This is a genomic window from Variovorax sp. OAS795, from assembly GCF_040546685.1.
GTDB lineage: Bacteria > Pseudomonadota > Gammaproteobacteria > Burkholderiales > Burkholderiaceae_C > Variovorax.
In genome coordinates this window covers 3,293,247-3,401,960 of record NZ_JBEPOH010000001.1, presented here as the reverse complement: position 1 = coordinate 3,401,960, position 108,714 = coordinate 3,293,247, and the positions used below count along the sequence as shown (strand labels likewise).

The 108,714-nt window shown below is 68.1% G+C and carries 113 protein-coding genes and 2 pseudogenes (1 of these 115 cut by a window edge); 59 read left to right on the top strand and 56 right to left on the bottom strand.

Annotated features, from left to right (window positions below; translation table 11 throughout):
- Window positions 1-173 precede the first annotated feature (173 nt).
- The 5 genes from ABID97_RS16455 to smpB form a co-directional block, all read right to left on the bottom strand.
- Window positions 174-569: a COG4315 family predicted lipoprotein gene (locus ABID97_RS16455; protein ID WP_354399507.1), complete on the bottom strand. Its 396-nt coding sequence runs from the start codon at window positions 567-569 to the stop codon at window positions 174-176.
- A gap of 73 nt (window positions 570-642) precedes the next feature.
- Window positions 643-1,467, bottom strand: a complete 825-nt coding sequence (locus ABID97_RS16450) for an anti-sigma factor family protein (RefSeq protein WP_354399506.1) — start codon at window positions 1,465-1,467, stop codon at window positions 643-645.
- A 6-nt stretch (window positions 1,468-1,473) separates the two neighbouring features.
- Window positions 1,474-1,989: a sigma-70 family RNA polymerase sigma factor gene (locus tag ABID97_RS16445; protein ID WP_354399505.1), complete on the bottom strand. Its 516-nt coding sequence runs from the start codon at window positions 1,987-1,989 to the stop codon at window positions 1,474-1,476.
- 24 nt (window positions 1,990-2,013) lie between these two features.
- Window positions 2,014-2,394 (bottom strand): COG4315 family predicted lipoprotein, encoded by a 381-nt coding sequence (locus ABID97_RS16440; protein WP_354399504.1) that lies wholly within the window; start codon window positions 2,392-2,394, stop codon window positions 2,014-2,016.
- Window positions 2,395-2,488: 94 nt separating this feature from the next.
- On the bottom strand, window positions 2,489-2,965 hold the full coding sequence (smpB, locus tag ABID97_RS16435; protein ID WP_215245412.1) for an SsrA-binding protein SmpB: 477 nt from the start codon (window positions 2,963-2,965) through the stop codon (window positions 2,489-2,491).
- Window positions 2,966-3,027: 62 nt separating this feature from the next.
- Between smpB and ABID97_RS16430 the strand changes: the two genes are divergently transcribed.
- Both ABID97_RS16430 and ABID97_RS16425 read left to right on the top strand, forming a co-directional pair.
- A complete protein-coding gene (locus ABID97_RS16430) occupies window positions 3,028-3,474 on the top strand; it encodes a type II toxin-antitoxin system RatA family toxin (RefSeq protein WP_354399503.1) in 447 nt (148 codons plus the stop codon).
- Between the two features lie 7 nt (window positions 3,475-3,481).
- Window positions 3,482-3,817: an RnfH family protein gene (locus ABID97_RS16425; RefSeq protein ID WP_354399502.1), complete on the top strand. Its 336-nt coding sequence runs from the start codon at window positions 3,482-3,484 to the stop codon at window positions 3,815-3,817.
- A 17-nt stretch (window positions 3,818-3,834) separates the two neighbouring features.
- Here ABID97_RS16425 and ABID97_RS16420 read toward each other — a convergent pair whose 3' ends face one another.
- On the bottom strand, window positions 3,835-4,350 hold the full coding sequence (locus ABID97_RS16420) for a DUF4124 domain-containing protein (protein WP_354399501.1): 516 nt from the start codon (window positions 4,348-4,350) through the stop codon (window positions 3,835-3,837).
- Between the two features lie 179 nt (window positions 4,351-4,529).
- Between ABID97_RS16420 and guaB the strand changes: the two genes are divergently transcribed.
- The 4 genes from guaB (at window position 4,530) to guaA (ending at window position 8,419) form a co-directional block, all read left to right on the top strand.
- Entirely contained in the window at window positions 4,530-5,999 is a 1,470-nt protein-coding gene (gene guaB / locus ABID97_RS16415) for an IMP dehydrogenase (RefSeq protein WP_354399500.1), read from the top strand.
- A 76-nt stretch (window positions 6,000-6,075) separates the two neighbouring features.
- Complete coding sequence (locus ABID97_RS16410; RefSeq protein ID WP_354399499.1) at window positions 6,076-6,324, top strand: type II toxin-antitoxin system Phd/YefM family antitoxin; 249 nt, start codon at window positions 6,076-6,078, stop codon at window positions 6,322-6,324.
- Window positions 6,325-6,335: 11 nt separating this feature from the next.
- Entirely contained in the window at window positions 6,336-6,755 is a 420-nt protein-coding gene (locus ABID97_RS16405) for a type II toxin-antitoxin system VapC family toxin (protein ID WP_354401789.1), read from the top strand.
- A gap of 14 nt (window positions 6,756-6,769) precedes the next feature.
- On the top strand, window positions 6,770-8,419 hold the full coding sequence (gene guaA, locus ABID97_RS16400) for a glutamine-hydrolyzing GMP synthase (protein ID WP_354399498.1): 1,650 nt from the start codon (window positions 6,770-6,772) through the stop codon (window positions 8,417-8,419).
- A gap of 30 nt (window positions 8,420-8,449) precedes the next feature.
- Here guaA and ABID97_RS16395 read toward each other — a convergent pair whose 3' ends face one another.
- The 3 genes from ABID97_RS16395 to ABID97_RS16385 are packed head-to-tail and all read right to left on the bottom strand — an operon-like array spanning window position 8,450 to window position 10,686.
- Window positions 8,450-9,082 (bottom strand): dioxygenase family protein, encoded by a 633-nt coding sequence (locus ABID97_RS16395; protein WP_354399497.1) that lies wholly within the window; start codon window positions 9,080-9,082, stop codon window positions 8,450-8,452.
- Between the two features lie 52 nt (window positions 9,083-9,134).
- Window positions 9,135-9,746 carry a DNA-3-methyladenine glycosylase I gene (locus ABID97_RS16390; protein WP_354399496.1) on the bottom strand — a complete coding sequence of 204 codons (612 nt, stop codon included), beginning with the start codon at window positions 9,744-9,746 and terminating at the stop codon, window positions 9,135-9,137.
- Between the two features lie 25 nt (window positions 9,747-9,771).
- Window positions 9,772-10,686: a LysR family transcriptional regulator gene (locus tag ABID97_RS16385; RefSeq protein ID WP_354399495.1), complete on the bottom strand. Its 915-nt coding sequence runs from the start codon at window positions 10,684-10,686 to the stop codon at window positions 9,772-9,774.
- Window positions 10,687-10,812: 126 nt separating this feature from the next.
- Here ABID97_RS16385 and ABID97_RS16380 point away from each other — a divergent pair, with 126 nt between their 5' ends.
- The 4 genes and pseudogenes from ABID97_RS16380 (at window position 10,813) to ABID97_RS16365 (ending at window position 13,928) form a co-directional block, all read left to right on the top strand.
- Window positions 10,813-11,802: a 2Fe-2S iron-sulfur cluster-binding protein gene (locus tag ABID97_RS16380; protein WP_354399494.1), complete on the top strand. Its 990-nt coding sequence runs from the start codon at window positions 10,813-10,815 to the stop codon at window positions 11,800-11,802.
- A 33-nt stretch (window positions 11,803-11,835) separates the two neighbouring features.
- Window positions 11,836-13,097, top strand: a pseudogene (locus ABID97_RS16375) (aromatic ring-hydroxylating dioxygenase subunit alpha).
- Entirely contained in the window at window positions 13,094-13,573 is a 480-nt protein-coding gene (locus ABID97_RS16370) for an aromatic-ring-hydroxylating dioxygenase subunit beta (protein ID WP_354399493.1), read from the top strand. Before ABID97_RS16375 ends, ABID97_RS16370 begins: the two are co-directional and overlap by 4 nt.
- Window positions 13,574-13,604: 31 nt before the next feature.
- Window positions 13,605-13,928, top strand: a complete 324-nt coding sequence (locus ABID97_RS16365) for a non-heme iron oxygenase ferredoxin subunit (RefSeq protein WP_354399492.1) — start codon at window positions 13,605-13,607, stop codon at window positions 13,926-13,928.
- Here the strand turns inward: ABID97_RS16365 and ABID97_RS16360 are convergent.
- Entirely contained in the window at window positions 13,925-15,055 is a 1,131-nt protein-coding gene (locus ABID97_RS16360) for a DUF72 domain-containing protein (protein WP_354399491.1), read from the bottom strand. The genes ABID97_RS16365 and ABID97_RS16360 overlap by 4 nt on opposite strands.
- A gap of 62 nt (window positions 15,056-15,117) precedes the next feature.
- Here ABID97_RS16360 and ABID97_RS16355 point away from each other — a divergent pair.
- From ABID97_RS16355 to ABID97_RS16320, 8 genes and pseudogenes are all read left to right on the top strand, one after another.
- A pseudogene (locus ABID97_RS16355) lies at window positions 15,118-16,612 on the top strand (sensor histidine kinase).
- A complete protein-coding gene (locus tag ABID97_RS16350) occupies window positions 16,609-17,247 on the top strand; it encodes a response regulator transcription factor (protein ID WP_354399490.1) in 639 nt (212 codons plus the stop codon). Before ABID97_RS16355 ends, ABID97_RS16350 begins: the two are co-directional and overlap by 4 nt.
- 135 nt (window positions 17,248-17,382) lie before the next feature.
- A complete protein-coding gene (locus ABID97_RS16345; protein ID WP_354399489.1) occupies window positions 17,383-17,886 on the top strand; it encodes a GlcG/HbpS family heme-binding protein in 504 nt (167 codons plus the stop codon).
- A 5-nt stretch (window positions 17,887-17,891) separates the two neighbouring features.
- Window positions 17,892-18,587 (top strand): ankyrin repeat domain-containing protein, encoded by a 696-nt coding sequence (locus ABID97_RS16340; RefSeq protein ID WP_354399488.1) that lies wholly within the window; start codon window positions 17,892-17,894, stop codon window positions 18,585-18,587.
- Between the two features lie 46 nt (window positions 18,588-18,633).
- On the top strand, window positions 18,634-19,278 hold the full coding sequence (locus tag ABID97_RS16335; protein WP_354399487.1) for an FMN-binding negative transcriptional regulator: 645 nt from the start codon (window positions 18,634-18,636) through the stop codon (window positions 19,276-19,278).
- A gap of 1 nt (window position 19,279) precedes the next feature.
- Window positions 19,280-19,516 carry a hypothetical protein gene (locus ABID97_RS16330; RefSeq protein ID WP_354399486.1) on the top strand — a complete coding sequence of 79 codons (237 nt, stop codon included), beginning with the start codon at window positions 19,280-19,282 and terminating at the stop codon, window positions 19,514-19,516.
- Window positions 19,506-20,621 (top strand): tRNA adenosine(34) deaminase TadA, encoded by a 1,116-nt coding sequence (gene tadA / locus ABID97_RS16325; RefSeq protein WP_354399485.1) that lies wholly within the window; start codon window positions 19,506-19,508, stop codon window positions 20,619-20,621. The genes ABID97_RS16330 and tadA overlap by 11 nt, the downstream gene beginning before the upstream one ends.
- Entirely contained in the window at window positions 20,618-21,580 is a 963-nt protein-coding gene (locus ABID97_RS16320) for an LD-carboxypeptidase (RefSeq protein ID WP_354399484.1), read from the top strand. Before tadA ends, ABID97_RS16320 begins: the two co-directional genes overlap by 4 nt.
- Window positions 21,581-21,582: 2 nt before the next feature.
- Here ABID97_RS16320 and ABID97_RS16315 read toward each other — a convergent pair whose 3' ends face one another.
- Window positions 21,583-21,855: a hypothetical protein gene (locus ABID97_RS16315; RefSeq protein WP_354399483.1), complete on the bottom strand. Its 273-nt coding sequence runs from the start codon at window positions 21,853-21,855 to the stop codon at window positions 21,583-21,585.
- 343 nt (window positions 21,856-22,198) lie between these two features.
- Here ABID97_RS16315 and ABID97_RS16310 point away from each other — a divergent pair, with 343 nt between their 5' ends.
- Window positions 22,199-23,146 (top strand): adenylate/guanylate cyclase domain-containing protein, encoded by a 948-nt coding sequence (locus ABID97_RS16310; protein WP_354399482.1) that lies wholly within the window; start codon window positions 22,199-22,201, stop codon window positions 23,144-23,146.
- 12 nt (window positions 23,147-23,158) lie between these two features.
- Here ABID97_RS16310 and ABID97_RS16305 read toward each other — a convergent pair whose 3' ends face one another.
- The 5 genes from ABID97_RS16305 to ABID97_RS16285 all read right to left on the bottom strand — a co-directional run bounded on the left by ABID97_RS16305 (window position 23,159) and on the right by ABID97_RS16285 (window position 29,749).
- Window positions 23,159-23,515, bottom strand: a complete 357-nt coding sequence (locus tag ABID97_RS16305; RefSeq protein ID WP_354399481.1) for a response regulator — start codon at window positions 23,513-23,515, stop codon at window positions 23,159-23,161.
- Window positions 23,516-23,591: 76 nt separating this feature from the next.
- The gene (locus ABID97_RS16300; RefSeq protein ID WP_354399480.1) at window positions 23,592-24,812 is read right to left on the bottom strand and encodes a hybrid sensor histidine kinase/response regulator; all 1,221 of its coding nucleotides are present in this window, start codon (window positions 24,810-24,812) and stop codon (window positions 23,592-23,594) included.
- Window positions 24,802-25,407, bottom strand: coding sequence for a chemotaxis protein CheB (locus ABID97_RS16295; protein ID WP_354399479.1), 606 nt, complete (start codon window positions 25,405-25,407; stop codon window positions 24,802-24,804). The genes ABID97_RS16300 and ABID97_RS16295 overlap by 11 nt, the downstream gene beginning before the upstream one ends.
- Complete coding sequence (locus ABID97_RS16290) at window positions 25,404-26,258, bottom strand: CheR family methyltransferase (RefSeq protein ID WP_354399478.1); 855 nt, start codon at window positions 26,256-26,258, stop codon at window positions 25,404-25,406. Before ABID97_RS16290 ends, ABID97_RS16295 begins: the two co-directional genes overlap by 4 nt.
- Window positions 26,255-29,749, bottom strand: a complete 3,495-nt coding sequence (locus ABID97_RS16285; protein WP_354399477.1) for a response regulator — start codon at window positions 29,747-29,749, stop codon at window positions 26,255-26,257. The genes ABID97_RS16290 and ABID97_RS16285 overlap by 4 nt, the downstream gene beginning before the upstream one ends.
- Window positions 29,750-29,887: 138 nt before the next feature.
- Here ABID97_RS16285 and ABID97_RS16280 point away from each other — a divergent pair, with 138 nt between their 5' ends.
- Together ABID97_RS16280 and ABID97_RS16275 are read left to right on the top strand one after the other, a co-directional pair.
- On the top strand, window positions 29,888-32,230 hold the full coding sequence (locus ABID97_RS16280) for a helicase C-terminal domain-containing protein (RefSeq protein WP_354399476.1): 2,343 nt from the start codon (window positions 29,888-29,890) through the stop codon (window positions 32,228-32,230).
- The gene (locus tag ABID97_RS16275; protein ID WP_354399475.1) at window positions 32,217-32,825 is read left to right on the top strand and encodes an alpha-ketoglutarate-dependent dioxygenase AlkB; all 609 of its coding nucleotides are present in this window, start codon (window positions 32,217-32,219) and stop codon (window positions 32,823-32,825) included. Before ABID97_RS16280 ends, ABID97_RS16275 begins: the two co-directional genes overlap by 14 nt.
- Here the strand turns inward: ABID97_RS16275 and ABID97_RS16270 are convergent.
- Window positions 32,789-33,487 carry a UdgX family uracil-DNA binding protein gene (locus ABID97_RS16270; RefSeq protein WP_354399474.1) on the bottom strand — a complete coding sequence of 233 codons (699 nt, stop codon included), beginning with the start codon at window positions 33,485-33,487 and terminating at the stop codon, window positions 32,789-32,791. The genes ABID97_RS16275 and ABID97_RS16270 overlap by 37 nt on opposite strands.
- A gap of 482 nt (window positions 33,488-33,969) precedes the next feature.
- Here ABID97_RS16270 and bioA point away from each other — a divergent pair, with 482 nt between their 5' ends.
- Genes bioA through bioD form a run of 3 tightly spaced genes read left to right on the top strand, consistent with a single transcriptional unit; the run spans window position 33,970 to window position 37,277 of the window.
- Window positions 33,970-35,364, top strand: coding sequence for an adenosylmethionine--8-amino-7-oxononanoate transaminase (gene bioA, locus ABID97_RS16265; protein WP_354399473.1), 1,395 nt, complete (start codon window positions 33,970-33,972; stop codon window positions 35,362-35,364).
- Entirely contained in the window at window positions 35,348-36,568 is a 1,221-nt protein-coding gene (gene bioF, locus ABID97_RS16260; RefSeq protein WP_354399472.1) for an 8-amino-7-oxononanoate synthase, read from the top strand. The genes bioA and bioF overlap by 17 nt, the downstream gene beginning before the upstream one ends.
- 4 nt (window positions 36,569-36,572) lie before the next feature.
- Window positions 36,573-37,277, top strand: coding sequence for a dethiobiotin synthase (gene bioD, locus ABID97_RS16255; RefSeq protein WP_354399471.1), 705 nt, complete (start codon window positions 36,573-36,575; stop codon window positions 37,275-37,277).
- 3 nt (window positions 37,278-37,280) lie between these two features.
- On the opposite strand, the gene ABID97_RS16250 is transcribed toward bioD, so the two are convergent.
- Window positions 37,281-38,330, bottom strand: coding sequence for an aldo/keto reductase (locus tag ABID97_RS16250; RefSeq protein WP_354399470.1), 1,050 nt, complete (start codon window positions 38,328-38,330; stop codon window positions 37,281-37,283).
- Window positions 38,331-38,555: 225 nt separating this feature from the next.
- On the opposite strand from ABID97_RS16250, the gene ABID97_RS16245 reads away from it, so the two are divergent.
- The gene (locus ABID97_RS16245; RefSeq protein ID WP_354399469.1) at window positions 38,556-39,548 is read left to right on the top strand and encodes an AraC family transcriptional regulator; all 993 of its coding nucleotides are present in this window, start codon (window positions 38,556-38,558) and stop codon (window positions 39,546-39,548) included.
- 23 nt (window positions 39,549-39,571) lie between these two features.
- On the opposite strand, the gene ABID97_RS16240 is transcribed toward ABID97_RS16245, so the two are convergent.
- Window positions 39,572-40,015, bottom strand: coding sequence for a universal stress protein (locus ABID97_RS16240; protein WP_354399468.1), 444 nt, complete (start codon window positions 40,013-40,015; stop codon window positions 39,572-39,574).
- Window positions 40,016-40,120: 105 nt separating this feature from the next.
- Here ABID97_RS16240 and ABID97_RS16235 point away from each other — a divergent pair, with 105 nt between their 5' ends.
- The 11 genes from ABID97_RS16235 to ABID97_RS16185 all read left to right on the top strand — a co-directional run bounded on the left by ABID97_RS16235 (window position 40,121) and on the right by ABID97_RS16185 (window position 49,974).
- Window positions 40,121-42,442 (top strand): heavy metal translocating P-type ATPase, encoded by a 2,322-nt coding sequence (locus tag ABID97_RS16235; RefSeq protein WP_354399467.1) that lies wholly within the window; start codon window positions 40,121-40,123, stop codon window positions 42,440-42,442.
- The gene (gene ccoS / locus ABID97_RS16230; RefSeq protein WP_055797198.1) at window positions 42,442-42,579 is read left to right on the top strand and encodes a cbb3-type cytochrome oxidase assembly protein CcoS; all 138 of its coding nucleotides are present in this window, start codon (window positions 42,442-42,444) and stop codon (window positions 42,577-42,579) included. The genes ABID97_RS16235 and ccoS overlap by 1 nt, the downstream gene beginning before the upstream one ends.
- A gap of 65 nt (window positions 42,580-42,644) precedes the next feature.
- Complete coding sequence (gene ccoN / locus ABID97_RS16225) at window positions 42,645-44,084, top strand: cytochrome-c oxidase, cbb3-type subunit I (RefSeq protein WP_354399466.1); 1,440 nt, start codon at window positions 42,645-42,647, stop codon at window positions 44,082-44,084.
- A gap of 10 nt (window positions 44,085-44,094) precedes the next feature.
- Window positions 44,095-44,727: a cytochrome-c oxidase, cbb3-type subunit II gene (gene ccoO / locus ABID97_RS16220; protein WP_354399465.1), complete on the top strand. Its 633-nt coding sequence runs from the start codon at window positions 44,095-44,097 to the stop codon at window positions 44,725-44,727.
- Window positions 44,728-44,740: 13 nt separating this feature from the next.
- Entirely contained in the window at window positions 44,741-44,881 is a 141-nt protein-coding gene (locus tag ABID97_RS16215; RefSeq protein ID WP_354399464.1) for a cbb3-type cytochrome oxidase subunit 3, read from the top strand.
- 17 nt (window positions 44,882-44,898) lie between these two features.
- Entirely contained in the window at window positions 44,899-45,810 is a 912-nt protein-coding gene (ccoP, locus tag ABID97_RS16210; RefSeq protein WP_354399463.1) for a cytochrome-c oxidase, cbb3-type subunit III, read from the top strand.
- 18 nt (window positions 45,811-45,828) lie between these two features.
- On the top strand, window positions 45,829-47,289 hold the full coding sequence (ccoG, locus tag ABID97_RS16205) for a cytochrome c oxidase accessory protein CcoG (RefSeq protein ID WP_354399462.1): 1,461 nt from the start codon (window positions 45,829-45,831) through the stop codon (window positions 47,287-47,289).
- Between the two features lie 37 nt (window positions 47,290-47,326).
- Window positions 47,327-47,599 (top strand): FixH family protein, encoded by a 273-nt coding sequence (locus tag ABID97_RS16200; RefSeq protein ID WP_354399461.1) that lies wholly within the window; start codon window positions 47,327-47,329, stop codon window positions 47,597-47,599.
- A complete protein-coding gene (locus tag ABID97_RS16195) occupies window positions 47,596-47,847 on the top strand; it encodes a hypothetical protein (protein WP_354399460.1) in 252 nt (83 codons plus the stop codon). Before ABID97_RS16200 ends, ABID97_RS16195 begins: the two co-directional genes overlap by 4 nt.
- Window positions 47,844-49,265: an oxygen-independent coproporphyrinogen III oxidase gene (gene hemN / locus ABID97_RS16190; protein ID WP_354399459.1), complete on the top strand. Its 1,422-nt coding sequence runs from the start codon at window positions 47,844-47,846 to the stop codon at window positions 49,263-49,265. The genes ABID97_RS16195 and hemN overlap by 4 nt, the downstream gene beginning before the upstream one ends.
- Before the next feature lie 4 nt (window positions 49,266-49,269).
- On the top strand, window positions 49,270-49,974 hold the full coding sequence (locus tag ABID97_RS16185) for a sulfite exporter TauE/SafE family protein (RefSeq protein WP_354399458.1): 705 nt from the start codon (window positions 49,270-49,272) through the stop codon (window positions 49,972-49,974).
- 25 nt (window positions 49,975-49,999) lie between these two features.
- Here ABID97_RS16185 and ABID97_RS16180 read toward each other — a convergent pair whose 3' ends face one another.
- The 4 genes from ABID97_RS16180 to ABID97_RS16165 form a co-directional block, all read right to left on the bottom strand.
- The gene (locus ABID97_RS16180; protein WP_354399457.1) at window positions 50,000-52,093 is read right to left on the bottom strand and encodes a PAS domain S-box protein; all 2,094 of its coding nucleotides are present in this window, start codon (window positions 52,091-52,093) and stop codon (window positions 50,000-50,002) included.
- Window positions 52,094-52,100: 7 nt separating this feature from the next.
- On the bottom strand, window positions 52,101-52,841 hold the full coding sequence (locus tag ABID97_RS16175) for a response regulator (RefSeq protein ID WP_354399456.1): 741 nt from the start codon (window positions 52,839-52,841) through the stop codon (window positions 52,101-52,103).
- A 103-nt stretch (window positions 52,842-52,944) separates the two neighbouring features.
- Window positions 52,945-55,302, bottom strand: a complete 2,358-nt coding sequence (locus ABID97_RS16170) for a phosphoketolase family protein (protein ID WP_354399455.1) — start codon at window positions 55,300-55,302, stop codon at window positions 52,945-52,947.
- Complete coding sequence (locus ABID97_RS16165) at window positions 55,299-55,562, bottom strand: BON domain-containing protein (protein WP_354399454.1); 264 nt, start codon at window positions 55,560-55,562, stop codon at window positions 55,299-55,301. Before ABID97_RS16165 ends, ABID97_RS16170 begins: the two co-directional genes overlap by 4 nt.
- Before the next feature lie 245 nt (window positions 55,563-55,807).
- On the opposite strand from ABID97_RS16165, the gene ABID97_RS16160 reads away from it, so the two are divergent.
- Complete coding sequence (locus tag ABID97_RS16160) at window positions 55,808-56,992, top strand: DesA family fatty acid desaturase (RefSeq protein WP_354399453.1); 1,185 nt, start codon at window positions 55,808-55,810, stop codon at window positions 56,990-56,992.
- 45 nt (window positions 56,993-57,037) lie between these two features.
- Here the strand turns inward: ABID97_RS16160 and ABID97_RS16155 are convergent, their stop codons facing one another.
- Complete coding sequence (locus ABID97_RS16155; RefSeq protein WP_354399452.1) at window positions 57,038-57,547, bottom strand: universal stress protein; 510 nt, start codon at window positions 57,545-57,547, stop codon at window positions 57,038-57,040.
- A 189-nt stretch (window positions 57,548-57,736) separates the two neighbouring features.
- Here ABID97_RS16155 and ABID97_RS16150 point away from each other — a divergent pair, with 189 nt between their 5' ends.
- Together ABID97_RS16150 and ABID97_RS16145 are read left to right on the top strand one after the other, a co-directional pair.
- Window positions 57,737-58,321 carry a hemerythrin domain-containing protein gene (locus ABID97_RS16150; protein WP_354399451.1) on the top strand — a complete coding sequence of 195 codons (585 nt, stop codon included), beginning with the start codon at window positions 57,737-57,739 and terminating at the stop codon, window positions 58,319-58,321.
- A 72-nt stretch (window positions 58,322-58,393) separates the two neighbouring features.
- On the top strand, window positions 58,394-58,816 hold the full coding sequence (locus ABID97_RS16145) for a universal stress protein (RefSeq protein ID WP_354399450.1): 423 nt from the start codon (window positions 58,394-58,396) through the stop codon (window positions 58,814-58,816).
- 53 nt (window positions 58,817-58,869) lie between these two features.
- Here the strand turns inward: ABID97_RS16145 and ABID97_RS16140 are convergent, their stop codons facing one another.
- The 8 genes from ABID97_RS16140 to ABID97_RS16105 all read right to left on the bottom strand — a co-directional run bounded on the left by ABID97_RS16140 (window position 58,870) and on the right by ABID97_RS16105 (window position 67,727).
- Window positions 58,870-60,336 carry a DUF5666 domain-containing protein gene (locus ABID97_RS16140; RefSeq protein WP_354399449.1) on the bottom strand — a complete coding sequence of 489 codons (1,467 nt, stop codon included), beginning with the start codon at window positions 60,334-60,336 and terminating at the stop codon, window positions 58,870-58,872.
- The gene (locus ABID97_RS16135; protein ID WP_354399448.1) at window positions 60,333-61,178 is read right to left on the bottom strand and encodes a DUF6502 family protein; all 846 of its coding nucleotides are present in this window, start codon (window positions 61,176-61,178) and stop codon (window positions 60,333-60,335) included. Before ABID97_RS16135 ends, ABID97_RS16140 begins: the two co-directional genes overlap by 4 nt.
- A 141-nt stretch (window positions 61,179-61,319) precedes the next feature.
- Window positions 61,320-61,829 carry a GspH/FimT family pseudopilin gene (locus ABID97_RS16130; RefSeq protein ID WP_354399447.1) on the bottom strand — a complete coding sequence of 170 codons (510 nt, stop codon included), beginning with the start codon at window positions 61,827-61,829 and terminating at the stop codon, window positions 61,320-61,322.
- A 12-nt stretch (window positions 61,830-61,841) separates the two neighbouring features.
- On the bottom strand, window positions 61,842-64,961 hold the full coding sequence (locus ABID97_RS16125) for a pilus assembly protein (protein ID WP_354399446.1): 3,120 nt from the start codon (window positions 64,959-64,961) through the stop codon (window positions 61,842-61,844).
- Window positions 64,962-65,009: 48 nt separating this feature from the next.
- A complete protein-coding gene (locus tag ABID97_RS16120; RefSeq protein WP_354401788.1) occupies window positions 65,010-65,561 on the bottom strand; it encodes a pilus assembly PilX family protein in 552 nt (183 codons plus the stop codon).
- 5 nt (window positions 65,562-65,566) lie between these two features.
- The gene (locus tag ABID97_RS16115) at window positions 65,567-66,739 is read right to left on the bottom strand and encodes a PilW family protein (protein WP_354399445.1); all 1,173 of its coding nucleotides are present in this window, start codon (window positions 66,737-66,739) and stop codon (window positions 65,567-65,569) included.
- On the bottom strand, window positions 66,736-67,329 hold the full coding sequence (locus ABID97_RS16110) for a prepilin-type N-terminal cleavage/methylation domain-containing protein (protein ID WP_503012777.1): 594 nt from the start codon (window positions 67,327-67,329) through the stop codon (window positions 66,736-66,738). Before ABID97_RS16110 ends, ABID97_RS16115 begins: the two co-directional genes overlap by 4 nt.
- Window positions 67,323-67,727 (bottom strand): type IV pilin protein, encoded by a 405-nt coding sequence (locus ABID97_RS16105; protein WP_354399443.1) that lies wholly within the window; start codon window positions 67,725-67,727, stop codon window positions 67,323-67,325. Before ABID97_RS16105 ends, ABID97_RS16110 begins: the two co-directional genes overlap by 7 nt.
- A gap of 287 nt (window positions 67,728-68,014) precedes the next feature.
- On the opposite strand from ABID97_RS16105, the gene ABID97_RS16100 reads away from it, so the two are divergent.
- From ABID97_RS16100 to ABID97_RS16080, 5 genes are all read left to right on the top strand, one after another.
- The gene (locus ABID97_RS16100; protein ID WP_354399442.1) at window positions 68,015-68,275 is read left to right on the top strand and encodes a hypothetical protein; all 261 of its coding nucleotides are present in this window, start codon (window positions 68,015-68,017) and stop codon (window positions 68,273-68,275) included.
- A 23-nt stretch (window positions 68,276-68,298) separates the two neighbouring features.
- Complete coding sequence (locus ABID97_RS16095) at window positions 68,299-68,538, top strand: hypothetical protein (protein ID WP_354399441.1); 240 nt, start codon at window positions 68,299-68,301, stop codon at window positions 68,536-68,538.
- Window positions 68,539-68,716: 178 nt separating this feature from the next.
- A complete protein-coding gene (locus ABID97_RS16090) occupies window positions 68,717-69,013 on the top strand; it encodes a proteophosphoglycan ppg4 (RefSeq protein WP_354399440.1) in 297 nt (98 codons plus the stop codon).
- 38 nt (window positions 69,014-69,051) lie between these two features.
- A complete protein-coding gene (locus ABID97_RS16085; protein ID WP_354401786.1) occupies window positions 69,052-69,690 on the top strand; it encodes a L,D-transpeptidase in 639 nt (212 codons plus the stop codon).
- Window positions 69,691-69,822: 132 nt separating this feature from the next.
- Window positions 69,823-70,833, top strand: coding sequence for an AraC family transcriptional regulator (locus ABID97_RS16080; RefSeq protein ID WP_354399439.1), 1,011 nt, complete (start codon window positions 69,823-69,825; stop codon window positions 70,831-70,833).
- Here the strand turns inward: ABID97_RS16080 and ABID97_RS16075 are convergent.
- On the bottom strand, window positions 70,830-72,020 hold the full coding sequence (locus ABID97_RS16075; protein WP_503012776.1) for an ABC transporter substrate-binding protein: 1,191 nt from the start codon (window positions 72,018-72,020) through the stop codon (window positions 70,830-70,832). The genes ABID97_RS16080 and ABID97_RS16075 overlap by 4 nt on opposite strands.
- A 195-nt stretch (window positions 72,021-72,215) precedes the next feature.
- Between ABID97_RS16075 and ABID97_RS16070 the strand changes: the two genes are divergently transcribed.
- The 6 genes from ABID97_RS16070 to ABID97_RS16045 are packed head-to-tail and all read left to right on the top strand — an operon-like array spanning window position 72,216 to window position 77,620.
- Window positions 72,216-73,475, top strand: a complete 1,260-nt coding sequence (locus tag ABID97_RS16070) for a dienelactone hydrolase family protein (protein ID WP_354399438.1) — start codon at window positions 72,216-72,218, stop codon at window positions 73,473-73,475.
- Entirely contained in the window at window positions 73,472-74,437 is a 966-nt protein-coding gene (locus ABID97_RS16065) for a PDR/VanB family oxidoreductase (protein WP_354399437.1), read from the top strand. The genes ABID97_RS16070 and ABID97_RS16065 overlap by 4 nt, the downstream gene beginning before the upstream one ends.
- 24 nt (window positions 74,438-74,461) lie before the next feature.
- A complete protein-coding gene (locus tag ABID97_RS16060) occupies window positions 74,462-75,766 on the top strand; it encodes an aromatic ring-hydroxylating dioxygenase subunit alpha (RefSeq protein WP_354399436.1) in 1,305 nt (434 codons plus the stop codon).
- Entirely contained in the window at window positions 75,763-76,248 is a 486-nt protein-coding gene (locus ABID97_RS16055; protein ID WP_354399435.1) for an aromatic-ring-hydroxylating dioxygenase subunit beta, read from the top strand. Before ABID97_RS16060 ends, ABID97_RS16055 begins: the two co-directional genes overlap by 4 nt.
- 20 nt (window positions 76,249-76,268) lie before the next feature.
- Window positions 76,269-76,841, top strand: a complete 573-nt coding sequence (locus ABID97_RS16050; protein ID WP_354401783.1) for a cysteine hydrolase family protein — start codon at window positions 76,269-76,271, stop codon at window positions 76,839-76,841.
- The gene (locus ABID97_RS16045; RefSeq protein ID WP_354399434.1) at window positions 76,838-77,620 is read left to right on the top strand and encodes an SDR family oxidoreductase; all 783 of its coding nucleotides are present in this window, start codon (window positions 76,838-76,840) and stop codon (window positions 77,618-77,620) included. Before ABID97_RS16050 ends, ABID97_RS16045 begins: the two co-directional genes overlap by 4 nt.
- Window positions 77,621-77,644: 24 nt before the next feature.
- Here the strand turns inward: ABID97_RS16045 and ABID97_RS16040 are convergent, their stop codons facing one another.
- From ABID97_RS16040 to ABID97_RS16015, 6 genes are all read right to left on the bottom strand, one after another.
- Complete coding sequence (locus tag ABID97_RS16040) at window positions 77,645-79,378, bottom strand: bifunctional protein-serine/threonine kinase/phosphatase (RefSeq protein WP_354399433.1); 1,734 nt, start codon at window positions 79,376-79,378, stop codon at window positions 77,645-77,647.
- A 26-nt stretch (window positions 79,379-79,404) separates the two neighbouring features.
- The gene (locus ABID97_RS16035) at window positions 79,405-80,217 is read right to left on the bottom strand and encodes a formate/nitrite transporter family protein (RefSeq protein WP_354399432.1); all 813 of its coding nucleotides are present in this window, start codon (window positions 80,215-80,217) and stop codon (window positions 79,405-79,407) included.
- A gap of 67 nt (window positions 80,218-80,284) precedes the next feature.
- Window positions 80,285-81,055, bottom strand: a complete 771-nt coding sequence (cobA, locus tag ABID97_RS16030) for a uroporphyrinogen-III C-methyltransferase (protein WP_354401781.1) — start codon at window positions 81,053-81,055, stop codon at window positions 80,285-80,287.
- Window positions 81,056-81,136: 81 nt separating this feature from the next.
- Window positions 81,137-81,547: a nitrite reductase small subunit NirD gene (nirD, locus tag ABID97_RS16025; protein ID WP_354399431.1), complete on the bottom strand. Its 411-nt coding sequence runs from the start codon at window positions 81,545-81,547 to the stop codon at window positions 81,137-81,139.
- Between the two features lie 17 nt (window positions 81,548-81,564).
- Complete coding sequence (nirB, locus tag ABID97_RS16020) at window positions 81,565-84,033, bottom strand: nitrite reductase large subunit NirB (RefSeq protein ID WP_354399430.1); 2,469 nt, start codon at window positions 84,031-84,033, stop codon at window positions 81,565-81,567.
- Window positions 84,034-84,289: 256 nt separating this feature from the next.
- Window positions 84,290-84,709, bottom strand: coding sequence for a secondary thiamine-phosphate synthase enzyme YjbQ (locus ABID97_RS16015; RefSeq protein ID WP_503012819.1), 420 nt, complete (start codon window positions 84,707-84,709; stop codon window positions 84,290-84,292).
- A gap of 196 nt (window positions 84,710-84,905) precedes the next feature.
- On the opposite strand from ABID97_RS16015, the gene ABID97_RS16010 reads away from it, so the two are divergent.
- Entirely contained in the window at window positions 84,906-86,294 is a 1,389-nt protein-coding gene (locus ABID97_RS16010) for an ISNCY family transposase (protein ID WP_503012818.1), read from the top strand.
- Window positions 86,295-86,477: 183 nt separating this feature from the next.
- Here ABID97_RS16010 and ABID97_RS16005 read toward each other — a convergent pair whose 3' ends face one another.
- From ABID97_RS16005 to mltG, 6 genes are all read right to left on the bottom strand, one after another.
- Window positions 86,478-87,155 (bottom strand): ankyrin repeat domain-containing protein, encoded by a 678-nt coding sequence (locus ABID97_RS16005; protein ID WP_354399428.1) that lies wholly within the window; start codon window positions 87,153-87,155, stop codon window positions 86,478-86,480.
- On the bottom strand, window positions 87,152-87,961 hold the full coding sequence (locus ABID97_RS16000) for a TatD family hydrolase (RefSeq protein WP_354399427.1): 810 nt from the start codon (window positions 87,959-87,961) through the stop codon (window positions 87,152-87,154). The genes ABID97_RS16005 and ABID97_RS16000 overlap by 4 nt, the downstream gene beginning before the upstream one ends.
- Window positions 87,962-88,079: 118 nt before the next feature.
- The gene (locus tag ABID97_RS15995; protein WP_354399426.1) at window positions 88,080-88,457 is read right to left on the bottom strand and encodes a PilZ domain-containing protein; all 378 of its coding nucleotides are present in this window, start codon (window positions 88,455-88,457) and stop codon (window positions 88,080-88,082) included.
- Window positions 88,454-89,476 carry a DNA polymerase III delta subunit-related protein gene (locus ABID97_RS15990; protein ID WP_354399425.1) on the bottom strand — a complete coding sequence of 341 codons (1,023 nt, stop codon included), beginning with the start codon at window positions 89,474-89,476 and terminating at the stop codon, window positions 88,454-88,456. The genes ABID97_RS15995 and ABID97_RS15990 overlap by 4 nt, the downstream gene beginning before the upstream one ends.
- Complete coding sequence (tmk, locus tag ABID97_RS15985) at window positions 89,473-90,147, bottom strand: dTMP kinase (protein WP_354399424.1); 675 nt, start codon at window positions 90,145-90,147, stop codon at window positions 89,473-89,475. The genes ABID97_RS15990 and tmk overlap by 4 nt, the downstream gene beginning before the upstream one ends.
- On the bottom strand, window positions 90,144-91,181 hold the full coding sequence (mltG, locus tag ABID97_RS15980; protein ID WP_354399423.1) for an endolytic transglycosylase MltG: 1,038 nt from the start codon (window positions 91,179-91,181) through the stop codon (window positions 90,144-90,146). The genes tmk and mltG overlap by 4 nt, the downstream gene beginning before the upstream one ends.
- A 122-nt stretch (window positions 91,182-91,303) precedes the next feature.
- On the opposite strand from mltG, the gene ygfZ reads away from it, so the two are divergent.
- Complete coding sequence (gene ygfZ, locus ABID97_RS15975) at window positions 91,304-92,230, top strand: CAF17-like 4Fe-4S cluster assembly/insertion protein YgfZ (protein ID WP_354399422.1); 927 nt, start codon at window positions 91,304-91,306, stop codon at window positions 92,228-92,230.
- 148 nt (window positions 92,231-92,378) lie between these two features.
- Window positions 92,379-93,329 carry a YajG family lipoprotein gene (locus tag ABID97_RS15970; RefSeq protein WP_354399421.1) on the top strand — a complete coding sequence of 317 codons (951 nt, stop codon included), beginning with the start codon at window positions 92,379-92,381 and terminating at the stop codon, window positions 93,327-93,329.
- Here the strand turns inward: ABID97_RS15970 and ABID97_RS15965 are convergent.
- Complete coding sequence (locus ABID97_RS15965; RefSeq protein ID WP_354399420.1) at window positions 93,323-94,204, bottom strand: YbgC/FadM family acyl-CoA thioesterase; 882 nt, start codon at window positions 94,202-94,204, stop codon at window positions 93,323-93,325. The genes ABID97_RS15970 and ABID97_RS15965 overlap by 7 nt on opposite strands.
- On the bottom strand, window positions 94,201-95,115 hold the full coding sequence (locus tag ABID97_RS15960) for an alpha/beta hydrolase (protein WP_354401779.1): 915 nt from the start codon (window positions 95,113-95,115) through the stop codon (window positions 94,201-94,203). The genes ABID97_RS15965 and ABID97_RS15960 overlap by 4 nt, the downstream gene beginning before the upstream one ends.
- Before the next feature lie 128 nt (window positions 95,116-95,243).
- Here ABID97_RS15960 and gbd point away from each other — a divergent pair, with 128 nt between their 5' ends.
- Window positions 95,244-96,380: a 4-hydroxybutyrate dehydrogenase gene (gbd, locus tag ABID97_RS15955; RefSeq protein WP_354399419.1), complete on the top strand. Its 1,137-nt coding sequence runs from the start codon at window positions 95,244-95,246 to the stop codon at window positions 96,378-96,380.
- A gap of 34 nt (window positions 96,381-96,414) precedes the next feature.
- On the opposite strand, the gene ABID97_RS15950 is transcribed toward gbd, so the two are convergent.
- The 5 genes from ABID97_RS15950 to ABID97_RS15930 all read right to left on the bottom strand — a co-directional run bounded on the left by ABID97_RS15950 (window position 96,415) and on the right by ABID97_RS15930 (window position 101,687).
- The gene (locus tag ABID97_RS15950) at window positions 96,415-97,398 is read right to left on the bottom strand and encodes a tripartite tricarboxylate transporter substrate binding protein (RefSeq protein WP_354399418.1); all 984 of its coding nucleotides are present in this window, start codon (window positions 97,396-97,398) and stop codon (window positions 96,415-96,417) included.
- Window positions 97,399-97,486: 88 nt separating this feature from the next.
- Window positions 97,487-98,560, bottom strand: a complete 1,074-nt coding sequence (locus ABID97_RS15945) for a patatin-like phospholipase family protein (protein WP_354399417.1) — start codon at window positions 98,558-98,560, stop codon at window positions 97,487-97,489.
- A 4-nt stretch (window positions 98,561-98,564) separates the two neighbouring features.
- Window positions 98,565-98,978 (bottom strand): type II toxin-antitoxin system VapC family toxin, encoded by a 414-nt coding sequence (locus ABID97_RS15940; protein ID WP_354401777.1) that lies wholly within the window; start codon window positions 98,976-98,978, stop codon window positions 98,565-98,567.
- 11 nt (window positions 98,979-98,989) lie between these two features.
- Window positions 98,990-99,247, bottom strand: coding sequence for a type II toxin-antitoxin system Phd/YefM family antitoxin (locus tag ABID97_RS15935; RefSeq protein WP_354399416.1), 258 nt, complete (start codon window positions 99,245-99,247; stop codon window positions 98,990-98,992).
- A gap of 64 nt (window positions 99,248-99,311) precedes the next feature.
- Window positions 99,312-101,687 carry a Tex family protein gene (locus tag ABID97_RS15930; RefSeq protein ID WP_354399415.1) on the bottom strand — a complete coding sequence of 792 codons (2,376 nt, stop codon included), beginning with the start codon at window positions 101,685-101,687 and terminating at the stop codon, window positions 99,312-99,314.
- A 120-nt stretch (window positions 101,688-101,807) separates the two neighbouring features.
- On the opposite strand from ABID97_RS15930, the gene ABID97_RS15925 reads away from it, so the two are divergent.
- Genes ABID97_RS15925 through ABID97_RS15905 form a run of 5 tightly spaced genes read left to right on the top strand, consistent with a single transcriptional unit; the run spans window position 101,808 to window position 105,245 of the window.
- Complete coding sequence (locus ABID97_RS15925; protein WP_354399414.1) at window positions 101,808-102,338, top strand: hypothetical protein; 531 nt, start codon at window positions 101,808-101,810, stop codon at window positions 102,336-102,338.
- A 59-nt stretch (window positions 102,339-102,397) separates the two neighbouring features.
- On the top strand, window positions 102,398-102,760 hold the full coding sequence (locus ABID97_RS15920) for a GIY-YIG nuclease family protein (RefSeq protein ID WP_354399413.1): 363 nt from the start codon (window positions 102,398-102,400) through the stop codon (window positions 102,758-102,760).
- On the top strand, window positions 102,757-103,233 hold the full coding sequence (locus tag ABID97_RS15915) for a MarR family winged helix-turn-helix transcriptional regulator (protein ID WP_354399412.1): 477 nt from the start codon (window positions 102,757-102,759) through the stop codon (window positions 103,231-103,233). The genes ABID97_RS15920 and ABID97_RS15915 overlap by 4 nt, the downstream gene beginning before the upstream one ends.
- 15 nt (window positions 103,234-103,248) lie before the next feature.
- Window positions 103,249-103,824: a DUF2239 family protein gene (locus ABID97_RS15910; protein ID WP_354399411.1), complete on the top strand. Its 576-nt coding sequence runs from the start codon at window positions 103,249-103,251 to the stop codon at window positions 103,822-103,824.
- On the top strand, window positions 103,821-105,245 hold the full coding sequence (locus ABID97_RS15905) for an MATE family efflux transporter (RefSeq protein ID WP_354399410.1): 1,425 nt from the start codon (window positions 103,821-103,823) through the stop codon (window positions 105,243-105,245). Before ABID97_RS15910 ends, ABID97_RS15905 begins: the two co-directional genes overlap by 4 nt.
- A gap of 16 nt (window positions 105,246-105,261) precedes the next feature.
- Here ABID97_RS15905 and ABID97_RS15900 read toward each other — a convergent pair whose 3' ends face one another.
- From ABID97_RS15900 to ABID97_RS15885, 4 genes are all read right to left on the bottom strand, one after another.
- Window positions 105,262-105,738, bottom strand: coding sequence for a VOC family protein (locus ABID97_RS15900; protein ID WP_354399409.1), 477 nt, complete (start codon window positions 105,736-105,738; stop codon window positions 105,262-105,264).
- 83 nt (window positions 105,739-105,821) lie between these two features.
- A complete protein-coding gene (locus tag ABID97_RS15895) occupies window positions 105,822-107,423 on the bottom strand; it encodes an MFS transporter (protein ID WP_354399408.1) in 1,602 nt (533 codons plus the stop codon).
- Window positions 107,424-107,471: 48 nt separating this feature from the next.
- A complete protein-coding gene (locus ABID97_RS15890; RefSeq protein ID WP_354399407.1) occupies window positions 107,472-108,110 on the bottom strand; it encodes a PqiC family protein in 639 nt (212 codons plus the stop codon).
- A protein-coding gene (locus ABID97_RS15885) for a PqiB family protein (protein WP_354399406.1) crosses the window boundary here: on the bottom strand, window positions 108,107-108,714 show its end. It continues 1,036 nt past the right edge of the window; only the last 608 of its 1,644 coding nucleotides appear in the window; the start codon falls outside the window, past its right edge; its stop codon occupies window positions 108,107-108,109. Before ABID97_RS15885 ends, ABID97_RS15890 begins: the two co-directional genes overlap by 4 nt.

The window sequence follows — 108,714 nt, the reverse complement described above, 5'->3', positions numbered from 1 at the left end:
GAAATTCTGCCGTGCGCGGGTCCGGCCCACGCGCTGCGATGGCCGAGGCGACGCAGCGCGGCGCGAACTAAGGCGCACAAACGCGCGTCAGTTGCCGCGGTATGCAGGGGAAAGCAAAAAAGAAAAAAGGCCCCGACAGACGCCGGGGCCTTCACGATCATGAGACCGCGCGATCAGGGGCGCGCGACTTTCCAGGCACCGTTCAAGACGCCGTCGCCGGTCTTGTCGCCGGGCTTGGCGTCCTTCGTCCAGTAGTAGAGCGGAGCGCCCTTGTAGGCCCACTGCTTCTTGCCGTCTTCGCGCACGATGACGGTGTAGCCGCCCATGGGCTTGGCGGCTTCTGCCACGGGGAGCGGCGGCCAGTTGGCAGCGCACTGGGCGTTGCACGCGGAGGTGCCTGCGCCAGGGGTATCGCGGGCGAAGGTGTACAGCGTCATGCCGTTCGGTCCGACGAGCACGCCGTCGGCCGTGCGGGTGGGGGTGTCGGGTGCGCTGGCCGTCTTGTTGGACATGCCGCCGCAGCCGGCGAGCAAGGCCGCCGCGAGAATCGAGGCGCTGAGCAATTTCATGCAGTTTCTCCTTCAGTTGAAAATTCGCGTAAACAAGTGGGTTGGTTGCGCGAGCCGGCAGTTTATGCCGGCCTCAGGACAAATCGCGGTAGGCAAGCGTCGCCAGTTTGAGCAAAACGTCGCGCGGCAGCTTGCCAGCCACGGCATAGCCGAAGCCCTGGTCCACCCAGTAGAAGCTGGGCACCGGCCCCTCGGATGCAAAGCGGAACGCTGTTTCGCGCGAAGCGGCGGCCCCTGCGGCTGTGCGGCCGTCGAGGGTGCCGATATAGAGCGTCACGCGTTCTCCGGCCGTGTCCTCGAACATGAACTGGGCGCGCGCGCCGCTCTCTCCAGGCAGCAGGCGGCCGCCGACGAGCGTGTAGCCCATCGATGCCAGGTCGGGCACCTTGAGCGGCTTGTCCAGCCGTTTGGAGAGCCATTGCACGAGATGCTGCTGCTCGGTGGCGCCCACTTCGACCGGATGTCTTTTCTCGGGCGCGTAGACCGCATGCGCCACGGAGGCATCGTGCACGAACTCGCGCATCGCCGGCGCCTTGGCCAGCGGGACCGGCGCAGCGTGCCGCGCCGACCATTGGGCATTGCCGAGCCAGCCGGCGGCAAAGGCCACCAGCACACCGGCCGCCATGCCGCCCCAGCGCGACCAGCGGCCTTGCCGGGCTTCACGGGGCTGGCTGCGATCGAGCGCGCCCAACAGGTGGGCCGGAACCGGCTCGCCGAGCAGTTCGCCATGGAGCCGGCGCAGGGCATCGCGCTGGCTGCGCCAGGCCGCGACCCGTTCGGCAAGCGAAGGGTCGCGGGCCAGGGCATCCTCGATTTCGGACCGGCGGTGCGGTGCCAGCTGGCCATCGACGAAGGCATGCAGCTCGTCGTCAGCAGGGGGCGGGGCAGGGCGATTCATGGTTGTTCACTTGAGGCGGCGCAGGCCGGGGCGGCTCGGCGCAGCGGCGCCATCCATCAGGTCGTGCAGGCGCGCACGGGCGCGCGAGAGGCGCGACATCACGGTCCCGGCGGGAATGCCGAGCACCTTGGCCACCTCCGCATACGAAAGGTCTTCGAGCGACACCAGCAGCAGCACGGCGCGCTGCTCTTCGGGCAGCTGCATGAGGCAGCGCTGCAGGTCGAGGCCGCTTGCGAGGTCCCGCCCCGGATCGGCGGCACCGTGCAACTCATGCGCCACGTCGTCCAGCGGGACGAGACTGTGCGCAGGCGGCGCGCGCCGCCGCTGGCTCGCGAAGATGTTGTGCATGACCGTGAAGAGCCACGCGCGCAGGTCGCTGCCCACATGCCAGAGACGCCACTTGCCGCATGCGCGCTCGAGCGTGTCCTGAACCAGGTCGTCGGCCGCCCATGCATCGCCCGTGAGCGCGCGTGCATAGCGGCGCAAGCTCGGGATCTGTTCGGCAAGCAGGCGGGCGTCCACGGAAGGCTGGCAGTGCGGCTGCGCTCAGGGCTTGGCGGTTTTCCAGGCACCGCCGACGCCGTCGCCGGTCTTGTCGCCGGGCTTCGTGTCCTTGGCCCAGTAGTAGAGCGGCCAGCCCTTGGCGGCCCATTGCTTCTTGCCGTCGTCGCGCGTGACGATGGTGAAGTCGCCCGCGGGCTTGTCGCTGTCGGTGGCCATGAAGGGCGGCCAGTTGGTTGCGCAGCCGCCATTGCAGGCCGATTTGCCGCTGCCGGCGGTGTCCTTGTCGAAGGTGTAGAGCGTCATGCCGGTCGGGCCCACAAGGGCGCCGTCGGCGGGCTCGGGCTGGGCAAGTGCAGGGAGTGCGAGCAGGCTGCTCAGCAGCGCGGCGGCAAGGCCGGCGGAGGATGCGCGGAATGGCGACATGGAAGGACTCCTGGTTGGGTGGCACCGACGATCCGATGACACCGCACAAACGCCTGCTGCGCGCGTTCTATTCCATGCCGCGCAAAAAAAAGAATCAGCGGCTGCGGCTCTTCATTGCGCGCTCGACCTCGCGCTTGCCTTCGCGGTCCTTGATGGTGTCGCGCTTGTCGTGCTCGGCCTTGCCCTTGGCGAGTGCGATCTCGAGCTTGATCTTGCCGGCCTTCCAGTGCAGGTTGAGCGGCACCAGCGTGTAGCCCTTCTGCTCGACCTTGCCGACCAGGCGCCGGATCTCCTCCTTGTGCAGCAGCAGCTTCTTGGTGCGGATGGAATCGGGGTTGACGTGGGTGGACGCGCTCTTGAGCGGGTTGATCTGCAAGCCGACGACGAACAGCTCGCCGTCGCGGATCACCACGTAGCCGTCGGTCAGCTGGACCTTGCCTTCGCGCAGGGACTTGACTTCCCAGCCCTCGAGGACGATGCCGGCTTCGAAGCGTTCTTCGAAAAAATAGTTGTACGCGGCCTTCTTGTTGTCGGCAATGCGGGAGGAGGTATCTTGTTTCTTGGTGGCCATGGCTCGGGAAGGTGGGGGCGCATGGCTTCAATACAATCCGTCGCGCACGCTGTCCCGATTCTATGAAAACCGTCAACAAGTCCGTCCTCATCTGGTACAGCGCCGAAGAGATGTACGCGCTCGTCACCGATGTGGAGAAATATCCGCAGTTCTTGCCCTGGTGCGACAAGTCCCGGGTCATCGAGGAAGACGAAGCCGGAATGACCGCCGAAGTGGGCCTGGCTTTTGCCGGCCTGCACCAGAGTTTCACAACCCGCAACACGCACGTGCCGGGGCGCGAAGTGCATCTCAAGCTGGTCGACGGGCCGTTCTCCAACCTCGACGGCACCTGGAAATTCGTGCCCGTGGGCGAGCCCGGCGAGCGCGCCTGCCGCGTCGAGCTGCACATGAGCTACGGCTTCAGCAACTTCGCGCTGCAGGCCCTGGTGGGACCGGTGTTCGACACCGTCGCCTCCAGCCTGGTCGAGGCCTTCGTCAAGCGCGCCGAGCAGGTCTACGGCACGGCCTGACGAATCGATGATCCAGGTCACGCTGAGCTGCTCGCCCGCGCCTCGCGAGGTGTTCGAGCAAATCCTCCAGCTGCCGGCCGGCGCCACGGTGGACGACGCCGTTCTGGCCAGCGGCCTTGCAGAGCGCTTGCCGCGGCCGGACTGGCGCCAGGCGATGACCCCGGGAATCTGGGGCAGGGAAGTCGGGTGGGACCAGGTGCTGGCAGACGGCGACCGCGTGGAGCTGTGCCGGCCGCTGGCCGTCGATCCCAAGGTGGCCCGCCGCGAGCGCTTCCAGCGCCAGGGCGCGCGCGGCACCGGCCTTTTTGCGAATCGCCGAAAGGGCGGCAAGGCCGGCTACTGAACCGGCGCGCCCCGCGGTTACTTGCAGTCGCTTTCGATGATCGTTTGAAGGCGTTTCTGCTCCGCGGCGCGCGCGGCATCGTCCATGATTTCGCGCTCGCCCTTCGCGTTGACCTTGGCCACGCGGATGCCGCTGTCGAATGTTGCCTTGCCCTGGCGCGCGCGGTCGCAGTTCTCCGCCTTGATCTTGGCGTTCTTCTCCGCCTCTGCGGCCTGCTTGGCTTTTTCTTCCGCCTGGGCCTTCCTGGTCTTTTCCTCGAGTTCCTTGTCGACACCTGCGGGCTTGGGCGCAGCCGACGCTTCGCGCGGCTTGGCGCCTTCGGCCGCCTCCGCTTCCGCAGGGGCCGGCGTGTAGCCGGCGCGCGGCGGCGGGGTGCCGGAGCGGCGCAGGATGTTCTTCTCGGGCACGTCCGGCGGTGGCGCCTGGTCGCTGAAGACCTTCTTGCCGTTCTTGTCGATCCATTGCCATTGCGCGCTGGCCGAGAGCGGCAGCAGGCAAACACATCCCAGTACGAGCCAATGCGCAAATTTCATGCAGCGAGTTTAGCGTTGCCTTACGTTTGGCAACACTGGCCGGGCGAGCTTTTGCCTGGTTCGAGTTGGAAATTGGCTACGTTCGGCCTCATTCGCCGGCACGCACCGGCCGTCCGAAGGCCCTGGCGGGGCGGGTAAGTACCGAGCATCGCTACAATCCGTCTTTTGGAGCTTCACCCATGCGCCTTCTCGGCAAAGCGCTCACCTTCGACGACGTGTTGTTGGTGCCAGCGTTCTCCCAGGTCCTGCCCAAGGACACCTCTCTCGCCACCCGCTTCTCCCGCAACATCGCGCTGAATCTGCCGCTGGTCTCCGCCGCGATGGACACGGTCACCGAGGCACGCCTCGCGATCGCGATCGCGCAGGAAGGCGGCATCGGCATCGTGCACAAGAACTTCACCGCGGCCGAGCAGGCCGCGCAGGTGGCCAAGGTGAAGCGCTACGAATCGGGCGTGCTGCGCGATCCGGTGGTGATCACGCCCACGCACACCGTGCTGCAGGTCATGCAGCTGTCCGACGAACTCGGCATTTCGGGCTTCCCGGTGCTCGACGGCGGCAAGGTGGTCGGCATCGTCACGGGGCGCGACCTGCGCTTCGAAAACCGCTACGACGTGCCGGTCAGCGAGATCATGACGCCGCGCGAAAAGCTCATCACCGTGCCCGATGGCACCACGCTGGCCGAGGCCAAGGCGCTGCTCAACAAGCACAAGCTCGAACGCCTGCTGGTCATCAACAGCGCGTGGGAGCTCAAGGGCCTGATCACGGTCAAGGACATCACCAAGCAGACCAGCTTCCCCAATGCGGCGCGCGATCCCTCGGGCCGCCTGCGCGTGGGCGCGGCGGTCGGCGTGGGCGAGGGCACCGAGGAGCGCGTGGAAGCGCTGGTCAAGGCCGGCGTCGACGCCATCGTGGTCGACACCGCGCACGGCCACAGCGCCGGAGTGATCGAGCGCGTGCGCTGGGTCAAGAGGAACTATCCGCAGGTCGACGTGATCGGCGGCAACATCGCCACCGGCGACGCGGCGCGTGCGCTGGCCGATGCCGGCGCCGATGCGGTCAAGGTCGGCATCGGCCCTGGCTCCATCTGCACCACGCGCATCGTGGCCGGCGTGGGCGTGCCGCAGATCATGGCCGTGGACAACGTGGCCACCGCGCTGCAGGGCACCGGCATTCCGCTGATTGCCGACGGCGGCATCCGCTACTCGGGCGACATCGCCAAGGCCATTGCCGCGGGCGCCAGCACCGTGATGATGGGCGGCATGTTCGCGGGCACCGAAGAGGCGCCGGGCGAGATCGTGCTGTTCCAGGGCCGCAGCTACAAGAGCTACCGCGGCATGGGCTCCATCGGCGCCATGCAGCAGGGCAGCGCCGACCGCTACTTCCAGGAATCGACCACCGGCAATCCCAACGCCGACAAGCTGGTGCCCGAAGGCATCGAAGGCCGCGTCCCCTACAAGGGCTCGATGGTCTCGATCGTGTACCAGATGTCCGGCGGCTTGCGCGCCAGCATGGGCTACTGCGGCTGCGCAACGATCGAAGACATGAAGAACAAGGCCGAGTTCGTCGAGATCACCACGGCCGGCATCCGCGAGAGCCACGTGCACGACGTGCAGATCACCAAGGAAGCGCCGAACTACCGCGCTGAATAAGGCTGTTCTGGCCAGATTGTTAAAGTGAGGCCAGATTCCGTTTAGAATCTGGCCAGATCAATATTTTCTGGCCCAAATGCAATCCATCGGCATCGCCGAAGCCAAGAATAACTTCTCCGCCCTCATCGACCTGGTCGAAAAGGGCGAGGAGGTTCGCATCACCCGCCACGGCAAGGAAGTCGTGCGCATGCTGCCGGTGCGGCGCAAGCCCGTCATCACCGATGAGCAGATCGCGCGCGAACTCGGCCAGATCGACGCGCTGCACGCCTCCATCCGGCCCGGGCGCCCGGTGCACGCATTGCGCGGCGAAGGGCGTCGATCGTGACGGCCTTCGTCATGGACGCTTCCGTCACCGCGGCCTGGCTCTTGCCCGACCAGGCCAGCGAACACACCCGCAAGCTCTACGCCGCCATCCGCCGCGACGAGGTCGAGCCGCAGGCGCCCAGCGCGTGGCAATGGGAGTGCGCGAACATCCTTGCCAACGGCGTGCGCAGCGGCCGCATTCCCGCGCCGGCGGTCGAAGGGTTGTGGAGCGTGCTCGACGCCATCCGCCACCGCGTGGAGCTTCACGAACTCGCGCCCGCACAGCACAAGGCTGTGCTGGCCGTCGCCATCGACGCCGGCGTCTCTGTCTACGATGCGGGCTACCTCTGGCTGGCGCGCTCGCTCGATCTCCCGCTCGCCACTTTCGACGAGCAACTCATCCAGGCTGCGCCGCAAGCGGGCGTCAGGCTGTTCGACATTTCAACGCTCTGACCGAGTCTTCTTCCATGCAACACGACAAGATCCTCATCCTCGATTTCGGCTCGCAAGTCACGCAGCTCATCGCACGGCGTGTGCGCGAGGCGCACGTGCTCAGCGAAGTGCATCCCTGCGACGTGACCGACGAATGGGTGCGCGAATACGCGGCTGACGGCCACCTCAAGGGTGTGATCCTTTCGGGCAGCCATGCCAGCGTGTACGAAGAGACCACGGACAAGGCCCCGCAAGCGGTGTTCGACCTGGGCGTGCCCGTGCTCGGCATCTGCTACGGCATGCAGACCATGGCGCACCAGCTCGGCGGCAAGGTCGAGGGCGGCCACAAGCGCGAGTTCGGTTTTGCATCGGTGCGCGCCCATGGCCACACCGCACTGCTGAAGGACATCGCCGACTTCACCACGCCCGAAGGCCACGGCATGCTCAACGTGTGGATGAGCCACGGCGACAAGGTCACCGAGCTGCCGCCCGGCTTCAAGCTCATGGCGAGCACCGAGAGCTGCCCCATCGCCGGCATGGCCGACGAGGCGCGCCGCTACTACGCGCTGCAGTTCCACCCGGAGGTGACGCACACGGTGCAGGGCAAGGCGATCATCGAGCGCTTCGTGCTGGGCATCTGCGAGTCCAAGCCCGACTGGGTCATGCGCGACCACATCGCCGAAGCCGTGGCGAAGATCCGCGAGCAGGTGGGCGACGAGGAAGTCATTCTCGGCCTCTCCGGTGGTGTCGATTCGAGCGTGGCGGCCGCGCTGATCCATCGCGCCATCGGCGACCAGCTGACCTGCGTGTTCGTCGACCACGGCCTCTTGCGCCTGGACGAAGGCGACATGGTCATGGAGATGTTCGAGGGCAAGCTGCACGCGAAGGTCATCCGCGTCGACGCCAGCGACCTGTTCCTCGGCAAGCTCGCGGGCGTGAGCGAGCCCGAAGCCAAGCGCAAGATCATCGGGGGCGAGTTCGTCACCGTGTTCAAGCAGGAGGCCGCCAAGCTCAAGGCAGCAGGCGATGGCGGCAAGAACGGAGTTGACGGCCGGCCGTCCGTCAAGGGCGCAACCTTCCTGGCACAGGGCACCATCTACCCCGACGTCATCGAGTCGGGCGGTGCCAAGAGCAAGAAGGCCGTGACCATCAAGAGCCACCACAACGTGGGCGGCCTGCCCGAGCAGCTCGGCCTCAAGTTGCTGGAGCCGCTGCGCGACCTGTTCAAGGACGAAGTGCGCGAGCTCGGCGTGGCGCTCGGCCTGCCGCCCGAGATGGTGTACCGCCATCCGTTCCCCGGCCCGGGCCTGGGCGTGCGCATCCTTGGCGAAGTGAAGAAGGAATACGCCGATCTGCTGCGCCGCGCCGACGCGATCTTCATCGAGGAGCTGCGCAACTTCAAGGACGATGCCACCGGCAAGAGCTGGTACGACCTCACGAGCCAGGCCTTCACCGTGTTCCTGCCGGTGAAGAGCGTGGGCGTCATGGGCGACGGCCGCACCTACGACTACGTGGTCGCACTGCGCGCCGTGCAGACCAGCGACTTCATGACCGCCGACTGGGCCGAGCTGCCCTACGCGCTGCTCAAGAAGGTGTCGGGCCGCATCATCAATGAGGTGCGCGGCATCAATCGTGTGACTTACGACGTGTCGAGCAAGCCGCCGGCGACGATCGAGTGGGAATGACGGCTTGACGCGTCCTGCCGCTTGGCTCGCTCAGGCGGCCACGACGATCGGAAAGCGCGCCTGCAATCCATCCGCTGCACGCTCGAAAGGCACGGTCACCGCGTCCCTCGCGGCCGGTGGAAGGTTGCGCCAGAGGTAGTCGCGTGCATTGCCCGGGTCGCCGGCCACGTAGAGTTGCGTGGTCAGCAGCTCGCGGGTGCCGAGCTTCACCTTGACGTGCACGTGCGGCGTGCGGCCGCTGTACGGCACGGGCCGGATGGTGCGAAAGCGCCAGCTGCCGTCCGCGCCGACCGCCACGCGGCCGAAGCCCTGGAAGGCCGCGTCGGCGCGGTCCCCGTCGCCGGGGTGGTGGTAGTGCCCCTTTTCATCGCATTGCCAGATCTCGACCTGCGCGCCTCGCAGCGGCTTGCCATCCAGGTCGGTGACCGTGCCGTCGATCCAGGTGGGCTGGCCGCCGCGGTAGTCCAGCGTGCCGTTGCGCAGCAGGTCGTTGTCGGCATCCTGCGGCAGTCGGACCGGATAGAACGGCCCTTCGGTCTGCGAAGGCGTCGGGATGCGGGCCGGCGCGGGCTGCGCACGGGCGCCCAGCCAGAGTGCGGGCGCGGCAACCAGTGCCGCGGCAATGGTGCGGCGCGGAAGGCCGACGTCGGACGGGGCGTTCATGTTCCGTCAGAGCCGCACCGGGGGCGCGAGTTCCGCAGCCCAGATCACCGCGTCAGCGCGCCGGGCGCCTGAATGCGCCGCGTGCGCGCTCGGCCTTTGGCCTGATGACGCAGCCGGTCGCGTGGTCATTGACGAGGCCCATCGCCTGCATGAAGGCGAACACCGTCGTCGGGCCGACGAACTTCCAGCCGAGCTTCTTCAGGGCCTTGGACAGGGCGATGGACGCCTCGGAGGTCGAAGCGGTCTGCGGCTCTCCGAGCTGCCCGGCATCGGGCTCGTGGCGCCAGAAGAACGAGGCCAGCGAACCATGGGTGGCGACCAGCTCCTGCGCGCGGGCGGCATTGTGGATCACGGCTTCGATCTTGCCGCGATGGCGCACGATGCCCGGGTCCTGCAGCAGGCGCTCGACGTCGCGCCCGGTGAAACGCGCAACCTTGTCGAAATCGAAGCCGCAGAAGGCCGCGCGAAAGTTCTCCCGCTTCGCCAGGATGGTGCGCCAGCTGAGCCCCGACTGGAAGCCTTCGAGGCAGATCTTCTCGAAGAGCCGGTGATCGTCGGCCACCGGAAAGCCCCATTCGGTGTCGTGGTAGGCCAGGAATTCCGGCGCGGACGCGCACCAGCGGCAGCGCGGGTGGCCGTCGGGGCCGTTGATCAATGTGTTCATCTTGAGTGTCGGTTGCAGGGCCGGCCTAGCCGCCGTCCGCAAAGTTGTCGAAGAGCAATCCGCGAAGCCACTGGTTGCCCGGATCGCGGTGCACCTTGGCGTGCCAGAACAGGTTGATCGCGATCTGCGGCAAGGGCACCGGATGCGGGCGCCACACCAGCCCGAAAGGCTCGGCGATGCTTTGGGCCAGGCGCTCGGGCACGGTGGCGATCATCCCGCTCGAGCGAAGAATGTGCCCGATCGCCACGAAGTGCGGCACCTTGAGCCGGATGCGCCGCTGGATGCCCTGCGCGGCCATCACGTCGTCGGCCTTGCCGTGCCCCGTGCCCGCGGCCTGCACCAGCACATGGTCGGCCGCGCTGAAATCCTTCAGCGACACGCTGCGTTTTCGCGCCAGCGGATGCGCCGAAGAAAAGATGCACACATAGCGCTGCATGAACAGCCGGCGCTGGAACACGCCCGCCTTGAGCTGCGGCAGCAGGCCGATCGCGATGTCGACGTGGCCGGATTCGAGCTCGTCGCGCAGGCTGGTGGACGCGTTGTTGCGCACCGTGCTGACCGTCACGCCCGGCGCCACCTTCGACAGCGCTTCCATGAGCCTGGGCGTGAAGTAGATCTCGCCGATGTCGGTCATCGCGAGCGAAAAGCTGCGGGTGCTGGTCGCGGGGTCGAACACCACCTGCTGGTTGAGCGCCGTGTGCAGCGCGCCCATCGCATAGGCCACCGGCTCGGCCAGTTGGAGCGCGAAGGGCGTCGGTTCCATGCCGCGCGAGGTGCGCAGGAAAAGCTCGTCGCCGAGCAGCTTGCGCAGCCGTGCGAGCGCGTTGCTGATCGCGGGCTGGGAGAGGCCGAGCGATGCGGCCACCGCCGAGACCCGCTTTTCGGCCAGCATGCGGTCGAACACCAGCAACAGGTTGAGATCGATGTCCTTGAGTTGCATGCCAGGGCTTTATTCACGGCAGTGATGTGGCCGATTCACCGGATTCTATTGGTCAATCCGCAGTGTCCGCGCATCATCCGCTCCAGAGACAAGCCGGCGCCAGCGCCGGCGCAACGAGAGCCCCAGATGGACCTGCACATTCAGCCCCTTGCCCGCACCCTCGAGGTCCGCCCCGGCGCCAACCTGCTGGAAGTGCTGCGCGAGCACCATGTGCCGGTGTCCTACAGCTGCATGTCGGGGCGCTGCGGCACCTGCCGCTGCAAGGTGGTGTCGGGCCAGGTGCTCGACGGCGGGCAGGACACGATCCGGCCCGACGGGCAGGGCGAGCGCTATGTGCTGGCATGCCAGAGCACGCTGACCGAAAGCTGCACCATCGAGATCCCGGAGCCCGACGAAGTGGTGGTGCACCCGGCGCGCATCCTCAAGGCGACCGTCACCGGCATCGATGTGCTCACGCACGACATTCGCCGCCTGCGCCTCAAGCCCAACAAGCCGCTCGAATTTTCGCCGGGACAGTATGCGCAGCTGCAGTTCGCGCCCGACCTGGCGCGGCCCTATTCGATGGCGGGGCTGAGCCGTGACGCGGAGCTCGAGTTCCACGTTCGCAGGGTGCCCGGGGGCCGCGTGACCGCGCACATCTTCGAGCAGCTGCGCATCGGCGATGCAGTGCGCGTGAGCGGGCCCCTGGGCACGGCCTATCTGCGCACCCGGCACCGCGGGCCGATGCTCTGCGCGGCAGGCGGCACCGGCCTCGCACCGATCCTTTCGATCGTGCGCGGTGCGATCGCGGCCGACCTGATGCAGCCGATTCACCTCTACCTGGGCGTGCGCTCCGATGCCGACGTGTACGGGCTGCAGGAGTTGCGTGCGCTCCAGGCGCAGCATTCGGGGCTGGAAGTGCACGTGGTGGTGGTCACCGGCCCGGCGCGCGCCAACCAGCGCCAGGGCCTGATCACCGATGCGATCCGCGCCGACTGGCCCGGCAGCCTGGAGGGGTGGCGCGCCTACCTCTGCGGATCGCCGCCGATGGTAGAGGCCGTGACCCAGCTCGTGCGCGACCGCGGGCTGGCACCCGAGCAGACCCATGCCGATGCCTTCTACCTGCAAGGCACCTGAGCGCAGAGAAACCGACAAGAAAAGGAAACCCCGATGAGCACGCAAGCCGTATTCCCCGTCGAACTGCGGTGGGAGAGCGACAAGACCAGCCGCATTCCCTTCATGGCGTACACCGACGAAGCCCTGCACAAGAAGGAACTGCAGCGCTTTTTCTATGAGAAGCACTGGTGCTACGTCGGGCTCGAAGCGGAGATCCCGAACCCGGGCGATTTCAAGCGCACCGCCATCGGCGAGCGCTCTGTCGTGATGTCGCGCGACGAAGAGGGCGCGATCCATGTGTTCGAGAACGTGTGCGCGCACCGCGGCATGCAGTTCTGCCGCGAACGCCATGGCAACAGGAAAGAGTTTGTCTGCCCTTACCACCAGTGGAACTACACGCTCAAGGGCGACCTGCAGGGCGTGCCGTTCCGCCGCGGCGTGAAGCAGGACGGCAAGGTGCACGGCGGCATGCCGGCCGATTTCAAGACCGAGGACCACGGGCTCAACAAGCTCAAGGTGGCATCGCGCGGCGGCGTGGTGTTCGCCTCTTTCGACCACGGCGTCGAGTCGTTCGAGGAGTTCCTCGGGCCGGACATCCTGCACTACTTCGACCGGCTGTTCGACGGACGCCAGCTCAAGATCCTTGGCTACAGCCGCCAGCGCATTCCGGGCAACTGGAAGGGCTGATGCAGGAGAACATCAAGGACCCGTACCACCCGGGGCTGCTGCACACCTGGTTCGTGACCTTCGGCCTCTGGCGCGCCGACAACAAGTCGGAGCTCAAGATGGATTCGCACGGCCGCCACGCCGCGATGATTTCCACCCGCGGCAGTGCCGGCAAGGCCGCGCAGGTGACGCAAGTCTCGAGCTTCAAGGAGAGCATGCAGCTCAAGGATCCGCGTTTCCTGGACATCGTGCCCGAGCCCTGGTGGGGCGGGCCGACCGCCGTGATGATGACGCTGTTCCCGAGCCTCATCCTGCAGCAGCAGGTCAACAGCGTGTCGACGCGGCACATCCAGCCGGTGGGCCACGACGCCTTCGATTTTGTCTGGACGCATTTCGGCTTCGAGGACGACACCGAGGAAATGACCCAGCGCCGCCTGCGCCAGGCGAACCTGTTCGGGCCCGCGGGTTTCGTCTCGGCCGACGACGGCGAGGTGATCGAGTTCTCGCAGGAAGGCTTCGAGCAGAAGCCCTACCACCGCACGCTGGCCGAACTGGGCGGGCGAGAGGTCGAGAACACCGACCACATGGTCACCGAGACGCTGATCCGCGGCATGTACCGCTACTGGCGCGAAGTGATGGAGGCCGCATGACGCTCGACGCCAACGCCTATCTCGCACTGTCGCGGCTCTACGCGGCCTATGCGCACGCGGTCGATTCGGGCCATTGGGAGCTGTGGCCCGCGTTCTTCGTCGAGCAATGCAGCTACCGGCTGCAGCCGCGCGAGAACCATGAACGCGGCCTGCCGCTCGCCACCCTGTCGTTCGAGAGCCGCGGCATGCTCGAAGACCGGGTGTACGGCATCAAGGAAACGCTCTTTCATGACCCGTACTACCAGCGCCACGTGGTCGGCCTGCCGCTGGTGCATGCGGTCGACGACGATGGCGCGATCCACAGCGAAGCCAACTACGCGGTGTTCCGCACCAAGCTCGACCAGGCCTCGACCGTGTTCAACGTCGGCCGCTACATCGACAAGGTTGTGCCGACGCCCGAAGGCCTGAAGTTCGCTTCGCGCCTGTGCGTCTTCGACAGCGAGATGATCCCCAACTCGATCATCTATCCCATCTGAGCCACGCAAGAAAACCCATCCGAAGGCAAGCATGAGCACAACGACCCCATGGATCGACGCAGCATCGGTCGACGACGTTCCCGCCGACGACGTGGTGGGCATTCTGGTGCAGGGCAGGGACATCGCCCTCTATGGCACCGAGGACGGCATCCACGCGACCGACAACATCTGCACCCACGGCCACGCGCGCCTGTGCGACGGGTTCCTGGAGGGCCACGAGATCGAATGCCCGCTGCACCAGGGGCGCTTCGACGTGCGCACCGGCAAGGCGATGTGCGCGCCGCTGACCGAAGACCTGCGCAGCTATCCGGTGAAGATCGAGGGCGGGCGGGTCTACCTGGCCATCGAGCCCTAGGAGGGTGCCGCGGCGTTGCTCGCGCCCGGCAGGGCGGCGATGTCCCGCGCGAGCGAAGCAATCGTCAGTGGCGCGCAACCTTCGGCGTTGTTGCTGACCGTGACGTATGCATGCTGGCCCGCCGCGGTGGTGCCGGCGATCACGCGCGCCAGCGCCGCGCGGGTCGCGGGATCGGGATCGACGATCCTGTCGAACGGGCCATAGAGTTTTTCCGCATCTTCATAGCCGAAGCGTCCGTGGCGGCGGTGCAGGTTCCAGCGGCACACCAGCGGCCCGGGCCAAAGCGCGCGCAGCATCGGCAGCTGGTCTTCGATCGGCGGCATCTTGGCATGCAGGCCCATGCAGAACGTGGCGCCCACGCTGCGCAGCAGGGCGGCGAAGGCGGGGCACAGCAGCTGCGGGTCGCGCACTTCGACGGCAATCACCGCGTCCGGCGCGACCGGCTTCAGGCCGGGCAGCGCTTCGAGCATTTCACCAAGGCGCGCCAGGAGCGCGGGCGTGTCGGCCAGCAGTTGCGAAGGAATCGGGCTCAGCTGGAACACCAGCGCCCCGATGCGGTGGCCGAGGCCTTCGAGCGCGGGCTGCACGAATTCCTGGATGGCGATCTCGCTGTTGAGGAACACCGGGTTCGCCTGCGTGCCGCGGCCGCTTTCGTCGCGCACGGTGGCGTCGGTCACAAGGCTCGGCGCCTTCACCACGAAGCGGAAGTCATCCGGCACCATGGCCGCATAGCGCGCGTACTGGCTTGCCGTGAGCGCACGGTAGAAGTTGCGGTCCAGGCTCACCGTGCGAAACAGTGGGTGCTGCGCCAGGGCGGCAAGCCCGTTCTTCGAGAGCACGGTTTCGGCGTACTCGGCGTCCCAGACGAGCTTGGCCCAGCCGGGATAGCTCCAGGACGAGGTGCCGAGCCGAAGCAGGGGCGGAAGCGCCGTGGCCAGCTGGACGAGTGCCGGATCGGCCGGCGCCGGCGCCACGGTGCCGCCGCGCGTCTTCCTGGGGCCGGGCGGCGTGTTGGCCGGTTCGGCTGGCGCGGGCGTCGCGGGCGTCGCGAGCGTCGGCGACGGAGGCCGGGGCGCCTCTGCCGGGCTCGGAAGATCGGGAAAAAGGGAGTCCTGCAGTTCGGCCATGTCTGGGGCCGCATTCTGGGCCCACATCGGCCGGCGCTGCTCCGGAAGGCACAATCCGCGCCATGAAACAGTGGTTGCGCGCGCAGGGTGGCTGGTGGCTGGCATGGCTCGCCCTGACGGGCGTGGGCGCCGTGTGGCTCGCGCGGACGGAGCTCGCGCAGATACAGCAGGACTTCGGCTCCGACGTGCGCATCGCCCATCGCATCATGAGCCAGCAGGTGGTGCAGTACGACGCGGTGCTGGCCACCGTCGCGCTGCTCGAGCCCGCCACCGGCGCGGACCATCCGGAGCAGCGCCTGCCGTCGGTCTACCCGTCGATCCTGCGCGTGCAGCGGCGCGGAGGCGACGAGCCCTGGCCGGACGAAAAACACGCCGCCGCGCTGGCCGCGGCCGAAGCGCGTTCGCGCAGCGAGCGCCGCGCCGAACTGGCCGCGCCCGATCTTGCGCGCGGCCGCTACCAGCTGGTGATGGGCGCCACGCCCTTCAGCTACGCCCTCGAGATCGACCTGGCGGGCTCGGTGCCATGGCGCGACTGGCCCATGGACCCGCAGCGCAGCCCCGTGCGGCTGAGCCTGCAGCGCGATGGCCAGCAATGGGTGCTGCAGCCCGGCCGTCCGGACGCGGGCGGCGGCTGGCGTTTCGACCTCACCAAGCCGCTGGCTTCCCCGAGCCAGCCCTTCGAGCTGGTGGCCGTGCGCCACGTGGGCTGGGGCGAACTGCCCTGGCGCAGCATGGCGGGCTGGGCCGCGGCCGTGGGCTTGCTGCTGGCCGGGCTCTGGGCCGCGCAGCGGCAGCGCATTGCGCGCCGCCGGGCCGAAGAGCTGCTGCGGCTGGGCCAGGTGGCGCGCCTCAATGCATTGGGCGAACTTTCGGCCGGCCTCGCGCACGAGCTCAACCAGCCGCTCACCGCGGTGCTCGCCAATGCGCAGGCCGCACGCCGCCTGCTCGACGACGAGCCGCCCGACCTGGCCACGGCACGCGACGCCATGGGGCAGGCCGTCGAGCAGGCGCGGCGCGCCGCAGGGGTGGTCGGCCGCCTGCGGCGCGTCATCGAGCGGCCCGAGGCCGAGGGCGAGGTTCGTGCGCTGGTGCTGCAGGAGCTGGTTCGCAGCGCGCTGCACCTGCTGGCGCCGGAGTTCGCCCGGCGAGCCGTCTCGGCGCAGTTCGATGCCGCGGCCCAGGCACCCGTGCGCGTGCAGGCCGACGCCGTGGCGCTGGAACAGATCGTGCACAACCTCTTGATGAATGCGCTGCAGGCGCTGGAGCTCGTGCCTGCGTCCGAGCGGCGGCTGGCGGTCTCGGTCGGCCGCAACGGGCAGGAGGGCGTGCTGACCGTCACCGACAACGGCCGCGGCATCTCGCCGGAAGCCTTGCCGCGCCTCTTCGAGCCCTTCTTCAGCACGCGCGAATGGCGGCCTGGGCCTGGGCCTCAGCCTGAGCGAGACGCTGGCCAGTGGCATGGGCGGCAGCCTGAGCGCCGCCAACGTGGCGCCGCGCGGCGCGCGCTTCACGCTGGCGCTGCCGCTGGTGGCGCAGCCTTCGGGGCAGGCGGCATGAACGCGCCGGCCACGCACGCACCGCAGTCGCCGCTGATCCACCTGATCGACGACGACCAGGCAGTACGCGAAAGCCTCTCGCTGCTGATCGGCACCGTCGGCCTGCGGGTACAGGGCTGGGCCGATCCGCAGGCCTTCATCGATGGCTTCGACCGTGCGAGCGTGGGCGCCATCGTGCTCGACGTGCGCATGCCCGGCCTCAGTGGGCTCACCGTGCTGGACCGGCTGGTGGCCCAGGGCGTCGACCAGCCCGTCATCATGCTGACCGGTCACGGCACGGTCGAGATGTGCCGCCGCGCCTTCAAGGCCGGCGCGGCCGAGTTCCTCGAAAAACCTGTCGACGACGAGCAACTGCTCGAGGCGCTGCAGCAGGCCGTTCGCCAGCATGTGCAGTCGCGCGAGCGCTCGCAGGCCGACAACGCCGCGCGCGAGCGGGCCGCCCAGCTGTCGGAACGCGAGCGCGAGGTGCTGGCCTTCATCGTCCAGGGCCTGACCAACAAGGAGATCGCGCGCACGCTCGCGCTGTCGCCGCGCACGGTCGAGACGCACCGCGCCAACGTGTTCGCCAAGCTCGACTGCGACTCGCTCGCCCAGCTGATCCGGCGCTATGCCGTGCTGGTGGCCGGGACCGCGTGAACCCCACGCTCCGTAGTTCTACGGAGCGCCAGGCGTAGCCGTACGAATGGCCTTGTCGGCCGGTGTTTCCTACAGTGGCGCAGCGCCCGGCAACGTGCCGGCGCAATCAACTGCATCCTCTGGAGAAATCAAACAATGCGTTCCATCCTTCGCCTTGGCGGCCTTGCCGTGCTGCTTGCCGCATCCGCCGCACAGGCCCAGACGCCCGCACTCGCGGTGCGCACCGAAAAGAACATGTCGCTCGCGCTGGCCAGCCAGATCGCGGCCGAAGCCGTGGCCGCCTGTGCCGCCAACGGCTACAGCGTGGCCGCCACCGTGGTCGACCGCGCCGGCACCGTGCGCGCCGTCCAGCGCGCCGACAACGCCGGCCCCCACACCCTGGCATCGAGCGAGCGCAAGGCCTGGACCTCGGCGTCGGCCAAGAGCGCGACCCAGGCCATGATGGAAGGCACGCAGAAGAACCCCGCCGGCGCGAACCTCGTCTACCTGCCGGGCTTCCTGCTGCTGGGGGGCGGCGTGCCGGTGAAGTCGGGCAACGAAGTGATCGGCGCCGTGGGCGTGGGCGGTGCGCCCGGCGGCCACCTGGACGACCAGTGCGCCAACGCGGCGCTCGACAAGGTCAAGGGCCTGCTGGGCTGATGGCGATGAAGCGCGCTCTCTGGCCCGGCGTGCTGGCACTGGCGCTCGGCATGGGCGCGCCGTCCGGCGTGCCGGCCCAGGTGCCGCCGCAAACGGCCGAGGTGCAGGCCTATGAAGGCCTGCACCGGGCTGCCTGGCAGGGCGACCTGCCGAAGCTCAGGAGCCTGGTCGCGTCGGGTGCCAACCTCGATGCGCGCGATGCGCGGGGGCGCACGCCCTTGCACATCGCCACCCATGCGCGGCAGCGCGACGCGGTGAAGCTGCTCGCCAAGGCGGGCGCCAACCTCGATGCGCTCGAAGACGACCGCTACGACGCGGTGACCATCGCATCCGTGGCAGACGACCCCGCGACGCTTGCGTTGCTGCTCTCGCTCGGCGCGAATCCCGGGCAGGTGACGAGCCGCTACGACGGCACCGCGCTGATCGCCGCCGCGCACCTGGGGCACGACGAGGTGGTGCGCCGGCTCATCGCGGCTGGCGCGCCGCTCGACCACGTCAACAACCTGCACTGGACGGCGGTGATCGAGTCCATCGTGCTGGGCGACGGCGGCCCGCGCCACCAGCGCACGCTGGCTGCGCTGGTCGACGCCGGCGCCAACCTGAAGCTGGCCGACCGGCAGGGCAACACGCCGCTTCAGCTGGCCACTGCGCGCGGCTACACGGCCATGGTGAAGCTGCTGGAAGCGCCGCGGCCCAGGTAGCGCCGGGCTCGGGGACAATCGGGGCTCGCCACGAGGAAACCGCCCCATGTACATGCCCCCGCAGTTCAATGCCACGGACCCGGCCATCGCGCTGTCGCTGATGCGCGCCCATCCGTTCGCCAGCCTGGTCTCGAACGACGACGAGGGCCTGCCGTTCGTCAGCCACCTGCCGCTGGTGGCTCGGCAGGAGGAGGGCGGCCAGTTGGTGCTGCTCGGCCATTGCGCCAAGCCCAACCCGCATTGGCGCTACCTGCAGGCGCGCCCGCGGGCGGTGGTCACCTTCCTCGGACCGCATTCGTACCTCTCGCCCTCGGTCTACCCGGACCTCGCGCGCGTGCCGACCTGGAACTACCTGGCGGTGCATTGCACCGTGGAGGCCCGGCTGATCGAGGAGCCCGCGGCCAAGGATGCGTTGCTCAAGACGCTCATCGGGAAACATGAACCCGGCTACGCGCAGCAGTGGCGGGACCTGGGAGAAGAATTCCAGCTCAAGATGCTTGCCGGCATCGTGGGCTTCGCGCTGCGCGTGGATCAGCTGCAGTGCAAGGTCAAGCTCAACCAGCACCGGCGCGAATCGCATGCGGCCATGCACGCGGTCTACAGTGCCGGCACGGGCGACGAGAAGGCGCTGGCGATGTGGATGGAACGCCTCGGCATGACGGCCGGCACCGCTGCGACCGAGGGCCACTGACATGCGCATGTTCGGACTGCTCAGCCTGGTGCTCGCGCTGGTGATCGTCGGGATGCTCGCGAAGAAGCAGCTGGCCACGGCCGCGGCCCCGGTACTGCCGGCCGTGCCCGGAGCTGCCGCACCGGCGCCCGGCGAGGCGCCGGCCGATGGCCGCACGCGGGCCCGGCAGATGGAAAAGCAGGTCAAGGACGCGCTCGACGCCGCGGCGCAAGCGCGCAAGATGCCGGATGACAACTGAGCCGGCACTGCCTTCGCAGACCAGCGCCGACGCCCGATGGATGGCGCTGGCGCTCGCCGAGGCGCGCCGCGCGGCCGAAGCCGGCGAGGTGCCGGTCGGCGCGGTGCTGGTCCGCAACGGCCAGCTCGTGGCCACGGGGCGCAACGCGCCCGTCGCCCGCCATGACCCGAGCGCCCATGCCGAGATCGACGCGCTGCGCGCCGGTGCCGCCGCACTCGGCAACTACCGCCTCGACGGCTGCGAGCTGTTCGTCACGCTCGAGCCCTGTGCCATGTGCGCCGGCGCGATGCTGCATGCGCGGCTGGCGCGCGTGGTGTTCGGCGCGGCCGACCCGAAGACAGGCGCAGCCGGGTCGGTGCTCGATCTTTTTGCCGAACCGCGGCTGAACCACCGCACGCAGGTGCAGGGCGGCGTGCTGGCCGCGGAGTGCAGCGCGGTGCTGCAGCACTTCTTCCAGCAGCGGCGCGAAGCGGCGCGCGAGCAGGCCGAGCCCTTGCGCGACGATGCATTGCGCACGCCGGCCGAGCGCTTCGATGCGCTTGCGGACTACGCCTTCGCGCCGCACTACGTGCAGGACCTGCCCGCGCTGAATGGCTGGCGCATGCACTATGTCGACGAAGGCCCGGCCGACGCGCAGGCCGCCTGCTGCGTGTGCCTGCACGGCCCGGGCGAGTGGGGCTACTTCTTCCGCCACCTTGCCGGCACGCCGGGTCTGCGCACGCTGGTGCCCGACCTCGTCGGCTTCGGCAAGAGCGACAAGCCCAAGCGCGAAGCCGCCCATCCGCTCGAATGGCACTGCCAGGTGCTGGGCGAATGGCTCGACCGTGTGGCCCCGGCGCGCGCGGTGCTGGTGCACAGCGCCGCGGCTGCCGGACTTGCGGCGCTGCTGCAGGCGGCAAGGCCGGGCAAATTCGCGGCCGTGTTCCTCGCGCCCGAGGGCGGCGAACCGGTCGGCGCCGCCTGGCGCGCACCGTTCCCGGACCGCGGGTACCAGGCTGGGCTGCGCGCCCTCGGACCCATCGCATCGTCCTCCGGGCCTGATGCGGCGCAGGCGGCGCTGCTCGCACGGAAGGTGCGCAACGCAATGGGATACTCGGCGCCGTGACCAAGAAACACATCTACATCTACTCCCCCTCCAGTGCGATTCGCGACAAGGCCGCCTTCCGACGCGGCGTCGCCAGGCTCAAGGCCCTCGGCTACGAAGTCGAAATCGACGAAGCGGCGCTGGCCGCCTACCAGCGCTTTGCGGGCGACGACCAGACCCGGCTCGCGGCCATCGCACGCGCCGCCGCAAGCGGTGCCGACATTGCCCTGATCAGTCGCGGCGGCTATGGCCTCACGCGCATCCTCGACGCCATCCCCTACAAGGCGGTGGCCAAGGCCATCCAGCGGGGCACCGAATTCGTCGGGGTCAGCGACTTCACCGCGCTGCAGAGCGCGCTGCTCGCGAAGACCGGGGCCGTGACCTGGGCCGGTCCCGCGGTCGGCGAAGACTTTGGCGCGGAGGGCGGCGCCGACGACATCATGGAAGCCTGCTTCGACGACCTCGTGAGCGGGCAGGGCGAGGGCACCGGCTGGCGCATGCCGGTGCGCGATGCCGGCCTGAAGCTCAAGCCCGTGCACGACGCCACCCTGTGGGGCGGCAACCTCTGCGTGCTCACGAGCCTGCTCGGAACGCCGTATTTCCCGACGGTCGACAAGGGTGTGCTCTTCATCGAGGACACCAACGAGCATCCCTACCGCATCGAGCGCATGCTCGAACAGCTGCGCATGGCCGGTGTGCTGGCGCGGCAGCGCGCCATCGTGTTCGGGCAGTTCACCGGCATGCGAAAGGTGCCGGGCTACGACCGCGGTTTCGGCTTCGAATCGGTGGTGGACCGGCTGCGCGCCGCGCTCAAGGTGCCGGTGCTCAGCGGGCTGCCGTTCGGACACGTGCAGACCAAGGTGCTGCTTCCCGTGGGCGCCAAGGTGGAGCTGGCTGCCGAGGGGCGCGATGTCTTCATGGTGTGGGGCCACCGGCACGCCGATGGCCACGGCCATGCCCACGACGGGCACGCACACTGAGTTCAGCGCGGGATGCGCTGGTGCGCGCGCGGCCCCATCGAGCCGGGCAAGCCACCCTTGAACATGCTGTTGATGGCTTTCATCTGGTGGCGGGCAGCAGCCTCGCCGTCGATGGCGCTCAGCGCCACCAGCACGTCCTGGCGCAAATACCAGAGTGCCTCCACGTCGGTCGCAAAACGCACACGCTGGGCAATGCGCTGAACCGAATGGCCGCCATGGGCCTGCAGCACCGACAGCATCGCGGTCCGGATGCGCCCCAGCTGGCTTTCTCCCACGCGGCCAGACCCGAGGCCGGGGATTCCCAGAAGGCGGAGCAAGCGACGGAAGGACAGCATGGAGGCCAAAAACGAATTTGCCGGAAGCCTGGACGGTTGTTACCTTAAGCCTCCGACCGGCAATGCACAAGTTCTGGAACACTGTTTCTTGTCTGCATACAACACACTTTAGGCCTCACTTGTCATGCTGGCTGAAATAGGAGAACCAAAGGATTAGAAAAATGGCAGCGGTCAGCCTGCAAACGGGGCCTGTCGCGGGCAGCGCAGGGGTTAACGGGCGAACTCGCGGCGACTGGCTTCTAATACGTAGCCGAGCCATTCCCGCCATTCGAATTCTTTGCAAATGGGCGTCAATTCCACCGTCGTTTTCGCCGACCTGACCGGCAGTTCCAGGGTGTTCGAAGCCATGGGAAACGCGCGGGCCACGGAAACGGTGACGCGGCTCACGCAGTGGATCGGCAGCGTTTGCCAGGCACACGGCGGACGGGTCGTGAAGTCGCTGGGCGACGGCGTGTTCGCCATTTTTTCGAACGCCGCTGCGGCCACGCAGGCGGTGATCGAAATGCAGCGCTACCACCAGAAGCGCCTCATGGCATGGCCGGAGCCGCTGCGCATGGCATTGCAAATCGGGGTTGCCAGTGGCGAGGTGCTCGAGGTCGAGGGAGACTGCTTCGGCGATGCGGTCAACCTGGCGTCGCGCCTGAGCGACCTGGCCGGCCCGGGCCAGATCTGGGCCGCCGATGGCGTCGTTGCGCAACTGGGCGAAGTGGGTGTCCGGCACCGCGACCTGGGCCTCATCACCATTCGCGGGCGCAGCGAAATGTCGGCCGTCCACCGCATCGACTGGCAGGAGGAACTGACGTCCTTCCTGACGGTGCCGGCCGCGCTCACACCGATGCGGATGCCCGACTCGTCCTTCGGGCAGATCGAGCTCGCATGGCTGGACGTCCGCTCCACATTCCGCACCGAAGAACTCCCCATCCACCTGGGGCGCGTGAACGATGCCCAATTCATGGTCAACGATCCGCGCGTGTCGCGGCTGCATGCGCGCATCGAACTGCGCAGCGGCAGCTGCGTGCTGACCGACCTGAGCACCTATGGCACCTGGGTCCGGTTCCATGGCAATGGCGGGCCCAGCAACGAGATCGCGCTGCGCCGCGAGGAATGCGTGCTGCATGGCAGCGGCGAGATCGGCCTGGGCGCGCCGCTGAGCGATTTCACCGCGCCGACGATCGCCTTCAACACGGCCGATACCGAGGTGCATCTCTCGCGCCGCGAAGTCGCGCGCTAGCTGCCCCGGCGCTCAGTGCGCCGCGAGGATCGCGCTCAACTGGTCGATGTCGATGGGTTTCTGGAGGTGGTGGTCGAACAGGCCGCGCGCCGAAGCGCCCGCCGCGTCCTGCGCCGAGAAGCCCGAAATGGCAACGAGCAGCTTCGGTGCGCCTTCCGCTGTCCCCGCGCGCAACCGCCGCGCCACCTCGGTGCCCGGAAAATCGGGCAGCGTGAGGTCGATGAGCGCCGCATCGAAGCGCTCGGACGCGGCCGCATCGAGCGCCTGCTGGGCCGTGTAGGTGCAGCGGGCGGTGTGGTCCTGCAGCGTCAAGAGCTCCTGCAGCAGGTCTGCCGCAGCTTCGTTGTCGTCGACGATCAGCACATTCACTGGGCAAGCCTCAATCAGGAAAAAATCGAATACCGGAGTATCCCGGCCCGTGGCCGCGAATACCGTAGGAAGCCACCTACGCCCCCGCTTCCATTGCAGTCTTTGCCTCGGCCTGCAGCGGCAGCTCCACCTTGAACAGGGCGCCGTGGCCCGGCGTGCTTTCCACCTCGATCCGGCCGTTGTGCAGGTGCACGATCTTGCGCGTGATGTAGAGGCCGAGACCCAGGCCCGAGGCATGCTTGCGGCTGTCGTCGGTGCGTTCGAACTGCTCGAAGATGCGCTCATGGTCTTCGGGCGCAATGCCGATGCCCTGGTCGCGTACGGTGATGTGCGCAATGCCTGCCGCCTGGCTCAGCATCATCTCGACGGGCTTGCCGCGGCCGTATCGCAGTGCATTGGTCAGCAGGTTGGTCAGCACCTGCTCGATGCGGAACTCGTCCCACACGCCGCGCAGCTCGCCCGGCGCCTCGAGCGCAATCACGGAGCCTGCCGCTTCGGCCTGCTGCCTGAGGCCCTCCACCACGGCCCGCGCGAGCGCCGCCAAGTCGACGGGCTGGGGCTGGATGGACAGCGCATCGCGCCGCATGCGCGTCACGTCGAGCATGTCGTCGATCAGCCGCACCATGTTGCGGATCTGCCGCTGGTCGCGCGCGATCAGCGCCGGCAGCCGGTCTGGCGCGAAGGACTCCAGCCTGCCCTTGGACAGGTTCAGCTGCCGCAGCTGCGTTTCCAGGTAGAGCGTGTTGAGCGGTGTGCGCAGCTCGTGCGACACCATCGACATGAAGTCGTCGCGCATGCGCACCGCATGCTCGAGCTCGCGCTGCGTATGCCGCAGCTGCTCGACCAGCTCTTCCTGCATGTGGTGGGCGGCGGCGAGTTTTTCCATCTCCTGGCCGAGCGCCTTGCGGTGGCGATGCAGGTCGACGAACACGTTGACCTTGCTGGTGACTGCGTGCGGATCGAGCGGCTTGTGAAGGAAGTCGACGGCGCCGCTCTCGTAGCCCCGGAAGGCGTAGTTGAGCTCGCGGCCCGCCGCGCTCACGAAGATGATGGGAATGTGGCGCGTGCGCTCGGTGCCGCGCATCAGCTCGGCCAGCTCGAACCCGTTCATGCCGGGCATCTGCACGTCCAGGATCGCGAGCGCGAATTCATGGTCGAGCAGCAGCGCCAGGGCTTGCTCGGCGGACGTCGCGCGGTACACCGCGCGCCCGGGCCCGCGAATCAGGGCTTCGAGCGCGAGCAGGTTCTCGGGCAGGTCATCGACGATCAGCAGCTTGCTTTCGACGTCAATGGACATGGGCGGACTCCAGTTGCAAGAGCAGCGCGCGAAGCTCGCGCAGGGAAAGCACGTGATCGGGGGAATGCAAGGCGATGGCCGCTTCGGGCATGGTGGAAATCTGGGCTTCGTTGGGGTCCTGGACGGCGGTGATGCCGCCGGCCAGATGAATGCGCTGCAGGCCTTCGGCGCCGTCGTCGTTGGCGCCGGTGAGCAGGATGCCGGCAAGGGCCGGGCCGTAGGCGTCAGCCGCGGACGCCATCAGCACGTCGATCGATGGCCGCGAGAAGCGCACCGGCGGCTCGCAGCTGAGCGAGAAACGGCGGTCGCGTTCGATCGACAGATGGTAGCCGGGCGGCGCGAAATACACATGCCCGGGCGACAGCGGCATCTTGTCGCCGGCCTCGTGCACCGGCACGGGCAGGCGCTCGGCGAAGATCTCGGCCAGGTGGCTCTCGTGCCCTTCGGGCAGGTGCAGCACCACCACCAGCGAGAGATGCCATGGCACCGGAAGGTCGTGCAGCATGCGCAGCAGCGCCTCGATGCCGCCGGCGGAGGCGCCGAGCACCGCCGCCTCGATGCGCCGGCCCGGAGAAGGGGTGGCGTTGGGTTTCATGTGGCCTTGCGGTAGATGCGTTCCGGCTTCGAATGCGCGTCGAAGCGCTCCGAATAGCCCGAGAAATCGATACTCTCCTTGGCGCCCAGGCCCAGGAAGCCGCGGTGGCAGAGCGACTCGTGGAACAGGCCCAGCGCGCGGTCCTGCAACTCGCGGTTGAAGTAGATGAGCACGTTGCGGCACGACACGAACTGCGTCTCGGCAAACACGCTGTCGGTGGCCAGGCTGTGGTCGGCAAAGATCACGTCGGCGCACAGCGACGGGTCGAAGCGGGCGGCCTCGTAGGCGGCCGTGTAGTAGTCGGAGAACGCGTTGCGCCCGCCCGCGCGCTGGTAGTTGGCCGTGTAGCCCCGGATCGCGTCGATGGGAAAGATGCCCTGGCGCGCCTTCTCGAGCGAGGCCGGGTTGATGTCGGTCGCATAGATCTGCGTGCGCTCGAGCAAGCCTTCTTCGCGCAACAGGATGGCGAGCGAAAAAACCTCTTCGCCGGTGCTGCAGCCGGCCACCCACACCTTGACCGAGGGGTAGGTGTGCAGGATCGGCACCACGTGCTGGCGCAGCGCCAGGAAGTAGGCCGGATCGCGGAACATCTCGCTCACGGGGATCGTCAGGTACTGCAACAGCCGGCCGAAGAGCCCCGGGTCGCGCAGCACTTTTTCCTGCAGCGCCGAGATGCTCGGCAGTCCGAGCTGCGCCAGCGCGTGCAGCACGCGCCGCTTCTGCGAGGCCAGGGTGTAGTTGCGGAAGTCGTAGCTGTACTTGAGGTAGATCGCCTCCATCAGCAGGCGCAGCTCGATCTCCGTATTGCTGAGCGGAGAGGGCAGGGGCGAGGGCGTGGAGGGGCGGGTCACAGCCGTTCCATTTTCGGCATCCACACGCGCAGAAGCGAGAACAGCCGCTCCAAATCCACAGGCTTGGCCAGGTAGTCGCTGGCGCCGGCGGCCAGGCACTGCTCGCGGTCGTCCTTCATGGCCTTGGCGGTGATGGCGATCACCGGCAGCTTCTCGAAGCGCGGGTCGGCGCGCAGCCGGCGCGTGGCCTCCAGGCCATCCATCTCCGGCATCATGACGTCCATCAGCACCAGGTCGATCTCGGGCACCTGCCCGAGCTTTTCGAGCGCCTCGCGGCCATTGCGGCCGATTTCCACCACCGCGCCGCGCTGCTCCAGCGCGCTGGTCAGCGCGAAGATGTTGCGCACGTCGTCGTCCACCAGCAGGATGGTGCGGCCCTCGAAGATGCGGTCGCGCCCGCGCGCAGCCTTGAGCATGCCCTGGCGCTCGCTGGAAAGCTCGGCTTCCACCTTGTGCAGGAACAAGGTCACCTCGTCGAGCAGGCGTTCCGGCGAGCGCGCGCCCTTGATGATGATCGAGCGCGAATAGCGCTGCAGCTCGGCCTCCTCGTCGCGCGTGAGGTTGCGGCCGGTATAGACGATGACGGGCGGGAACGAGACGATCTCTTCGGCCGCCATGCGCTTGAGCAGTTCGCCGCCCTGCATGTCCGGCAGGTGCAGGTCGGTGATCATGCAGTCGAAGACGCGCTTGCGCAGCAGCTCGAGCGCCTCTTCGCCCGAGCCCACGGCGATGATCTCGATGTCTTCGTCGCCGATCAGCCGGATCACGCTTTCGCGCTGCAGCGCGTCGTCCTCGACCAGCAGCACGGTCTTGACCTTCTGCGTGAGCTTGTCCTCGAGCCGGGCGAACACCTGCATCAGCTCTTCGCGCGTGGCCGGCTTCTGCGCGTAGCCGATGGCCCCCATGTGCAGCGCCGCGGCCTGCGCGTTGTCTGCGGCCGAGACCACGTGGATCGGAATGTGGCGCGTGCGGGGCGAATCCTTCAGGCGCTGCAGCACGTCCAGGCCGGTGCTGTCCGGCAGGCGCATGTCCAGCAGGATGGCGTCGGGCAGGAACTGCTGCGCCAGCTCGAAGCCGTCGGCCGCACCATGCGCCACCAGGCAGCGGTAGCCGAGCTCGTGCGCCAGGTCGTAGAGGATGTGCGCGAACTGCGGCTCGTCCTCGATCACCAGCACACGGCGCACCTGGTCGCGCGGCAGGGCACGGTCGTCGGAGAACTGCGGCGGCGGGGCCGCGACCGGCGCAGCGCCATGCCCGTGCGACACGGAGGACGTGAAGGGCGAGGGCGCGCGAGCCGCCGAAGCCGCTGCAGGCTTGGGCACCGGGGCCGGCCCGCGCTCGGACGCCTGCGGCGCCACCGCCGGGAGCTGCAGCGTGAAGGTGCTGCCCTGGCCGGGCTGGCTCTGCACCGACAGCGTTCCGCCCAGAAGCCGGGTGAGGTCGCGCGAGATCGAAAGGCCGAGGCCGGTGCCGCCGTAGCGGCGACTCGTGGTGCCGTCGGCCTGGTGAAAGGCTTCGAAGATCAGCCCCTGCTGTTCGGGCGCAATGCCGATGCCCGAGTCGGAAACCGCGAACACCGCGCCGCCCTCAGGTGCGGCGGAAACCACCAGCGCCACTTCGCCGCTGTCGGTGAACTTGAGCGCATTGGACAGCAGGTTCTTGAGGATCTGCTCGACACGGTGGCGGTCGGTCGCCAGCGAAGCGGGCACGTCCGGATGCATCGTCAGCTTGAAGCCCAGGCGCTTCTCGGCCGCGAGCGGGCCGAAGGTGCGCTCCAGGCTCTGGGCCAGCCTGTCGAGCGCCACATCCTCGATCACGACTTCGAGCTTGCCCGCCTCGACCTTGGAGATGTCGAGGATGTCGTTGATCAGCACCAGCAGGTCGTTGCCCGACGAGTAGATCGATTCCGCGAACTTCACCTGCTCGGGGCTCAGGTTGCCCTGCGGGTTGTCGCCGAGCAGCTTGGCCAGGATCAGCGCGCTGTTGAGCGGGGTGCGCAGCTCGTGCGACATGTTGGCGAGGAATTCCGACTTGTAGCGGCTGGCGCGCTGCAGCTCGTCGGCCCGGTCTTCGAGGTCGCGCTGCACGCGGCGCAGCGCGGCGTTGCGCTGGTCCAGCGCCTCGGTGCGCTCGGAGAGCTGGCTGTTGGTCTGCTCCAGCTCGGCCTGCTGGTTTTCCAGCATGGCCTGCGAGGCCCGCAGCGCGCGCGACTGCTCCTCGAGTTCCTCGTTGGCCGTGCGCAGTTCTTCCTGCTGCACCTGCAGTTCCTCGTTGAGCTGCTGCGTTTCGGCCAGCGCATCCTGCAGCTGTTCGCGGTAGCGCGCCGCCGCGAGAGAAGCGCCGATGTCCTCGGCCACCAGGTCGAGCAGTTCGTTGGTCCGCGCGTCGGGTGGGCCGGGCAGGCCGAGCTCGACCACGCCATTCACGAGGCCGTCGCTCGACACCGGCACCAGCAGCACGGCCGAAGGAGCCATTTCGCCGAGGCCGGAATTGACCTTCAGGTAATCGGCCTGGATGGGCTCCACCAGCATGCGCCGCCGCTCGGCCGCGGCCTGGCCGACCAAGCTCTGCGTGGGCGAGAAGACCTGCGGCGTGGCCTCGGCCTCCATCGAGAAGCCGTAGCTCGCGGCACGGCGCAGCGTGCCGTGGCGTTCCCTCACGTACAGCGCGCCGACCGCGCTGCCCAGGCGCCGCGAGAAGAACGCGAGCACCTTGCGGCCGAGGTCGTTCGCGCTCAACTCGCCGACGAGTTCGCCCACCAGTTCGGTCTGCGCGCTGCGCAGCCAGGCCTGCTGCGCGAGCCGCTCGGCATGCCCGGCCTGCTCCTGGAGCACCGCGTCGTAGCTGGCCGACAGCCTCATGAGCTGCCGCCGGCCGAAGTAGGCCACCAGGCCCGTGAACACCAGCGTGAAGAGCATGAAGACGCCCACCACCATCCAGCTCGTGCGATTGGCCTCCTCGTTGCGCTGGAAGCGCAGGCCCTGTTCGGTGTCCATGAACGCCGTGAACTCCGCGCGCATGTCGTCGGTCAGCCGCTTGCCCCGGCCCTGCCGCACCAGCTGCTGGTAGTCGCCACCGCTGCGGCGTGCGGCGATCATCTCGCGTGCGAATTCGTTCCATTCGGCTTGCAGCGCGGCGATGCGGCCGACCCGCTCACCCTGCTGCCGGTTGTCCGACACCTGGCCCCTGAGCGATTCGATGTCGCCCTTGATCCGTGGCAGGGCGCTCTGGTACGGTTCGAGAAAACTCTCCTCGCCGGTGATGAGGAATCCGCGCAGGCCGGTTTCCATGTCGATGGTGCGGCGCTGCAGTTCGGTCGCGGTGCGCACGACGCGATCGGTGGATTCGACCCGGCTGATGGCCGACAGCAGGAACACGATCAGCGCGACGAACACCAGCGCCCCGACCAGGCCACCCAGCAGGGGCCACTTGAGGTTGCGGCTCAGGAGGCGCTCGAAATCATCGGGGTCGATCGCGGTCGGAGTTTTCATTCACGGAAAGATTTGTAAGCAAAACTTTTCAAGTTTTGCCCAAATCAGAGGTCCTTTGTGTCGGAGAAGGCCCCGAGACGCTTATTGCGGCACAGGGCTCTGCCGGGGCAGTTATACTGTTGTTTTATACAGCACGCAGTGACCACGGATCTTTCCACAAAGCCGCAGGTGGTGCCGCCCGACGATGCCCGCACGGTGTCCGTCAAGGCGCTGTGCGCCTTCGGTGCCAAGGCAGGCGACCTCGACCTGCGATTCGTGCCCGCGCCCAGTGCGCTGGAGGGCATGGCCGGCCACGCGCTCGTGCAGGGCCGGCGCGGCGAAAGCTACCAGAGCGAAGTGGCGCTGGTCTCGCATTGCGGCGCACTCAGGGTGCGGGGCCGCGCCGACGGCTACGACCCGCGCGCACCGCGGGTCGAAGAAATCAAGACCTTCCGCGGCGATTTCGACGCGATCCGCGGGAACCACCGCGCACTGCACTGGGCCCAGGCCCGTACCTACGGCTGGATGCTGTGCGAACTGCACGGCCATGAGCGCATCACCGTCGCACTGGTGTACCTCGACCTTGCAACAGGCGAGGAAACCGTGCTGGAAGAAGAGCACGACCGCACGGCGCTGCAGGCGCACTTCGAGCGCCTGTGCGCGCGCTACAGCGACTGGGCGCAGAGCGAAGCCGCGCACCAAGCCTTGCTGGGCAGCGCGCTCGGCGCCCTCGCATTTCCGCATGGAAAATTCCGCGCCGGACAGCGCGAACTGGCCGAGGCCGTCTACCGTGCGGCGGTGAACGGCCGCTGCCTCATGGCGCAGGCGCCCACCGGCATCGGCAAGACGCTGGCCACGCTGTTTCCGCTGCTGAAGGCGCGCGCCGCGCGCAAGATCGACAGGATCTTCTTTCTCACCGCCAAGACCTCGGGCCGGGCCGTGGCACTCGATGCCTTGCGCGTGCTGGGAAAAGGCGCCCCGGTGCGCGTGCTCGAGCTCACCGCGCGGGACAAGGTCTGCGAGTACCCCGATCGGGCGTGCAACGGCGATTCGTGTCCGCTCGCCAAGGGCTTCTACGACCGGTTGCCCGCGGCGCGCGAAGACGCCGCGCGCGCCCCCCGGCTCGACCGGCAGTCGCTGCGTCACATCGCGCTGGCGCACACCGTGTGCCCCTATTTCCTGGCGCAGGAAATGGCCCACTGGTGCGACGTGATCGTCGGCGACTACAACTACTACTTCGACGGCAGCGCCTTTCTCTACGCCACCATGAAAGACGCCGACTGGCGCGCGGCCGTGCTGGTCGACGAGGCGCACAACCTGCTGGAACGCGCGCGCGGCATGTACACCGCGCAGCTCGACGGCCCGGCGCTCGAGGAAGCCCACCGCGCCGCGCCTGCCACGGTGCGCGGCGCACTCGGCCGGCTGTACCGCGAGTGGGACACGGTGCAGCAATCGCAGACCGAGTCGTACGACACCGCCGACGAGATACCCGAACGCTTCGCGCGCGCCTTGCAGGCGGCCAACACTGCCATGGGCGAGTACTTCGCCGCCACGCCGGATGCCGCGCAAGGCCCGCTGCAGCGCTTCTTCTTCGATGCACTGCAGTTCGCCCGGCTCGCCGAAGCCTTCGACGACCACTCGGTGTTCGAGCGCACGCTGGGGCCCGCGCAAGACCAGCAGCAGCGCAGCCTGGCGATCCGCAACCTCGTGCCCGCGCCGTTCCTCGAACCGCGCTTTGCCGAGGCCAGCTCCGTCACCTGCTTCTCGGGCACCCTGTCTCCGTTCGGGTTCTACCGCGATGCACTCGGCCTGCCGCCGGAAACGCTGCTGCTCGATGTCGCCTCGCCGTTCCACGGCCACCAATTGCGGGTCGAGGTGGCCACCCACGTGTCGACCCGGTTCCGCGATCGCGCGGGCTCGCTGCGCAGCGTGGCGGAGATCATCGGTGCCCAGTTCGAGCGCCTGCCGGGCAACTACCTCGCGTTCTTCAGCAGCTTCGACTACCTGGAAAAAGCCTGCGCCGCGTTCCTCGCGAGGCACCCCGGGGTGCCGGTCTGGGCGCAGACGCGCGGCATGGCCGAGGCCGAGCGCCACGACTTCGTCGCGCGCTTCGAGGTGGGCGGCCGGGGCATCGGCTTCGCCGTGCTCGGCGGCGCGTTCGGCGAAGGCATCGACCTGCCCGGCAGCCGCCTGGTCGGCGCCTTCGTCGCGAGCCTGGGACTGCCGCAGTACAACGCCCTGAACGAAATCACGCGCGAGCGCATGCAGGCGCGCTTCGGCAAGGGCTACGAATACACCTACCTCTATCCCGGCCTGCAAAAGGTGGTGCAGGCGGCCGGCCGGGTCATTCGCACCGAGCAGGACCGGGGCGTGCTGCACCTGCTGGACGACCGCTTTGCGCGCGCCGAGATCCGCGAGTTGCTGCCGCCGTGGTGGGAGTTGCGCCTGGGCGGCGCGCAAGCGGCAGGCAAGAAAGGAGAGAGCGCCGATGCGGTCCGCTAGCCGCGTCCAGTTGGCCGACGAGCCCGACCTGTTCGGTGAGGCGCCGGCAACGGCCATCGAAGGGCTGCGCTACGAGCGCGAATTTCTCACGCACGCCGAGGAGGACGCGCTGCTGCGCATCGTGCAGGAATTTCCGCTGCGCGAGATGCGCTACAAGGAATACACGGCGCGCCGGCGCGGCATCGGATTCGGCGGCAGCTACGACTTCGACAACCACCGCCTGCGCCCCGGTCCGCCGCTGCCGGAGGCGCTGCACCCGCTGCGCGCAAGAGTGGCGGCATGGATGGGCATGGCGCCCGAAGACTTCACGCACGTGCTGCTGTCCGAATACCGGCCCGGCACGCCGCTCGGCTGGCACCGCGACGTGCCCGACTTCGAGGACATCGTGGGCGTCTCTCTCCGCAGCAGCGCGGTCATGCAGCTGCGGCCGTATCCGCCGGCCAGTGCGTCCGCGCCCGCCAGCCTGCAGTTGCTGATCGAACCGCGCTCCATCTACATGCTGCGCGGCGAGGCGCGCTGGGCGTGGCAGCACAGCATTGCGCCGACCGAGGCGCTGCGCTATTCCATCACCATGCGCACCCGGCGCCGGGCATGACTTGCGGCCGGCTTCGGTGACGAAGGCTGTCCTGCGGCAAGTTTTCTTGCCGCCTTCTTCACCAGGCTGGACGCGACCGACAGGTCCTTGAGCCAGGCGGCCCATGCGGCTTCGCGTTGCGCGGGGTCGCCGCGCAGCAGGGCGGAGGGGTGCAGCGTGACCAGCACGCGGCGGCCCGTCGCCTCGTCCTCGAGCCACCGGCCGCGCTCCTTCATCACCGCGACCGGGCGGCGCAGCAGGGAGCGCGCGGCTGTCGCGCCCAACGCGAGAAAGGCCTGCGGCCGCACGAGATCCATTTCACTCTCCAGCCAGTGGTGGCAGGCTTCGGCCTCGCGCTGGCCCGGTGTCTTGTGGATGCGGCGCTTGCCGCGCAGCTCGTACTTGAAATGCTTCACCGCGTTGGTCACGTAGTGCTGTTCGCGCGACCAGCCGAGCTCGGCGACGGCGCGGTCGAACAGCTTGCCCGCAGGGCCGACGAAAGGGCGGCCCACCAGGTCTTCCTTGTCGCCCGGCTGCTCGCCCACCACCATCAACACTGCGCCGACAGGACCTTCGCCGAACACCGACTGCGTGGCGGGCTCGCCCAGCGGGCACTCCCGGCACGCGTCCGTGGCCACGCTCAGCGCCTTGAGCGCGGCAGTGGCTTCGTTGCGATGGGACACGGCGACCGATCCTTCCAAGCTTCATTCGGGCCGCACAAAAAGTCAGTGCTTCGCGGCCTTCAGGAAGAGTTGTTGACGAGCCTTCCTTGTCCATCCACGGTCCCCCCAGCGGTGTCGGAATGGACCCACGGCGGGCGTCGTCCAAGCCTCATGCCGGGCACGGCCGAACGGGCGGAACGCAGAAGGCACCTTGAATATTTCAGATCGGACAGGTCTGCGTCCGATCTCGGGATTTACCGTGGGGTGGTGGGTAAGTACCCGACATTCGCCAGCTTTCTTTGTCGCCGCCAAGACAACTTGCATCCTCCTCGGTGGCTCCCCTTTGCATCGCAAGCCGCCCAGCTGCGCGATGTCGTTCCGAACGGGCCGTGTACGCCGCCCTACGTCGCTGAAACCCGCGCTTTTTCACCCGCGCGCCATCGGTTTGCCGCAGCGGATTTGCACCGATACCATCCCGCGCCTCGCCCCCACGGAATGCCTGGATGCCACCGACGAACGCTTCTTCCCCGATGCCCCCGGCGTCGAAAAATGCCGCCTGGCAACAACGCAGCAGGCGCCATGTCTGGCACCCGTGCACGCAGAGCATCCGGCTCGAAGCGGTGCCGCCGTTGCCCATGGCACGCGGGGAGGGCGTCTGGCTGTATGACCACGACGGGCACCGGTACATGGACGCGACAAGTTCGTGGTGGGTCAACCTCTTCGGCCATGCGCATCCGGCCATCAACGCCGCGCTCAAGGACCAGCTCGACAAGCTTGCGCATGTGATGCTGGCCGGCTGCACGCACGCGCCGGCCGTCGAACTGGCCGAGCGGCTCGCCGCGCTGACCGGCCACGCACTGGGCCATTGCTTCTATGCCTCCGACGGCGCATCGGCGGTGGAGATCGCATTGAAGATGAGCTTCCACGCATGGCGCAATGCGGGTCGCAGTGGCAAGCAGGCGTTCGTCGCGGTGCGGCGCGGCTACCACGGCGAAACGCTGGGCGCGCTGCACGTGACCGACGTGCCGGTGTTCCGCGACGCTTATGCGCCCTTGCTCGCGAACGCGCACCTGGTCGCCTCGCCCGACGCACGGACCGCACGGCCGGGGGAGGACGCCCTTGCCGTGGCGCGCCGCGCAGCCGCCGAGCTCGAAGCGCTGCTGGCCGAGCGGCATGCATCGATTGCCGCGGTGATCGTCGAGCCGCTGGTGCAATGCGCCACCGGCATGGCGATGCATGACCCCGAGTACCTGCGCCTCGTGCGCGCGCTGTGCGACCGCTACGAGGTGCACCTCATCGCCGACGAGATTGCGGTCGGCTGCGGGCGCACCGGCACTTTCTTCGCGTGCGAGCAGGCCGGCATCTGGCCCGACTTTCTCTGCCTGTCCAAAGGCATCAGCGGCGGCTATTTGCCGCTCGCGCTGGTGATGACGCGCGACGCGATCTACGAAGGCTTCGTGGACGACGACGTGGCGCGCAGCTTCCTGCATTCCCATTCCTACACCGGCAATGCGCTGGCCTGCCGCGCGGCCATTGCGACGCTCGACCTGTTCGAGCAGGAAGACGCGCTGCATCGCAACCGCGCGCGCGCCGAACGGTTGATGGGCCGGCTGCGCGAAGGGCTCCCCGGCATGCCCGTCGATCACCTGCGCCAGCGCGGGATGATCACGGCTTTCGACGTGCGCGAGCCCGGTGTCCGGTTCGCGGAGCGCTTTCACATGGCCGCACGCGCGAACGGTCTGCTGATGCGCCCGATCGGTGCGACCGTCTACCTCATGCCGCCCTATGCGATCGGCGACGGCGAGATCGACCTGCTGGTCGACGCCACGCTGGCGACGCTGCAGGCCGTGGCCGCGTCCAGCCAGGCAGAAGGGGGCCGCGATGTCGCGCTTGCTTGACCGCCTGGAGGACGAGATCGGCGCGCTCGACGCGAAATCGCTGCGGCGCCGCCGGCAGATCGCGGAATCGGCCTGCGCACCCGAGCAATCGCTGACGCTGGCCGGCGCCGGCGCGCCGCGCACCATGCTGGGCTTCAGCAGCAACGACTATCTCGGGCTTGCCGCGCATCCGGCGCTGGCCGCCGCGCTGGCCGAAGGCGCGGCGCGCTATGGCACGGGCAGCGGCGGCTCGCACCTGATCCTCGGCCATTCGCGCGCGCACGCCGAGCTCGAGGAGCGGCTGGCCGGCTGGATGGCGCCGCACATTCCGGAGGCCCGCAGCCTTTTCTTCTGCACCGGCTACATGGCCAACCTCGCGGTGCTGTCGGCGCTCGGCGGCGCCGAGGCGGTGATCTTTTCCGAGTCGCTCAACCATGCGTCGCTGATCGACGGTGCGCGGCTGGCCAAGGCACGGGTCGAGCGCTATCTGCACTGCGACGTGGCGGCGCTCGATGCGCAGCTCGGCGCCTGCGACGCGCCGGTCAAGCTGATCGTGAGCGATGCAGTGTTCAGCATGGACGGCAACATCGCCCCCGTCGCCGAACTGCTCGCGCTGGCCGAGCGGCACGACGCCTGGCTGGTGCTGGACGACGCGCACGGCTTCGGCGTGCTGGGCGCCACGGGGCGCGGCGTGCTGCAGGCCATGGGCCTCTGCTCGGAGCGGCTGGTGCTCATCGGCACGCTTGGCAAGGCGGCCGGTGTGTCCGGCGCTTTCGTGGCGGCGCACCGCACCGTCATCGACTACCTTGTGCAGCGTGCGCGGCCCTACATCTTCACCACCGCCGCGCCGCCGGCCATCGCGCATGCGCTGCTCGCGAGCCTCGCGTTGATCGAAGGGGAGGAAGGCGGGATTCGCCGCGCCCGTCTGCAGGCGCGCATCGGGCAGCTGCGCCGGGGCCTCGGAGCGATCCTGCCGCCGGACGGCAGCGCCTGGCTGCCCGATTCGCCCACCGCCATCCAGCCGCTGATCGTCGGCGACAACGCACGCGCGATGCAGGCCATGGCGCGGCTCGATGCGCATGGCCTGCGCGTCGGCGCGATCCGCCCGCCGACCGTGCCCGCGGGCACCGCGCGGCTGCGGATCACGCTGTCGGCCAGCCACAGCGAGGCCGACGTGGCGCGGCTGCTCGACGCCATGGGCGACGCCTTGGCCGTGCGGGGGTGAACCCATGACCCATCGAGGCTGGTTCGTCACGGGCACCGACACGGGCGTCGGCAAGACGCTTGCCAGCAGCGCCATGCTGAGCCTGCTGGCCGCGTCGGGCCTGCGGGCGGTCGGCATGAAGCCGGTGGCGGCGGGCTTGGAGTCGATTGATGGTGAGTGGCGCAACGAAGACGTCGAGCAGTTGCGCGCTGCCGGCAATGTCGATGCACCCTTGGCCCTGCGCTGCCCGTACCTGCTGCGCGCGCCGATGTCGCCGCACCTCGCGGCGCGGGAGGAGGGCGTGCGCATTGAATTGCCGGCGCTGCTGTCGGCCTACGCCTCCTTGTCGCAGCGCGCCGACGCGGTGGTGGTCGAAGGCGTGGGCGGGTTCTGCGTGCCCTTCGGCGACGACCTCGACAGCGCCGACCTGGCCGTGGGGCTGGGCCTGCCGGTCATCCTCGTGGTCGGGCTCAGGCTCGGCTGCCTGAACCACGCACTGCTCACGGCGGAGGCCATCCGCGCCCGCGGCCTCGTGCTGGCGGGATGGGTCGCGAGCGTCATCGAGCCCGGCATGTTGGCGCCCGAGTCGAACCTCCAGACCCTGCGCGCCCGGCTCGGCGCGCCCCTGCTCGGCGTGGTGCCGCACCTGGCCGAGCCCTCTGCGGCAAGCGCAGCCAGGCACCTCGACCTGCGCGCATTGCGCGCCACCGCGGCCCACGCCGCACGCTGAAGCTCAGCCGCGCTGGCTTGATTCAGCCAGGCGCCTGGCCCTGGCGCCGCCCTGGCGCTCGAGCATCCAGCCCGGGTATTCGGAGGGCAGCGCGCTGACCTTGCCGAGTCGGGCCAACTCTTCGGCGGAGAGCCGGATGGCGGTCGCGGCGATGTTGTCGTCCAGCTGTTCGACACGCTTGGCGCCCACGATCACGCTGGTCACCACCGGCTGGTGCAGCAGCCATGCCAGCGCGATCTGCGCCACCGACACCTTGCGCGACTCGGCCAGCTCGCGCATCACGTCGATGCAGTCGTAGGCGCGCTCGACGTTCACCGGCGGAAAGTCGAAGGTGGTGCGGCGGCTGCCTTTCTCGGCTTCGGTATCCCGGCCGTACTTGCCGCTCAGGAGGCCGCCCGCCAACGGGCTCCAGACCATCAGGCCGACGTTCTCGCTTTGCAGCATGGGCGCGAGTTCGCGCTCCAGGTCGCGGCCCGCAATGGTGTAGTAGGCCTGCAGCGATTCGAAGCGCGCGAGACCCTGCCGCTCGGCGATGCCCAGCGCCTTCATGATCTGCCAGGCCGCCCAGTTGGAAACGCCCACGTAGCGCACGTGGCCCTGCCGCACCAGGTTGTCCAGCGCGCGCACGGTTTCCTCGATCGGCGTGACCGGGTCGAAGCCGTGGATCTGGTACAGGTCGATGTGGTCCAGCTGCAGGCGCTTGAGGCTGGCCTTCACGCCCTCCATGATGTGATAGCGCGACGCGCCAGCCGAATTCGGGCTCTTGCCGGTTTCGCCCAGCACCTTGGTGGCGACCACCACGTTCTCGCGCGGCACCTTGAGGTTCTTCAGCGCCTGGCCGGTGATGGTTTCCGACAGGCCTTCGGAATACACGTCGGCGGTGTCGATGAAGTTGATGCCGGCATCCAGGGCGCGGCCCACCAGGCTTTCCGCCTCCGACTGCTGCAGGTTGCCGATGTGGCCCCAGATGCCGCTGGCGCCGCCGAAGGTCATGGTGCCGAGGCAGAGTTCGGAAACGAACAGGCCGGTGCGGCCGAATTTGCGGTATTGCATCGCGCATTCCTTGGGTTGGAAGGTGGAGATTCCCCGGAGGGCCTGGCAAAAGTATCCGGCCAGCCATGCGCCGGCCGCCAGCGCGTTCCTGCAAAGTCTTTGCCTATTTCTCCAGACCTCGGCCGGGGCCCGTGCAGATTCGCGGATGCGGCGCTAAGCTTTGAACCACCCGATCCTCCGCGCCGCCCGTGGCGCCGTGAATCCCCCGACCCCAGCGCCCTGAACATGTCCGACGAAACACCCGAAACCGCCGCCGCCATTGCCCAGCCGATGCCGCTGGATCCGCAACTCGACGAAGCCCGCAAGGAACTGGTCGCGCTGATCAACCGCATCACCAGTGGACGTGACGGCACCGTAGAAACGCCGGTGGCGGGCCTGCAGGTCTTCTGCATCAGCAAGCCCGACGGCCCCAAGCACGCCTTCGCCACCCCGGCGCTCGGGCTCATTGCGCAGGGCTCCAAGCGCATCATCGTGGGCGACGACATCTACGTGTACGACCCGATGCACTACCTGGTGACCTCGGTCGACCTGCCCGTGTGCGGCCAGGTTCGGCTCACGAGTGACAACGAACCCTACCTGGGCGTGCGGCTGGAGCTTGCGATCGACGACATCGGCGAACTCATCGGCGACGAGAAGCTGCCCGCCAAGGCCAATGCGCCCGCGTCGCGCGGCATGTACGTCAACCGCATCGCCATGCCGGTGCTGGAACCGGTGCTGCGCCTGCTGCGGCTGGCCGAAACGCCGGAAGACGTACCGATCATGGCGCCGCTCATCAAGCGCGAGATCATGTACCGCCTGCTGGTGAACGGTGAGGGCGCGCGGCTGCGCCAGATCGCGCTGCAGGACAGCCACACCCAGCGCGTGGCCAAGGCCATCAGCGCGCTGCGCATCAACTATGCGCAGTCGCTGCGCATCGAGGACATGGCCCGCGCGGTGCACATGAGCGTGTCGTCCTTCCACCATCACTTCAAGGCCGTGACGGCCATGAGCCCGCTGCAGTACCAGAAGCAGCTGCGCCTGCAGGAGGCGCGCCGGCAGATGCTGATGGCGGGCGTGGACGTGGCGAGCGCGGCGCACAGCGTGGGCTACGAGAGCCCGTCGCAGTTCGCCCGCGAGTACAGCCGCATGTTCGGTGCGCCGCCGCTGCGCGACAAGCGGCGCTGGCTCAGCGAAGCGCAGAACGACGCGGTCGGCGACGCATCGGCGCAGGCCGCCTGAGGGGAAGGCTTTGCTGCGGCGGCCTACCGCAGCACCAGCACAGGCAGCGTGGAGTGCGCCAGCACGTGCTGCGTCTCGCTGCCCAGCAGCAGCCGCTTGATGCCCTTGCGGCCGTGCGAGGCCATGACGATCAGGTCGCACTTGTGCTTCTTTGCCGCGGCGACGATCGATTCGGCCACCAGGTCCGAATTGGCGACGGCCGTCTTCAGTTGCACGCCGCTGGCGGACGCGCGGGTCTCGACCGCATCGAGCATGTCCTGCGCCTTGTCGGCCCATTGCTTCTCCACCCGCGCGATGTCCTCGGGCGAGAACGACAGGGCGCCGTCGAAATAGCCCTTGGGGTAGCGCGGCACCACGGTGAGCGCCACCAGGCCGGCGTCATGGCGGGCCGCCAGCGCAATGGCGCTGGCCACCGCCTTCTTCGACAGCGTGGAACCGTCGGTGGCCACGAGGATGCGCTTGAACATGGTGCTCTCTTGATGGGAAATAGGCCGCCAGCTTAGGCAGCCGGGCAGGGGCGCCCCTTGATGCAGATCAAACGCCGGCGCGGCCACGGCCCTTAGCCTTGCCCGATGCAAGCCGCGCTCGCCCACTTTTCCCCGCCCGCCGCGCCACCACGGGCTCCCCGTGAAGCCTGGCAGGTGCTCGACGATCCTTCCGAATGGACCGCGTTCGGCCGCGCGCTGGACGATGGCACGGCCGGCTCCGGCCGATGGGAATCGCAGGTCGCGGTCGAGGGCATGCACTGCGCGGGCTGCGGCCTCACGGTGGAATCGGCGCTGCTGGGCGTGCCCGGCGTGGCCGAGGTGCAGGTCAATGCCGCGAGCCAGCGCGCGCGCGTGGTGTGGTCCGCCGCACAGACGCGGCCTTCGCGCTGGTTCGAGGCCGCCGAAGCCGCGGGCTACCGGCTGGTGCCCGCCGCGGACAGCTCGGCGCGCGAGCGCCGTTCGCGCGACCTGCGGCTCGCGCTGTGGCGGTGGCTTGTGTCGGGCTTTTGCATGATGCAGGTGATGATGTATGCCTACCCGGCCTACATTGCGCAGCCGGGCGAGATGACGGCCGATGCCGCGCTGCTGCTGCGCTGGGCCTCGTGGGTGCTCACGCTGCCGGTGCTGTTCTTTTCCTGCGGGCCGTTCTTCCGCAGCGCGTGGCGCGACGTGCGCCAGGGCCGCATCGGCATGGACCTGCCGGTCGCCTTCGGCATTGCCATTGCCTTCGCGGTCAGCACCGCGGCCACCTTCGACGACGCGGGGGTGCTGGGGCAGGAGGTGTACTTCGACTCGCTGACGATGTTCGTGTTCTTCCTGCTCACGGGCCGTTGGCTCGAGGCGAGGCTGCGCGACCGCACGGCCGGCTCGCTCGAAGCCGTGATGAACCGCCTGCCCGACAGCATCGAACGCCTGGAGGCCGATGGCGGCTGGCAGCGCGTGGCCGTCCGGCGCCTGAAGGCGGGCGACCTGGTGCGGGTGCGCCCCGGCGAGGCGTTTCCGGCCGACGGCATGCTGGTCGATGGCGGCACCAGCACCGACGAGGCGCTGCTCACCGGCGAATCGCGGCCCGTGCCGCGTGCGCGCGGCGAGCGCGTGCTGGCCGGCAGCCACAACCTGTCGGCCACGGTGCAGGTGCGCATCGAATCGGTGGGCGAGGGCACGCGCTTCGCGCAGATCGTGCGGCTGATGGAAAGCGCGGCGCTCGGCAAGCCGCGCCTGGCGCAGCTGGCGGACCGGATCGCGCGGCCTTTTCTCATCGTGGTGCTGGTCTCGGCCGCCGGGGCCGCGGCCTTCTGGTGGCATGCCGATTCAGGCAAGGCCCTGATGGTGGCGGTGGCGGTGTTGATCGTGACCTGCCCGTGCGCGCTCTCGCTTGCCACCCCCGCCGCCATGCTCGCGAGCGCCGGGGCGCTGGCGCGCGGCGGCGTGCTGACCTCGAACCTGCAGGCGCTCGAGGCGCTGGCCTCGGTCGATACCGTGGTCTTCGACAAGACCGGCACGCTGACCGGCGACACGCCGCGCCTGGAGCGCGTCTATTGCAGGCAGGGCCTGCGTCCCGGCGATGCGCTGGAGATCGGCGCCGCGCTCGGCGCACACTCGCTGCACCCCGGCGCTCGCGCGCTGGTGAACGCATGGAACGCCCAGTTCCGCTCGCCACCGGCCTGGGAAGTGACCCGGCCTGCCGAGCTCGCGGGCCTCGGCCTCGAAGGCCTGCTGCGCCGAAGCGCGAGCACCGAGGCGCCGGCGCATCGCGTTCGGTTGGGCTCGGCCAGCCATTGCGATGTGCCGCCGCTCGAGGTCGAGTCGCCGCAGGTTCACCTGAGCGACGACGCGGGCTGGCTCGCGAGCTTCGTGCTCGCCGAGGAACTGCGCCCCGACGCTGCCGCCGCGGTGGCGGCGCTGCAGGCCGAAGGCATCACGGTGCGCCTGCTCTCGGGCGACCGCGACAGCGCGGCCCGCGAGATCGCCGCACGCGCCGGCATCGCCTTTGCGCAGGGCGGCTGCACGCCCGAAGACAAGCTCGAGGTGCTGTGGCGCCTGCAGGCCGAGGGCCGGCAGGTCGCGATGGTGGGCGACGGGCTCAACGACGGCCCTTCGCTGGCGCGCGCGAACGCGTCTTTCGCCTTCGGCCGCGCGGTGCCGCTCTCGCGTGCGCGGGCCGACTTCGTCGTGCTCGGCGATGCGCTCGCGTCCATCCCGCGCACCATCGCGCAGGCGCGCAGAACGCTGCGCGTGGTGCGGCAGAACCTCGCATGGGCCGCCGGCTACAACGCGCTGTGCGTGCCGCTGGCCATTGCCGGCTGGCTGCCCGCGTGGCTTGCAGGACTGGGCATGGCGGCCAGTTCGCTGGTGGTGGTGCTCAACGCGGCGCGGCTCGCGGCGGTGCGCACGGGGCTTCGCTGATGGACATCCTCTTTCTCCTGATCCCGCTTTCCGTGGTGCTGGTGCTCGCCATTCTCGGCGGCCTGTGGTGGGCCATCGAGCGTGGGCAATTCGACGACATCGAGATCGAAGGCGACCGCATCCTGCAAGGCGATTGATCTGCATCAAACCGGCCCGGGGGGTGCACGCGGACACTGGCTGCAGTCCATCAAGAGGCAGCACGATGCAACCATCCAATCCCCCCGCGGCGGCCTACGACGATACCGTCGTCAGGCAGTTCGCCCTCATGTCCGTTGTCTGGGGCGTCGTCGGCATGCTCGTCGGCGTGATCATCGCCTCGCAGCTGGCCTGGCCCGAGCTCAACCTCGGCATCCCCTGGCTCAGCTACGGCCGGCTGCGGCCGCTGCACACCAACGCGGTGATCTTCGCGTTCGGCGGCTGCGCGCTCATGGCCACCAGCTTCCACGTGGTGCAGCGCACCTGCCAGGTCCGGCTCTTTGCGCCGGCGCTCGCGTCGTTCGTGTTCTGGGGCTGGCAGGCCGTGATCGTGGCCGCCGCCATCAGCCTGCCGCTGGGCTACACCACGGGCAAGGAATACGCCGAGCTCGAGTGGCCGATCGACATCCTCATCGCGGCGGTGTGGGTGTCCTATGCGGTCGTGTTCTTCGGCACCATCGGCGTTCGCAAGGTACGCCACATCTACGTGGCCAACTGGTTCTTCGGCGCATTCATCATCGCCGTGGCCTTGCTGCACATCGTCAACAGCGCCGAGATCCCTGCGGGCTGGATGAAGAGCTATTCGGCCTATGCCGGCGTGCAGGACGCCATGGTGCAGTGGTGGTACGGGCACAACGCGGTGGGCTTCTTCCTCACGGCGGGCTTCCTGGGAATGATGTACTACTACATCCCCAAGCAGGCCGGCCGCCCGGTGTATTCGTACCGGCTCTCCATCGTCCACTTCTGGGCGCTGATCTTCACCTACATGTGGGCCGGCCCGCACCACCTGCACTACACGGCGCTGCCGGACTGGACGCAGTCGCTGGGCATGGTGTTCTCGCTGATCCTTCTCGCGCCGAGCTGGGGCGGCATGATCAACGGCGTGATGACGCTCTCGGGCGCCTGGCACAAGCTGCGCACCGACCCGATCCTGCGCTTCCTGATCGTGGCGCTGTCGTTCTACGGCATGGCGACCTTCGAGGGACCGTTGATGTCCATCAAGACCGTCAACGCACTGAGCCACTACACCGACTGGACCGTGGGCCACGTGCATGCCGGCGCGCTGGGCTGGGTGGGCTTCATCACCATGGGATCGCTCTACTACCTGGTCCCGCGCATGTACGGCCGTACGGAGATGTACAGCGTGAAGGCCATCGACGCGCACTTCTGGATCGCCACCATCGGCATCGTGCTGTACATCGCCGCCATGTGGATCGCCGGCGTGATGCAGGGCCTGATGTGGCGCGCCATCAACCCGGACGGCACGCTCACCTACACCTTCGTGGAGAGCGTGAAGGCCACCTACCCGTTCTACGTGGTGCGGCTGGCGGGCGGCCTGCTGTACCTGGGCGGCATGCTGGTGATGGCCTGGAACGTGTGGATGACCGTCATCTCTGGGCGCTCGGTGCAGGCGTCGATCCCGCCCGTTGCCGTGGCCCACGCCTGAGGAAAGCACCATGAACCCGAATACCGAACGCAAGGGCAGCGGCTTCACCCACGAGAAGGTGGAGACCAACAACCTGCTGATGATCGTGCTGATCCTGGTGGTGATCGCCATCGGCGGCATGGTCGAGATCGTGCCGCTGTTCTTCCAGAAGTCGACCACCGAGCCGATCCAGGGGCTGAAGCCGCACTCGGCGCTGCAGCTCGCCGGCCGCGACGTCTACCTGCGCGAGGGTTGCTACAACTGCCACTCGCAGATGATCCGGCCGTTCCGCTCGGAGACGCTGCGCTACGGCCATTATTCAGTGGCGGGCGAGTTCGTCTACGACCACCCGTTCCAGTGGGGCAGCAAGCGCACCGGGCCGGACCTGCACCGCGTGGGCGGCAAGTACAGCGACGAGTGGCAGCGCATCCACCTGAACAACCCGCGCGACCTTGTGCCCGAGTCGAACATGCCGGCCTATTCGTGGCTCGACAAGAACCTGGTCGACGCCGAAGCCATGCCACGCCGCATGCGTGCGCTGCGCCAGGTCGGCGTGCCGTACTCGGACGAGGAGATCGCCCGTGCGGCCGAAGAGGTTCGCGGCAAGACCGAGTTGGACGCGACCGTGGCCTATCTGCAATCGCTGGGCCTCGCGCTCAAGTAAGGAGCTCCCGACCATGATCGATCTGACCACCTTGCGCGTTGCCGCCACCGTGCTGTGCTTCGCGCTCTTCCTCGGCATCGTGGCCTGGGCCTACGCCCGGCGCAATGCCTCGCGCTTCGAGGAAGCCGCCCATCTGCCGTTCGAGCAGGACTGAAACAAGAGGGCCCCGCGATGAGCGATTTCATCAACAATTTCTGGTCCAACTACGTCGCCGCCGGCACGGTGCTGAGCATCCTCGGGTGCGCGCTGCTGCTGTGGCTCACGGCGCGCAAGCGCGTGGCCTCCGATGCGGACAACACCACCGGCCATGTCTGGGACGAGGACCTGCGCGAATCCAACAACCCGCTGCCCCTGTGGTGGGTCGGCCTGTTCGTGCTGACCATCATCTTTTCGGTCGGCTACCTGGTGGTCTTTCCGGGCCTCGGCAGCTTCAGCGGCCAGGCCGGCTGGAGCACCCGGAGCGAGTACGACGCCGAAGTCGACAAGGCCAACCAGGCGCTGGCGCCGGTCTACGCGAGCTACGCCGGCATGCCGATGGAAGACGTTGCGCGCGAACCCAAGGCCATGGCCATCGGCGAGCGGCTGTTCATGAACAACTGCTCCCAATGCCACGGCTCCGACGCGCGCGGCAGCAAGGGCTTTCCCAACCTGACCGACAAGGACTGGCTGCACGGCGGCACGCCCGAGAAGATCGCCGAGACCATCACCAAGGGTCGCATCGGCATGATGCCGCCGCTGGCGGCCGCGGTCGGTACCCAGGACGAGGTGAAGAACCTGGCGAACTACGTGCTGAGCCTGTCGGGCGCGCCGCACGACTCGGTGCGCGCGGGCCTGGGCAAGTCGAAGTTCACCGTGTGCGCTGCCTGCCACGGCATCGGCGGTGTCGGCAACCAGGCCGTGGGCGCGCCCAACCTCAGCGACAAGGTCTGGCTGCACGGCTATGGCGAGGCTGCGATCGTGCAGATCGTCAATGCCGGCAAGCACAGCGAGATGCCGCCGCAGGAAGGCCGCCTGACCGAGGCGCAGATCAAGCTGCTCGCTTCCTATGTCTGGGGCCTTTCCAACCCCGTCGCCGGGCCCTGAGGCCGCCGGTCGTTCATCATGGATTCCTCCGCCCCCGTCTCCGCACCGGCACCTGTCGACCGCCCGGGCGCGCGCAAGGTCATTCCCATCGCTTCGGCCGACGGCGACGCGCAAGGCCTGTACGAAGCCACGAAGAAGATCTATCCGCGCACCGTGCGCGGCATGTTCGCGCGCTGGCGCTGGGCCATGGTGTTCCTGACGCAGCTGGTGTTCTACGGCCTGCCGTGGGCCGAGTGGGGCGAGCGGCAGCTGGTGCTGTTCGACCTGGCGGCGCGGCGCTTCTACATCTTCGGGCTGGTGCTCTACCCGCAGGACCTGATCTACCTCTCGGGCCTGCTGGTGGTCAGTGCGCTGGCGCTTTTTCTCTTTACCGCCGTGGCCGGGCGGCTGTGGTGCGGCTACGCGTGTCCGCAGACGGTCTACACCGAGATCTTCATGTGGGTGGAGCACAAGATCGAGGGCAACCGCACGGCGCGCATGCGGCTGGACACCGAACCCATGTCGCTCGAGAAGCTGGTGAAGAAGTGGTTCAAGCACCTGGTGTGGATCGGCATCGCGCTGTGGACCGGCTTCACCTTCGTGGGCTACTTCACGCCCATCCGCGACCTGGGCCTGGCCTTCCTGCAGACCCGCATGGGCTCGTGGGAGGTGTTCTGGGTCTTCTTCTACGGCTTTGCAACCTACGGCAACGCGGGCTTCATGCGCGAGCAGGTCTGCAAGTACATGTGCCCCTATGCGCGCTTCCAGAGCGCCATGTTCGACCGCGACACGCTCATCGTCACCTACGACCCGAAGCGCGGCGAGCCGCGCGCACCGCGGCGCAAGGGCCCCGATCCGCGCAGCATGGCACTGGGCGACTGCATCGACTGCGGGCTTTGCGTGCAGGTGTGCCCGACCGGCATCGACATCCGCGAGGGCCTGCAGTACGAATGCATCGGCTGCGGCCTTTGCGTGGACGCCTGCGACACGGTGATGCAGAAGATGGCCTATGCACCGCGGCTGATCCGCTACGACACGCAGAACGGCATGGAGGCCGGCTGGACGCGCCGCCAGCTGCTTCGCCGCGTGCTGCGTCCGCGCGTGCTGGTCTACAGCGCCATCCTGGCGCTGCTGGTGGCGGGGCTCCTGGCCAGCCTCGTCGCACGCACGCCGCTGAAGGTGGACGTGGTGCGCGACCGCGCGTCCCTGGCCCGCATCGTCGAGGGCGGCCTGCTCGAGAACGTCTACCGCCTGCAGGTCATGAACGCCACCGAGGAAGCCCGCCACTACCGCATTGCCGCGCACGGCATCGAAGGCCTCCGCGTCTCGCCCGACGAGCGCATCACCGTCGACGCGGCCCAGTCGCGCTGGGTCGCCGTGCGCCTGCAGGTGCCCTATGGCGTGGTGCCGGCCGGCTCGCACGCGGTGCACTTCGACATCCGCGACGAGGACAGCGGCGTGCGGGTGTCCGAAAAAGCGGTGTTCCTGGTGCCGCGCTGAAGGAGTTGGAATGAACGCAGCTGCAAGAAAAGTACGCATGACGACCCCCGCCGAGAAACCTTGGTGGCGCTATCCGCTGCTCTGGATGGTGATCGCCGGCCCGGCACTGGTGGTGGTCGCGAGCTTCGTGACCTTCTGGATCGCATGGGGGAGCCAGGATCCGCTGGTGTCGCAGGACTACTACCGCCGCGGCGTCGAGATCAACCGGTCGCTGGCGGACAAGAAGCTCATGCCCGCCGTCTCCGGGAGGAACCATGCGGCCACGCCCGAAGAGGCCGTGCCCGTGCCGCGCCGAGAGGCCAGGCCATGACCGGGTCGCGGCAGCTCATCGGCGTGCTGTGGCCGGCGTTCCTGCTGGCCTGCGCGATCGAGATCCTGGTCTTCGCGATGGTCGATCCGTCCGATCTGCACTGGGGCGGCGACGCACTGCGCATGTCGCGCCAGGGGATCTACACCCTCGCGTTCTTCGTCTTCTGGGCCATGGCGGCAGCTTCCAGCGCATTCACTGCCTTGCTGGCCATGCCGCCGCCGCGCGAACTTCCCGAGCATCCGCAATGACTTCGTCTTCCACCGCCTTTGCCGGCTGCGCCCCTGTTCACGATGCGGCGCCCCTGCCGGCCGCCTTGCTTCGCCAGTTCGACGTCGCGGGTCCGCGCTACACCTCCTACCCGACGGCCGACCGCTTCGTCGAAGCCTTCGATGCCGACGACTACGCGCTTGCGCTGCAAGGCCGGCGCGACGCGGGCGCGTCCGCGGCGCCGCTGTCGCTGTACGTGCACATTCCGTTCTGCGAATCGCTGTGCTACTACTGCGCGTGCAACAAGATCGTGACGCGGCATCACGAGAAAGGCACGCAGTACCTCGCCTACCTGGCGCGCGAGATCCGCCTTCAGGTGGCGCAGCTGGGGCGCGGCACCGCCGTGAGCCAGCTGCACCTGGGCGGCGGCACGCCGACGTTCCTGAACGACGCCGAACTGGGCCAGCTCCTCGCGATGCTGCGCGGGGCCTTCGTCTTTCTTCCCGGCGGCGAGCAGTCCATCGAGATCGATCCGCGCACCGTCGACGCGGCGCGGCTCGCACACCTGGCGTCGCTGGGTTTCAACCGCCTGAGCTTCGGCGTGCAGGACTTCGATCCCGACGTGCAGAAGGCCGTGCACCGGATCCAGCCGGCACGCCAGGTGTTCGACCTGATGGCCGAGGCCCGCGCGCTGGGCTTCTGCTCGATCAACGTCGACCTGATCTACGGCCTGCCGCGCCAGGACGACGCGTCGTTCGACCGCACGATGGCGCAGGTCTGCGAGCTGCGGCCCGACCGCATCGCGCTCTATGCCTATGCGCACCTGCCCGAGCGCTTCAAGCCGCAGCGGCGCATCGCGGCAGAAGACCTGCCCGATGCAGCAGCGCGGGTGCGGATGCTCGCGCGCGCCATCGCAACGCTCACCGAGGCCGGTTACGTCTACATCGGCATGGACCACTTCGCGCTGCCCGACGACCCGCTCGCGGTCGCCAGGCGGGAAGGGCGGCTGCACCGCGACTTCCAGGGCTACAGCACACAGCCGGGCGGCGACCTGGTGGCGCTCGGTGTTTCAGCCATCGGCCGCGTCGGCGCCACCTACAGCCAGAACGCCAAGACCATCGAGGCCTACTACGATCTGCTCGACCAGGGCCGCCTGCCCGTGGTTCGCGGCCTTGCGCTCACCCGCGACGACGTGCTGCGGCGCGACGTGATCATGGCGCTGATGTGCAGGGGGCATGTCGGCTTCGACGCCATGGGCGATGCGCACCGGATCGACTTCCGGCACTACTTCGCCACCGAGTTCGCAGCGCTGGGTCCGCTGGCGGCCGAGGGGCTGGTGCGGGTCACCGACCATGACATCGAGGTGACGCCGGAGGGATGGTTCGTGGTGCGCGCCATCGCGATGGTGTTCGACCGGTATTGCCGCGAGAACCGCACGCGCTTTTCGCGCGTGGTCTGAACACATGCAGACCGGGCTGGTCATGGCTGCCTTGTTGATGGGCCTCGCAGGCGGGCCGCACTGCGTGGCCATGTGCGGCGCGGCATCGGCTGCCGTGATCCGCATCGTGCCCGCACCGGCTTCGGGCCGCGCGGCCGGCGGCATGGCGCTGCCCGCGCAGGCGGCGTTCCACCTGGGCCGCATCGCAAGCTATGCCGCGGCGGGCGCCATGGCGGCGGCGAGCGTCGACAGCCTGGCACAAGCCGGCACGCAGGTGGCGGCGCTCAGGCCGCTTTGGATGCTGCTGCATGTGTTCGTGTTCGCCTGGGGCGCCGTGCTGGCCGTGGCGGGCCGGCAGCCGGTGTGGGCGCAACGCATCGGCCGCACGCTCGAAGGCCGCCTGCGCCCGCTGGCCGGAAGCTCGCCCCTCGGCATGCTTGCGACCGGTGCACTCTGGGTGGCGATGCCCTGCGGGCTGCTCTATTCGGCGCTGCTGCTGGCGAGCCTGGGCAACGGGCCGCTGCAAGGTGGGCTCGCGATGCTGCTGTTCGCCATCGGCAGCGGCCTTTCGCTGTTGCTCGCGCCATGGCTCTGGCAAAGGCTCAGGTGGAGCGGCGGCGCGGTGCCGCAGGCGTGGGGCGCGCGCCTGGCCGGCGCATTGCTCGCAGCCATGGCGCTGCGGGCGCTGTGGCTGGATATGGCGCACCAGATCGAGGCCTGGTGCAGCTGAAGCTGCCGCCCGGGCAGGCTGGCAGCTAGGGGTGCGAAAGCACGCGGCCCATGGCGCGCGCCAGCTCGGCGCGCGTGTAGGGCTTGCGCAGCAGTTCCCAGCTCTGCGGCACTTCGCGGTCGGCGTCCAGCAATTCCGACGAGAAGCCGGACATGAGCAGGATCGCCAGGTCCGGAAAACGCTGCTGCGCTTCGGCGGCGAGCCGCGTGCCGCGCATGCCGGCGCCGAGCGCGATGTCGCTCAGCAGCAGGTCGAAGGCGCCAGCATCGGTTTCCATGCGGATCAGGGCCTCTTCGGCATTGCTGGCCGCGGCCACGCTGCAGCCGAGCGTGGAGAGGAATGTGTGCACGACCTTGCGCACCTCGGGGTCGTCCTCCACCAGCATCACGCGCAGGCCGGGCGGAATCGCCTGTTCGACGTCGTCCTCTTCCGTGGCCGCAGCCGCTGGCTCGTCCAGCTGCGGCAGGAAAAGTGTCACCGTGGTGCCGGCGCCCGGCCGGCTGGCGATGGCGATGGCGCCCTTCGATTGCTTCACGAAGCCGTACACCGTGCTCAGGCCGAGGCCGGTGCCGCGGCCGGCTTCCTTGGTGGTGAAGAAGGGCTCGAACGCGCGCTCCTTCACTTCCTCGGTCATCCCGGTGCCGCTGTCGGTGATCGAGATGGCGACGAAGCTGCCATGCGCGTCGCGGTCGCTCAGCTCGTTGTGCACTTCGGGCGGCAGCGCGCCGCAGGCTTCGGCGCGAAAGTGCAGCGTGCCGCCGTCGGGCATGGCATCCCGCGCATTGATGGCGATGTTCAGCAGCGCCGATTCGAGCTGTCCCGGGTCGGCAAGCACCGGCGGACAATCCGTTGCGCTGTCGATCGAGATGCCGATGCGCTGGTCGAGCGTGCGCCGCAGCATGTCGGCCAGCGAATGCAGCATCGCATGGGTGTCCACCGCGTGCGGCTGCAACATCTGCCGGCGCGAAAACGCCAGCAGCTTGCCGGTGAGTTCGGCGCCGCGCCGCGAAGCGCGCGCCGCGGCGCCCACCAGCTGCTGCGCATAGCCGTCTTCGGCGATGGCGGGCAGTTCCTCCAGCACCTGCAGGTTGCCCTGGATGACGGTGAGCAGGTTGTTGAAATCATGCGCGATGCCGCCGGTGAGCTGGCCGACGCTTTCGAGCCGCTGCGCGTGGCTGAGCGCCTCTTCGGTCTGCACGCGCTGCAGGCTGGTGGCCAGCAGGTTCGACAGCGACTCCAGGAACCGGAGTTCCTCGTCGCCAAAGCGCCTGGCCTCGCGCGAGCGCACGGTCAGCACGCCGATGAAGCGGCCGCGGTCATAGAAAGGCACGGCCAGCGCACTGACCAGCCCGGCATCGAGGTACGCCTGCGGCACCGCGAAGCGGCGCTCGTCGGCAAAGTCGGCCACCACCACCGGCGCGCCTTCTGCGAACACGAACCCGGGCGGCGTGTTCGCGTGGCTGGCAATGCGGGCGCCGATTTCTTCGCCGGACACCAGGCCGACGCCGCTCGCGACGCGGAACTCGAGCCGGCTTTCGTCGAGCAGCAGCACCATGGCGACCTCGACCTCCAGCGCTTCCGCGGCCATGGCGGGCGCGTGGTCGAGCACCACCTGGAGGTCGCGCGTATCGACGGCCAGCCGGCCCAGTTGCGCGAGGTAGTCGCTGTAGCGCGCACGTTGCAGCGCCTGCTTCACGCGCGGATAGGCGCCGATGTCCCGGATAGCCGCCACCACGAACGGCAGGCCCTGGCTTTGCAGCGGGCTGAGCGCGATCTCGACCATCACCTCGCTGCCGTCCTTGCGCTTGGCGACCAGTTCCATCTGCGTGCCCATGGGCCTGGCGCGCGGCGCGCGGCCGTAGGCTTCGCGGTAGGAAGCGTGGCGCGGACGGATGCTGTCGGGCACCAGCACGTCGACGTTCAGGCCCACCAGTTCGCCGACTGAATAGCCCAGCAGCGTGGCCGCCGAAGGGTTGGCCAGCACGATGCGGCCCGCCTGGTCCACCAGCAGCAAAGAGTCCGGATAGGAGACGAACAGCGAGCGGAAGACGCTGCTTTCCTCGACGCCCGAAGGCAGCCCCGGCAAGGCCGCGGAGACCGGAGGAGGGGGCGTGTGCATGGGCGTGTCAGCCGCGGGCGACCGGCGGAACCAGGATGTAGCCCGCGCCGCGCACCGACTTGATGATCTGCGGATCGTCTGCGTCGGCTTCGATCTTCTTGCGCAGACGTCCGACCTGGACGTCGACGGTGCGGTCGAAGGGCGCGGCTTCGCGCCCGCGCGTCTGCTCGAGCAGGAAGTCGCGCGACAGCACGCGGCCCGGATGCCGTGCAAACGCGCTCAGCAGGTCGAACTCGCCGCCGGTGAGTGCCACGGCCTGGCCCTGTGGGTTCGTGAGGCTGCGCGCGGCGATGTCGAGCAGCCATCCGGCGAAGCGGAGCTTGTCGGCGGAGGGCGGCACGGGGGACGCGGCCACGGTGGCATCCACCGCATCGGCGGGCGCCATGCGCCTGAGGACGGCCTTCACGCGCGCCACCAGTTCACGCAGGTCGAAGGGCTTGGTCACGTAGTCGTCCGCACCCACCTCCAGCCCCACCACCTTGTCGACCGCATCGCCGCGGCCGGTGACGATGACGAGGCCGCAGCGCCAGTTCTCGCGCATGCGGCGCGCAATGGAGAAACCGTCCTCGCCGGGCAGGCCCAGGTCGAGCAGCACGAGATCCGCCGGATCGGTGCCCATCAGTGCCATCAGCGATGCGCCGTTGTGCAGCTGGGTCACGCGGAAACCGTGGCTCTGGAGGTAGTTGGCCAGCAGCTGCGTGATGTCGACTTCGTCGTCGAGGACCGCGATGTGGAAGGCGGGTGTCATTCGAAAAGCTTGGAGCGGCGCGTGAACGCCGCGGCATCGTTGGGGCCGTGCAAGCGTAGCACGCACACCGCGCAGGCGCATGCCTTTGGTGCATGCCGCGGGCTCAGGCTTTCCAGCGCCAGTCCGCGATCTCGGGCATGTCCTTGCCGTGGGCGGTGATGTAGGCGCGGTGCGCGAGCAGCCTGTCGCGCAGGTGCTGCTGCACGTGGCCCGCGCTGTCGCGAATACGGTCGACGCGGCCGATCGCATCGGCGGCCAGGTGGAAGCGGTCCAGCCGGTTGAGCACGGTCATGTCGAAGGGCGTGGTGGTGGTGCCTTCCTCCATGTAGCCGTGCACGTGGAAGTTGCCGTGGTTGGTCCGCTTGTAGGTCAGCCGATGGATCAGCGAGGGATAGCCGTGGAACGCGAAGACGACGGGGCGATCGGTCGTGAAGATGGCGTCGAAGTCCGCATCCGAAAGCCCGTGCGGGTGGGCGTCAGGCGATTGCAGCGCCATCAGGTCGACCACGTTCACCACGCGCACCTTGAGGTCCGGAAGCTCCCGGCGCAGCAGATCGACCGCGGCCATGGTCTCCAGCGTGGGCACGTCGCCGGCACAGGCCATCACCACGTCGGGCGCACAGCCCTCGTCGTTGCTGGCCCAGGTCCAGATGCCGAGGCCGACCGTGCAGTGGCGCACCGCGGATTCGATGTCCAGCCACTGCGGTCCGGGCTGCTTGCCGGCCACGATCACGTTCACGTAGTCGCGGCTGCGCAGGCAGTGGTCGGTCACCGAGAGCAGGGTGTTGGCATCGGGCGGCAGGTACACGCGCACCACCTCCGCCTTCTTGTTCACCACATGGTCGATGAAGCCCGGGTCCTGGTGGCTGAAGCCGTTGTGGTCCTGCCGCCAGACATGGCTGGTGAGCAGGTAGTTGAGCGATGCGATCGGCCGCCGCCAGCCGATGCCGCGGCACACCTTGAGCCACTTGGCATGCTGGTTGAACATCGAATCGACAATGTGGATGAAGGCCTCGTAGCACGAGAAGAAGCCGTGCCGCCCAGTGAGCAGATAGCCTTCCAGCCAGCCTTGGCAAAGGTGCTCGCTGAGCACCTCCATCACCCGGCCATCGGGCGACACATGGTCGTCGCCTTCGAGGATCCCGGCGGTCGACGTGCGGCCCGTCACTTCGAACAGCGCGCCGAGCCGGTTCGACGCGGTCTCGTCCGGGCCCATCACGCGGAAGTTGCGTGCGGCCTCGTTGCGCCGCATCACATCGCGCAGGAACTCGCCGGCCACACGCGTGGCCTCGGCATCCGCACCGCCGGGCGCCGCCACCGCCACCGCGTGATCGCGGAAGGGCGGCATCGCCAGGTCCTTGAGCAGCAGGCCGCCGTTGGCATGCGGATTGGCGCTCATGCGCTTCTGCCCTTCGGGCGCGAGCGCGGCGATCTCGGACCGCAGCGCGCCTCCGGCGTCGAACAGTTCCTCGGGCCGGTAGCTGCGCATCCAGTCTTCGAGCAGGCCCACGTGCTCGGGTTTGCCGGCAAAGCCGGTGAGCGGCACCTGGTGCGAGCGGAACGTGTCCTCGACCGGCACGCCGTCCACCTGGCGCGGCCCGGTCCAGCCCTTGGGCGACCGCAGCACGATCATCGGCCAGCGCGGGCGTTCGCTGAAGCCGTCGTTGCGCGCACGTGCCTGGATGGCGTGGATGTCGTCCAGCGCCTTGTCGAGCGCGGCGGCCATCAGGCGGTGCATCTGCGCGGGTTCATGCCCCGAGACGAAAACCGGCTCGTAGCCGTAGCCGCGCATCAGGTGCGCCAGCTCGTCCTCACCGATGCGCGCGAGCACCGTGGGCCCCGCGATCTTGTAGCCGTTGAGATGCAGCACCGGCAGCACGGCACCGTCGATGGCGGGGTTCAGGAACTTGTTGGAATGCCAGCTTGCCGCGAGCGCGCCGGTCTCGGCCTCGCCATCGCCGACCACGCAGCAGGCGAGCAGGCCGGGGTTGTCGAACACGGCGCCGTAGGCATGCAGCAGCGAGTAGCCCAGCTCTCCGCCTTCATGGATGGAACCGGGCGTTTCCGGTGCCACATGGCTCGGAATGCCGCCCGGGAACGAGAACTGCGTGAACAGCCGCTTCAGGCCTTCGGTGTTCTGCCCGATGTCGGGGTAGACCTCGCTGTAGGTGCCTTCCAGGTAGGTGTTGGCGACCACGCCCGGGCCGCCGTGGCCCGGCCCTGCGATGAACAGCGCGTCGAGGCCGCGGGCCTTGATCACGCGGTTCATGTGCGCATAGATGAAGTTCAGCCCGGGGGTGGTGCCCCAGTGGCCCAGGAGGCGCGGCTTGATGTGCGCGAGATCCAGCTTCTCGCGCAACAAGGGGTTGTCCATCAGGTAGATCTGGCCCACCGAGAGGTAGTTGGCAGCCCGCCACCAGGCATCGAGCTGCGCGAAATCGGGTTCGACCACCAGGCTCATCTTCCGATGCCGGGCAGCGCCGCACCGGCTGCGCAATCGGCCGGCGCCGCCGCCGCGGTGAGCTTGTTCACGATGGTGGTGACGCCTTCCGCGCGGCGCACCGCGCGCTCGACAGCGGCCTTGAGGCTCTCGCTCGCGAGCCTCCCTTCCAGCGTGACCACGCCGTCGATGACGCACACGTCGACGTCGCAACCGAATACCGCCGGATCCCAGTTGAGTTGGGCAAAGACTTCATGCCTGAGTTGAATATCGGGGTTCATTTCAACCTTTCGAAGAGCGGCGCGTGCCGCCCGGGCTTGCCGCCAGTTTTGTGCCGGCCATCGCGGATGTCAACGCGCCACGGGTAAAAGCCTGTGAGCGCGGCAGGTGCATGAATCATCTGGCCGGCCCATGGCCCCGAACTTGCGCCAGATCAACTCATGCATGTGCGGGCCTGGCCTTGACCTGCATCAAAGCCCCCTCTGGAGGTGCTCAGCAGAATGCCGCGACTGTTCGAAAGGCATCCATGCACACTTTGTTCTTCTCCGGCTTTCTCGATCTTCCCTGGTGGGGCGCGGTGCTCGCGGCGCTGGCGCTGACGCACGTCACCATCGCTTCGGTCACCATCTTCCTGCACCGCCACCAGGCGCATCGCGCGCTGGACCTGCATCCGCTGGCCAGCCATTTCTTCCGCTTCTGGCTCTGGCTGACGACCGGCATGGTCACGAAGGAATGGGCCGCGGTGCATCGCAAGCATCACGCCAGATGCGACACGCCCGAAGACCCGCACAGCCCCCAGGTGCTGGGCATCCACAGGGTGCTCTGGGGCGGCGTGTTCCTCTACATCCGCGAGTCCAACAAGGCCGACACCATTGCGCGCTACGGCCACGGCACGCCGGACGACTGGATCGAGCGCAAGCTGTACTCGCGCCACAAGATCCTGGGCATCGTGCTGATGGGCGTGGTCGACATGGCGCTCTTCGGCGTGCTGCCGGGCGGGCTCATCCTGCTTGCGCAGATCGCATGGATTCCGTTCTGGGCCGCGGGCGTGGTGAACGGCATCGGCCACTACTGGGGCTACCGCAACTGGCCCGCGAAGGACGCCAGCACGAACATCTCGCCCATCGGCATCCTGATCGGCGGCGAAGAGCTGCACAACAACCACCACGCCTTTCCCACCTCGGCCAAGCTGTCGAGCAAGTGGTACGAGTTCGACATCGGCTGGCTCTACATCCGCGTGCTGCAGGCCTTCGGCCTGGCCACGGTGAAGCATGTGGCGCCGACGCCCCGGCTCGTCGCGCCCAGGCCCGCGGTCGACCTGCAGACCGTGCAGGCGGTCACGCGTTGCCACTACGACGTGCTCGCGAGCTATGCGCGCTTTCTCAAGCAGGCGTATGCCCAGGAGTTCGGCACGCTGCGGCGACTCTCGCCGGACAAGGCTCGCTTGCTGCGCGCTGTGAAACCCTGGCTCGCGAGGGACGAACGCACGCTCGACGAGTCGCGGCGGCTGCGGCTCGCAACGGCCTTGCGCGGATCGCAGGCGCTGGACACGATGGTTTCGATGCGCCGTGAACTCACCGCCTTGTGGAGCCGCTCCGCTGCCAGCGGCGAGCAGCTCGTCAGGCAACTGCAGGACTGGTGCCAACGCGCCGAAGCCAGCGGTATCGCACCGCTGGCCGAATTCTCGAAGCGCCTGCGCTCCTACGCGTGAAAACGAGCGGCGGCCGGGCAGGGCGGCCGCGTTGTTCCGGCCGGCCTATTCGCTGGCCAGGGCGCCGGCCGGCAGGGTGAATCGCTCCGCATCGGCCCGGGCGTGCGCTTCGGGCGCGCGCACCAGCAGCACCGGGATGCTCGCGGTTCGCAAGATGTGCTCGGCACTGCTGCCCATCACCATGCGCCCGAGGCCGCGGCGTCCATGGGTTCCCAGGACGATCAGGTCCGCCGGCCAGGCAGCCGCTTCGGCCGTGACGCGGTCGGCAACGGCACCCCTGAAGCTGTCGCACAGCACCGCATCGGCCGTGACACCGGCGGCGGCGGCCTTCGACTTGCCTGCCTCGAGGAGTGCCGCGCCTGCGTTGCGCAGGGTCTCGAGCCAGTCGTCCGACCGGCCCGCATACGCATCCATGGCCAGCGCGAAGGAGAGCTCGTCGATGACGTGCATCAGGCGCAGGCGCCCGCCGGTGCTCCTGGCCAGGCGAATCGCCTCGCCAAGGCCGTGGGCGGATGTGGCGCTTCCGTCGACAGGAACAAGAATTCGCTGGTACATGGTGTCCTCGCTTTGCTGGAGTGGTGATCGGGCCAGTATCCGGACCGCCGCGAGCCGCCGCTTGATGCCGATCAAGGGAATGCGTTGCAACAAGGGTGCATCCATCGGACGCGATGCGCGGCATTTGATCTGCAGCAAGCTCGGGCGGCATGGCACCTGAGAACCTTCAGGAACGCACAGGAGACGTTCATGACCCACGCCACCATTCGCATCATTCGCCAGGAGCACGCGGCGCTGGCCGCCATGCTGCGCTCCATCGTCCTGCTGCTGCAGCAGCATCGCCGCAAAGGCAGCCGGCCCGACTTCACGTCGCTTCGGGCCATGCTGTTCTATGTCGACGAATTTCCCGAGAAGCGGCACCACCGCAAGGAAAGCGAGCTGCTGTTTCCCAAGCTGCGCGCCAGGACGCCGATCTCGCGCGATCTGATGGACCGGCTCGACAACGACCATGCGTGGGGCGAGCGGAAGATCCGCAACGTGGAGCACGCGCTGCTGGCGTTCGAGATGCTCGGCGACTCGCGGCGCGCGGCTTTCGAGAGCGCCGTGGAGCAGTACGTCGATTTCTACCTGAACCACATGGCGCTCGAAGAGCGGGAGATCCTGCCGCTGGCCGAACGCGTGCTGACGGCGGACGACTGGCACGATCTCGACGAGGCGTTCGGCCGCAACCGCGATCCGCTCACCGGGTATCCGCCGGAGCGCGAGTACGAGGCGCTCTTCAGCCGCATCGTGGGCACCGTTCCCGCGCCGATCGGGCTGGGACCGGAGGCTTGATCTGGCGCAAGCCGCCGCCCGCCGGCGGCGGCGAACATGCCGGCGTCGAAAGAGAACAACCCAAGGAACACCATGAGAATTCTTCTTGCCGTCGATGGCAGCGAATACACCGCGCGCATGCTCGACTACCTGGCCGCGCACAAGGAATGGTCGCAAGCCGGCCATGCCTTCACGGTCTTCAATGCGGTGCTCCCGGTGCCGCACCGTGCCGCCGCGTTCGCGGGGCCCGACCTCGTGCACAGCTACTACGACGACGAGGCACGCGTGGTGCTGGAGCCGGTGCGCGCCGCGCTCGCTGCGCATGACATCGAGGCGGTTTTTGCGCACAAGGTCGGCCATGCGGCGGACGAGATTGCCGCGTTTGCGCAGAACGGAAAGTTCGATCTCCTGGTGATGGGCTCGCGCGGGCAGGGTGCGCTGAGCAACCTCGTTCTGGGCTCGGTCGCCATGAAGGTGCTCGCACGCTGCGCGGTGCCCGTGCTGCTGGTGCGCTGAAGCACCGCCCGGTTCCGTTCGGGCGCGCCGCGTGGCGGCGCCCGCGGAACCCTTCAGGGCTGCACGAAGCTGACGCGCTGCGCGACCAGCACGCCGTCCACCACCGTGTCGCCCACCACCGTCACGCGGCGGCCGTTGCCCAGGTCGGCGACGGTGCCGTTCTCGAAGACCGTGCCGGGACCGCTGGCGTTCACCCTCTGGCCCTTCACCAGGAAGCTCGCCGGCGACTGGTAGTTGCCGATGGCGCCGATCAGCGTGAAGGCGACCGGCCCGCCGGTTCCCGGAATGTTGCGGATACGGAGCTTCTTGACCACCAGCACGCCGTTGGACATGAAGCCGTCGAGCTCCACCTTGACGCCGTTGCCGATGGCGCTGGACGGACCGCCGTTCACGATCGCATTGGAGGCATCCGCGGGCGTTCCGAGGACCTTGAACCCGTTGAGCCCGGTGAAGTCGGTGATGACGCCCGCGAGCTGGACGGCCGCGGCATCCTGCCGGGGTACCGCGTACCAGCCCTGCACCCGGGTGGCACTGAAGAAGCCCGCAACTGGCGCCGCGCTGCCGCGCACCCGGACGATGGCGCCGTCGGCCAGGCTGGCTGGATCGATGCCGCCGGAGAACGCGGCGCCGTCGTACAGGACCGTGAGCTGCCCGAGCGTGAAGCGCTGCGCGATCCGGTCGAGGTTCTGCACGACACCGGTCGCCAGGGGTTCGGCCGAGGCGGGCTTCAGTTCGACACGGGTGGCGCGCAGGACGCCCGGCCCGGAAGGCAGGCCCCAGACCTGTACGACGCTGCCGGCAGCGACCTGCGCCAGGCCATTGGCGTTGCTCCACACCGTGGCGTTGTCGATGGTGACCAGGGTACCCGTGACCATGAAGCTGCCGCGCGACACGTCGATGGCCGATGCGGCGCCGCGCAGTTCGGCGGCCGATTCGACCTGCTGCGCCGTGGCGGTGGTGAACTCGGCATCGATCTTGCCGGCGATGCGCACGCTCATGCCGATCTGCAGGTCGGGCGTGTCTTCGAGGCTGGTGGCTGCGGTATCGGTGTTGTAGCGCACGCCGTTCAGGATGATGCTGCCCAGCCCGCCGACCGAACCGACGCCGGTGGCGTCGGCGGTGCTCACGCCGGTGCCGCCGGATCCCACCCCCGATCCGTCTCCGCTGCCGTTGCCAGCCGTGCTGGTGCCATCGGTGCCGCCTGCGTTGCCCGAGCCGTCGCCACCACCGGCGGTGCCCGTGCCAGTGCCGGAGCCTGCACCGGTGCCTGTGCCACCGCCGTCGCCACCGCCACCGCCACCACCTGAAGTTGCCGTGCCGGCGTTGGTGCCGGTCCCAGTACCGGTACTGCCCGTCCCCGTCCCCGAAGGCCCGCCGCTTCCCGTCGCCGACAAACTGCCGCCGTAGCTACCCACCCCGGCCGGAGACCCGCCGCCGCTGCCGCCGCCGCCGCACGAGAGCAGCAACGCTATCGCTCCGGCAAAGAGGATGCATCGCATCCATCGGATGTGGCTTTTCATCGTGTACTTTCTTTTTCGCGTTGGGGCGTGGCGGCGGGCGCATTCGGCGCCGCCTCGTCTTCATAGTACGTGTAGATCCCGACGCGGATGCGCCCCTTGGCGCCGGCCGGGGCCCGGTCGACGGCGCGGGTCATCTCGCCCGCGAGTTCCAGGTGCATTGCCGCCCAGCGTTCGCGCACCATCTGATGGATCTTCTCGCAGTCCTGCATGCCGATGCCGCGCGCAAACACCGCCCGCTCCAGCATGCGCGGCTGCTCGCCGAGGGTGTTCGACACCGCGGCCAGCAGGTGGTCCCGGCCGTTGTCGCCGAGGAACGCGAGCATCGACTGCAGGTCGTCGACCGGCACGAAGCCGTCGACCCTGAGTTCGGCGCAGCCGTCCTGTTCGGCCACCATGTTCAGGCGCACCAACTCATCCAGGATGGTGCGGTGGTGCACGTTGCCGCGGCTGCCGAGCTTGGCCACGGTTTCGAAGGAGGGCGCATCGGGCCCCTCGGTGGTGATCGGCAGGCGCTGCAAGGCCTGGTTTTCGGACACCAGCTGCAGCCACAGCGTGAAAGTCTTGGCCGCGGCCGACAACTCGGTATGGGGCAGCGCGTCGGCGGTTTCCCTGACCTTGGCGGTGACGGCCTTGCGGTTCAGCCCCGTGGTGACCGACAGCTGGCTGATGTTGGGCTTGGCGACGCCCTGCTTGCGCCAGGACCGCATGGCTTCTTCCAGCAGCAGGTCACGCAGCAGGGCTTCCAGGTGCGGATGCTTCACCCCCATGGACAGGGCGAGCCTCACCACCGGCCGCAGGATGCGGGCGCAGGCGGCAAGTGCCCAATCCAACTGGTGTTCCATGAAAAGAAGCGTTTCTGGTGCAATGGCAGAGGCGGCGGTCCGGGCTGGAAAGACCGGATAACCGCACACCTTGGTGCACTATTGTCCTCGTCTCCGCGAGGATGGTGCAAAAGACCGCACTTGCCTGATCGGTTGCCTGGGTCAGGCGCAGACGCCGGTGCTGGTCCGCGTGACCGAACTCCGGCCGGTGGCACTGACCTTGACCACCCGCTCCTGGGATCCGACGGGCGTGGCGCGGCAGATCGTGAAGTTGGCGGCGCTGGCGCCCACGCCGGTGGGATCGTAGAGCAGGGCGCTGAGGCTCCCGCTGTCGCGGATCTGGAAGCCGCCGGCGGCGGCCGGCTGTTTCTGGATCACCGTGCCGTCGGCGCTGATGACGATCCAGCCGGTTTCCCACTGGCCGGTGGTGGCGCAGCTGGTGCCGTCGGACGAAACACACAGCCTGACGACGGCGTTGCGCTTGATCGCCTCGGTGCGCGCCAGCTGGCTGCCCGAGACGAGATCGGTCGCGTAGGAGGTCAGCCGGCTCGAGAGCCTGATGTTGTCGAAGGAGGGGACGGCCACCGTGATCAGGACCACCAGCACCACGATGGTGACCATCAGCTCGATGAGCGTGAAACCGCGTGCGCGCGTCCCGGCCATGGCCTTCATCCTGTGTCTTCCTTACTTCTGGATGAACCAGTAGACCCGGCCCTTGGGTTGCTTGAAGGCCGCCTTGACCGCGGCACCCTTCGGGCTCAGGAACGAATCCGGATTGGCGCCGATCACCACGTCCCGGAAGGTGTCGCCCACCATGACGCGGCCGACCACCGGCGAAGGCGCGAGCCCGCCGCCGACCACGTTCTGGAATCGTGCGCCGTTCTGCGCCGTCGCGTCGAGATACGCCACGTTGTAGACGTTGGCGGTTCCCAGGTCGGCACGGCACGACTGGGTCACGCTCGGGCTGCTGGGCGTGTGGGTGTTGAAAGTGGTGTTGCCGTAGGCCGTGACGGACGAGGTCACCACCTGCTCGCCGGGCGCGAGCGCAAGGTACCAGCCCTTCTTGGCCGCAAGATCGGTCGCAGAAGGCGTCGTGGTGCCCGTGATGGCGAAAAGCGAGCTGTTGCACAGCAGCGAGGAGCCACCGCAATTGGTGGCCTCGGCACTGAGCCAGGTGGCGTCGGCGGGCTTGTCCACCATCATGTAGAAGCGGTTGGAAACGCCCAGCGCAGCCGAGTAGGAGCGCAGCGGCTTCTCGCGGTCGCCCGAGCCCAGCAGCACCACGTACAGGCCGTTGTCCTCGACCACGTCGGGGCCGAACATGAACTTGCGGTTGGGCGTGCAGGTGGTCACGGTGTCGCAGCCGAGTGCGGCGATCTTCGTCATGACCCAGCTGCCCGGCACGTCGGTACCGATGGCGATGCGGTAGACGTTGCCGCCCAGGTCCGCCGCATAGGCGATCTTGGCAAGGCCTGCGCTGTCGTTCACGATGGTCACTTCGCCGGCCACGCCGCGGTCGGTATTGAAGGTCTTGAGCACGGCGCCCGTGCTGGCGTCGAGCACGTAGATCCGGTTGCCCTTGGCAGCCGTGCCGCAGGCGCTGGCAGGCACGGTGGTGTCGACGTCCTCGCACTTGTCGTAGCCGCCGCCGAACATCACCATGGGCGTGACGCCCGCGCCATAGCCGCTGGCCTTCACCACCTTGGGGGCCGACCAGGTCTGGCCGATGCCGGTCATGTCGTTGGCGCCGGTGTCGCAGTCGGTGTCGTTGTCCTGGTTCGGGCAACCCCTGCGCCATTTGAAGATGGGGGAGGCGGGGTTCGAGACGTCGAACGCATAGATCATGCGGCCGCCGCGGCGCATGCTGGCGTAGAGCCATGCCGACGTGCCCTGGCGGTAGGCCGCCATCGGGCCGTCCATTCCGTAGGGCTTGGGCGCCATGGTGCCCAGGCTGGCCGGCAGGCCCGGGAAGTTGATGCGGGTGGTGTTGTCGCGCAGCCGCTTGACGCTGCCGTAGAACTCCGGCGGCACGAAGGACCAGAGCTCGCTGCCGGGCGCAGCCGACCCGATGGCCGCGGCCTGGTTGCCGTTCACGGCACGCAGCATGCCGTCGTTGGCGCCATAGAACACCACCACCTGGGGAGCGGCGTCGGTGCCGTAGTTGATGGCCACCGGGCGCGAATGCACCACATCCCCGTGCACCGAGGGCCGCATTGCGGTGGTGGAGGTCGTGTACGCGCCAGTTGTGGTGTCCTTCGTCTCGTCGGCCTTGTTGTTTAGGCCACGGAGCCAGTTGATGAGGTCGGTGCGTTCGGTGGTGGACAGCGCGCCCAGCGCGGTCTGGGTGATGCTCGCATTGCCGTCGGCAAAGCTCGTGAGCGCCGTGCAGGCGCCCGGCGTGCAGGTCTTCACGTTGCGGTCGGCCGTGGCCACCTGCCGGAGCATGTAGGCCTGCGCACCCTTTTCGACCACGTTGCCGTCCGGGCTGTCCGAGGCGGGAAGCTTGATGGTCGCGTCGCTGCTGATGCAATCGCCGGAGGGGTTGAAGCTCCAGTAGTTGTTGACGCCGGTCGGGGTCCAGTAACTTCGCGCGCACGGCGCGACGAAGCCCGTCTGGTTGTTGATGGCGTTGGTGTCGTTCGCGTCCTGCAGGATGAGCTGGTTGTTGGTGTCCACACCCAGCTTGTATTGCTTGAGGTTGCCGTTCCAGCGCGGGAACGCGGACTCGTCGGGGCGGAACATGCCCACGAACACCTGGTTCAGGTAGGTGCCCTGGGTGTTCACGCTCACGGGCAGGCTCACGGAAGAGAACACGCTGTTGACCGACTGGATCTTGCTGAAGATGTCGGCCAGTGCATCGCCCAGGGCCTTGCCCAGGTTGGGGTTCTTGCTGATGTCGTAGTACTCGCCCTTGCTCTGGGTCGCCATGCTGTTGAGCAGCGCGGTCCAGCCCGGACCCTGTCCCCCGGAGGCCATGGCCGCCTCGACAGTGAAGACCTTCACACCCATGCTGGTCTGCAGGTAGCGGGCCCATTCATCGGCCATGTTGTCCTGCGAACCGCTCACGCCCAGCGTGATGGTGGTCGCGTCCCCGCCCGCGGCACGCAGGGCATTGGCGGAGGTTGTGGTGTCGCTGCTGTTGTCCTGTGCGGCACCGTTGCTGATGTAGATGATGTAGGTGCCGGAGCAATTGGCGGTGCTGGGCGGGTTGTAGCTGGTGCCGCCGAATGCATTCAGCGGATTGCCGGGGAGCGCCCAGATCGCGCGGGATGCGATGGATCCCGCGGACTCGTTCTTGCCCTGGCCATAAGTGGAGACATTGCCCGTGTAGTCCGTCTTGAGCTTGTTGTTGCCCGCCAGGGGCGCCTGGCCCGCGAGATAGCGGTACACCTCGGCCATCATCTTGCCGGCCTTGCCGCCGTTGGACTTGTCCGCGCTCACGTCCAGGTTGCGGATCATCGTGCCGTACTTGGCCTTGTTTGCGGCGTCCATCAGGCGCACGCCGGCGCGCAGGTAGGCGCCGTCGACGTTCGAGTTGCCTCCGCCCGTTTCGGTGAACAGCATCACGCCGACGTTGAACTTGCCGGCATCGAGGCTTTCGAATGCGGTCGCCAGCGCTGTCATCTCGGCGGTGAAAAGCGGGGTCCAGTTGGCCGTGTTGTCCACCACGAACAGCACGTTCGGCGCGCTGGTCGAGCTCGGGTTGTTGCCGACGAACAGATCGATGTCTTCCGCCTGCGCGGTGCCCAGCCCGAGCATCAGCATGGCGGCGCCGCAAAGCGACCGGAAGAAGTTCTTTTTCATGATGTCGATCCGTTCATCGTCGTGATCATTGGCAGGAATGGGGCGCGCCTAGGGGCACAACGCGTCGAACTGCGCTTTGTTCAGCAGCGCCCGCACGCCCTGCCGGACCGCGGTGGACGTGCCGGTCTTGGGGTCGGTCACGGTGGTGCTGATGTCCCACACCGAGTTGTATTGGTCCGGCAGCGCCGTGAGGCCGGAGCCCGAGGTGGACGAGCCGCCGCCGATGCCGCCGACGCCGACCGTGCTGCCGCCGGTGTCGGTCGTCTTGGTGGCGCGCACGCAGGTGGGCGGGGCGATGCTCACGTTGTAGTCGATGGTGCCGTCGTTGTCGATGTCGACCTGGCTCGAGGTGGCTTGCGGCATGGCCATCGAGGGCGATCCATCCACGCCCGGCAGCAGCAGCGAGGCCGCGACTTCCTCGATGGCCCGGTTGGCCGCAGCCACGGCCTCGTTCCGGTGCTGCATGTTGCCGACCGACTTGAGGTTGGTGTTGCTGAGCGTGAATCCCGCCGTGACGGCCAGCGTGATCAGCACCAGCATGATCAGCCCGACGATCAGCGCCGCGCCGCCTTGCCGGTGCCTGGAGAGGGTCGATGGCATCTTGTTCAAGGCGTTTCCCTGCGGCCGGTGACGTTGGTCAGCCGCACCGCGGTGGTGAACGCATGCCGCTTGTAGTGGTCGTTGAAGGGCCCGAGCGTTGCGCTTCCCAGGTTGTAGGTGCGGGCGTCGGTAAAGCCGGGAGAAGTTTCCAGGCTGCGCGCGACCACATAGAGCTTGAGCGAGGTCACGTTGATCAACTGGTCCGCAGTGCAGGGCGACGCCGTGCTGCAGTGGACGAAGGCCCCGTCGGGGCTTCCGTCGCCGCGGTTGGTGGGCGTGGACCTGTTCACGGGGTCGGCCCAGGCGATCGCCTGGGCGTAGTTGACCGCAGCGCCGGTCTTGCCCAGCGTGTCCAGCCCGAGTTCGACGCGAAACCCTTCGATGCCCTCGATGAGCGGCACCGGCGGCTGCTGTGCGAGGCCGGTGGCCGACAGGTCGAAACGCGAGCGCGCCAGCGTGGGGATGCCGTCGCCGACGGTCTCGGCATAGTCGCGCACGTAGTAGATGTCGGAAATGAACTTGCGCTTGGGCGCCACCGCGGTGCAGTTCTTGGCCAGGATGGTCGTGAAGCCGGCGGTGGTCAGGTCGAAGTCCGAGGGCTTCTGCGTGCCGCAGAAAGACGACTGGAAGTACAGCTTGCCCAGTCCATCGGCTTCGCAGTTGGGCATGCCCGCCACGCAGGTTTCGGCATGGCGCACCACCAATATGTCGGTGTTGGCCTTCTTGTTGGTCAGCAGTGCGGCGCAGCTGGCGGGCACGGCGTCGTAGGCCTGCACCGGGATGTCCAGCAGGCTGCGCTTGTAGTCGTCGGTCCAGTTCACCAGCGAATAGGCCAGGCACGGATCGGGCGCCACGCCGGTCGGCACCTTGGCGGGTACCGCACTGACCGTGAGGTCGTCGAACTGGGGCATGTAGTTTTCCCAGAAGCCCGCGTGCGCCACCTCGTTCTCCAGCACGAAGACGCTGAGCCGGCCGCCTTCGATCTGGCGGTTGACCTTGACCATCTCGCGCTGCGTGCCGTTCACGTTGAGGAACAGCGCGATCAGCGCCGCCAGGACGATCAGCATGATGGTGACCGACACCATCAGCTCGATGAGCGTCAGCCCGCGCTGCAGGCGCGACGCGTGGGCAGGACGGGCGGGCCGCCGCACGGGCTTTGCCGGAAGGGGCCGGGTCATGACAGCGTCCCGATGCGCACCAGCGTGGTCACCGTCCTGCGGCACCTGTCGCTCGAGCAGGCCGGCGCGGGGGCCGACGGGCTGGCGGCGGTGGCGTCGTACTGGTCCTTGCCGCAGGGCACGCCGTCGGGCGGCGCGGCGGTGGGCACCAGGCCTTGCCAGGCGACGGTGATCAGGTATTCGTTGTTGCCCATGTCCTGCACGCAGCCGCGTCCGCCGATCATGGCGCCAAGGTTGTTGCCGGCCGAGGTTTCGGCTGCGCCCTTCAGGGCGTCGCACCACTCCTTGGTGTCGACCTGCAGGCGCGTGCCGGTGGCGGTCGGGCAGGTGGCCCCCGTGCCCAGCGGCGACGCGGTGACGTAGCTGGCGGCCACGCGGCGGTTGATGGCAATGCGGCTGGCCATGTCGTTGAGCAGGATCAGCGCCTGCGAACGCTGGTAGGACTCCATCTCGGTCGACTGCAGACGGGCCTGCAAGCCCACCAGGCCGAAGAGACCGAAAGCGACGATCAGCAGCGTGACCAGCACTTCGATCAGCGTGGCGCCGCGCTGGGCGCGGGCCTGGGCCCAGGGCATGCTGCGTCTCACCATTTTTCCGCGGGCGTCTTCGCGCCTGTGTGGTCGATCGTCAGGTTGCCGTCCGAGGCCTGGTTTCCCGAGGGAACGAAGGTCAGGAGGAAGGTCGGGAAGCCCGTGGTCGTGACCGTGAGCGTGTAGTCGTAGTTGGCGGCGACATCCGTCGGCAGCGCGTAGCCGCTTGCCGTGAGGGCGGTCTTGTCGGCGTAGGCGCGATTTGCCATCAGGAACTGCTGCTCGCGATTGGCAATGTCCATCATTTGCGCCTGGGCGGCCGAGCGCTTCGCCCGGATGATGTAGCGCGTGTAGCTGGGATAGGCAATGGACGCCAGGATCGCGACGATCGCCACGGTGATCATCACTTCGATCAGCGTGAAGCCTTTTTGCTTGTGCGAGAACAAGTGCTTTTTCATCCAGCAGGGCCCAATGATTTAATGTTTCATATTGTTATAAATGTGAATTTATCACATCCATTGTCAATAGGTGCATGCGGCATCCAACTTTCAGGACGCCGCCAGCCGGGGTGTTGCACCGCGGCAAAAGTCAGGTTCCCGGCAGATTCGACAGGGCCACAGGCGTGCCGTCGCGAGGAGGACTCCGACTGACGGACGCTGGTGCCGTCCTACGCCGATCCTCGGGGTGGGTCCCAGAATGAGTTCATTCTTAACCTTTTCCCACCGAGTGAACAGGAGGCACACAGATGAACAGAGCCCCCGGAAACCCCGGTTCAGGCGACGGGACCCGTCCCACCACCGCTGGCGGCGTGGACAACATCGGTGCCGGCGAGCGCTTCGCCACCGGTTCGTCGGACGCCGGAGAACAGGATTCCGCCCCGGCGCCCGCCGAGCGCATGCCGCGCAAGCGCAAGAACGTGGAAGCAACGCGCCACGACGATTCGGCGGCCTTCGGGCTGACGGAAGACCTCCGGCCGGAAACCAACCAGGAGCCGTCCAAGCCGTGAGGCTTGCCGGCCAAGGAGCCCCCATGACAACGGAAACATCCGATAAAGCCTTTCCCTTTCCCACCTCCAAGAACCACGGCAAGCCCACCGAGGAGCCGGCCAAGCCCATCGAGCAGGCGCCCAGCGAGGAGGCCTTGGACAGCGGCGTCGAGGAGTCCTTTCCCGCAAGCGACCCGGTGTCCGTCACCGTGACGAAGGTCAAGCTTCCCAAGGCACCGCAGGACAAGGCGGAGGAGGCGCGCAACGCCGACGCCAAGCGGTAGCGGGGCGGCGGAAGCGGCGGCGCGCCCTGTCGACGTGCGCTTCTGTTCTCCTACACCGTGCCGCGCCGCAAGCTGACCTGCCGCGGCCTGCAACCACCTAGTTTTGCTGGAGTCGGGCACACGGTCCGGCATGGCCTCTTTCTTCCGGCATTGCCGGCTTTCCTCAGGAGACACGACCATGAACAGCACTTCCAGACTCATTGCCGCACTCGCACTCGGCGCCGCCGGTGCCGCGTTCGCCCAAGGCAACCCGCCGACCACGACGCCCCCCAATCCAGCCACGGCGGCAGGCCAGCAGAATCCCGCAGGCGGTCCGATGGGCACCACCGGCGTGACGCCTGAAAGCGGTGGCACGACGCGCAGCACCGCGCCCACGGCGCAAGGCTCGACCGACACCAGCAGCAGTTCGAGCACCACCATGGCGGCCTCGGGTGACACGCCCGCCATGCGGCGCGCCCGGGCCGACCGCAACTGAGCACGGTGAACGGAACCGCTCAGGAACACGGCGCAGCCATGAATGCCGTGCAGCCCGGAACGGGCGCAGCGGGCCGGCCCCTGGCGGTGCTCGCTGCGGCCCTCCTGCTCGCCTTCGCGCGGCTCCCGCTGGCGGAGGCCGCCGAAGACGCGCAGTGGCTCGCAAGGGCGGCCGTCGCCGCGGCGGACAACCGGGGCGCGCCCTTTGCCGTGGTCGACAAGCGCAACGCGCGCGTCTTCGTCTTCGATGCCGGCGGCAGGCTCCAGGGCTCGTCGCCCGTGCTGCTGGGCCTCGCGCATGGGGACGACTCGGTGCCGGGCATCGGCGAACGCGCGATGGCCGAGATCAGGCCTGAAGAGCGCACCACCCCCGCGGGCCGGTTCGACACGGAGCCCGGCTTCAACACCAAGGGCGAGGACATCGTCTGGATCGACTATGACGCGGCCGTGTCGATGCACCGCGTGCGCGCCACCGTGAAGTCGGAGCGCCGGCTGGAGCGGCTGGCCTCGCCGACCGTGGCCGACAACCGCATTTCGTACGGCTGCATCAACGTGCCGGCGGCTTTCTACGACGCGTACATCCGGCCTGTGCTGGGGAGCCGCCGCGGTGTGGTCTATGTGCTACCCGAGACCACGGCGGCACACAAGCGCTTCGAATTCCTGAACCGGGCTGGGTAGGAGGCTCGCGGCCGCCGCCTCGGGCAAGCTTCTTGCACGCCGTGCGGTGGCGCGGGCAACCCCCATGGCACGATGCGGCGCCGGACGGTAGATTGCGGCCTTCGCGCTTTTTTCCGGCTTTCAGGAGTGTTCGTGGACGCATGGTCGAGCCAGCAGCTTTCCCCCTTGTATGGACGAGAAGTCTTTCGTTCGCGCCAGGCCGACGAGACGCATGCGCTGGTTGCCCATGAGCTGAAGCCGCACCGCAGCGTCTGGGGCCGCGGCAGCGTCGATGCAGTGTTCTGCCGCGCGGAGTTGAGCGCACTGTCGCTGTGCATCCTGCGCTATGGCTGCGACGTCGACATCGAGCCCGACGCGCTTGGAAATTTCGTGCTGGTCCAGATGCCGCTGCGTGGGCATGCCGAAATTCGCACCGGCGGCCGCACGCTGCAGATTCATCCCGGGCAGGGTGCCGTGGTGTCCGCGCACAAGCCGGTGCGGCTGCGTTGGCATGCCGACTGCGAACAGCTGATGCTGAAGATCGAACTCAGCCGCCTGCAGGACGTGGCGCGCCGCGTGTTCGCGGCGCGGCGGCCGGAAGAGGTCGGCGAGATCGATTTCGAAATGCCGCTGCGGCTCGACGATGCCGCCGGCACGCAGTGGTGCCGCATGGTGGCCGGGCTCGCGTCGCTGCTGCCTACGGCCGGCCACGAGCCCTACGACCCGCGCTGGCTCGCGCACTACGAAGACAACCTGATGCTCTACCTGCTGTGCCACCGGCCCAATTCGGTGCGGCGGCGGCACGATGCGGCCCGGATCGGCTCGGAGGCCGCCAGCCTGCAGCAGCTGCGGAGGGCCGAGGAGTTCATGCGCAGCCGGCTGGATGCTGCCTTGTCGCTCGAAGACGTCGCTGAAGCCGCGGGGGTGAACCGGCGCACGCTCGGCCTGCTGTTCCGCCGGCACCGCGATCTTTCCCCGATGGAAGTGCTGCGCAACATGCGGCTCGACGCTGCGCATGCGCAGCTGCAGCGCCATGACGGTGCCAGCGTCACCGAAGTCGCGTTCGCCTGCGGCTTCTCGCACCTGAGCCGCTTCGCGGCCTGCTACCGCGAGCGCTTCGGCCAGCTGCCGCGCCAGACCTCGCGCACGCCGTCCACGCACTAGGACTTCATCGGGCACTTGGCGGACGAGCTGTCCTGGTAGTTCTGCAGCACCGTGCCGATCAGCTTGTTGGTGATGCGGCCGCTGGCGTCCTTGCCGATCACGCGCAGGTAGTAGTTCTGGATCGGGAAATTGTTCGCGCCATAGCTGAAGTCGCCCCGCACCGACTTGTACCGCGCGGCCTTGATCGCCTTCAGCAGCGCGGGCCGGTCCGCCACCTTGCCGCCCACGTCGCGCACGGCCGCATCCATCGCCATCAGCACGTCGTAGGCCTGGCCCGCATAGAACGAGGGGTTGCGGCCATTGTTCTGCTGGCGGAAGTCTGCCACGAAGCGCTTGTTGGCCGGGTTGTCGAGGTCGTATGACCAATGCGCGGTGTTGAAGAGCCCGAGCATCGGCTCGCCGACCGCCGGGATCATGTCCTCGTCGGCCGAGAAGGCGGTCGAGATCAGCGCCACGTCCTTCGACAGTCCCGCACCGACGAACTGCTTGATGAAGCTCACGCCCATGGCGCCCGGCAGGAAGAAGTACAGCGCGTCGGGTTTTGCCGCGCGGATCTGCGCGAGTTCGGCCGAATAGTCGAGCTGGCCCAGCTTGGTGTAGAGCTCGTCACCCACCGTGCCCTTGAAGTTGCGCTTGAATCCGTTGATCGCGTCCTTGCCGCCGGGGTAGCTGGGCGCGATCAGCGCGACCTTCTTGAAGCCCTTGTCGGACGCGAACTTGCCCGCCGCCTCGTGGTACGCGTCGTTGGGGTAGGAGGCGCCGAAGAAATAGGCATTGCACTTGGCACCCGAGTAGTCGCTCGGGCCGGTGTTGCTCGAGAGGTAGGGCACCTTGGCCGCGAAGAGCGGCGCGCCCACCGCAAGCGCCACCGACGAGCCCACGGGCCCGGTGAACAGGTCGATCTTGTCGCGCAGCAGCATGCGTTCGACCACCTGCCGCGCGAGGTCGGGATTGCCGCCGGTATCGGCTTCGACGAACTCGACCGGCACGCCGCCGAGCTTGCCGCCGAGCTGCTTCATCGCCACGGCAAAGCCGGCCTTGGCCTCGGCGCCGCCGACCGCAAAGGGCCCCGAGAGGTCCATCGCAAGGCCGACCTTCACGGCCTGCGCCTGGGCCTGCGAGGTGAATGCGGCGGTGATGGCGAACGCCAGCATCGCGATGCCGGTGGTGGTTCTTGCCTGCGACATGAAGGATCTCCTGGTGAGGTGAAGCGGGGGTGCGGGTCGACACGAAGGTATGCGCGGCGCCGAGTCTGCGTGGCGCGCGGCCAGCGGGCTATCCGTTTTGCGCAGCGCACCGGCCTGCACGAAATGGACAGACAACGCGCCGGGCGCTCCACAGAATCCGGCCGCAGAACTCCACCACTTCGAAGGACGCACCCCATGAGCCCCTACATCGACATTCCGGCCGCCGACGGCCAGGCCTTCCGCGGCTACCTCGCCTTGCCGCCCTCGGGGCGGGGCCCCGGCATCGTGCTGTGCCAGGAGATCTTCGGCATCAACGACTACGTGCGCGAGGTGGCCGATCTCTATGCCGCTGAAGGCTACGTGGTGCTCGCGCCCGACCTGTTCTGGCGCATGGAGCCGAACGTCGAACTCGGCTACTCGCCGGAAGACTGGCAACGCGCGTTCGGCTTCTTCCAGAAGTTCGACCTGGCCGCCGGTGTCGCCGACGTCACGGCCAGCGTGCAGGCGCTGCGTGCGCATCCGGCCTGCACCGGCAAGGTGGGCGCGCTGGGCTTCTGCCTGGGCGGCAAGCTGGCCTATCTGGCGGCGGCGCACTCCGGCGTGGATGCGGCGGTGGGCTACTACGGTGTCGGCATCGAGGCCGACCTGGACCTGGTGCCGAAGATCGGGTGCCCGATCGCGCTGCACTTCGCGGAGCTCGACAAGTTCTGCCCGGCGGAGGCGCGCGCGCAGGTGCTGGCTGCATTTGCCGGCAAGCCCGGTGCACAGATGTACGTCTACCCCGGCGTGGACCACGCCTTCGCACGCACCGGCGGCGACCACTTCGACAAGCCTTCCACGCTGATGGCGCACCAGCGCTCGATGGCGCTGTTCAAGGAAGCCATCGGCCCGGTCTACGACCTGTCCGCGCTCTGGGACAAGCACTGCGAATACGAGTTCGCGACGCGCGACGTGGCCGCCACCATGGGCACGATGGTGGCCGAGCCCTACGTCAACCACATCCCGACCATGACCGGCGGGGTAGGGGCCCGTGAGCTGTCGCGCTTCTACAAGCATCATTTCATCCCGACCACGCCGCCGGACACGCGGCTCACGCCCATCTCGCGCACGGTGGGCGCCACGCAGATCGTGGACGAGATGCTGTTCAGCTTCACCCACACGGTGGAGATCGACTGGCTGCTCCCGGGCATCGCGCCCACCGGCAAGGCGGTGGAGATCCCGCTGGTCGCCATCGTGAAGTTCCGGGGCGACAAGCTCTATCACGAGCACATCTACTGGGACCAGGCCAGCGTGCTGGTGCAGATCGGCCTGCTCGATCCCAAGGGCCTGCCCGTGGCCGGCGTGGAGACGGCGCGCAAGCTGGTGGACGAGAACCTGCCGTCGAACACGCTGATGCCGCGCTGGCCGAAATCCGCCGCGCTGACCATGGCCGATCCCGCATTGCCGCTGGGATGAGCGGCCGCGACGCCATGCTCGAACTGGTGGTGGAAGCCGTCCGGCCGCTCACGCCGGCCATCAAGGCCTTCGTGCTGCGCCATGCGCAGGGCGGCGCCTTGCCGCCGTACACGCCCGGTGCCCACCTGGGCGTCCAGGTCGTCCAGCCCGGTGGCCGCACGGGGCAGCGCGCCTATTCGCTGGTGGCGCCCTGCGCGGGAAGCGACCGCTACGAGATCGCCGTGCTGCACCAGCCGCAAGGCGCCGGCGGCTCGGCCTGGATGCATCGACTGCTGCCCGGTGCAGTGCTGGCTGCACAGCCGCCGCGCAACGACTTTGCGCTGCACGCTCATGAATCTGCACCGCTGCTGGTTGCGGGTGGCATCGGCATCACGCCGCTGCTGTGCATGGCCCGCGCACTCAGGGCCGAGGGGCGGGCGTTCGATTTCTTCTACGCCACGCGCAGCGCCGGAGATACGGCCTACCTGGACGAGGCGCGCGCATTGGGCGCCACCATCGTCCACGACGGCGGCGACCCGTCCCGCGGACTCGACCTGCGCGCCGTGCTGGCCGGCCCGCAGCGGGGCCGCCACCTTCATGTGTGCGGACCGAAGGGCATGGTGCAGGCCGCGGTGAACACCGCCCAGGCGCTCGGCTGGCCCGCCGGCCACGTGCATTGCGAGCTCTTTGCCGGCGCGCTGGAACAGCCGGGCGACCAGCCCTTCGAGGTGCGCACCCTGCGCTCGAAGAAGACGCTGGCCGTGTCCGCCCACCAGAGCCTGCTCGACGTGCTGATCGGCGCCGGGCTGGACCCGCTGTACGACTGCCGCCAGGGCGACTGCGGCGTGTGCGCCGTGGACGTGGTCGAGGGCATTCCGGACCACCGCGACCACAACCTGGGCGCGCGCGAAAAGGCCGAAGGCCGAACCATCTGCACCTGCGTGTCCCGCGCGCGGACCCCGTACCTGGTGCTGGACATCTGACGAACGTTTTTCAGGAGACCCCCAATGACCATCGACCTGCAGGCGCTCGTGCAGCCTGACCGCGTGCACAAGCGCGTCTACACCGACCCGGCCATCTTCGAGCTGGAGATGGACCGCGTCTTCGGCCAGGCCTGGCTGTACGTCGGCCACGAAAGCCAGGTGCCCAACACCGGCGACTATTTCACGACCCGGCTCGGCCGCGAACCCGTGGTGATGGTGCGGCACACCGACGGCGAAGTGCACGTGATGTACAACCGCTGCCCCCACAAGGGCGCGAAGATCGTTCCCGACGGCAGCGGCAGCGCCGGCAAGTTCCTGCGCTGCCTCTATCACGGCTGGACCTTCAAGTGCGACGGCAGCCTGCTGTCGGTGCCGCTGCGCAGCGGCTACGAAGACACGCGGCTCGACCTGAAGGACCCGCAGTATTCGGTGCGCAAGGTGGCGCGCGTGGCCAGCCACCGCGGCTTCGTGTTCGCGAGCCTTTCGGCCGACGGGCCGGAACTGGGCGAATTTCTCGGCGGCGTGGCCACCTCGCTCGACAACTTCTGCGACCGCGCGCCCGACGGCGAGGTTGAAGTGGCCGGCGGCGTGCAGCGCGTGATCCAGCGCAACAACTGGAAGATCTTCTTCGAGAACCTGCACGACACCATCCACGCCGTGGCCACGCACGAGTCGTCGTGGCGCGCGGCGAAGGAAGAATTCGAGTCGATGCCCGCGGGCACGCCCAAGCCCTTCGAAGTGGTGATCGTCGACGGCAACGGCGAGCCGCTGGATTTCTGGGAGAAGCTCGAGCTCAAGGGCTACGACCGTGGCCACGGCTTCATGGAAGGCATCTTCGTGCCGCCCACCGATCCGGTGAGCCGCGCCTACGTGGCGGCGCTGGAGGCCAGCCAGGGCGCTGCGCGTGCGGACGAAATCTTGCGCGTGAACCGGCACAACACCATCGTGTATCCCAGCTGCTCGCCGCACACCTCGTTCCAGCAGATCCGGGTGATCAGGCCGCTGTCGGTCGACCGCACGCTGGTGGAGATCTTCAGCTTCCGCCTGAAGGGTGCGCCCGAGGCCACGTTCCAGCGCACGCTCAAGTACACCAACATCGTCAATTCGCCGTCGTCCAACGTGATGCCCGACGACCTCGAAGCCTACAACCGCGTGCAGGAAGGCCTGACCTCCGACGGCGGCGATTGGGTCAGCATGCACCGCGCGGCCGGGCGCGACCAGGCCTTGCCGGGCGGGCGCGCTTCCAACGGCAACAGCGAGATGCCCGCGCGCAACATGTTCGCCGCCTGGGCTTCGTACATGGGCGTGCGCGCCGGAGACGCCGAATGAACTTCAGCAACTGGCAAGAGCAGCAGGAGATCAGCGGATTCCTCTTTCACGAGGCGCGCCTGCTCGACGAACACCGCTGGGACGAATGGCAGCGGCTCTTCACGCCCGACGGCCTGTACTGGGTCCCGCTGGTCCACGGCCAGGCCGATCACCTGAACCATGCCTCGCTGTTCTGCGAGGACGCCTTGCTGCGATCGATGCGTGCGCGGCGGCTCGACCAGGCGCGCGCCTATTCGCAGCAACCCGCCACCCGCACCGTGCACGTGCTGGGCAACGTCGCGCTCGAATCGCGCAGCGACACGGGCTGCATGGTGCGCTCGGCGTTCATGCTGCTCGAATGGCGCAAGACCGAGCAGCGGGCCTTCGGCGGCAGCGTGCTGCACACGCTCGAACGCGAGGGCGGAGAATGGCGCATCCGGATGAAGCGCATCGATCTCGTCAACTGCGATGCGCCGCACGAAGCCCTGCAGGTGTTCATGTGACCCAAGCCGCATTGCTGGCCATGCACTACCAGAACGACGTGCTGCACCCCGACGGCAAGGTGCGCGTGGGCGTGGCCGCAGACGATCCGGCGCGCCCGCGCCTCATCGCCTCGGCCGCGCGGCTGGTTGCGGCGGCGCGTGCCCACGGAGTGCCCGTGATCTCGGTGCGCATCGCGTTCGCGCCCGACTATTCGGACTGCCTGCGCAACTGCATGCTGTTCCGGCGCGTGGCAGAGACGGGCGCCGTCGTCGAAGGGCAATGGGGTGCGGAGTTCTACGCCCAGCTGGCCCCGCTGCCTGGCGAAACCGTGATCACCCACAAGCGCAACAACCCCTTCTGGGGCAGCGGTCTCGAAGAGGCTGTGCGGCTTACCGGTGCCACGCGGCTGTACCTGGCGGGCATCGCCACCAACCACGTGGTCGAACACGGCGCGCGGCATGCCAGCGACCTGGGCTATGACGTCACCGTGGTGGCCGACGCCTGCAGCACCGCCCAGCCGCACCTGCATGCGGCCAGCCTGGAAACGCTGGCCATGCTGGCGGACGTGGTGCAGGTCGATGCCGCCATCGCGCAAATGAAGGGAACGCAATGACACTGGAAAGCAAGGTTGCCATCGTCACCGGCGCCGCGGCCATGCTCGGCAGCGCCATCGTCCGTGCCATGGTGCATGCCGGTGCGCAGGTGGTGGCGGTCGACATCGACACCGCGCGCGGCCAGGCGCTGCAAGCCGAGCTTGGCCCGCGCTGCCGCTTCGTGCCGTGCGACATCGCCTCCGACGCGGCGCTCGACGGGCTCGTGCCCGGCGTGCTCGCCACGGAAGGCCGGATCGATTTCCTCGTCAACAACGCCGTGGTCTATGGCGACAGCGGGCTCGCGGCCACACGCGGCGAATGGCTGCGGGCGCTCGACGTCAACCTGGTTTCCGGCGCACTGCTGGTGCAGAAGGCGGCCGACGCACTCGCCTTGCAGCGCGGCGCCGTCGTGAACATGGGCAGCGTGGGCGGCAAGTTCGGCACCGCGAACCGCGCGCTGTACCCCGCGGCGAAGGCCGCCATCCTGCAGCTCACGCGCAACCAGGCCGCGACGCTCGCGGCGCGCGGCGTGCGGGTCAACTCGGTGTCTCCGGGCTGGACCTGGTCGGACGCGCTGTCGCGCATGGCCGGCGGCGACCGCGCACATGCCGACCGCGTCGCGGCGCCGATGCATCCACTGGGCCGGGCGGGCGACGCGAGCGACGTCGCGCAGGTGGTGCTCTTTCTTTGCTCGGACGCCGCACGCTTCGTCACCGGCGCCGACATCCCGGTCGATGGCGGCTTCTCGATGCTCGGCCCCGACCAGGGGAGGGCGGCCGGCGATTGGTTCGCTTCCTGACCCGCCCGGGGGAGCGCGCCCGCCTCAGCCTCGCAGGCTCATCACCCCGAGCAGCACCACCAGCGCGATGCCCAGCACCAAGGTGGCGCATTTCCAGAACACCACGGGGTTCTTCTCGACCAGCGGCGTGCCGCGACGGCTGAGGAAGTCGGGGTGCGGCTGCCGCAGGTCCTGCACGAATTCCGACAGGGCCTCATGGCGCTTTTGCGGGTTGGGGTGCAGCGCCTTGCGCAGTACTTCGTCGATCCATGCCGGAATGGCGCGTTGCGCATCGAGCGCGGAGCGGTACTGCAGGTTGCGCTGGTCGGCCCGCGTGCGGATGCGCGCGGCCTCGGCGCCGTACGGCAGCCGCCCGGTCAGCATCTGGTAGACGATGACGGCCAGCGAGAACAGGTCGGACCGCGCGGAGCCGCCGTCGCCCAGGAAGTATTCGGGCGCGGTGTACTGCACCGTGCCCAGTATGGCGTCGGGCTCGGCGCGCGCGCCTTCGCCGAGGCCCGCCACCCAGGCCGATCCGAAGTCGATGATGCGCACGGTGCCGGTGCGGTCGATCATCACGTTCTCGGGCCGCAGGTCCTGGTGCAGCATCTCCATGCGGTGGAATGCCTGCAGGCCCTTGGCCAGCTGCTCCACGATGCGGCGCACCGACTCCAGGCTGGGCCGCGGGTTGTCGACCATCCACTGTGCCAGCGTCTGGCCGTCGACGAATTCCATCGCCACGTAGAGGTAGTTGCGCTTGCGGTCCGGCACATGCGGCTTGAGCACGTGTGCGCTGGCGATGCGCCTCGCGACCCATTCCTCCAGCAGGAAGCGGTCCAGGTGGGCCTCGTCGTTCTGCAGGTCGATGGAAGGCGTCTTGAGCACCACGCGCTGGCCGGTCTCGTCGTCCACCGCCAAGTAGATGTGGCTGCGGTGGCTGCGGTGCAGGTCGCGCACGATCGTATAGCCGTCGAAACGCATGCGCGCCTCGAGCACGGGCGGCAGCTGCAGTGCCGCGCGCTGGGCCTGCAATTCGTTGAACTCGCCGTCGGGCAGTGCGTCGATGCGCACGACCTGCACCGTCAGGTTGTCCGGGCTGCCGCGCCGGAACGCTTCCTCGGCGATGCGCCTTGCCGCGGCATCGAGGTCGTGCGGATGGTCCGCGAGCGCAGCCCCGATGGCGGCGGCGTCCACGTGCTCATGGACGCCGTCCGAGGTCAGCAAGAAGACATCGCCTTTCTCGATCGCCACCGCCTGGTAGTCGATCTCCACATGCGGGCCGACGCCCAGCGCACGGCTCAGGTAGCTGTGGCCGTCGGCCACCAGCACGCGGTGGTCTTCGGTCAGCGGCTCCAGCGCATCCGCATGCCATCGGATGACGCGCGTGTCGCCCACGTGGAAGACATGTGCCGTGGTCGACTTGAGGACCAGCGCGCTGAAGGTGCAGACGTAGCCGCGGTCCTTGTCGAACCGGCCGCGGCCGCCCTGCGTCTGTGCATGCAGCCAGGCGTTGGTGGCGGTGAGCACGCGCTGCGCCGAGCGGCTCACGCTCCATGCGTCCGAGGTGCAGTAGTAGTCGGTCAGGAAGCTCCTGACCGCCGACTCGCTGGCCACGTGGCTCACATCGCTGCTGCTGATGCCGTCCGCAATGGCGATGGCCACGCCCTTCGCATGGCGCGCCGCTGCCTCGGGCAGCGCGGCGCCGTGGAAGTCCTGGTTGGCGTCCTTGCGACCCTTGTCGGAGTGCTGTCCGATCGAGATCGCGAGACCGGAATGCATCGGGGCGGCGAGTGCGGCCGGGTGGCTCAGCGGGCGACGCGCTTGGGCGCCGTCCGCACGTGGGTCGCGTAGAGCGTCAGGCCGGTGAACGACAGGCCGCCGACGAGGTTGCCCAGCACCGTGGGGATCTCGTTCCAGATGATGTAGTCCATGATCGAAAAATTGCCGCCCATGAGCAGGGCCGACGGAAACAGGAACATGTTGACCACCGAGTGTTCGAACACCATGAAGAAGAACACCATGATCGGCATCCACATGGCCAGCACCTTGCCCGTGACCGAGGTCGAGATCATCGCACCCACCACGCCGGTCGACACCATCCAGTTGCACAGCATGCCGCGCACGAAGAGCGTCAGCATGCCGGCCGCACCGTGGTTGGAATAGCCCAGCGTGCGCGCCTCGCCGATGGTGGCGATCACCTGGCCCACCTTGTCCGGCGGGCTCGTGAAGCCGAAGGTGAAGACGATCGCCATCAGCACCGCGACGAGGAAGGCGCCGAGGAAGTTGCCGACGAAGACCAGGCCCCAGTTGCGCAGCACGCCGCCCATGGTGACGCCGGGCCGCTTGTCGATGAGCGCGAGCGGCGTCAGCACGAACACGCCGGTCAGGAGGTCGAAGCCGAGCAGGTACAGCATGCAGAAGCCGACCGGGAACAGGATCGCGCCGATGATCGAATAGCCGGTCTGCACGTTGATGGTTACCGCGAATACGGCCGCGAGCGCAAGGATGGCGCCCGCCATGAAGGCGCGGATCAGCGTGTCCCGCGTGGACATGAAGATCTTGGACTCACCGGCGTCCACCATCTTGGTGACGAATTCGGAAGGCAGGAGATAGGCCATGGCGTTGCTTTGGTTTGGATTGGAGAAGCGGAGATGGAAGAACAACAGGCGAGGGGAGGCCGCCCCCTCAGGCGGCCTTCTCCAGCGCGGGATGCGCGGGGGAGCTTGCGGCGGCCAGGCCCTGCAGCACGTCGCCCACCACGATGACCGACGGGCTGCCGAGGCCGTTGGCGGAAATGGTGTGCTGCAGCGTCGCGAGCGTGCCGACCGCGTGCCGCTGCGAAGGCAGGCTGGCGTGCTGCACCACGGCGACGGGCGTCTCTGCCGGCAGCCCGCCCAGCAGTTCGTCCTGGATCGACCCGGCGCTGGACACGCCCATGTAGATCACCAGCGTGAGCCTTGCCGAATGGGCGGTGGCGGCCAGCGTGCGCCAGTCGGGCCCGGGCGCGCCGGGCTTGGCATGTCCGGTGATGAACACCACGCCCTGCGCATGCGCGCGGTGCGTGAGCGGCACACCGAGCGACGTCAGCCCGGCCAGCCCGGCCGTGATGCCGTTCACCACCTCGACGTGGATGCCGGCTTCCGCCAGGTGCTCGACCTCTTCGCCGCCGCGGCCGAAGATGAAGGGGTCGCCGCCCTTGAGGCGCACCACGTGCTCGCCTTCGCGAACGGCCATGATCATCAGCCGTTCGATGAAGCTCTGCGGCGTGCTCTTGCAGCCGCCGCGCTTGCCGACGTGGATCACGCGCGCGCCGGGCGACGCCATGGCGACGATGTCGTCGCCGACGAGGTCGTCGACGAGCAGCACCGTGGCCGACTGGATGGCCTTGAGCGCCTTCAGCGTGAGCAATTCAGGATCGCCGGGGCCAGCGCCCACGAGCGTGCAGCGGCCCGGCATCGGCTGCGCGCCGGCGCTGCGGTCGTTCGCGGCGGACGGGGAGGTGAGGGTGAGGAGGCTCATGGTTTGTTGCTCGGCGTGTCAGGCGGCGCTGTCTTCGGCTTGAAGGCAGGCGCGGCTTGCGGGGCCTGCGACGGGGCGCTCCAGGTCCACCGCGTGCGTGGCGAGCTCGCTTGCATCCAGGTGCACCACGCCCTCGGCCACTTTCACCGCAAACCTCGGCGTGCATCCTTCGTCGGGCGACTTGGCGCAGCCGTCGTCCAGGCCGATGGCCCAGTTGTGCAGCGGGCACGCCACGCTGGTGCCGAACACGATGCCCTGGCTCAAAGGGCCGCCCTTGTGCGGGCAGCGATCGAGCAGCGCGAACACCTGGTTCTCGGCATTGCGGAACACCGCCACGTCCACCCCCACCGGGCGCGCCACGCGGCGGGCGCCCAGCACCGGGATGTCTTCCACGCGGCAGATGACTTTCCATTCGTTGTTGTCGTTCATGGCTGTTGCTCCTTCGATCACGCTGCCTGGGTTGCTTCGTCCACGACAGCCACGGGCGTGAACTGCCGCACATCCACCGATGCCTGGCTCGAGGCGAACCACGGATCGGGCTCCCCGTCCAGCGCGAACTGCAGCCGCTCCCACAGTTGCTTGCGGCCTTCCGTGTCTTCGAGGATCTTCTTCTTCACGTAGTCCAGCCCGACCCGCCCGATGTAGTGCACCGTGCGCTCCAGGTACCAGCCTTCCTCGCGGTACAGCTGCAGGAACGCGCCCGAGTACTCCATCACTTCCTGGGCCGTCTTCACCTTCACCAGGAACTGCGCCACCTCCGTCTTGATGCCGCCGTTGCCCCCCACATACAGCTCCCAGCCCGAATCCACCCCGATCACGCCCACGTCCTTGATTCCCGCCTCGGCGCAGTTGCGCGGGCAGCCCGATACCGCCAGCTTGACCTTGTGCGGCGAATACATCGCCCACAGCGCCCGCTCCAGGTCCTTGCCCATCTGGGTGGAGTCCTGGGTGCCGAAGCGGCACCACTCGCTGCCCACGCAGGTCTTCACCGTGCGCAGGCTCTTGGCATACGCAAAGCCCGAGGGCATGCCGATGTCCTTCCACACGCCCTCCAGGTCTTCCTTCTTCACCCCCAGCAGGTCGATGCGCTGGCCGCCCGTGACCTTCACCGTCGGGATCTGGTACTTGTCGGCCGCATCCGCGATGCGCCGCAGCTCGTCGGGCGTGGTGTGGCCGCCCCACATGCGCGGGATCACCGAGTAGGTGCCGTCCTTCTGGATGTTGGCGTGGCTGCGCTCGTTGATGAAGCGGCTCTGCGGATCGTCCCGGGCCTCCTTGGGCCAGGTGCTGATCAGGTAGTAGTTGACCGCCGGGCGGCAGGTCGCGCAGCCGTCGGGCGTGCGCCAGCCCAGGTTGCGGTAGACCTCGTCATGGGTGAGGTAGTGTTCCTTCCGGATGGCCTCGCGCACCTCCTGGTGGTTCGCGTCGGTGCAGCCGCACACGGCCTTCTTCTTGGGCGTGGCCGAGTAGTCGCCGCCGGCGGTGAACATCAGGATCTGCTCCACGAGACCCGTGCAGGAGCCGCAGCTGGCGCTGGCCTTGGTGTGCTTCTTGACCTCGTCCAGCGTGAACAGGCCCTTTTCCTTGATCGCCTTGCAGATGGTGCCCTTGGTCACGCCGTTGCAGCCGCACACCTCGGCCTCGTCGGGCATGCTGGCGGCCTTGCTGTGGCCCTCGTGGCCGGTGTCGCCGATGTTGGATTCGCCGAACATCAGCTTGTCGCGGATGTCGTGCACGCTGCGCCCGTCGCGCAGGAGCTTGAAGTACCAGCTGCCGTCCACCGTGTCGCCGTACAGGCACGCGCCCACCAGCTTGTCGTCCTTGATCACGAGTTTCTTGTAGACCCCGCCGAAGGGGTCGCTCATGACGATCTCCTCGGTGCCTTCGCCGCCCATGAACTCGCCGGCCGAGAAGAGGTCGATGCCGGTGACCTTGAGCTTGGTGGAGGTGAGCGAGCCCAGGTAGCGCCCGATGCCGAACTGGGCCAGGTGGTTGGCCGCGACCTTGGCCTGCTCGAAGAGAGGGGCCACCAGCCCGTAGGCGATGCCGCGGTGGGCCGCGCATTCGCCCACCGAGTAGATGCGCGCATCGGTCACGGTCTGCAGGGTGTCGGTGACCACGATGCCGCGGTGGCAGTGCAGGCGCATCTTCTCGGCCAGCTCGGTGTTGGGCCGGATGCCCACGGCCATGACGACCAGGTCGGCGGCCACTTCGGTGCCGTCCTTGAAGCGGATGGCGGACACGCGGCCCTGGTCGTTGCCCACCAGCTCCTGGGTCTGGGCGCCGATAAGGAACTTCAGGCCGCGGTCTTCGAGCGACTTCTGCAGCAGCTTGCCGGCCACGTCGTCGAGCTGGCGTTCCATGAGCCAGGGCATGACGTGCACCACGGTGACGTTCATGCCGCGCAGCATCAGGCCGTTGGCCGCCTCCAGACCCAGGAGACCCCCGCCGATGACGACCGCGTTCTTGTGGGTGCGCGCGGTCTCGATCATGTAGTCGGTGTCGGCGATGTCGCGGTAGGCGATGACGCCCTTCAGGTCCTTGCCGGGCACGGGGAGCATGAAGGGGTTGGAGCCGGTGCACATGAGGAGGCGGTCGTAGGCGGCCTCGGTGACGCCGCCCTGGGCATCCACGGCGCGCACGATGCGCTTGACGCGGTCGACCTCGACCACCTTCTTGCCGGCGTGCAGGGTGATGTGGTTCTCGGCGTACCACTCCCAGCTGTTGAGCACGATCTCGTCCACGGTCTGCTCGCCGGCGAGCACGGGCGACAGGAGGATGCGGTTGTAGTTGGGGTGCGGCTCGGCACCGAAGACGGTGATGTCGTACATGTCCGGGGCGAGCTTCAACAGCTCCTCCAGCGTGCGCACGCCGGCCATGCCGTTGCCGACCATCACGAGCTTGAGTTTGTGCATGGGGTGGGGCCTTTCGGGGAATCAGCGGGTTCGAATCAAAAAATGCAGCGGCAGGACGCAGCCCTTGCGGGGCCGCATCGACGGAGGGGTTCGGGTTTGGGGATGCTCGCGGAGCGCGGGCGGGGTGCTGGGCGCTTCTTTACGCTCCGGGAATCCGCAGACCGCGGAAACCTCACCAAAACAGTGCTTCGTTACACCGTGTGCCATCAGTCACGCAAGGAGCGTGCCTGGGGGCAAAGCCGGGGGCAGGGCGCCGCTACAACCCGATCAGGTGCAAGACCACCTGCCGTCGATGCGGCCGCTTGCGGTGTTCCCACAGATAGATGCCCTGCCAGGTGCCCAGCACCATGCGGCCATCGATCACCGGAATGGAAAGCTGGACCGCGGTGAGCGCTGCACGCACATGGGCCGGCATGTCATCGGGGCCTTCGTCGCGATGCCTGAAGAGCGGATCGCCGTCGGGCACCAGCCGGGCAAAGAAGCGCTCGAGATCCGCCTGCACCTCGGGATCGGCGTTTTCCTGCACCAGCAAGCTGGCCGAGGTGTGGCGGATGAAGAGCGTCAGCAATCCGTTTCGCCGGCCGGTGCCTTGCACCCATCGCTCGACGGCCGCGGTGATGTCCAGCAGGCCACGGCCAGCGGTATCGAAGTCGAGAGTGGTGGTGGCCTGGCTCAGCATCACACAAGGTCCTTGGCCCTGGACCTGCCGTCTGCATCGTCACACAAGTCATTTAACATAATGCACATTGTGTTATCCATCGAGTGTGGGAGCAAAGTTGTAATGTCGCATTCCAGCAAAGTTCAAATGTCGCAAAGTTGGCCGCCCCGAGCTCGAAGGCATGGCCATGGCGACATCTGCAGCGACGATCACGATGACGATGCGCGAAGCCGATCGGCTCAAGACGATTCAGGCGGTGGTCGACCGGATGCTGCGGGTCGGCCAGGCCGCGCAGCGCCTCGGCATGAGCCGAAGGCAGGTCGAGCGGCTGGTGGGTCGATATCTGGACGACGGGCCCTCCGGTCTGGTCTCACGCAAGCGCGGGCGACCCAGCAACAACCAGCTGGCTCCTGGCATTGCCGAGCGTGCCATCATGCTCATCCGCGAGCGCTATGCCGACTTCGGCCCGACGCTGGCCACCGAGAAGCTGCAGGAATGCCACGGGATTGCGCTCAGCAAGGAAACGGTTCGGGCGCTGATGGTCGCTACAGGCTTGTGGACGCCGCGCAGGCAGCGCGCCCCCAAGATCCACCAGCCGCGCAACCGTCGATCCTGCCGAGGCGAACTGATCCAGATCGACGGCAGCGACCATGCCTGGTTCGAGGATCGTGCGCCGGCGTGCACACTGCTGGTGTTCATCGACGACGCCACCAGCCAGCTGATGCAGCTGCACTTCGTGCCGACCGAGTCGGCCTTCGCGTACTTCGAAGCCACGCGAGGCTATATCGAGCAGCATGGCAAGCCCGTAGCGTTCTACAGCGACAAGGCGAGCATCTTCCGCTCAGTGCGCGACTCGACCGATTTCGGCCGCGGCACGACGCAGTTCGGACGCGTTCTCTTCGAGCTGAACATCGACATCATGTGTGCCAACACGAGCCAGGCCAAGGGCCGTGTAGAGCGTGCCAACCTCACATTGCAGGACCGCCTGGTGAAGGAACTGCGCCTGCGTGGGATCAACACGCGCGAAGCGGCCAATGCGTTCGCACCGCACTTCATTGCCGACTTCAACGCGCGTTTCGCCAAGGCGCCGCTGCGCGAGTTCGATGCCCACCGTCCTGTGCGCGATGATGAAGATCTGGATCTGCTGTTCACTTGGCGGCTGCAGCGCAAGGTGTCGCTGTCGCTCACGCTGCAGCACGACCGGGTGATCTACCTGCTCAAGGACACGCCAGCCAACCGCAAGCTGATCCATCGCTACATCGATGTCTTCGAGTACCCGGATGGCCGGATTGAGCTGCGAGCCGACGGTGCAAACCTGGTCTACGAGCGCTATGACCGATTGCCACAGGTCGACACCGCCGCCATCGTCGAGAACAAGCGCCTGAGCCACGCACTGCAGGCTGCGCTGGTGATCCAGGCGCAGCGTGACGACAGAAGAAAATCCAGTACGCCCTCGCGCACGAATCAGGGGCAGGCGCCCTACTCCACCAAGGCTTTGCCAGGGACCAAACGGTCCAGGCAGTTCACGTCACAGGACCTCGACGAAGCGGTCAGAGCGGTCTGCCGGGCACCCAAGAAAACAACCGTGTTGGCCTCCGGCTGAAAGGCCTGCGCAGGCTCAAAGGCAAGGCAGTCACGGCGTTCACCGGGTCCATCCAAAAAGCAGAAATGCGACATTTCTATTTGGCTGGCAGTGCGACATCTGAACTTGGCCTTGACAATCGAGGGTGTGCAGGAGTTCAGCGACACCCGCTTCGCGGTTCGACTTGGCGTGGTGCCTCGGGTTTCACCACTTGCCGTCCTTGGGCACCGGCTTCGGACCCGCCTTTGCGTCGGTCGAGGCGGCAATCAGCTGCGCAGCCTCGGGCCGGTTTGCCTTGGTGGCAAAGTCCACCGCCGTCATGCCGAGCTGGTTCTTCATGGCGGTGTCGGCGCCCTCGGCCAGCAGCAGCTTCACGGCCTCGGTCGAGCCGTACATGGCTGCCATCATGAGCGGCGTGGTGCCGTTGGGCGATTGGGCGTCGATGAACGCAAACTTGTCGAGCAGCACTTTCATGATGCTCAATTGGCCGCTGCTGGCGGCGTAATGCAGCGGCGTCCAGCCGGTCTTGTTCACCGCCGCGTCGCGCTTGAGCAACTGCGTGACCACGTCCTGCTGGCCCTTGATGGCCGCCAGCATCAGTGGCGTTTCGTCCTTCGCGTTGGCGATGTCGACGTCGGTCTGCGGCGATTCGATCAGTACCTGGGCCACCTTGGGCGACGGTTCGCGCAAGGCGATGATCAGGCCGGTCTGGCCGTGCTCGTCGCGCGTGTTGGGGTCGAAGCCACGATTCAGCAGCGTGCGTACGCCGCTGGCGTTGTCGGCGCGCACAGCCCTGAAAAAGTCTTCGAACGAGCCTGCGTGCGCGGAAAAAGTCGCTGCTGCGGCAATGAGATATAAGAACTTCTTCATGTAATTGTTCATGTTGTCTTGACGCCCTTGAACAGGGTTTCGAAATTGTCGCTCGTGGCCTTGGCGATGGTTTCGAGCGGCAGCTTGCGCAGTTCGGCGATCTGCTTCGCCACGAAGGGCACGTAGGACGGGTTGTTGGTCTTGCCGCGGTACGGCACCGGCGCGAGATACGGGCTGTCGGTTTCGATGAGCATCCGGTCGAGCGGCACGAAGGCCGCCACGTCGCGCAGGTCTTGCGCTTTCTTGAAGGTCAGGATGCCCGAGAACGAGATGTAGAAGCCCAGGTCGAGTGCCGCGCGCGCAACCTCGGCGGTTTCGGTGAAGCAATGGAACACGCCGCCCGCGGCTCGGCCGGTGCCGTCTTCGCCCTCCTCCCTGAGGATGGCCAGCGTGTCGGCCGAGGCTTCGCGCGTGTGGATGATGAGCGGCAGGCGGGTCTGCTGCGCCGCGCGGATGTGCACGCGGAAGCGGTCGCGCTGCCATTCCATGTCGGCAATGCTGCGGCCGCCCTTGCGCTCTTCCATCTGGTAGTAGTCGAGGCCCGTTTCGCCGATGGCCACCACCCGGGGCAAGGCGGCGCGGCGAACCAGATCGTCCAGCGTGGGCTCGGCGATGTCCTCGTTGTCGGGATGCACGCCCACGCTGGCCCAGAAGTTGTCGTAGCGGGCGGCCAGCGCCTGAACGTCGTCGAACTCCTCGAGCTTGGTGCAGATGCACAGCGCCCGGTCGACCTGCGCTTCGGCCATGGCGGCGCGGATTTGCGGCATCTGGTCCGCGAATTCGGGAAAAGTGAGATGGCAGTGGGAATCGGTGAACATGGCGCTGATTGTCCGGCTTGTTCTGCCAGGGACACCGAAGACGCAGCTTGCAGGTCCGGGTGTCGCCTCCGGTCGGAGGTGTTGGCGCGTCGGCACGAAGCCGCGGGCGCGGCTTTGGCTAGATCGTCTGCGTCGGCCGGTCGGACGCCATGGAGCCGCCGAGCGCCGCCTCGATGCGGGCCTTGAGCTGGCGCGATTTTTCGTCCGACGGGAACCGGATGCCCACGCCCGGTGCCCTGTTGCCGGCAGCGCGCTGCGGCGTGATCCAGGCCACCTTGCCGGCCACCGGATAGCGTTGCGGGTCTTCGGGCAGCGTGAGCAGCACATAGACGTCATCGCCAAGCCGGTATTCGCGCGAGGTCGGAATGAAGATGCCGCCCTCCGCAAAAAGCGGAATGTAGGCGGCATAGAGCGCGCCCTTTTCCTTGATGGCAAGCTGGATCACGCTCGGCCTTTGAGGCGCGGCGGCGGCGGCAGGGGCGGCGGGTTGGTTCATGGTCGGCGAGGAGCAGAGTTTAGGGTGGTTCGCGCCTCGCTCACAAGCGCTTCCAGCATCAGGCCCGCATTGAAGGGGTGTTCGGCCGTGCGGGCCGCGTTGGCAAGCGACTTCGACCAGCGCGCCAGCGCGAGGTGCGAAGGCACGGCGGCCGGCAGGTCGGCCGGCGCAAAAAAGCGCGGCTCGGCGCCGCTGCCAACCGCCATCAGGTCGTGGCACAGCTTCTGCAGCGCCCCAATGGCCTGCGAGGGCGCCTGGTCCGCCAGCGCCGCGACGTCGCCGCGCGAAATGGCCTTGGGCAGCAGCGACCAGGCCTTGGGCGACTGGCCCGAGCGTGCCTGCCGCAGCGCATCGCTGGGCCGCCCTCCGGCGGCACGCAGCAGGGCCGGCGCATCGGCAGCCGGTACGTCGTGCGCCACCAGCCAGGCTTCGGCCTGGGCCGTGGCCGGCCACGGCAGCGTGAACCCCAGGCAGCGGCTGCGAATGGTCGGCAGCAGCTGCCACGCGGCTTCGCTGGCCAGCACGAAGCGCACGTCGCCGACCGGCTCCTCCAGTGTCTTGAGCAGCGCATTGGCGGTGATGGTGTTCATGCGCTCGGCCGGATACACCAGCACCACCTTGCCGCGGCCGCGCGCGCTGGTGCGCTGGGCAAAGCCGACGGCATCGCGCATGGCCTCGACGCGGATCTCGCGGCTGGCCTTGCGCTTCTTGTCATCGATGTCGGACTGCGCCTTTTCGTCCAGCGGCCAGCCGAGTTCCTGCATGGCCACCTCGGGCATCAGCACGCAGAGATCGGCATGGGTGCGGACCTCGATGGCATGGCAGCTCGGGCACTGGCCGCACGCGGTGCCGCCCTCTTCTGCCTTCGGCTGTTCGCACAGCCAGGCGGCGGCCAGCGCCAGCGCGAGTTCGTATTGGCCCAGTCCCGAAGGGCCCTGCAGAAGCCACGCGTGGCCGCGCTGGCGCAGCAGTTCCGCCAGCGGACTCGCCAGCCAGGGCGACAGCGCGGGCATGCTCACCGGGCTGCTCCGCTCACGGGTGCGAAGGCACCGCGCGCAACCAGCGCGGTCTCGACCTGCTGCCAGACCTGGTCGCGCGCCTGGCTGGCATCGATGCGCACGAAGCGCTGCGCATCGGCCGCCGCGCGGGCCGCGTAGCCCGCCGCGACACGCCGGAAGAATTCGACGGGCTGCGACTCGAACTTGTCGGGCAGGCGGGCGCCGGCCAGCCGCTGGGCCGCAATCTCGGGTGCGAGGTCGAACCACAAGGTGATGTGAGGCTGGAGCATCTGCTGTCGCGCCGCGCCGGATGGGCCCGCCCTGCCCTGCACCCAGCGTTCCAGCGTCGACAGCACCTCGGCATCGAAGCCGCGGCCCGCGCCCTGGTAGGCAAAGGTGGCATCGGTGAATCGGTCGGACAGCACCACGTCGCCGCGCGCCAACGCCGGCTCGATCACCTGCGCGACGTGGTCGCGGCGCGCCGCGAACACCAGCAGCGATTCGGTCAGCGGGTCCATCGGCTGCTCAAGAATGAGGCCGCGCAGCGTCTCGGCGAGCGGCGTGCCGCCGGGCTCGCGCGTGCGCACCACCGTGCGGCCCTGCGCCCTGAAAAGCGCTTCCATTGCATCGAGATGGCTGGACTTGCCCGCCCCGTCGATGCCTTCGAGCGTGAGAAACAGGCCTTCGCTCATTGCGCAACCTTGGGTTTGGGATCGCCGCTGTTGGCGCTTCCGCCGCCGCGCTGGTAGCGGTTGACCGCGCGGTTGTGCTCGTCGAGCGAACTGCTGAACTGGCTCGTGCCGTCGCCGCGCGAGACGAAGTACAGCGACTTGCTTTGCGCCGGCTGCACCGCCGCCAGCAATGCCGCCTTGCCCGGCATGGCGATGGGCGTGGGCGGCAGGCCGCCGCGGGTGTAGGTGTTCCAGGGCGTGTCGGTCTGCAGGTCTTTCTTGCGCAGGTTGCCGTCGAAGGCGGTGCCCAGTCCGTAGATCACGGTCGGGTCGGTCTGCAGCGGCATGCCGGTGCGCAGCCTGTTGACGAAGACGGCGGCAATCTCGGCGCGGTCCTTGGCCTTGCCTGTCTCCTTTTCGACAATGCTGGCCAGGACAAGCGCCTCATCGGCCGATTTGATCGGCAGGTCGGCCGCCCGGGCCGCCCATGCGGCCTCCAGCTTCTTGTCCATGGCCCGCATGGCGCGCTGCAGCAGCGCGATGTCGGTGGAGCCCTTCGAATAGGTGTAGGTGTCCGGGAAGAAGCGGCCTTCCGGGTGAACGCCGGGCCGGCCCAGCTTGGCCATCAGGGCGTCGTCGGGCATGCCGACGGTCTCGGGCTTGAGCTGCTCGGCCTTGGCGAGCGCGGCACGCACCTGACGGAAGTTCCAGCCCTCGACCAGCACCAGGCTGCGCGTGGCTTCCTCGCCCCGCACCAGCACGTTGAGCAGCGTCTTGGGCGTGATGCCACGCTCCAGCTCGTAGCTGCCGGCGCGAATCTGCCGGTCCTGGCCCGAAATGCGGAACCATAGATACAGCAGCTGCGGCTGCACGTCGGCGCCGGCGTCGGCCACGGCCTGCGCAATGCCGCGCGGCGTGGTGCCGGGCTCGACGGAAAGATCGAGGCTGGGCGCGGGCAGCTTGAGCGGCTGGTGCACCCACCAGAGTCCGGCGGCACCGAGGCCGAGCGCGCCCAGGGCGGCCAGCAGGAAAAGCGTGAGGAAGAAGCGGCGCACGGATCCGAAGAATGAGGGAAAAAAGAAAACGAACCGAGGGCTGAAAGTCGGAGGCCCTGCGGGAACCGGGGCGGGATTCCCTGCAGACCGGCCGGAACGGCTGCGACCATGATAATTCAGCGATGACTACTGTCGTTCTCAATGGTGTTACCGCTCTTTCCCACCTTGGCGTGATCCGCGCCGACGGACCGGATGCCGCGAGCTTCCTGCACGGGCAGCTCACCCAGGATTTCGCGCTGCTCGGCGCCACGGAGGCCCGCCTGGCGGCGCTTTGCACGGCCAAGGGCCGGGTCATCGCGAGCTTCGTCGGCATCAGGCCGCAGCCCGAAACGATCCTTCTCGTCTGCAGCCGAGACATCCTGGCCGCCACGCTCAAGAGGCTGTCGATGTACGTGCTGCGTGCCAAGGCCAAGCTCTCGGACGCCACCGAGCAGTTCGCGCTGTACGGGCTGGCCGGCACCGCACTGGCCGCCAACGGCCTCGATGCCGCGGCTTTGCCGGGGCAGCGCACCGCCATCGGCAACGACATCAGCGCGGTCTCGCTCTACCCGGCGGACGGCGTGCCACGCGCCATGTGGATTGCGCCCGCCGGCAGCCCGGTGCCCGCAGGTCCGTCGCTCGATGCGCAGCTGTGGCAGTGGAGCGAGGTGCGCAGCGGCATCGTGACCGTGACCACGCCGGTGATCGAGGCCTTCGTGCCGCAGATGATCAACTACGAGTCGGTCGGCGGCGTGAACTTCAAGAAGGGCTGCTACCCGGGCCAGGAGATCGTCGCGCGCAGCCAGTTTCGCGGCACGCTGAAGCGCCGCACCTATCTTGTGCAGGCCGACGCGCCCGTGAGCGCGGGCCAGGAGGTCTTTGCCGCCGCCGACGCCGGGCAACCCGTGGGCACGGTGGCGCAGGCGGCGCCGGCGCCGGACGGCGGCTGGGCCGCGCTGATCTCGATCCAGATCTCGGCGCTTGAATCCGGGGGGCTGCATGCCGGCAGCGCCGACGGTGCCACACTCACGGTGGAGCCGTTGCCGTACCCGCTGCTCGAAGACATCTAGCCTGTTTTTATCCCTGCGTCCCGCGACGCCCGAACGCATGGCGCTGCCCCGAAAGAGGCAGCGTCATTTTTTTGCGCGCGTTTAACCCTGCCGCCAGTGCTGCGCCGTAGAAGCCGTACCGATCCACTCCTGGCAAGGAAGAACCACCATGAAGCGCAGACTCCTCCTCTCGACCGCCCTCGCCTGGGCCGCCCTCTCCGCATGCGCCGAAAGCCCGGCGCGGCCGCAGTTTCCGCCCTCGCCCGCTTCGGGCTACGAGCGCATCGGCTCGCTGATGCAGGTCAGCGTGGTCGACCGCAGCACCGGCCGCGAACTGCCGATCTATCGCCACCGCGGCGAATATTGGGTCGCGGGCCGGCCCGGCTCGCGCTATGCCATCCGCGCGCGCAATGCGGCCGGCGAACGCGTCATGGCCGTGATGTCGGTGGACGGGGTCAACATCGTCACCGGCGAAACCGCGGGCGTGCTGCAGAACGGCTATGTGTTTTCGGGCGGCGAGCGCAGCGACATCACGGGTTGGCGCAAGAGCGACTCGCAGATCGCAGCGTTCGAGTTCACGTCGATCGCCAATTCGTACGCGAGCCGCACCGGCCGGCCCGACGACGTGGGCGTGATCGGCGTCGCCATGTTCCGCGAGCGTGCAGCAGTGCCGCCTCCGCCGCCCGTCGTGTTGCCGCAGCGGGACGGCAACGCCAGTTCCAGCCGCGAAATGGAGCGCCGCAAGGAAGCATCTTCGTCCGTCGCGGAGGCGGCACCGGCCGGACCCGCGGCACAGGCCCGCTCGGCCGATAGCGCCTCGGGCGCGAAAGCCGCCCCATCGCTGTCGGGAAGCCTGGCCCGGCCATCGCCACCTGCGCCGAGCCTGGGCACTGCCCATGGGCGCCGCGAGACCTCGCATGTGGGCCACACCACCTTCGAGCGCGCGCAGTCCACACCCGACGAGGTGGTTCGCATCCGCTACGACAGCCGCGAGAACCTGGTTGCCGCGGGCGTGATCCCCGTGCCGCCGCCTCCGGCGCGCTGGCCGCGCCCCGAAGGCCCGTCGGCTTTTCCGGGTTCCGAAATGGGCTACGTGCCCGACCCGCCGGCGCGCTACTGATCCAGCGCGCGGCGCATCTCGATGTGCGGGATGCCGGCCTCATCGAAAGGCTCGCCGTGCACCTTGTAGCCGAGCCGTGCATAGAAACGCTCCGCGCTGCGCTGCGCATGCAGGCCGATCTCACGGTCGCCTCGCGCCTTGGCCGCGGCCTCGAGCGCCTGCATGATCGCGGCGCCGTGCCCCCCGCTGCGCAGCGCCCGGTGCACGGCCATGCGGCCGAGCATGGCCGTGCCGTCCACTGCGTTCAGCAGCCGGCCGGTCGCAATCGCCTGGCCGAGCCGGTTGCAGGCGACGGCATGCAGCACCACCTCATCGTGCGCGTCCCATTCCAGCTCCTTGGGAATGTTCTGCTCCTCGATGAAGACCGCGCGGCGCAGCGCGCTCGCACCTTCGCCCAGGGTTTTCCAGTCGCCGGTTTCCACGGTGCGCATCGGCTCGCCGGCCTCGAAGCCGGTGAGAATCTCGCGCAGCAAAGGCGGCACCGGCTTCGAGGTCTGCGTGGCGGGGTCGGCAAAAACGTAGACGAGCTCGCAGCCCACCAGGTACTGGTCCTGCCGGAACAGCGCGCCCTCGAACACCATCGACGAGTTGCCGATGCGCGCGCACTTCATGGCCACGTCGATCACGTCGTCCATGCGCGCGGAAGCGCGAAAGTCTACGGTTGCCTTGCGCACGTACAGGTCGCCGCCCAGCGCATGCATGGCCTCTTCATAAGGCAGCGCGAGCGCGCGCCAGTAGTCGGCAATCGCGGTGTCGAAGTACATCAGGTAGTGCGCGTTGAACACGATCTTCTGCATGTCGACTTCGGCCCAGCGCACGCGCAGGCGGTGGAAGAAGCGGAAGTCTTTTCTACGGGGAATGGTCTCTTCGGTCATGGTTTCAGTGCTTGCTTGATGGCTCGCGCCGCATCGTCCTGCGCCTGCAGCGCCTCGGGAATGGCGCGGCCCATTTTCAGGAACTCGTGGATCACGCCGCGATAGATTTCAAGATCGACGGCAACGCCGGCGGCGCGCAGCTTGTCGGCGTAGGCAATGCCTTCGTCCACCACCGCATCGCATTCGGCCAGGCCGACCCAGGCCGGCGCCACGCCGTCGACATCGTCGGCCAGGAGCGGCGCGAAGCGCCAGTCGTCCCGGTCGGCCGGCGTGCGCACGTACTGGCCGAAGAAGTAGTCGATCATCGCCTTCGTGAGCAGCGGACCGTCGGCATGGCGTTGGTGCGAGGCGGTGTCCTGGTGCGCGGCGGTGCCGGGGTAGATCAGCAGCTGCAGCGCGAGCGGCAGGCCTGCATCGCGCGCAAGAATGGCGCATACCGCGGCCAGCGTGCCACCGGCGCTGTCGCCGCCCACGGCAAGGCGGCCCGGGTCCAGTCCAAGGCGCGCGCCTTCCTTCGCAATGAAGGAAAACGCATCCCATGCGTCGTCCGATGCGGTCGGAAACTTGTGTGCGGGCGCCAGCCGGTAATCGACCGAGACCACCGCACAGCCGCTCTTGTGGCTCAGCACGCGGCACAGCGTGTCGTGCGTGCGGATGTTGCCCACCGTGAAGCCGCCGCCATGAAAGTACACCAGCACCGGCAGCTTTGCAGACGACGGCGCATAGAGCCGTGCCGGCAACCCGAAGCCGTCGCGCGCGGCAATGACGAAGTCTTCGATGCGCGCGAGTTCGGGCTTGGGCACCTCGAGCACGCCGGCGCCTTTTTCGTACGACGCCTTGGCCTCCTCGGGCGTGAGCTGGTCCAGGCTCGGGTGGCCGGCGCGCGCCATGCGTTCGACCACGCTGGCCATCTTGCCGGTGAGCGGTGGCTGCCATGTGCCGGGCGCGACAGCGGCAAGGGTTTTTTTCGTGTGCAAGACTGTTTGCTCTTGATAGATTCGAATGATCGGCAATCGTACTGCCCCACGCATCCACCCCCATGGCACTCATCCAATACCTCACGCAGATCCAGTTCGAGTTCGGCGCCATCAAGCTGCTGTCCAGCGAGTGCGCGCGCATCGGCATCACCCGCCCGCTGATCGTCACCGACGCGGGCGTGCGCGCTGCCGGAGTGCTGCAAAAGGCGCTCGACGCCATCGCCGATCTCGAGGTTGCGGTGTTCGACCAGACCCCGTCGAACCCGACCGAAGCCGCGGTGCGTGCGGCCGTCGAGTTGTACCGCAGCGCGCGCTGCGACGGGCTCATCGCCGTGGGCGGCGGCTCCGCCATCGATTGCGCCAAGGGCGTGGCGATAGCGGCCACGCATGAAGGCCCGCTCAAGACCTACGCCACCATCGAAGGCGGCTCGCCCAGGATCACCGACCGCGTGGTGCCGCTCATTGCGGTGCCCACCACCAGCGGCACCGGCAGCGAGGTGGCGCGGGGCGCCATCGTCATCGTCGACGATCACCGCAAGCTCGGTTTCCACAGCTGGTTCCTGATGCCGAAGGCAGCCATCTGCGACCCGGAGCTCACGCTCGGACTGCCGCCCAAGCTCACCGCCGCCACCGGCATGGACGCGATCGCGCACTGCATGGAAACCTTCATGTCGGCGGCCTTCAACCCGCCGGCGGACGGCATCGGGCTCGACGGCCTCGAGCGCGCATGGCTGCACATCGAACGCGCCACCCACGACGGCAGCGACCGAGAAGCGCGGATGAACCTCATGAGCGCGTCGATGCAGGGCGCAATGGCTTTCCAGAAGGGCCTGGGCTGCGTGCACTCGCTGAGCCACAGCCTGGGCGGGGTCGATCCGCGGCTGCATCACGGCACGCTGAACGCCCTGTTCCTGCCCGCGGTGATCCGCTTCAACGCGGGCGCCGAGTCGGTGCAGAAGGAGCAGCGGCTGCAGCGCATGGCGCGGGCCATGCACCTCGATTCGCCCGGCGATCTGGCCGAGGCCATCCGCGACATGAATGCGCGCCTGGGCATGCCCAAGGGCCTGGCCGAAGTGGGCGTGACGCCCGGCATGTTCGAGCAGATCATCGACGGTGCCATGGCCGACCATTGCCACAAGACCAATCCGCGGCTGGCTTCGCGCGACGACTACAAGGCGATGCTCGAAGCCTCGATGTAGGCCGGGGCCCGCGCCTTCCCGGCGCCTTCCCGGCCTATTCCGCCTTCACGCCCGCCGTACGGATCACCTTCGCCCACTTGGCCGTCTCGGCCGCAATGAAGGCATCGAACTCTTCCGGCGTGCTGCCCGCCGGGAACGTGCCCATGGCGTCCAGCCTGGCGCGCGTCTCGTCGCTCCTGATGATGCGCGACACCTCTTCGGACATGCGCTTGACGATGTCGCGCGGCGTGCCCGCGGGCGCCAGCATGCCGGCCCAGGTGCTGCCGGTGAAGCCCGCGAAGCCCTGCTCGATGAAGGTCGGCACGTCGGGCACCGCCGGCAGGCGCTTGTCGCCCGCCACACCGATGAGGCGCACCTTGCCGGCCTTGGCCTGGTTGATGAGCCCGGTGGGCGCATCGAAGAACAACTGGATCTGCCCGCCCATGAGGTCGGTCAGCGCAGGCACCGCGCCGCGGTACGGGATGTGGATCATGTAGGTCTGCGTGAGCGACTTCCACAGCTCGGTCGTCAGGTGCGCTGCCGATCCGTTGCCCGAGGAGCCGAAGCTCACCTTGCCGGGGTTCGCGCGCGCGTAGTCGATGAGTTCGCGCGCGGTCTTGAACGGCGCATCGACGTTGACCGCCGCCAGCAGCGGCGAGACGCCCATCAGCGAAACGCCGGTCAAGTCTTTCTTCGGGTCGTAAGGCAGCTTGGGATACAGCGTGGTGTTGGCCGCATAGGCCGCAATCACGACGCCGAAGGTGGTGCCGTCGGGCGCGGCCTTGGCGATGGCATCGACACCGATGAGGCTGTTGGCGCCGGGCTTGTTGTCGATCACCACGGGTTGGCCGAGCCGCGCCTGCAAGCCCACTTGCACCAGCCGCGCCATCTGGTCGGTGAAGCCGCCCGGCGTGTAGGGCACGATGATGCGGACTGGCTTGCCGGGCCACGTGCCCTGCGCGAACGTGGGCATCGGAACGGTTGCGGCGGCGGCCGCGGCAAGGGTGAATCGGCGGCGTGAAATTCGGGCCTGCGGCATGGGGGCGGCTTTCTGGAGAGCGAGGATGATCCGGTCATTCTCGAAGCCGCCGCGCACACGAAGCCTCAGGGTTTGCCCCGTCGAAAATTCAGAGCGGCAGCACGTCGGCCGTGCGGCCGGTCGCGAGCCAGGCCTCGAACTCGTCCGACAGCCGCTGTGCCTCGCGCGTCGCCCTGTGCCATGCGCCGATGCGCGCCTGCGGGTCGTTCGCAAAATGGATGAAGTCCTTGCGATCGGGCAGCTTGCCGTTCGGCAGCGAGCGTATCCAGTCGGCGTCGGGCGCGAGCACCACCATGCGGTCGAGAAAGCCGGTGGACTTGTGGCGCCAGCGCAGGCCCTTGTCGAGCCAGCCGGGCACCACCGCGCGTTGAAAGTGCGGATACAGCACGATGCCTTCGTCGGCCGGCTGGTAGTCCAGGTGCAGGTGGTAGTCGGTGATGCCACCGTCCCAGTACGCGCCGCGCGGAGCGCCGGGAATGTCGTGCACCGCGGCCAGCAGGAAGGGAATCGAACACGAGGCCTGCAGCACCAGGTTGAAGTTCTCTTCGCTGAGTGCATGCTGGCGCGTGCGGAAGTCGCTGGTGCCGAAAGGCAGGGCTGCGCCGGGCGTGGAGAACACGCAGCGTTCGAGCCATGCGCCCAGGCCCTTGCGGTACAGGCTGTTTGTGGCAAAGGCGCCCAGGTAGCCGAAAGGCGTGCGCGCCCTGCCCTCGCGTCCGAGGATGTGGCGCCCGCGCGAAGTCACCACGTGGAGCTGGTAGCGCGGATGGTCCAGCACCTCGCCGATGCGTCCGCCGTAGAAGTCGACGAGGCTCTGGGCAAAGCGCTCGCTCAGCTGCTTCGGGCTGAGCCGCTTCTGCCCTGGCGGCACATCGAACTGCTGGCGCACGTAGTCGTGCTCGAAGCGCTCGAAGGCCTGGAGGGGATCGGACAGGCAGGCCGTCGCCAGCCGCCACGCGCCGATCGATGCGCCGACCAGGTGCACCGGCTGGCTCGATTGCGTGAGCCAGCGACCGAAGATGAAGCGGTCGAGCGGCCCGAGCACCAGGCCCTTGGGCCCGCCCGCCGCACCCGGAATGGTGCGCACATCCTGCGGGCGCAGGCCGTTCGCCTCGATGTGCTTGCGGGCCGCGGGGCCGGCGTAGATGCGCAGGGCTTTCATTTCCTCATGCCGCGCTCGATCCGAACGGGTTGAAGACATCGACACCGAAGTCGGCAAAGTCGGCGACGTTGCGCGTCACGACCGTCAATGAATGCTGCTTTGCCGTTGCGGCAATCATGGCGTCTTCATACAGCGTGTTCGAACTGCGGTGCATCAGCCTGGCCCACAACCTGAACGTTTCCGCATCCATGGGCAGGACGTTGTAGGAGGCAGCGACCAGTGCGGCCCATTGCTCGATCTGATCCGCCTTGGCGGCATCCTGCTCGCGCGTGATCTCGATGCCGGCCTGGATTTCGCCGATCGTGACCGCGGAAAGATGCAGGTCGTTGTCGGCGATGGGTGCGAGCCATGCAACGACCGCGCCATGGGGACGAGGCCGGCGCAGTTCCGAGATGACGTTGGTGTCCAGCAGGTACATGCGGTTCGCCGTCATCGAATGGGCGTGATGCGGCGCCGGCGCGCCGCACCGCGCTGCGGCACGAGAAACTCGGTGCGTGCCTCGGCCGAGAGCAGCAACTCCTTCAGGGAGGGCTTGGCAGTGGCATGCAATCGCCGCCACTCTGCGGCCGGCACCAGCACGGCGGCCTCGCTCCCCCGCTTGGTGACCATTTGCGGGCCGTCTGCAAGACAAGCCTCGAGAAATTCGCTGAAACGCGCCTTGGCGTCCTGCACCGGCCATGTCTTCATTTGCGGCTCCTAATCAGACTAGTGTTCTGACTAGTTTAACCGATCGACTCCAGACTTGCCTGCACTACTTGCGCAAACCCTGCAGCTTGGCAAACGCACTCGCCATCTGCCCCGCGGGCTGGGGCGCGTTGTCGCGGCGCGCGCCTTGCTGCTGGCCACGGCTTGCGCCTTCGAAGCGGTTGTCGCGCGGTCCGTCGCGCCGCGCGGGTGCGGCGTCCAGCTTCATCGACAGGCCGATGCGCTTGCGCGCCACGTCCACTTCCATCACCTTGACCTTGACGATGTCGCCGGTCTTCACGACCTCGCGCGCGTCGTTCACGAACTTGTGGCTCAGCTGGCTCACGTGCACCAGGCCGTCCTGGTGCACGCCCAGGTCGATGAAGGCGCCGAACTGCGCCACGTTGCTCACGGTGCCCTCGAGGATCATGCCCTCGACCAGGTCCTTGATGTCGTCCACGCCATCGTTGAAGCGCGCTACCTTGAAGTCGGGGCGCGGATCGCGGCCGGGCTTCTCGAGTTCGCCGAGGATGTCCTTCACCGTGATGACGCCGAATTTCTCGTTGGCGAACAGCTCGGGCTTCAGCGTCTTGAGCATTTCGGCCCGGCCCATCAGCTCGGCGATCGGCTTGCCGGTCTTGACGATGATCTGCTCGACCAGCGGATAGGTCTCGGGATGCACGCCGGTGATGTCGAGCGGGTCTGCGCCGCCGCGGATGCGCAGGAAGCCCGCGCTCTGCTCGAAGGCCTTGGGGCCGAAGCCGGTCACGTCGAGCAGCTGCTTGCGCGTGGAGAAGGCGCCGTTCGATTCGCGCCAGCGCACCACCGCCTTGGCCACGCTGGCTGACAGGCCCGAGACGCGCGACAGCAAAGGCACGCTCGCGGTATTGAGGTCCACGCCCACCGAGTTCACGCAGTCTTCCACCACGGCCTGCAGCGTGCGCGCCAGTTCGCTCTGGTTCACGTCGTGCTGGTACTGGCCCACGCCGATGCTCTTGGGGTCGATCTTCACGAGCTCGGCCAGCGGGTCTTGCAGGCGGCGCGCAATGCTGGCCGCGCCGCGCAGGCTCACGTCCACGTCGGGCATTTCCTGCGATGCGAACTCGCTCGCCGAATACACCGAAGCGCCGGCTTCGCTGACCACCACCTTGTCGACCTGCATCTCGGGTGCGCCGGCCTGTGCGGCCATCTTGGCGAGCAGCTTGATGAGGTCCGCGGCCAGCTTGTCGGTCTCGCGGCTCGCAGTGCCGTTGCCGATCGCGATCAGGTTCACGCCGTGCTTGGCGCAGAGCTTGCCGAGCGTGTGCAGCGAGCCTTCCCAGTCCTTGCGCGGCTCGTGCGGGAACACGGTGGCGGTCTCGACCAGCTTGCCGGTGGCATCGACCACGGCCACTTTCACGCCGGTGCGGATGCCCGGGTCCAGGCCCATCACCACGCGCGGGCCGGCCGGTGCAGCCAGCAGCAGGTCGCGCAGGTTGTCGGCAAACACCTTGATCGCGACCTTCTCGGCGTCTTCGCGCAGGCGGGTGAACAGGTCGCGCTCGGTGGAGAGCGCCAGCTTCACGCGCCAGGTCCAGGCCACGCACTTGCGGATCAGGTCGTCGGCCGGCCGGGCGGCATGGCTCCAGCCCAGGTGCAGCGCGATCTTGCCTTCGGCGATGCTGGGCTTGCCGGGTTCCGGCTCCACCGGCAGCACCAGCTTGGCATCGAGGATTTCGAGCGTGCGCCCGCGGAACACCGCCAGCGCGCGGTGCGAAGGCACGCGGCCGATCGGCTCGTCGTAATCGAAGTAGTCGCGAAACTTCGCGACATCGGCGTTGTTCTCGTCCTTGCCGGCCATCAGCGTCGACTTGAGCAGGCCTTCGGCCCAGAGCCATTCGCGCAGGCGCTGCACCAGTGCCGCGTCTTCGGCCCAGCGCTCGGAAAGAATGTCGCGCACGCCGTCGAGCACGGCGGGCACGGTGGAGAAATCGGGGCCCGGCTTGCCGTCGTCCAGCGTGGTCGCGGGCTGCAGGAAGGCCTTGGCTTCGACGGCCGGGTCCAGCGTCGGGTCGGCCAGCAGCTTGTCGGCCAGCGGCTCGATGCCGAACTCGCGTGCGATCTGGCCCTTGGTGCGGCGCTTCTGCTTGAATGGCAGGTACAGGTCCTCGAGCTCCTGCTTGGTCGGCGCGAACTCGATTGCGGCGCGCAGCTGCGGCGTGAGCTTGCCCTGCTCGTCGATGCTCTTGAGCACCGCGGCGCGGCGGTCTTCGAGTTCGCGCAGGTACGAGAGGCGTGCCTCGAGTTCGCGCAGCTGGATGTCGTCGAGGCCGTCGGTGACCTCCTTGCGGTAGCGGGCGATGAACGGAACCGTGGCGCCGCCGTCGAGCAGCTCGATGGCCGCCTTCACCTGGTGCTCGCCCACCTTGATCTCGGCAGCGAGCTGGCGAATGATTTTCTGCATGTCTGGATGACGTCCCTGTCATGCACGCCCGGCAAGACCGGCGTGCTTGGCGAATAAAGCGTGGAAGTTTGCCATAGGGCCGGGAGCCGCCCGCCAGCGGCAACCCGCACAATCGATGCGGTGCCGACCCCTCATCCTCCCCCTTCGAGCCGCCCCGCTTCGGCCCTCGGGAAACTGCTGCGCGGCCTGTTGGCCGTGTGCCTGGTTCCCTTGCTGCTGTTCGAGGAATGGGGATGGGTGCCGCTCGCCGCCCTCGCCGCTCGCCTGGCGCGCCTGCCGCTCTGGAGCCGGGTCGAGAACTGGCTTCGCGGGCTGCCGCCGTGGGCCGCGTTGCTGGCCTTCCTGCTCCCGGTGCTGCTGCTGCTGCCGGTCAAGGTGCTGGCTCTCTTCCTGTTCGGCCGTGGCCACGCGGCCAGCGGCGTGACGGTGCTGATCGTCGCCAAGCTGATCGGCACCGCCTTCGTCGCACGCATCTTCCAGTTGGTCGAAGGCGCGCTCATGCGCATCCCGCTGTTCGCGCGCTGGTATCCGCGCTGGAAAAACTGGAAGGACCATGTGCTGGAGCGGGTTCGCGAGAGCCGGCCGTGGCGCGCGGTGCGCGCAATGAACCGTCGGCTTGCCAGGCAATGGCGGCGATGGCGCAAGGAGTGATCGCCTATTTTTACCCGGGTGTATTGCGCTTTTAATTTTACCCGGATAATATATGGCGCATGAACATGCCCCAGGAAACGAGGCGCGCCCTCGCAAGGAAATACAAGGAAACCGTCCGCCCCGCGGGCGTCTTTGCCATCCGCAACACGCTCAGCGGCCGCCTCTACGTGGCCGGCAGTCTCGACGTGGAGGGTGCGATGAACCGCGCCCGCTTCGAACTCGGCCTGCGCTCGCACCGCAACAAGGCGCTGGTTCGCGACTGGACCGCACACGGCGCCGCGAACTTCAGCTTCGAGGTGATCGACCGCATCAAGGAGCGCGACGACCCTGCCTTCGATCGCGCTGCGGAACTCGAGAAACTTCTTGTGCTCTGGCGCGAGGAGCTTCAGTGCCACGGCGACCGGGGCTACGACGCGCCATGAGCATCGATCCGCTGGACCTGTGCCTCAACATCGGCCGCGCCCAGGCCAGCCTGAACCTGAAGCTCCAGGAGCAACTGGGCGCCTTCCATGGCCTCGACTGCGAAGATTTCACGCTGCTCCACCGGCTCCTGGGCGCCGAAGGCGGCTGCATGCCGGCGGCCGACCTTGCGCGATCCCTGGGGTTGCCGATGTCGGCGCTGATTCGCAAAATGGTCCTGCTAGAAAAATCGGGCCTGGCCGAACGCACGGCCGGTGCGAATGGAAACGGCCGCCACGCGGCCATTCGCCCCGGTGGCAGAAAACTGATGCAAGCTGCCGTCACGACCGCCGAGGCCCTCTGCGCCGAAGCGGTGAAATCGCTGGCGCCCGAAAGCCTGCCGCAACTCAACGCTGCGCTCCTTGCGCTTTGCCATGGCGCGCCGCACGACCGAGCCGATCAACAGGTAGATTACGCACCTTTTCGACCGGCCTGAAGAACATAGAAATACATGCCACCCGACACACAACCCGGCAACCTGATTGTCTTCGCCGCCTTCAAGCGCATCGCCCAGGGAAGCACCGCCGAGGTGCTCGCTCAGTTGCGTGGCCGCACGGACGACACGCCCTACCTGGTGTTCGACGAACAGACCGGTGAACAGCGCGACTTCGACGTGCACGGCCGGGCCGGCGGCGTGGTGCCTGCGGCCAGCGCCGACGCCCTCGAAGAAACCCCGCGCGGCGTGGGACGCCCGAAGCTCGGCGTGGTCGCGCGCGAAGTCACGCTGCTGCCGCGCCATTGGGACTGGCTCAACCGCCAACCCGGCGGCGCCTCGGTCGCGCTGCGGCGGCTGGTCCAGGAAGCGAGCCGCGTCAATGCCGACCGCGATGGCGTTCGCGCATCGCGCGAAGCCACCTACCGCTTCATGACCGCGATCGCCGGCGCCCTGCCCGGCTTCGAGGAAGCCACTCGCGCGCTGTTCGCCGGCGAGCGCGACCGCTTCGAGGGGTTGATCGAATCCTGGCCCCCGGACCTGCGCACCCACCTTCAAAAATTGTCCGCCGCCGGCTGGAGCACCCCCGCATGAGAGCAACCTCCGAGACCGCAGCCACTGGCCAGCCTGCCCAAGCCACCCTGCGCGGCACGCCGGCCGCACCCGTGGGCGCACAGCGCGCGCTGTGGAAGACCTTCCTGTTCTTTCTTGCGCCGATGCTGCTCAGCAACATCCTGCAGTCGCTCTCCGGCACCATCAACAACATCTACATCGGCCAGATGATCGGCGTCGGCGCGCTGGCGGCCGTGTCGAGCTTCTTTCCGGTGATGTTCTTCTTCATCGCCTTCGTCATCGGGCTGGGCGCCGGTGCCTCGGTGCTGATCGGCCAAGCCTGGGGCGCACGCGATGTCGGCAAGGCCAAGGCCATCGCAGGCACCACGTTGTCCGTCGGCATGCTGCTCGGGCTGGCGGTGGCCGTGTTCGGTGGCGCGTTCACCACGCCGCTGCTGGCGTTCCTGGGCACGCCGCCCGACGTGCTGGCCGATTCCACGCGCTATGCCCGCATCATGCTGATCGCCATGCCGGGGCTGTTCGTGTTCCTGCTGTCCACCGCCATGCTGCGCGGGGTCGGCGACACGGTCACGCCGCTGCTCACGCTGATCTTCTCGACCGCGGCGGGCCTCATCGTCACGCCGGCGCTCATCCGCGGCTGGGGTGGCCTGCCGCAACTCGGTGTTGCAAGCGGCGCCTGGGCCACGGTGGTGGGCTTCGTGGCATCGACCCTGTGGCTGGGCTGGCGCCTGCGCCGCCGCGGCAGTCCGCTGGCGCCCGATGCCGAGCTCTTCCGCCACCTGCGCATCGACCCGAAGCTCTTGAAGGCGGTGCTCAAGGTGGGCGTGCCGACCGGCGTGCAGATGATCGTGGTCGCGCTCTCCGAAGTGGCCCTGCTCTCGCTGGTCAACAGCTACGGCTCCAGCGCCACGGCGGCCTACGGTGCGGTGAACCAGGTGGTGGCCTACGTGCAGTTTCCGGCCATTTCGATCGCCATCACGGCATCGATCCTTGGCGCGCAAGCCATCGGCGCAGGCCGTGCGGACCGGCTGGGCGCCATCGCCAAGACGGCGCTGCTGATGAACCTGGCGCTCACCGGCGGACTGGTGCTGCTGGGCTACCTGTTCTCACGGCACCTCATGGGATTTTTCATCACCAGTGCGCCGGTGATCGAGGTGGCGCAGTCGCTGCTGCACATCATGCTGTGGAGCCTCGTCATCTTCGGCATGGCCTCGGCGCTCTCGGGGATCATGCGGGCCAGCGGTTCGGTGCTGGTGCCCACGGCCATCTCGATTCTTTGCCTGATCGGCATCGAGGTGCCCGTGGCCTGGTTCATGAGCCATCGCATCGGGCTGGACGGCATCTGGTATGCCTACCCCGTGACCTTCGGGGCGATGCTGCTCTTGCAGACCGCCTACTACCGCCTGGTGTGGCGCAAGAAGGCGATCCGGCGGATGGTGTAGCCGGCGCGGCGGCGGATCATTCGCCGTCGAAGGCCCGCTTCACCTCCGCGATGTCGAGCTTGACCATCTTCATCATCGCCTGCATGGCACGCGCGGCCTTGGCCGGGTCCTTGTCCTGGAACATGCGCAGGATTGGCATGGGCGCAACCTGCCACGAGACGCCGTAGCGGTCGGTGAGCCAGCCGCACTGTACGGGCTGGCCGCCGCCTTCGAGCAGCTTGTCCCAGTAGCTGTCGACCTCGGCCTGCGTCTCGCACCGGACGAGCATCGAGATGGCCGGGGTGAACTTGTACTGCGGGCCGCCGTTGAGCACCATGAACTCCTGCCCGTCGAGCTCGAACATTGCGGTGAGCAGCGAACCCTTCAGGCTGGGGTTCTCGTCGCCCCAGAGCTGTTTGTCGGTCATGCGCGAGTTCGGAAAGATGCCGGTGTAGAACTTCAGCGCGTCTTCGCCGTTGCCGTCGAACCAGAGGCAGGGAACAATCTTCTGCATGGGATCTCCTGGGTGTTTAATGATGAACCTGAAGGTTCAGTATCAAGGCGGCATGCCGTGCCTGTCAACCCGCGGGGCCCCTGTCAGGAGGAAGTTTTCATGGGCGCGGGGGGCCTGCCGCCGATCATCAGCCACGCGCTCAGCGCACTGAGCACGGCCAGACCGGCGCTCAACAGCATCACCCAGCGGAACCCCGCGACGAAGGATTCGGCGACGGCGCGCTTCAAGGCCGCGGCCGTGGCCGGGTCCGCGCCGGGCGGCAGCGCGGCACCCGCGAGCTTGCTGCGCTCGCCCTCCAGAAACGACGAGACCTCGGCCGAGGCGCCCATGCCGCGCAGGCTCTCGGCCAACGCGGCGTCGAAGGCCCAGGCCATGACCACGCCGAACACCGCGATGGCCAGCACCGCGGCCGCGCGCGACACGGCGTTGTTGACGCCCGACGCCACGCCCGCCTGTTCAGGCCCGACGGCATTCATCACCGTGGTGGTGAGCGGCGCCACAGTCACGGTCATGCCGAAGCCGAGCACCACCACGGCGGGAAAGAAGCCTGTCCAGTAGCTCGCGCCGACACCCGGCACAGCGAACAATGCAAAACCCACCGCCGCAATCGCGGGGCCGATCACCAGCGGAAGCCGCGGCCCGAAGCGGTCGACCAGCTGGCCCGCCCAGCCCGAGAGCGCGAACATGATGAGGATGAACGGCAGCAGTGCGGCGCCGGCCACGGTGGCCGAGTAGCCCTGCACCTGGATCAGGTTGAGCGGAAAGAAATACAGGCCCCCACCCAGCGCCGCATACAGCAGCAGGGTCAGCAGGTTGGCGCCACTGAAGTTGCCGATGTGCAGCAGCGCCAGCGGCAGCATCGGCGTGCGCGCCTTGCGCTCGGCGGCAATGAAGCCCGCGCTGCCGGCGATGCCGATGGCCAGCGCCGCCAGCACGGCGGGTGAGTTCCAGTGCTGCGTGGGCGCCTCGATGAATGCATAGACGATGCCACCGAGGCCGGCGGTGGCCAGCAGTGCGCCGGCAAAGTCGAGGCCGCCGCTGGCCGACGAGCCGCGGCTTTCGGGCACGTGGCGCCACACGATCCACATCACGAGCAAGGCCATCGGCACGTTGATGAGAAAGGCCCAGGCCCATGAGAAATGGTCGACCAGGAAACCGCCGAGCACCGGACCCGCTGCCGCCGTGATGCCGCTGAACCCCGACCAGGTGCCGATCGCCTTGCCGCGCTCCTTCTCGGGAAATGCGGCGCTGATGAGCGCGAGGCTGCCGGGCACCAGCAAGGCGCCGCCGATCCCCTGCGCGGCCCGCGCGGCAATCAGCTGCTGCACATTGGCCGAGAGCCCGCACGCCACCGAGGCGATGGCGAAGATGCCGACGCCGATCGCGAAGATGCGGCGCCGGCCGAAGTGGTCGCCGAGGGCGCCGCCCACCAGCAGCAGCGCCGCCAGCAGCAAGGCATAGCTCTCGACCACCCACTGCGCCTGGAACGCCGTCGCGCGAAGGTCGGCCTGGATGGCGGGCAGCGCCACGTTGACGACCGTCCCGTCGATGAAAGCCATGCTCGAACCGACGATGGCCGCGGCCAGCACCCAGGGCTTGGAGGCATCGGGACAGGCGCTCTCCTGCGGCCCGGTGCCGTGCAGGATCAACGTGTCGTCACAGGGCGCCTTTCCGATCTGTGCCATGGTGATCTCCGATCTTTTCGACGGCGGACTTGCCGGAAGAAGAAAGAATCAGGGCGGGCACGCGGTCGCCGCCGGATTGGCCCGCGCCGCGTTCACGCTGCGCGCGATGGCCGCCGCCGCCGTCCCCGTGACGCGCTGCGCGCCTTCCGCCACGGCATCGATGCCGCTCGCAACCGGTTCGCCCACGTTCAGCTGGCACACCAGGGTGCGCGTCTCGTCGGATCGCCGCAGCGTCCAGCTGAAGCCCGCGTCCACCCTGCCCCCATCGACCGCATCGAACTGGCGCACCTGAACCGCGATGCGCCACACGGGCTGCGACGTCTGCCGTCCGCCCTTGGTCACATCGAGCGCACCGAGCCGCGCCGCGATGCCGCTGGCCAGCGCGTCCCGCAGTTCGTTCTCGAACGACGCGGCCCAGCGGTGCTGCTCGAGCACGTCCACCTGCACGCCGCCGTTGGCCTTGCCGACCACCATCTGCGGCCTCGCGAGCCGCTCGGGCACGGCCACCGGCGCCAGCTCGATGTAGACCGGTGCGGCGCTGCCGAGGGTCGATGGCGCGGCTTCGGCGGCCGGCACCGGGCTGGAAAGCGTGTAGTAGCTGTCGGGCTTGCTCGCGCAGCCGGCCAGGACAAGCAGCGCTGCCGCGGCTGCGGCTGCGCCGGGCAGGAACGGTGTCATCTTCTTCATTTCTTGTCGTCCGGTTTGCCGCGCAGCAGCGACTCGGGATGGCGTTCGAGGTAGTCGGTCAGCACGCGCACCGAACCCGCCGCGCGCGTCAACTCGCGCAGCGTCTGGCGCATGTCCTGCTGCAGCGGCGAATCGTCGGCCAGCGTGCGCTCGGCGCTGTTGACGGTCTTGCGCACGTCCTTCATGGCGGCGGTGAGCTCGGGCGTCACGTCGGTGTTGATGCGGGTCACTGCCTGCTCGGTGCTGGCCAGCGTCTTGTTGAGGGCCGCGAGCGTGGTGCGCAGGTCGGCGGCAATCTGCTCGTAGGGCACCTTGTTGAGCTTGCTGGCAATTTCCTGCACCTGCGACTGGATCTCGTCCAGGCTGTTGGCCACGGTGGGCAGCTCGATCGGGTTCTTCTCGAGATTGATCTTCGCGGGCGGCGCCTTGGGGAAGAAGTCGAGCGCGACATAGACCGAGCCGGTCAGCAGGTTGCCATTGCGCAGCTGCGCGCGCAGGCCCTTCTCGGTCAGGAAGCGCAGGCGCTCCTGCTGCGTTGCACGCGACTCCTCCCCGGTTTCGCCCGCGCGCCGGCGCAGCCGGTCGGGATACACCGTCACCAGCA

Bases quoted from the DNA above. Each gene is read 5' to 3' on its own strand.
- ABID97_RS16455 (WP_354399507.1), bottom strand. From the start codon at position 569: ATGAAATTGCTCAGCGCCTCGATTCTCGCGGCGGCCTTGCTCGCCGGC.
- ABID97_RS16450 (WP_354399506.1), bottom strand. From the start codon at position 1,467: ATGAATCGCCCTGCCCCGCCCCCTGCTGACGACGAGCTGCATGCCTTC.
- ABID97_RS16440 (WP_354399504.1), bottom strand. From the start codon at position 2,394: ATGTCGCCATTCCGCGCATCCTCCGCCGGCCTTGCCGCCGCGCTGCTG.
- smpB (WP_215245412.1), bottom strand. From the start codon at position 2,965: ATGGCCACCAAGAAACAAGATACCTCCTCCCGCATTGCCGACAACAAG.
- ABID97_RS16430 (WP_354399503.1), top strand. From the start codon at position 3,028: ATGAAAACCGTCAACAAGTCCGTCCTCATCTGGTACAGCGCCGAAGAG.
- ABID97_RS16425 (WP_354399502.1), top strand. From the start codon at position 3,482: ATGATCCAGGTCACGCTGAGCTGCTCGCCCGCGCCTCGCGAGGTGTTC.
- ABID97_RS16420 (WP_354399501.1), bottom strand. From the start codon at position 4,350: ATGAAATTTGCGCATTGGCTCGTACTGGGATGTGTTTGCCTGCTGCCG.
- guaB (WP_354399500.1), top strand. From the start codon at position 4,530: ATGCGCCTTCTCGGCAAAGCGCTCACCTTCGACGACGTGTTGTTGGTG.
- ABID97_RS16410 (WP_354399499.1), top strand. From the start codon at position 6,076: ATGCAATCCATCGGCATCGCCGAAGCCAAGAATAACTTCTCCGCCCTC.
- ABID97_RS16405 (WP_354401789.1), top strand. From the start codon at position 6,336: ATGGACGCTTCCGTCACCGCGGCCTGGCTCTTGCCCGACCAGGCCAGC.
- guaA (WP_354399498.1), top strand. From the start codon at position 6,770: ATGCAACACGACAAGATCCTCATCCTCGATTTCGGCTCGCAAGTCACG.
- ABID97_RS16395 (WP_354399497.1), bottom strand. From the start codon at position 9,082: ATGAACGCCCCGTCCGACGTCGGCCTTCCGCGCCGCACCATTGCCGCG.
- ABID97_RS16390 (WP_354399496.1), bottom strand. From the start codon at position 9,746: ATGAACACATTGATCAACGGCCCCGACGGCCACCCGCGCTGCCGCTGG.
- ABID97_RS16385 (WP_354399495.1), bottom strand. From the start codon at position 10,686: ATGCAACTCAAGGACATCGATCTCAACCTGTTGCTGGTGTTCGACCGC.
- ABID97_RS16380 (WP_354399494.1), top strand. From the start codon at position 10,813: ATGGACCTGCACATTCAGCCCCTTGCCCGCACCCTCGAGGTCCGCCCC.
- ABID97_RS16370 (WP_354399493.1), top strand. From the start codon at position 13,094: ATGACGCTCGACGCCAACGCCTATCTCGCACTGTCGCGGCTCTACGCG.
- ABID97_RS16365 (WP_354399492.1), top strand. From the start codon at position 13,605: ATGAGCACAACGACCCCATGGATCGACGCAGCATCGGTCGACGACGTT.
- ABID97_RS16360 (WP_354399491.1), bottom strand. From the start codon at position 15,055: ATGGCCGAACTGCAGGACTCCCTTTTTCCCGATCTTCCGAGCCCGGCA.
- ABID97_RS16350 (WP_354399490.1), top strand. From the start codon at position 16,609: ATGAACGCGCCGGCCACGCACGCACCGCAGTCGCCGCTGATCCACCTG.
- ABID97_RS16345 (WP_354399489.1), top strand. From the start codon at position 17,383: ATGCGTTCCATCCTTCGCCTTGGCGGCCTTGCCGTGCTGCTTGCCGCA.
- ABID97_RS16340 (WP_354399488.1), top strand. From the start codon at position 17,892: ATGAAGCGCGCTCTCTGGCCCGGCGTGCTGGCACTGGCGCTCGGCATG.
- ABID97_RS16335 (WP_354399487.1), top strand. From the start codon at position 18,634: ATGTACATGCCCCCGCAGTTCAATGCCACGGACCCGGCCATCGCGCTG.
- ABID97_RS16330 (WP_354399486.1), top strand. From the start codon at position 19,280: ATGCGCATGTTCGGACTGCTCAGCCTGGTGCTCGCGCTGGTGATCGTC.
- tadA (WP_354399485.1), top strand. From the start codon at position 19,506: ATGACAACTGAGCCGGCACTGCCTTCGCAGACCAGCGCCGACGCCCGA.
- ABID97_RS16310 (WP_354399482.1), top strand. From the start codon at position 22,199: ATGGGCGTCAATTCCACCGTCGTTTTCGCCGACCTGACCGGCAGTTCC.
- ABID97_RS16300 (WP_354399480.1), bottom strand. From the start codon at position 24,812: ATGTCCATTGACGTCGAAAGCAAGCTGCTGATCGTCGATGACCTGCCC.
- ABID97_RS16295 (WP_354399479.1), bottom strand. From the start codon at position 25,407: ATGAAACCCAACGCCACCCCTTCTCCGGGCCGGCGCATCGAGGCGGCG.
- ABID97_RS16285 (WP_354399477.1), bottom strand. From the start codon at position 29,749: ATGAAAACTCCGACCGCGATCGACCCCGATGATTTCGAGCGCCTCCTG.
- ABID97_RS16275 (WP_354399475.1), top strand. From the start codon at position 32,217: ATGCGGTCCGCTAGCCGCGTCCAGTTGGCCGACGAGCCCGACCTGTTC.
- bioA (WP_354399473.1), top strand. From the start codon at position 33,970: ATGCCACCGACGAACGCTTCTTCCCCGATGCCCCCGGCGTCGAAAAAT.
- bioF (WP_354399472.1), top strand. From the start codon at position 35,348: ATGTCGCGCTTGCTTGACCGCCTGGAGGACGAGATCGGCGCGCTCGAC.
- bioD (WP_354399471.1), top strand. From the start codon at position 36,573: ATGACCCATCGAGGCTGGTTCGTCACGGGCACCGACACGGGCGTCGGC.
- ABID97_RS16250 (WP_354399470.1), bottom strand. From the start codon at position 38,330: ATGCAATACCGCAAATTCGGCCGCACCGGCCTGTTCGTTTCCGAACTC.
- ABID97_RS16245 (WP_354399469.1), top strand. From the start codon at position 38,556: ATGTCCGACGAAACACCCGAAACCGCCGCCGCCATTGCCCAGCCGATG.
- ABID97_RS16240 (WP_354399468.1), bottom strand. From the start codon at position 40,015: ATGTTCAAGCGCATCCTCGTGGCCACCGACGGTTCCACGCTGTCGAAG.
- ABID97_RS16235 (WP_354399467.1), top strand. From the start codon at position 40,121: ATGCAAGCCGCGCTCGCCCACTTTTCCCCGCCCGCCGCGCCACCACGG.
- ccoS (WP_055797198.1), top strand. From the start codon at position 42,442: ATGGACATCCTCTTTCTCCTGATCCCGCTTTCCGTGGTGCTGGTGCTC.
- ccoN (WP_354399466.1), top strand. From the start codon at position 42,645: ATGCAACCATCCAATCCCCCCGCGGCGGCCTACGACGATACCGTCGTC.
- ccoO (WP_354399465.1), top strand. From the start codon at position 44,095: ATGAACCCGAATACCGAACGCAAGGGCAGCGGCTTCACCCACGAGAAG.
- ABID97_RS16215 (WP_354399464.1), top strand. From the start codon at position 44,741: ATGATCGATCTGACCACCTTGCGCGTTGCCGCCACCGTGCTGTGCTTC.
- ccoP (WP_354399463.1), top strand. From the start codon at position 44,899: ATGAGCGATTTCATCAACAATTTCTGGTCCAACTACGTCGCCGCCGGC.
- ccoG (WP_354399462.1), top strand. From the start codon at position 45,829: ATGGATTCCTCCGCCCCCGTCTCCGCACCGGCACCTGTCGACCGCCCG.
- ABID97_RS16200 (WP_354399461.1), top strand. From the start codon at position 47,327: ATGACGACCCCCGCCGAGAAACCTTGGTGGCGCTATCCGCTGCTCTGG.
- ABID97_RS16195 (WP_354399460.1), top strand. From the start codon at position 47,596: ATGACCGGGTCGCGGCAGCTCATCGGCGTGCTGTGGCCGGCGTTCCTG.
- hemN (WP_354399459.1), top strand. From the start codon at position 47,844: ATGACTTCGTCTTCCACCGCCTTTGCCGGCTGCGCCCCTGTTCACGAT.
- ABID97_RS16185 (WP_354399458.1), top strand. From the start codon at position 49,270: ATGCAGACCGGGCTGGTCATGGCTGCCTTGTTGATGGGCCTCGCAGGC.
- ABID97_RS16180 (WP_354399457.1), bottom strand. From the start codon at position 52,093: ATGCACACGCCCCCTCCTCCGGTCTCCGCGGCCTTGCCGGGGCTGCCT.
- ABID97_RS16175 (WP_354399456.1), bottom strand. From the start codon at position 52,841: ATGACACCCGCCTTCCACATCGCGGTCCTCGACGACGAAGTCGACATC.
- ABID97_RS16170 (WP_354399455.1), bottom strand. From the start codon at position 55,302: ATGAGCCTGGTGGTCGAACCCGATTTCGCGCAGCTCGATGCCTGGTGG.
- ABID97_RS16165 (WP_354399454.1), bottom strand. From the start codon at position 55,562: ATGAACCCCGATATTCAACTCAGGCATGAAGTCTTTGCCCAACTCAAC.
- ABID97_RS16160 (WP_354399453.1), top strand. From the start codon at position 55,808: ATGCACACTTTGTTCTTCTCCGGCTTTCTCGATCTTCCCTGGTGGGGC.
- ABID97_RS16155 (WP_354399452.1), bottom strand. From the start codon at position 57,547: ATGTACCAGCGAATTCTTGTTCCTGTCGACGGAAGCGCCACATCCGCC.
- ABID97_RS16150 (WP_354399451.1), top strand. From the start codon at position 57,737: ATGACCCACGCCACCATTCGCATCATTCGCCAGGAGCACGCGGCGCTG.
- ABID97_RS16145 (WP_354399450.1), top strand. From the start codon at position 58,394: ATGAGAATTCTTCTTGCCGTCGATGGCAGCGAATACACCGCGCGCATG.
- ABID97_RS16140 (WP_354399449.1), bottom strand. From the start codon at position 60,336: ATGAAAAGCCACATCCGATGGATGCGATGCATCCTCTTTGCCGGAGCG.
- ABID97_RS16135 (WP_354399448.1), bottom strand. From the start codon at position 61,178: ATGGAACACCAGTTGGATTGGGCACTTGCCGCCTGCGCCCGCATCCTG.
- ABID97_RS16130 (WP_354399447.1), bottom strand. From the start codon at position 61,829: ATGAAGGCCATGGCCGGGACGCGCGCACGCGGTTTCACGCTCATCGAG.
- ABID97_RS16125 (WP_354399446.1), bottom strand. From the start codon at position 64,961: ATGAAAAAGAACTTCTTCCGGTCGCTTTGCGGCGCCGCCATGCTGATG.
- ABID97_RS16120 (WP_354401788.1), bottom strand. From the start codon at position 65,561: ATGCCATCGACCCTCTCCAGGCACCGGCAAGGCGGCGCGGCGCTGATC.
- ABID97_RS16115 (WP_354399445.1), bottom strand. From the start codon at position 66,739: ATGACCCGGCCCCTTCCGGCAAAGCCCGTGCGGCGGCCCGCCCGTCCT.
- ABID97_RS16110 (WP_503012777.1), bottom strand. From the start codon at position 67,329: ATGGTGAGACGCAGCATGCCCTGGGCCCAGGCCCGCGCCCAGCGCGGC.
- ABID97_RS16105 (WP_354399443.1), bottom strand. From the start codon at position 67,727: ATGAAAAAGCACTTGTTCTCGCACAAGCAAAAAGGCTTCACGCTGATC.
- ABID97_RS16100 (WP_354399442.1), top strand. From the start codon at position 68,015: ATGAACAGAGCCCCCGGAAACCCCGGTTCAGGCGACGGGACCCGTCCC.
- ABID97_RS16095 (WP_354399441.1), top strand. From the start codon at position 68,299: ATGACAACGGAAACATCCGATAAAGCCTTTCCCTTTCCCACCTCCAAG.
- ABID97_RS16090 (WP_354399440.1), top strand. From the start codon at position 68,717: ATGAACAGCACTTCCAGACTCATTGCCGCACTCGCACTCGGCGCCGCC.
- ABID97_RS16085 (WP_354401786.1), top strand. From the start codon at position 69,052: ATGAATGCCGTGCAGCCCGGAACGGGCGCAGCGGGCCGGCCCCTGGCG.
- ABID97_RS16075 (WP_503012776.1), bottom strand. From the start codon at position 72,020: ATGTCGCAGGCAAGAACCACCACCGGCATCGCGATGCTGGCGTTCGCC.
- ABID97_RS16070 (WP_354399438.1), top strand. From the start codon at position 72,216: ATGAGCCCCTACATCGACATTCCGGCCGCCGACGGCCAGGCCTTCCGC.
- ABID97_RS16065 (WP_354399437.1), top strand. From the start codon at position 73,472: ATGAGCGGCCGCGACGCCATGCTCGAACTGGTGGTGGAAGCCGTCCGG.
- ABID97_RS16060 (WP_354399436.1), top strand. From the start codon at position 74,462: ATGACCATCGACCTGCAGGCGCTCGTGCAGCCTGACCGCGTGCACAAG.
- ABID97_RS16055 (WP_354399435.1), top strand. From the start codon at position 75,763: ATGAACTTCAGCAACTGGCAAGAGCAGCAGGAGATCAGCGGATTCCTC.
- ABID97_RS16050 (WP_354401783.1), top strand. From the start codon at position 76,269: ATGCACTACCAGAACGACGTGCTGCACCCCGACGGCAAGGTGCGCGTG.
- ABID97_RS16045 (WP_354399434.1), top strand. From the start codon at position 76,838: ATGACACTGGAAAGCAAGGTTGCCATCGTCACCGGCGCCGCGGCCATG.
- ABID97_RS16040 (WP_354399433.1), bottom strand. From the start codon at position 79,378: ATGCATTCCGGTCTCGCGATCTCGATCGGACAGCACTCCGACAAGGGT.
- ABID97_RS16035 (WP_354399432.1), bottom strand. From the start codon at position 80,217: ATGGCCTATCTCCTGCCTTCCGAATTCGTCACCAAGATGGTGGACGCC.
- cobA (WP_354401781.1), bottom strand. From the start codon at position 81,055: ATGCCGGGCCGCTGCACGCTCGTGGGCGCTGGCCCCGGCGATCCTGAA.
- nirD (WP_354399431.1), bottom strand. From the start codon at position 81,547: ATGAACGACAACAACGAATGGAAAGTCATCTGCCGCGTGGAAGACATC.
- nirB (WP_354399430.1), bottom strand. From the start codon at position 84,033: ATGCACAAACTCAAGCTCGTGATGGTCGGCAACGGCATGGCCGGCGTG.
- ABID97_RS16010 (WP_503012818.1), top strand. From the start codon at position 84,906: ATGACGATGCGCGAAGCCGATCGGCTCAAGACGATTCAGGCGGTGGTC.
- ABID97_RS16005 (WP_354399428.1), bottom strand. From the start codon at position 87,155: ATGAACAATTACATGAAGAAGTTCTTATATCTCATTGCCGCAGCAGCG.
- ABID97_RS16000 (WP_354399427.1), bottom strand. From the start codon at position 87,961: ATGTTCACCGATTCCCACTGCCATCTCACTTTTCCCGAATTCGCGGAC.
- ABID97_RS15995 (WP_354399426.1), bottom strand. From the start codon at position 88,457: ATGAACCAACCCGCCGCCCCTGCCGCCGCCGCCGCGCCTCAAAGGCCG.
- tmk (WP_354399424.1), bottom strand. From the start codon at position 90,147: ATGAGCGAAGGCCTGTTTCTCACGCTCGAAGGCATCGACGGGGCGGGC.
- ygfZ (WP_354399422.1), top strand. From the start codon at position 91,304: ATGACTACTGTCGTTCTCAATGGTGTTACCGCTCTTTCCCACCTTGGC.
- ABID97_RS15970 (WP_354399421.1), top strand. From the start codon at position 92,379: ATGAAGCGCAGACTCCTCCTCTCGACCGCCCTCGCCTGGGCCGCCCTC.
- ABID97_RS15965 (WP_354399420.1), bottom strand. From the start codon at position 94,204: ATGACCGAAGAGACCATTCCCCGTAGAAAAGACTTCCGCTTCTTCCAC.
- ABID97_RS15960 (WP_354401779.1), bottom strand. From the start codon at position 95,115: ATGGCCAGCGTGGTCGAACGCATGGCGCGCGCCGGCCACCCGAGCCTG.
- gbd (WP_354399419.1), top strand. From the start codon at position 95,244: ATGGCACTCATCCAATACCTCACGCAGATCCAGTTCGAGTTCGGCGCC.
- ABID97_RS15950 (WP_354399418.1), bottom strand. From the start codon at position 97,398: ATGCCGCAGGCCCGAATTTCACGCCGCCGATTCACCCTTGCCGCGGCC.
- ABID97_RS15945 (WP_354399417.1), bottom strand. From the start codon at position 98,560: ATGAAAGCCCTGCGCATCTACGCCGGCCCCGCGGCCCGCAAGCACATC.
- ABID97_RS15940 (WP_354401777.1), bottom strand. From the start codon at position 98,978: ATGTACCTGCTGGACACCAACGTCATCTCGGAACTGCGCCGGCCTCGT.
- ABID97_RS15935 (WP_354399416.1), bottom strand. From the start codon at position 99,247: ATGAAGACATGGCCGGTGCAGGACGCCAAGGCGCGTTTCAGCGAATTT.
- ABID97_RS15930 (WP_354399415.1), bottom strand. From the start codon at position 101,687: ATGCAGAAAATCATTCGCCAGCTCGCTGCCGAGATCAAGGTGGGCGAG.
- ABID97_RS15920 (WP_354399413.1), top strand. From the start codon at position 102,398: ATGAACATGCCCCAGGAAACGAGGCGCGCCCTCGCAAGGAAATACAAG.
- ABID97_RS15915 (WP_354399412.1), top strand. From the start codon at position 102,757: ATGAGCATCGATCCGCTGGACCTGTGCCTCAACATCGGCCGCGCCCAG.
- ABID97_RS15910 (WP_354399411.1), top strand. From the start codon at position 103,249: ATGCCACCCGACACACAACCCGGCAACCTGATTGTCTTCGCCGCCTTC.
- ABID97_RS15905 (WP_354399410.1), top strand. From the start codon at position 103,821: ATGAGAGCAACCTCCGAGACCGCAGCCACTGGCCAGCCTGCCCAAGCC.
- ABID97_RS15900 (WP_354399409.1), bottom strand. From the start codon at position 105,738: ATGCAGAAGATTGTTCCCTGCCTCTGGTTCGACGGCAACGGCGAAGAC.
- ABID97_RS15895 (WP_354399408.1), bottom strand. From the start codon at position 107,423: ATGGCACAGATCGGAAAGGCGCCCTGTGACGACACGTTGATCCTGCAC.
- ABID97_RS15890 (WP_354399407.1), bottom strand. From the start codon at position 108,110: ATGAAGAAGATGACACCGTTCCTGCCCGGCGCAGCCGCAGCCGCGGCA.